This is a genomic window from Nonomuraea sp. NPDC001831 (assembly GCF_042892035.1).
GTDB lineage: Bacteria > Actinomycetota > Actinomycetes > Streptosporangiales > Streptosporangiaceae > Nonomuraea.
Window position 1 is genome coordinate 778,022 of sequence record NZ_JBIATU010000001.1, and the last position, 115,343, is coordinate 893,364.

The window sequence follows — 115,343 nt, forward strand, 5'->3', positions numbered from 1 at the left end:
TCTGGGGCCCCTGCGCCCGGGGGGCCGGCCCGCCCCCCCGGGGGGAATTCCGGGGGCGGGGGGGCCCCCGGGGGGGGGCCCGGCCCCGCGCCCCCCCGGGGGGGGGCGCGGGGGCCCGCCGGTCAGTCCTTGATGACCGCGTCGCGGGGGCCGCCGTAGACCGGGTTCTTGTCCAGGCGCTCCTCCGTGACGAGCAGCTGGATCACGCCCTTGGCGTTCTGCTCCGCCTCCCAGACCACCCAGTCGTCGCCGACGGGCGTGCTCTGGGTGCGGTCGATGGCGAACCCTCCCGGGTTGCCGGGCGGGACGGTGATGACCGCGAAGATCACCTTCCGTCCGAGCTTCCTCAGCTCGGGCAGCACCTCGCCGACGGTCTTCTCGTCCACCCGCAGACCTCCCAGCTCGCGGGTGCTCATACCGCGGAACTCCGGTTCCTCCTGCTCGACCGTGGGCATGGGCACGGGCTCGCAGGGCGCCACCGGGCCTTCCATCAGCCGCGTGGTGGTCAGGCCGCCCTTGCCTCTGAGGATCCAGACGAACGTCTGACCCGGGCCGAACAGCTTGGTGTTGATGCGCATCTGCACGCCCTGCGACTCGCCCGGGATGTTCTCCGGCAGGCTGTAGATGCCGCGCGGGATGTTCTCCACGACCTTCCCGCGCGGTTCGCGGCACGTCATGTCCTTGGGCACGTAGTCCACCGTCGCGGGCACGCCCAGCTCCTTCAGCCGCCGCTCCAGCTCCGGGGCGTCGTCGAAGTCGCGGATCTGGATCGTCACCATCCCGTCGTCCAGGTTGACGGCCCACGAGGCCGGTGTGCCGTCCTTCAGCGCGATCGGGACCGTCACCACACCCGCGGCCAGCGCGACCGCGGCGGCCAGCCCGAACGCCAACCGCCTCGACCTGACGCCGCGCCGCGTCCGCCGAGCCGTGCCCGATGCCGTGCCGGGCTCCGTGCCCGGATCCGTGCCCGGCTCTTCGGCGGTGATCGCGGTCAGCAGCGCCCGCGCCCCCGCGCCGGACGGCTCACCTGCCCGCTCGCCCGGCGCGACCCGGGCCAGCGCCCTGATCGCCGCGATCTCGTCGACGCTCTTCGCAGTGTGCTTCACAGTGTGCTTCACAGTGTCGTTCGCGGTGTCGTTCGCAGTGTCCTTCGCGGTGTGCTTCACAGCGCTCCCCCCAACGGCCTCTCCGCCGGGACCAGCCGGCTCTCTGCGGTGACGTGCACGCCCGCCGACGCCAAAGCGCGCGACAGGCGTCTGCGGGCGCGGTGCAGCCTGATGCGTACGGCGTTGCGGGACAGCCCCAGCGCCTTCGCGATCTCGTCGCGCTCCAGCCCCTCCCAGGCGACCAGGGACAGCAGCTCCCGGTCGTCGTCGGACAGGCTCCGGAACGCCCGGCCGATCGCGTCCAGCTCGACCTGGGTGTCGGGCGAGTGGCCGTACCGGTCGGCCAGTTCGGCGTCGAGCTCGGCCGTGCGCTCCCTGCGCCGGTTGTCGCCCCGGAAGTGGTTGGCCAGGACCTTGCGCGCCACGCCGTACAGCCAGAGGGTGGCCTCCGGGCCCTCCGGCAGCTCGTCCACCCGCCGCCAGGCGACGGTGAAGGTCTCGGCCACCACGTCGGCGGCGTCCTGAGGCGAGTCGCACCGGCGTACGGCGTAGGCGGTGATCTGGCCGTAGGCCCGGTTGTAGGCGGCCTCGAACTTGGCCGACCGCTCGTCATCCACGGGCGGTTCCCATGGTGGATCTCCTCATCGAATCATTTGTACGGACACCCCTGCCTATGTGCGCTCATGGGCCATCATTTCGCCGGAAACAGGGGCCAGGTGCGAGGTCACTCGCCGCTCACCGGGTTCTTCGGCACGCGCTTCTCCGACACCAGGAGCCGCACCGCGCCCTGCCGGTGCGGCTCGGCGGCCCACACCACCCAGTGGCCGCCCACCTTCGCCGACTGCTCGTGCGGGTTCACCGAGAAGCCGTCCCCGTCCGGCGCGGGGCGGATGATCTGGAACGTCACCTCCAGGCCCCGCCTGCGCGTCTCGGCCAGGACCTCGGCGACCGTCCGGCCGTCCGCGGCGTACCCCTCCAGGGCCTCGCCCTTCCGGCCGGCGTCGGTGTTGTTCTGGTACAGCTCGCCGGGTCTGGCCGGGCGGCCGAGGTAGAGCGTCCCCTTGCCGCCGAACCCCTTGGAGACGGTGACGGTGAGCGCGCAGCCCGGCCGCCCGGGGGTGCAGCCCTCCGGCCGGAGGGTGCCGCCGATGCGGTCGCGCTCGGTCGTGCCGGCGAAGCCGAGCCGGAAGACCCGGCCGACCCCCGTCGGGGACGCGGGCCGCAGGTCGAGGGCGACGTCCAGGCCCATCGCCCGGAACGCCTCGCTGTAGAGGGCGTGGTCGGCGAACGGGTCCTTGATCGTGGCGACGTACTCGTCGCCGCGCAGTTCGATGTCGATCGCGGAGTTGGCGTACGCGGCCGGGCGGGCGTCGCGGCCGACCACCACCGGCCCCAGGACGGCCACGGCGGCGAGCGCGCCGGCGACCAGCAGCCCCGCGAGCAGGAACCGGGCGCGCCGGGGAACCCGCGGGGCGGCCGGAAGGCGGCCACCCTCCGCGGCCAGCGCGGCCAGGAACCGGCCCTCCTGCGCCGCCAGCGCGTCCGCGGCGGGCGCGGGCACCTCGGACCGGAGGCGTTCGAGCTCGGTCATCTCATTCATGGACGGGCTCCTCGCTGACGATGGCCAAGGGGTTGACTCCGCCGAGCTCTCCGCGCAACCTCTGCCGGGCCCGGTTGATCCGCGACCGCACGGTTCCGACCCGTACGTCCAGCGCCTCGGCGACCTCGGGGTACGTCAGCCCGGCCCACGCGACCAGGAGCAGCGCGTCCCGGTGCCCACGGGGCAGCGTCGCCAGCGCCCCGGCCAGGCGGCGGCGGGCCGCGGCGGCGCTGACCCGGTCGTCGCTGCGGTCGGTGAAGGAGGCCGTGACCGGGTCGGCGCCGGTGCGTTCGAGCACGCGCAGCTGGTGCACCTCCGTGCGCACGTGGCGGCCCATCAGGTTGGTGGCGATGCCGTACAACCAGGGACGGGCGTGCGGGCGGGACAGGTCGTAGCGGCCGCGCTGCCGGAACGCCGTCAGGAACGTCTCCGCCACCACGTCGTCCGCGGCGTCCGCCCCTAGCCTCCTGGTGACGTACCGGGTGATGCCGGAGGCGTGCCGGCGGAACAGCTCGGCGAAGGCTTCCGGGTCGTGGAGGGAGCGTTGCACATGGGAGGCGTCATCACCTTCCGTAGGGTTCGGGGTGCTCACTTAGCGGCCTTTCGGCGATGAATCAGGACAACCGTTGTTGCCTGACCGGCCGCGAGCGGTTCCCCGCGCCCTGGAACAAGGCGAGCCGGGGCGCGGCCGGCGTCCCCGTGAGGAGGACGGCCGCATCGACCGGCGCCACGGAACAGCGGACCCCGAGCGGAGAGCCGAATAGGCTGGTTCCATCGCCGATTCCGCCGAAGTGCAGGAGGGCGTCACATGCGTTCGCGCTTACGTCGCGTCCGGTCGGTGTTGCTGTCCCCGATCCCTCTTCTGCTGCTGTCGGGCGCCGTCTACGCGCTCTACTGGTCGGGCGAGCATCCGCAGTCGCCATCCTATGACGGCCTGATGCCGTTCCAGGTCGCCGCCGAGAAACCGGCCGACGGCCCCCCGGCCACGCTGACCGCCCGGACCCTCCTCGTCGAGCAGCGCACCCGCACCGGCCAGACCCAGCCCTTCTTCGACGACGATCCGGCCTCCGGCTTCTTCACCGTCTCCTTCAAGAGCTCCCGGCCCATCGCGCAGACCTTCCGGTTCGCGCTGGACGCACGGTTGACGCCGACCCGGTTCAGCATCGGCGAACCGTCACGTGAAGGCAGGAGCGAGTCGGCGTTCAAGCCCATCTCGGCCGCCGTGCCGAGGACCGCCGACGGGCGGAGGTCCGCCGCCTGGACGGAGCCCAGCAGACCCGCCGGCGTCGACGACTTCTCCACGGTCGTCGTGCCGGTCCACCAGCGGGCCGGCGAGTACATGCTGACGGTCGCCTTCGACTTCCCGGTGAGCACCGTCCGGTATCACCAGCACTGGGGCGAGAACAAGATCTTCCTGGAGATCGAGGACTCGCTGTACGGGTTCCGGGAGGAGTATCCGGACCTGGACTTCGTCGACCCGGCGAAAGGCGCCACCCCCGTCGCCGGCGAGATCCGGTACCGCGAGTACAACGACGGCATCACGCTCTCCGACCCCGCCCCGGACGTCGAGTCGGCGTCTCTGCGGTCCATGCGGTGGGTGCGCGACAACGGCGGCATCTCGGTCCAGTTCCTGGCCGTCGACAACACGGTCGCCTTCTGGATGGACCGGATCGCGGATTTGGCCATCCTCATCCTCGGCGCGGCCGTCGGCATCCTCCTCACCCCGAGCGGGAGCCGCGATCCCGGCGCGGTACCGGATCGATGAGCCGTCGAGCTGCCCGCGCAGGCAGCCGTCGAATAACTGGCCGGCGCGAACATCGGGAAATCCGAGAACAACGTCCGGGACGCCGGATAATGATTACACCTTCGAAGAACCTGTCGGCCCATATTTCAATAACAGCCCGATAAACGTTTGCGGCGCCGGTGAGCAGCCGACTACGGAACGCGCCGAAACGCCTGTGGTGAGCCCGGTCGGCTGCGCTACGGCGAAGTCCGCGCCGCAATTCTGGTAATAAAGTCTTCCTGTGTGAATCACGTCACACCGCCGCGGCCGGTCGCTTGCGCGGAAAGCGAGTGAGCTGCCCCGACCTCTGAAGTCGGCTCAATTTCATGCCTCCTGCTCCATCGTGGGCCGCCTTGTCAAGATCTATTCCTGGTCGCGCTGGCTGTGTATATCTGAGGCGTTATTTATGGGGAGCTTACAGGGGTGCGCCCGGATGCCCTTGTGTTTTCTGTTTCCACGGGGAGTGTGGGCGTGACTGTGCGGCGTGCTCAGAAAAGTGCGAAAGTGCTGGGGCAGAGCGGGTTATGGCTCGGACGGGGTGCGCCGTCGAAGTGGGTCAGCCGCCTGGCGCTGGCCGCGACCGTGGCTCTCCTGCCGGGGATTCTCACCCTGGAGGCGCAGGCGGCCGTTGTCGCACCCTCTCCCACGCGGCTGGACATTCCCGGCTCTCCCTCCTCCGGCAACGCCGGCAAGGCCCCCGTGCAGCGCGCCGGATCGGCGGAGAACCTGCCGCACCTCGTCGATCCGGCCGCCACTCAGCCGCGGAGCAAGGGCAAGGCCACGGACGACGTCAAGCGCCCCAAGGGCTCGCTGCCGGTGGAGAAGCCGCGCGAGCTGCCGGACGAGCCGGCCACGGACGGGCTGAACAGCCCGCCGCCGCTGAAGTGGGAACCGGCTCCCGCCGACACCCCGTCGCAGCCGGCGACGAACGACGGCCGCCCCTCCCGCGGAAGCGCCGAGGGCGCGGGCGTCGGCAAGGCATCCCCGACGGCGCTCGACGGACGTCAGGGGAGCGGGGCGAAGGCCGCCGAGACGGCTGTCCCCAGGGCGCGGACCGTGTCGGCCGTCGCCGCCGCCGCCGCACTTCCCGTGGTGTCGGACCTGTCGGTGTCGGCGGGTCAGTTGTCATCGGGGTTGTGGACGTTGTCGTCGACGACGCCGTATTTCGCCGCGTCGGGTGCTGATCCGGAGTCGCGGTCGTTGAAGCTGGAGGCGCAGGTCGAGCATGATCCGTCGGTTCCCGCTCAGGGGTCGGGGCTGATCTGGTCCGACAGCGGTCAGGTGTCGAGCGGTTCGTGCTCGACCTGGAGCAAGTGCTCCCTGCAGAGCCCCACCGTGGGGGCGGGCGAGTTGAAGGACGGCTGGCTGGTGCGCTGGCGCGTGCGCGCGTCCACCTCGTCCGGCGTGGTGGGGGCATGGACGCAGTGGCAGGCCGCGCGGGTGGATCTCGCCAAGCCGGTGCTGTCCGACCTGTCGGTGTCGACGGGTCAGTTGTCGTCGGGCTTGTGGACGTTGTCGTCCACGACGCCGTATTTCGCCGCGTCGGGTGCTGATCCGGAGTCGCGGTCGTTGAAGCTGGACGCCGAGGTCGAGCACGATCCGTCGGTTCCCGCTCAGGGGTCGGGGCTGATCTGGTCCGACAGCGGTCAGGTGTCGAGCGGTTCGTGCTCGACCTGGAGCAAGTGCTCCCTGCAGACACCCACCGTGACGGCCGGCAAGCTCAAGGACGGCTGGCTGGTCCGCTGGCGGGTGCGCGCGTCCACCTCGGGGCAGGTGTCGAGCCCGTGGTCGGAGTGGCAGTCGGCGCGGATCGACATCTCCAAGCCGGTGGTGTCGGATCTGTCGGTGTCGGTGGGTCAGTTGTCGTCGGGGTTGTGGACGTTGACGTCGACGACGCCGTATTTCGCCGCGTCGGGTGCTGATCCGGAGTCGCGGTCGTTGAAGCTGGACGCCGAGGTCGAGCACGATCCGTCGGTTCCCGCTCAGGGCGCGGGGCTGATCTGGTCCGACAGCGGCCAGGTGTCGAGCGGTTCGTGCTCGACACGGAGCAAGTGTTCCCTGCAGACCCCGACCGTGACGGCCGGCATGCTCAAGGACGGCTGGCTGGTCCGGTGGCGCGTCCGGGCGTCCACCTCGGGCCAGGTGTCAGGCCCGTGGTCCGAGTGGCAGACGGCCACGGTTCAGGTCAGCGGCACGGCGGGCAACGGTCTGGGCGCCGTTCCGGCGACGCGGGGCACTGATGCGTGGACGTTGGCGTCGGTCACGCCGTGGTTGTTCGGGAAGGTGTCCGACGCCGGTGGGGCGAGGCTGGTGCTGGGCGCGGAGGTCGAGCACGATCCGGCCGTGCCGGCTCAGGGCACGGGCGTGATCTGGGCGGGCAAGGGCGCCACGAGCTACGCCTCCGGTGGCAACGCCTGGGTGCAGGTGCCGGCGGCGAAGCTGACCGACGGCATGAGGGTGCGCTGGCGGGTTCGGGGTGTCACGACTGCGGGCGTCGAGGGTGAGTGGTCGGCGTGGCAGTCGGCGACGGTCGATGTGGGCAAGCCCGCGGTGTCGGACGGCGGGTGGACGCCGGCGACCAGGGGCGCGTTGTCGTGGACGGCGTCCTCGACCACGCCGTGGGTCTACGCGAAGGTCACCGATCCGGACTCGCGCGCCTCGCGGTTGTGGGTGCAGATCGAGCACGACGCGGCCGAACAGGGCTCCGGGGTGATCTGGGAGGGCAAGGGCGCCGCCGCCGCCCAGTCAGGGGCGAACGCCTGGGTGCAGGTGCCGGCCGCGAAGCTGACCGACGGCATGAAGATCCGCTGGCGGGTGCGCGGCGAGACCACCACGAACGTGGTCGGCCCGTGGTCGGACTGGTCCGCCACCGTCATCGACCTGCGCAAGCCGTCCGTGGAGTCGCTGGGCATGGATCCGGCGCTGCCGGGTTCGGCGTCGTGGACGGCGGGGTCGGTGACGCCGTGGCTGTATGCGAAGGTGAGTGATCCGGACAACCGGTCGAGCAAGCTGAGCGTGGAGGTGGAGCATGATCCGGCGGCCGCGGCTCAGGGGACGGGGCTGATCTGGGCGGGTTCGTCGTCGAAGGATTATGCGACGGGGACGATCGCCTGGGTGGGGGTGCCGTCGGGGAAGTTGTCCGATGGTTGGCAGGTTCGGTGGCGGGCGCGGGCGACGACGGTGTCGGGGGTGTCGGGTCCGTGGTCGGCGTGGGTGTCGGCGCGGGTGGACACGACGGTGTTCCGGACGGTTCCGCCCGGTCCGGTGGTGAGTCAAGTGGCGCCTTCGGTGGGGCAGTCGGTGTCGGGTGTGTGGACGTTGCCGAGTGAGTCTCCGGTGTTCACGGCGGCGATCTCCGATGCTGATCGTCGGCCGGGTGTGCTGGAGGCCGAGGTCGAGCATGATCCGGCTGTGCCGGGTCAGGGCAGTGGGCTGATCTGGTCGGGGCAGAGCACGACGTTCGAGGAGACCTGCTTCACGGGCCAGCCGTGTGCGGCCTCGCACACGGCACCCGCGGCGGAGGGGATCCAGAACGGCTGGTCGATCCGCTGGCGCGTGCGGGCCGTGGTGCAGTCGACGGATGCCTCCGGTGCGCTGGTCGCGGGGCCGTGGTCGGGCTGGCAGCTCGCGCGGGTGGACACCTCCAAGCCGGTGGTGTCGGATCTGTCGGTGTCGGCGGGCCAGCTCGCGTCGAAACTGTGGACGCTGCCGTCCACGCAGCCGTCGTTCTCCGCCTACGGCGCCGATCCGGAGTCGCGGTCGTTGAAGCTGGAGGCGCAGGTCGAGCACGACCCGTCGGCCGCCGGGCAGGGCAGCGGCCTGATCTGGTCGGACAGCGGCCAGGTGTCGAGCGGATCGTGCTCGACCTGGAGCCGCTGCTCGTTGCAGACTCCTGCCGTGACCGCGGGCAAGCTGAAGGACGGCTGGCTGGTCCGCTGGCGGGTCCGGGCGTCCACCTCTGGGCAGGTGGCGGGACCGTGGTCGGAGTGGCAGTCCGCGCAGGTGGACACCTCCAAGCCGATCGTGTCCGGGGCATCGGTCTCTCCGGGCCAGTCGGTGTCGGGGCTGTGGACGCTGTCGTCGACGCAGCCGTCCTTCTCCGCCTACGGCGCGGACCCGGAGTCGCGGTCGCTGCGGCTGGAGGCGCAGATCGAGCACGACCCGTCGGCCGCCGTGCAGGGCAGCGGGCTGATCTGGTGGGCCGCCGGTGGGGTGTCGAGCGGATCGTGCTCCACCTGGAGCCCCTGCTCGTTGCAGACGCCGACAGTGGCGGCGGGCGAGTTGAAGGACGGCTGGCTGGTTCGCTGGCGGGTCCGGGCGTCCACCTCGGGGCAGGTGTCGAGCCCGTGGTCGGAGTGGCAGTCGGCGCGGATCGACGCCTCCAAGCCGGTGGTGTCGGATCTGTCGGTGTCGACGGGTCAGTTGTCGTCGGGGTTGTGGAGGTTGTCGTCCACGACGCCGTCCTTCTCGGCCTACGGCGCTGATCCGGAGTCGCGGTCGTTGAAGCTGGACGCCGAGGTCGAGCACGATCCGTCGGTTCCCGCCCAGGGGGCGGGGCTGATCTGGTCCGACAGCGGTCAGGTGTCGAGCAGTTCGTGCTCGACGTGGAGCAGGTGTTCCCTGCAGACCCCCACCGTGACGGCAGGGAAGTTGAAGGACGGCTGGCTGGTTCGCTGGCGGGTCCGGGCGTCCACCTCGGGGCAGGTGTCGAGCCCGTGGTCGGAGTGGCAGTCGGCGCGGATCGACATCTCCAAGCCGGTGGTGTCGGATCTGTCGGTGTCGGTGGGGCAGTTGTCGTCGGGGTTGTGGAGGTTGTCGTCCACGACGCCGTCCTTCTCGGCCTACGGTGCTGATCCGGAGTCGCGGTCGTTGAAGCTGGACGCCGAGGTCGAGCACGATCCGTCGGTTCCCGTTCAGGGGTCGGGGCTGATCTGGTCCGACAGCGGTCAGGTGTCGAGCAGTTCGTGCTCGACGTGGAGCAGGTGTTCCCTGCAGACCCCCACCGTGACGGCAGGGAAGTTGAAGGACGGCTGGCTGGTCCGGTGGCGCGTCCGGGCGTCCACCTCTGGCCAGGTGTCAGGCCCGTGGTCCGAGTGGCAGACGGCCACGGTTCAGGTCAGCGGCACGGCGGGCAACGGTCTGGGCGCCGTTCCGGCGACGCGGGGCACTGATGCGTGGACGTTGGCGTCGGTCACGCCGTGGTTGTTCGGGAAGGTGTCCGACGCCGGTGGGGCGAGGCTGGTGCTGGGCGCGGAGGTCGAGCACGATCCGGCCGTGCCGGCTCAGGGCACGGGCGTGATCTGGGCGGGCAAGGGCGCCACGAGCTACGCCTCGGGCGGCCTCGCCTGGGTGCAGGTGCCGGCGGCGAAGCTGACCGACGGTATGAGGGTGCGCTGGCGGGTTCGGGGTGTCACGACTGCGGGCGTCGAGGGTGAGTGGTCGGCGTGGCAGTCGGCGACGGTCGATGTGGGCAAGCCTGCGGTGTCGGACGGCGGGTGGACGCCGGCGACCAGGGGTGCGTTGTCGTGGACGGCGTCCTCGACCACGCCGTGGGTCTATGCGAAGGTCACCGATCCGGACTCGCGCGCCTCGAAGCTGGAGGCGGAGATCGAGCACGATCCCACCGCGACCGGGCAGGGCACGGGCGTCATCTGGTCCGGCAAGGGCGCCACGACCTACGCCTCCGGCGGCAACGCCTGGGTGCAGGTCCCGGCGGGCAAGCTGGCCGACGGCATGAAGGTGCGCTGGCGGGTGCGCGGCGAGACCGCCACGGGCGTGGTCGGCCCGTGGTCGGACTGGTCCGCCACGGTCATCGACCTGCGCAAGCCGTCCGTGGCGGGCTTGTCGATGACCCCGGCGACCTGGGACTCCGGAGCATGGACCGCGGCCGCGGCGACGCCCTGGCTCTACGCCAAGGTCACCGACCCGGAGAACGGCGACTCCCGGCTCGCGGTCGAGATCGAGCACGATCCGGCCGCCACCGGTCAAGGGGCCGGCCTGATCTGGTCCGGCACGAGCGCGCAGCCGTCCCACTCCGGCGAGAACGCCTGGGTGCAGGTGCCGGCGGCGAAGCTGACCGACGGCATGAAGATCCGCTGGCGCGCCCGCGGCGAAACCGCCAAGGGCATCACGGGAGCCTGGACCGACTGGGTGCAGGCACGCATCGACCTCGGCAAGCCGGTGGTCGAATCGCTGGGCATGGATCCGGCGCTGCCGGGTTCGGCGTCGTGGACGGCGGGGTCGGTGACGCCGTGGCTGTTCGCGAAGGTGAGCGATCCGGACAACCGGTCGAGCAAGCTGAGCGTGGAGGTGGAGCATGATCCGGCGGCCGCGGCTCAGGGGACGGGGCTGATCTGGGCGGGTTCGTCGTCCAAGGATTATGCGACGGGGACGATCGCCTGGGTGGCGGTGCCGTCGGGGAAGTTGTCCGATGGCTGGCAGGTTCGGTGGCGGGCGCGGGCGACGACGGTGTCGGGGGTGTCGGGTCCGTGGTCGGCGTGGGTGTCGGCGCGGGTGGACACGACGGTGTTCCGGACGGTCCCGCCCGGTCCGGTGGTGAGCCAGATGGCGCCTTCGCTGGGTCAGTCGGTGTCGGGTGTGTGGACGTTGCCGAGTGAGTCTCCGGTGTTCACGGCGGCGATCTCGGATGTTGATCGTCGGCCTGGTGTGCTGGAGGCCGAGGTCGAGCACGATCCGGCTGTGCCGGGTCAGGGCAGCGGGCTGATCTGGTCGGGGCAGAGCACCACGTTCGGGGAGACCTGCTTCACCGGCCAGGCCTGCTCCGCCTCGCACACCTCCCCGTCGGTGGAAGGCGTCCGGAACGGCTGGTCGATCCGCTGGCGCGTGCGGGCCGTGGTGCAGTCCACCGCTTCTCCCGGCGCGGTGGTGGCCGGGCCGTGGTCGGGCTGGCAACTGGCGCGGGTGGACACCGCCAAGCCGCTCGTGACGGGGATGTCGGCCTCGACGGGCCAGCTCACCTCCGGGTTGTGGACGTTGTCGTCCACCACCCCGTACTTCTCCGCCTACGGCACCGACCCTCAGACGCGGTCGTTGAAGCTGGAGGCGCAGGTCGAGCACGACCCGTCGGCCACCGCCCAGGGGAGCGGGCTGATCTGGTCCGGAAACGGCTCGATGTCGAGCGGATCGTGCCCGACCTGGAGCGCCTGCTCGCTGCAGACCCCTGCCGTGACCGCGGGCAAGCTCAAGGACGGGTGGCTGGTCCGCTGGCGCGTCCGCGTCTCCACCTCGGCCAACGTGGCGGGACCGTGGTCGGAGTGGCAGATGGCGCGGGTGGACACCTCGAAGCCGGTGGTGTCGGACCTGTCCGTCTCGACGGGGCAGCTGGCCTCCGGGTTGTGGACGTTGTCGTCCACGACCCCGAGCTTCTCGGCCTACGGCGCCGATCCGGAGTCGCGGTCGTTGAAGCTGGAGGCGCAGGTCGAGCATGACCCGTCCGCCGCCGGGCAGGGCACCGGCCTGATCTGGAGCGACAGCGGGCAGGTGTCGAGCGGTTCCTGCTCGACCTGGAGCCGCTGCTCGTTGCAGACCCCCGCCGTCACGGCCGCGAAGCTGAAGGACGGCTGGTTGATTCGCTGGCGCGTCCGCGTCTCCACCTCGGCCGGTGTGGCGGGACCGTGGTCGGAGTGGCAGGCCGCCCGGGTGGACATCTCCAAGCCGGTGGTGTCGGACCTGTCCGTCTCGACGGGGCAGCTGGCCTCCGGGTTGTGGACGTTGTCGTCCACGACCCCGTATTTCTCGGCCTACGGCGCCGACCCGGAGTCGCGGTCGTTGAAGCTGGAGGCGCAGGTCGAGCATGACCCGTCCGCCGCCGGGCAGCGCAGCGGCCTGATCTGGAGCGACAGCGGGCAGGTGTCGAGCGGTTCCTGCTCGACCTGGAGCCGCTGCTCGTTGCAGACCCCCGCCATCCCGGCCGGGAAACTCAAGGACGGGTGGCTGGTCCGCTGGCGCGTCCGCGTCTCCACCTCGGCCAACGTGGCGGGACCGTGGTCGGAGTGGCAGATGGCGCGGGTGGACACCTCCAAGCCGGTCGTGTCGGACCTGTCCGTCTCGACGGGGCAGCTGGCCTCCGGGTTGTGGACGTTGTCGTCCACGACCCCCTATTTCTCGGCCTACGGCGCCGACCCCGAGACGCGGTCGTTGAAGCTGGACGCCGAGATCGAGCACGACCCGTCGGTTCCCGCTCAGGGTTCGGGGCTGATCTGGTCCGACAGCGGTCAGGTGTCGAGCGGTTCGTGCTCGACCTGGAGCAGGTGTTCCCTGCAGACCCCCACCGTGACGTCCGGGAAACTCAAGGACGGCTGGCTGGTCCGCTGGCGCGTCCGGGCGTCGACCTCGTCCGGCGTGGCCAGTCCGTGGTCGGAGTGGCAGACGGCGACGGTCCAGGTGAGCGGCACCGCGGGGAACGGCCTGGGCGCCGTCCCGGCCACGCGCGGCAGCGACACGTGGACGCTCTCCTCGGCCACCCCATGGCTATACGCGAAGGTGACCGACGCCGGCGGCTCGAAGCTGGTGCTCGGCGCGGAGATCGAGCACAACCCCGCGACCGGCCAGGGCACCGGCGTGATCTGGTCCGGCAAGGGCGCCACGAGCTACGCCTCCGGCGGCAACGCCTGGGTGCAGGTGCCGGCCGGCAAGCTGACCGACGGCATGAAGATCCGCTGGCGGGTCCGCGGCGTCACCACCGCGGGCGCAGAAGGCGAGTGGTCGGCGTGGCAGGCCGCCACCGTGGACCTGCGCAAGCCCAGCGTGGACGGCCTGGGCATGGACCCGGCCATCCGCGGCACCACCTCCTGGACCGCCGAGTCGCTCACCCCGTCGATGTACGCCAGGGTGACCGACCCGGACAACCGGCCCAGCAGGCTGAACGTCGAGGTCGAGCACGACCCGGCCAAGAACGAGCAGGGCACCGGCCTGATCTGGACCGGCACCTCGGACAAGGAGTACGCCTCCGGCACCAGCGCCTGGGCGGCCGTCCCGGCTGACAAGCTGACCGACGGCTGGCAGATCCGCTGGCGCGCCCGCGCCACCACCGCCTCCGGCGTCTCCGGGCCGTGGTCGGACTGGGTGTACGCGACCGTGACGGCCCTGCCGTTCGAGTCGTTCTCCCCGGCCCACAACAGCCAGGTCGGCACCCTGACGCCGGTGCTGTCGGCCAACGCCCGCCCCTACAACAAGGGCGAGGTCAAGTACTGGTTCCAGCTCTGCGCCGGCAGCGCGCCCAACTGGCGCTGGTGCAAGGACTCGGCGGAGAAGACCGAGGACTGGACCAAGGAAGGCGTCTGGCAGGTGGTCGACGCTCGGCTGAAGTGGGGCGAGACGTACTCGTGGATGGCGAAGGCCGCCACCACGTACACCACGGTCACCTCGTCGTGGCGGACCTTCACCCCGACGCCCGAGCAGGGCAACATCAACGGGCTGCTGGCGGGGGGCACGCAGGGCCGCGAGTTCAACCACACCTCGGGCAACTTCGCGCACACCGCGACCGACGCCGAAGTGGCGACGATCGGGCCACCGCTGTCGGTGAGCCGCACCTACAACAGTCTCGACCCGCGCACCGACGGCATCTTCGGCGCCGGCTGGACGACCCGCTGGGACATGCGCATCGAGGCCGAGCCGACCGGCAGCCTGCTGGTGACCTACCCGAGCGGCGAGCAGATGCGGTTCGGGCCCACCGGCAACGGCAACTACGCGCCACCGCAGGGCACGTTCGCGACGCTCGCCGTGGACCAGGCGGGCGGCTGGCGGCTGATGGACAAGTCGGCCACCTCCTACTGGTTCGACGCGTCCGGCCGCCTCACCAAGATCACGGATCGGCGGGGAAGGGTGCAGGAGCTGACCCGCGACGGCGACGGCAGGCTGATCAAGGTGACGGCCACCGGCGGAAGGTCGCTGACCTTCACCTGGGCGGGTGACCACGTGGCGAACGTCTCCACCGCCCCGGTGGACGGCGAGCCACTGTCCTGGACCTACACCTACGAAGGCGATCTGCTGGTCAAGGTGTGCCCGCCTACGTCGGCGACCGCCTGCCACGGCTACGTCTACGACACGAGCTCGCGGTACAAGAGCGTGATCACCGATTCGCGGCCGGAGTACTACTACCGGCTCAACGAGGCCGACACGCGCACCGGCACCACCGTCGCGAGCGCGGCGGGCTGGAACACCACCGAGGAACAGGCCAAGCTGAACGGAAGCACCCCGGCCGACCTCGGCCCCCGCGTCCCTGGCGCGCTGGCCGGCTCGCCGGACACCGCGATGCGCTTCAAGGGTGCCGCGACCTCGACCTTCGTGCAGTTGCCGCGCGCCGCCGTGAGCGGCCAGGGCGGCGAGCTGGCGGTTGAGGCATGGTTCAGGACCACCGCCGCCGGGACCATCATCGGCATGCAGAGCGCTGCCGACACGTCGGCGGAGTTCCCTCGGCCAGGGAACGGGGACGTCGACGGAAACCCGTCAACGTCCGTGCCTGCGGTCTATGTGGGCACCGACGGCAAGCTGCGCGGCCAGTTCTACACCCGACCGTCCACCATCGCCCAGACCCCCATAACCTCCACGGCAGTGGTGAACGACGGCGCCTGGCACCACGTGGTGCTGTCCGCGGAACAGAGCAGGCCCGCTACGAGTACGACACCGGCCGAACACAAGCAGACGCTGTACCTGGACGGGGTCGCCGTCGGCACGCTGACGGGCGGCATCAACCACGGGGAGCTGGTGGAGACCCGGATCGGAAGCGGCTTCGGCTCCACTGCGTGGCCGGCGACGACCAGCTCGACCACGATCTTCCCGTTCAGCGGCGACATCGACGAGGTCGCGGTGTACGGCAAGCCGCTGTCAGCTCAGGCCGTCCACCGTCACCACGCGGCCCACGAGGCGCAGCCGCAGCTGACCAAGGTCACCCAGCCGTCGGGCCGCGCGTGGGCGGTCAACGCCTACGCGCCTGACGGTGGGCGGCTGGTCTCGCATACCGATGCCAACGGCGGTGAGTGGCGGTTGTCGGACGTGGCCTACGCCAAGCAGACGACGGTGTCGACGTTCGCCACGGTGACGGTGACCGATCCGCTCAACGGTGTGGTCACCTACGTCGCCGATGCGCAGCGTGGCTACCGGGACGTGTCACAGACAGACCAGGTCGGCGCCACCACGAAGTGGGCTTACGACGTCGGCGGCTACACCGCCAAGGTGTACGACCCCAACAACAACGTGGTCGAGGTGGCGCAGGACGCGCGCGGCAACGTGCTGTCGCGCTGGAGCTGCCGGACGCCAGGCAACTGCCAGACCCAGTACTTCTCCTACTTCGTCAACACCGAGAACGTCTTCGACCCGCGCAACGACCAGAAGATCTCCCAGCGCGACGCTCGTTCTGCCGCGGCCACGGACGAGAGCTATATGACGAGCTGGTCGTTCAACGCCTTCGGCGAGCCGGTCAAGCAGACCACCCCGGCCACGTCCGACTTCCCGGCGGGGCGCAGTACCTCCATCACCTACACCGACGGCACCGAGGCGGCCGAGGGCGGCGGTTCGACGCCGGCAGGCCTGGTCGAGACCAGCAAGGACTTCAAGGGCAACGAGACCCGCTTCACCTACACCGCCGCCGGAGACCTCGCGTCCGAGACCGGCCCGACCGGTCTGATCAAGACCTACCGGCACGACGCGCTGGGCCGGGTAGTGGGCACCACCGAGGTCTCGGACGCTCACCCCGACGGCCTGACCACCACGATCACCCTGGACGGCATGGGCAAGGCGCTGACGCGCACGGAGCCAGGGGTGAAGAACGACATCACCGGCAAGACCCACACCGAGCAGTGGAGCGCCACCTACAACGCCGACGGGCTCGTCCTCACGGAGCAGGTCGCGGACCTGACGGGCGGGGATGCGACCCGGACGACGGCCTACACCTATGACGCCTACGGCAGGGTGGAGACGGTTACCGCGCCCGAGGGGGGCACGAGCCGTACCACTTACGACAAAATGGGACAGAAGGTCACCACCGTTGACCCGCGCGGCACCACGACGGCCTACACCTACACCCCGCGGGGGGAACTGGCCACGACGGTGCTCAAGGGGTGGACGGGCAGCCCGCTCAGCCCGCAGCAGGCCACCGATGTGGTGATGAGCTCGATGGCCTACGACCCGGCTGGACGGCTGGCCGCTCAGACCGATGCCATGGGCAGGACCACGAGCTACACCTACTATGGAGACAATCTCCCGCAGAAGAGCATCGCCAAGGCCGCCAAGCTGAACGGCTCGGACACCGGGCGCGACGTGGTGCTGTCGGAGAACGTGTTCGACGCGGCCGGCCAGCTGACGCGGCAGATCACCGGCGGCGGAACCCTCACGGTGGAGGCCGTCTATGACGCGGCCGGCCGGGTCACCTCGCACACGACCGACCCGGCCAAGCTGGCCAGGGTGACCGCCTATGAATACGACGCCAACGGCAACGTGACCAAGATGAGTCGCGGCGCTGCTGGTACGAACCGTACCGAAGTGGTCGAATTCGCCTACGACGCAGGGGACCAGCCGGTCCGGCAGACGGTGAAGAACGACGGCGCCGACCTGGTGACCACGTTGACGGTGGACGACCGAGGCCTGGTGACGGCGCTGGTCGACCCCCGCGGCAACGCCGGCGGGGCGGATCCGGCGGCCTACACGACCTCGATCAGCTACAACCCGCTGGGCAAGCCGGTCCAGGTGCAGCTTCCCGCCGTCACGGTCGAGCGGTACGGCAAAGCCCCAGTGGTGGAGCGGCCCACGGCTCGGCTCGGCTACAACACCTTCGGTGAACAGACCCAGCAGATCGACGCCGAGGGACGGACGACCTCCAGCACGCTGGACCGGGCCGGGCGGGTGATCGCTCAGACGCTCCCGGGCTACACCCCGCCCGGCGGGCAGCCGATCACGCCGACTCAGACCGCCACGTACGACGCGGCCGGCCAGTTGATCAGCGCGACCGACCCGCGGGGGCAGACCACCACGGCCGTCTATGACGGGCTGGGCCGCAAGGTGCAGGTGACCAACCCCAAGGCCGGCGCCGCGGAAGCGGGCGTCTCCGTCTTCACCTACGACCTGCTGGGTGAGGCGTTGTCCACGACGGACGCGACCGGTGCTCGTTCGGAGTCCACCTATGACGACCTGGGCCGTCAGATCACCCTGACGACGATCGAGCGCAGGCCGGCCGTGGCCACGTACGTGACCAAGCTGGAGTACGACGACGCCGGGCGGTTGACGAAGAGCATCCGGCCGACGGGGGACAGCTCCACCCGGACCTACGACGCCGCAGGCGGACTCACCTCGGTGACCGACGGCGAGGGCAACACCACCAGCTTCGGTTACGACCTGGCGGGTCGGACGACATCGACCAAGAACGCGCTCGGGCTGGGCTCGTCGTCGGTCTTCGACCTCGCCGGGCGTCAGACCGAGACGCGGGAGTTGGACGCCTCCGGAGCGGTGCTGAGGACCCGGAAGATCGGCTATGACCTGGCTGGAAACCCGGTCAGCAGCACCACGGCCTCCGGGCACACCGTCAACCGGACCTTCGACGCCGGTAACCGGCTGATCGAGCTGAAGGAGCCGGTCTCGGCGACAGAGACCATCACGAGCAGTTTCGGCTACAACGCGGCCGGTGCGATCACCCGCTCGACCGACGGCCGAGGCAACTCGACCTACACCACCTACAACGGCCTCGGCCTGGTCGAATCCATGATCGAACCGGCTACCGCGGCGCACCCGGATCTGGCCGATCGAACGTGGACCAACGTGTATGACGCGGCGGGGAACGCGGTCTCCAGCCTGGAGCCGGGCGGAGTACGGATCGACCGGACCTTCGACGAGCTGAACCGGCTGGTCAAGCAGACGGGTAGCGGTGCTGAGGTCTCGACCGAGACCAAGAACTTCGGCTACGACCTGGTCGGGCGGATCACGTCGGCTGACGAGCTCGGATTCGTGTTCAACGACCGGGGTCTGCTGCTCAAGACCACAGGCGCCGGCGGGGACATCTCCGCCTACGGTTATGACGCCGACAACCGGTTGGTGCAGCGGGTCGACGCCACGGGCACCGCCTCGTTCGCCTGGGACAACGCCGACCGGTTGAGTCAGACGATCGACCCGGTCAGCGGCACGACGATCAGCTACGGCTACGACAAGGGCGACCGGCTCACGTCGATGACCTACGGGGCATCGGGCGCCCGGCGGGCTTACGGCTATGACGACCTCAACCGGTTGATCAAGGACGACCTGACCACTTCGGCTGCGGCATCCATGGTGTCGATCACCTACGGATACGACGTGGACGACAACATGACGTCCAAGAAGGTGTCGGGTACGGCCGGCGCCGGGACCAACACCTACGAGTACGACTGGGCCAACCGGCTCACCTCGTGGACCGGGCCTGACGCGGTCACGACCACGTACGCGTGGGATGCGGCGGGGAACCGGGTGCGCGCCGGGTCGAAGGCGTTCACCTACGACGAGCGGAACCGGCTCACGTCGGGGGACGGGACCACCTACACGTACTCCGCCCGGGGCACGTTGAAGGAGTCCTCCGACGGGATGGTGCGGATGACCAAGTTCGACGCCTTCGGCCGGCTGATCAACGACACCGGCGTCACCTACGATTACGACGCACTCGATCGGGTCTCCACCCGCACCGAGAGCGGCCAGGTCGCACGCATGGTCTATGACGGCACCACCAACAACCTGGTCGCGGTGTCCGACGGCAACGGGGTGCAGAGGGCGTCCTTCGGGCGAGACGCGCTCGGCCGAACTCTGAGCCTGGCGGACACCGGGTCGGCGCAGCTGGCCTTCTGCGACTCCCTCCGCGGCGATCTGCTCGCCACCTTCACGGCCAACGGAACCTCGCTGATCGACTCGATCGCCTACAACCCCTTCGGCGAGGTCACCGCCCAGGCCGGCGCCAAGCACACCCTGGGTTACCAGGGCGGCTACACGGATCCGTCCACCGGCAAGGTCAACATGGCGGCCCGCTGGTATCAGCCGTCCACCGGCAGCTTCATCTCCAGGGACACCCTCACCCAGAACCCCGACCCCTCGATCCAGCTCAACCGCTACGCCTACGCCAACGACAATCCCCTCACGCACGTCGACCTCGACGGCCACAAGGCGGTGAAGGACCCCTGCACCGGCAAGAAGAAGAAGACCGCCATTTGCAAGGAAGCGACCGCCCAGTACAACGACTGCCGGGACGAGTACGGCAAGTCGAAAGCCGCCAAGAAACTGTGCGGGGACATGAAGACCGACTACTACAACTGCCGGAGAGAGGGGCACGGGCAGAACGACGCCGACATCTGCGGGTCGCATGCCAGCAGTTATCTGGATTGCCGCACCGGAGGCAGCTCGAAGCCGAAATCGGTCCACTCCAACAGCGTCTGCGCCGGTCAGGAGAAAGAGGTCCGGCGGTGCTACCAGAAATACGACTACGGAAACGAGAAGAATTGCGACAGCGTCCGAGGCGACTATCGGAGCTGCCGGGAGGATCTGAGATCCGCAGCCGACAGCAAGGCGTGCAACGACTTCGCCGAGGCGAACCACCGGTGCCGGTCGACCCCGCTGGTGAACTGCGCGGACATGCAGGGGAACTTCCTGAACTGCATCGACAAGGGCTTGTCGCGGAACGAGTGCGCCCTTGGCGTCGTCGCCACCACGGCCTGCAGGGACAGTCTGCGAAGGGGTGAGTTCAAGGACCGGCAGACGTGCGAGGGGATATGGTCGAATGTGATAACCAACTGCAAGGGCAGCGCGCGGGCGCACGGAAACGGTGACAGCTCCGGAAACAACTGCGTGGGTTACCACAAGTGGCAGGACGTCTCCTTCTCGATCTGTGAATCACGCAACGTCGTTAATGGCCGGACGAAGTCGGAGCCGAGCGGCCGCATCGGAGAGTATGATGCGCACTGTGTCACATATCTGTCGAAGTCGGCCGCGGAAGCCCTGCGCAGCGGCGAGACCAGCGATTTGTGGATAACCATCTTCAAGGCGGGCCTGGACGCCTGTGCGGTAGGGTTCTCCATTCCCGCTAAAACTGTCCCCATCGCCGCCGGTTGTGCAGGGGTGAAGGCCGTCCTGGAACTGGTGATCGGCATCATCGACGCGAATGACGAAGATCTCCAGGATGCCATAAAGGCAGGAACCAAGGGAGTCAAGGTCATCACGGACACCCATATCTGGTGGAGTTGTCTGGCCGGGATGGACGACCACTGCACGACCGACCAGCGGAAAGAGCTCTCCAAGAGTTTTGTGCCCTGGAGCTGGAACCAGATAGGTTGAGACGGACATCAGGCCGGAGGGCGCTGGGATGAATCATCTGCTGTTCGGTAGATCGAGAGTGTTCCTGGTGATCGCTGTCGTGTTATCGCTCGGGATTCTCTCCTACGCCGTTTACGGCTTCGGGGGGCGTCCCAGCGCCGCCGCCGACTCGCAGCAGGCTGTGACCCTCGCTCGGGAGTTCGCCTACCGTGGGGCGGAGGTGCGGGACGGTTCGCCAGATCTGGCGAAGCGACTCGGCGCACTCGCGGTAGGGATCCACGCGGATGACATCACCAGGTCCGCGCTGCTCAACACGATCTTCCCTGAGCTCGGTGAGGAGTTCGTCGCGGACGGCCGGAGCGACGACGTGGAAATAAGCGCCGACGGCGTCGTGGGGCTGACGGCGGGATCGAAGAACGTCACCGTCTGGAGGATCGACCGGAAGTCCGATCGGCGAGACAAGTCCTACGCGGATTTCTCCATGGTGAAGAAGGCCGGGAAGCTCGAAGGTCATGCCTCCCGGGTCGGCGCCTTGGCGCTGAGTTCCGACGGAAGACTCGCGCTGACTGGTTCCGACGATGGCGAGTCCCGCCTGTGGAACCTGTCCGACCCGGCCAGACCGAAACAACTGGCGGTCCTCAGCGGTCGTCGCTCCGGAGCATCCGGTAATGGCCGGGGTGTCGAGCAGGTCGAGCTTGCCGGGGACGGCAACCTCGCCGTGATCGCCGCTGCGGACGGACGTCTGGGCGTTTGGCGGCTCGTCGATCGCGCCCGTCCTCGGGAGGTGTCGACCGTCCCCCTACCCGGCGCGCTGCACGCCATGGCCCTGAGCGGTGACGGGAGGACGCTTGTCACCGTCAGCGGGCCTTCGAGACGTCGCGAGACCCACGTCTGGGACCTGAGCAAGCCGTCAAATCCGCAGCGGCTCGCCGTGGTGGGAGGCTCGGACGTCTTCGTGGAATCGGTCAGTCTCAATGCCGGCGGAACGGTGCTGCTCGCCGGTCAGCCACGCGGGTACCGGGTCTGGGATCTGGCTGACCGGGCTCATCCCAGGCTCGAAGCCGACGTGCCCGTCCCGATCAGCGACGTTGCGTCCGTCTCGTTGAGCGCTGACGGAAGCACAGGCCTTGTCTCCGGATATCGCTCGAGTTCGCAGTATTCGATGGTCGGACATCTGTCGGTGTGGGATCTGCGGGAGAAGTCGCATCCGGTGCAGATAGCCGGCCTGTTCAATGAGTCGACCGTGGGCACGCAATCCGCGATCAGCGCAGACGGGGCCGTCGCCCTGACCTCACTCGATGCCGGGGCGTCGATATGGGACTTTCGGGACCTGGCGAGCATCAGAACGGATCCGAAGAAGTATGTCTGCTCCTTGGTGGACGACGGATACCGGCTGAGTCGAGACGAATGGAACCGTTACGGCGACCCGAAGGCTTGGGACGAACATGCGACGAGGAGCAACGGCGACTCCCTCGAGATCTGCTGACCTCGATTCTGTGGCGTTCGGGCTCACACGCTGCGGGCGCTCGTCCTCAGGGGCTTCCGTGTGCGGTCGCCCCTGAGGCGAGGTCGGAGGTGTGGGGACCGGCGGCCTCCGCGGTGGTCGGCGGGGCCACCCGCGTCAGTACCAGGACGGCCTGCTCGGCCAGAGCAGTAGTTCCTGGGCGTGGGTGAACGGGATCTCTGTCGTCATCGGCCTCTCCTGGGCGTCCTCGCGATGATCAGCTTCTTGAAACCGATGAGGAAGGTCGATCGCACCCGGACCGGCTCGCCGGCCACCTCGACGTCGGCGAAGGTCGCGAAGAGCGTCGCGAAGAACAGCCGCAGCGTGAGCCGGGCCAGGTGGGATCCGATGCAGTAGTGGTGTCCGCTGCCGAAGGCGAGGTGGCGGTTGGGCGTGCGGGCCGGGTCGAACGTGTCGGGGTCGGTGAAGACGGCCGGGGCGCGGTTGGCCGAGCCGATCCACGCGACCACCGGCTCGCCCGCCGCGAGCTCCACGCCCGACAGCCGCACCGGCCGGCCGCTGTTCGATGTCGGTGCGCGGAGCCTCGTACGCCGATTCCAGATCGAGGTCGTCCCGTGACGTGACAGTGGTCGTCCCAGCCCCGTGGTGAGGTGCGCTTGACGGGTTGCGGGATTTCGTTTCATAGTGGGCCGGTCAAGTCTCTTCTCCCTGTCCGGAGGTTCTCGCCGGTAATTATGTTAGCGATAACATCGCCGCGACAATCCCGGTGACGCGGCAGGTCGGAGGGCATTTGTGGCGTGCGCGTGAGTGCGCGTTCCCGTGCCTGGAATTTCCTGGAGAAGCGGAGGTCGAGTGATGAGGTCCCGGTCCGCATCAAGCATTCTCGAAAAGGCGGGAGCCGCCGTCGTGCTCGTCGTCGGGCTGCTCGCCGGCGCCCCCTCGGCGGCCCGGGCCGCCGCCCAGCAGGCGTGCGACATCTACGCCGCCGGCGGCACCCCCTGCGTGGCGGCCCACAGCACGACCCGCGCCCTGTACGCCGCCTACAACGGCCCGCTCTACCAGGTCCGCCGCTCCTCCGACAACGCCACCCGCGACGTCGGCCTGCTCGCCGCGGGCGGTTACGCCGACGCCGCCGCCCAGGACACGTTCTGCGCCGGCACGACCTGCCTCATCACGGTCCTCTACGACCAGTCCGGACGGGGCAACCACCTCACCCAGGCGCCCCCCGGCGGCTTCCCCGGCCCGGCGCCCGGCGGGTACGACAACCTGGCGATCGCGCCCGCGGCCCCGACTATGGTCAACGGCCACAAGGCGTACGGCGTGCGCGTCACCCCCGGCACCGGCTACCGCGACAACTCCACCAACGGCATCGCCAAGGGCGACCAGCCCGAAGGCATGTACGCCGTCTTCGACGGCACCCACCACAACGGCGGCTGCTGCTTCGACTACGGCAACGCCGAGACCAACAGCCGCGACAACGGCAACGGCACCATGGAGGCCATCTACTTCGGCGACATCAAGGTCTGGGGCTACGGCACCGGCAATGGCCCCTGGGTCATGGCCGACCTGGAGAACGGCCTGTTCTCCGGCGTGAACCCGGGCTACAACCCGGGCGACCCCAGCGTCAGCCACCGCTACCTGACCGCCGTCGTCAAGGGCGAGCCGAACCACTGGGCGATCCGCGCCGGCAACGCCCAGTCCGGCGGCCTGTCCACCTACTACGACGGTCCCCGTCCCAACGCCCCCGGCTACAACCCCATGAAGAAGGAGGGCGCGATCATCCTGGGGATCGGCGGCGACAACAGCAACGGCTCCGCGGGCACCTTCTACGAGGGCGTGATGACCGCCGGCTACCCCTCGAACGCCACGGAGAACGCCGTGCAGGCGAACATCGTCGCCGCCGGCTACACCACCACGGGCGGCGGCGCGGACGGGACGCTCACCCCCGGCGCGTCCGTCTCGCTGCGCGCGACCACGGCCTGCTGCACCACCCGCTACCTGCGCCACCAGAACGACCAGGTCGTCACGTCGGTGATCGGTTCCGGCAGCTCGTCGCTGGACAGGAGCGACGCCACGTGGATCGTCCGCAGCGGGCTGGCCGGCGGCTCGTGCGTGTCGTTCGAGTCGCGGAACTACCCCGGTGACTACCTGCGGCACCGCAACTACCAGCTCTACCGGCAGCACGACGACGGCAGCGCGCTGTTCGCCGCCGACGCCACCTTCTGCCCGCAGGCCGGCAGGAGCGGCCAGGGCACGTCGTTCGCCGCCGCGAACTTCCCCGACCGGTTCCTGCGCCACTACGACAACACCGTCTACCTCGCGAGCAACGGCGGCTCGCACGCCTTCGACAACACCGCCTCCTGGGCGGCGGACGTGAGCTGGGCCGTCGTGCCGCCCCTGGCATAGACGGGGGCCCGAGCCGTCCCCGGCCCCTGGCCGGGGACGGCTCAGTGCATGTCGGCCGGGCGCGCCCGCCCGTCGAAGGGGAAGCGGGCGCGGAAGTCGATCTCGGCCTCGGCCATCGACATGAACGTGACCCCCTTGTGCCCGCGCATGTACGCGATGAGCCGCTCCAGCATCAGCAGCACCTGGGGACGCCCGCTGACGTCGGGATGCAGCGTGACGGGGAAGACCGCGTAGTCCAGCTCGCGGTAGACCCAGTCGAACTGGTCGCGCCACTGCTGTTCGAGGTCGCGCGGATTGACGAAGCCGTGGCTGTTCGGCGAGCTCTTGATGAACATCATCGGCGGCAGGTCGTCGAGGTACCAGTTGGCCGAGAACTCCACCAGGTCCACCTCCTGGCCGGGCACGAGCGGCTTCATCCAGGTGGAGGCGGCCTGCTCGTAGTCGATGTGCGTCCACTGCTCGCCCTTGCGGGCGTAGAAGGGCTGGAAGTCGCGGTAGGACTGCGAGTGGTCGTAGCCGAAGCCGTAGCGCAGCAGCAGCTCGACGGTCCGCGCGGACATCTCCCACCACGGCGCCACATAGCCCCGCGGCCGGACGCCGAGCACCTTGTCCAGCACCTCCAGGCTGCGCGCCAGGACGTCCTCCTCCTGCTGGGCGGACATCGCGACCGGGTTCTCGTGCAGGTAGCCGTGCGCGCCGACGTCGTGCCCGGCCTCGACGATCCGCCGCATCTGGTCGGGGAACGACTCCGCCGAATGTCCGGGGACGAACCAGCTCGTCCTGATCCCCTCGCGGGCGAACAGGCGCAGCAGCCTCGGGGTCCCGACCTCGGCGGCGAAGACGCCCCGCTGGATGTCGTTGGGCGAGTCCTGGCCGCCGTACGAGCCGATCCAGCCCGCCACGGCGTCCACGTCCACGCCGAAGCAGACGATGATGGCTTTCTTCATGGACCAGGACGTACCCCCGCCGCGACGGACGGGCACCGGGCTCGACGGATCTTGGGTAGATCCTTCCCAGGTGCCCTGGCCTGGGCAGGTTCGCCTACAGTTGCGGCGTGAACATCTGCGTCTTCTGCTCCGCCGCCGACCTCGACGAGCGCTACACCCGCCCCGCCCGCGAGTTCGCCGAGCTCATCGGCAAGGGCGGGCACACCCTGGTGTGGGGCGGCTCCGACAGCGGCCTGATGAAGGTCATGGCCGACGGCGTGCAGCAGGCCGGCGGCCGCCTGGTGGGCGTCTCGGTCGAGTTCCTGGCGCACAAGGCCCGGCCGGGCGCCGACGAGATGCTGATCACCCGCGACCTGGCCGAGCGCAAGGCGCAGCTCCTGTCCCGCGCCGACGGCTTCGTCATCATGGTGGGCGGCAGCGGCACGCTCGACGAGGCCACCGAGATCCTGGAGCTGCGCAAGCACGGCCTGCACAGCAAGCCGGTCGTGCTGCTGAACACCGCGGGCTTCTACGACGGGCTGAAGCAGCAGTTCCAGCGCATGGAGGCGGAGGGCTTCCTGCCGTTGCCCCTCACCGAGCTGGTGTTCTTCGCCGAGGAGGGCGTCGGGGCGATCGCCTACCTGGAGGAGCAGTCGGGCCTGGTCCCGCCGGGCGCCGGCGGCTGACCGGCCCCCGCGGCGCGCGTTCGGGGCGGAGGGAGCGCGGGTAGGGGGGAGGGAGGCTGTGGCCGTCGGGGGAGGTCACGATGGGGGCTGAGGGCGAGCCCGCGGGCAGCGGGCTGGCGTTCGAGGTGCTGGAACCGGCGCCGGTCGGCGTGGCGGTCGCGCGCGGCCCCGACCATCGCCTGGTCTACACCAACGCCGCCTACCGCTCCCTGTTCGCCGACAGCCGCACCGGGCTGCCGATCGAGGAGGCGTTCGCGGAGTTCGTCCAGGTGCACTTCCGCGCGCAGTTCGACCACGTCTACGCCACCGGCGAGCCGTTCGTCACCACGGCGGAGCCGGAGTACGTCGTCGGGCCGCAGTGCGAGGAACGGCGGTTCTTCACCTCCAGCCTGTCGCGCGTGGTCTTCGGGCCGGGCGACTACGGCGTGCTCGAAGTGGTGATGGACGTGACCGAGCAGGTCACCGCGGCCCGCCGGATCGAGGCGCTGGCCGAGGAGCGCCGCCGCATCCTGCGCCGCTACGAGAGCCTGATCAAGGTCAGCGCGGAGATCGTCTGGGTGACCACCCGCGACGGTTACGTGAAGGAGCCCAGCCCGAGCTGGGAGCGGGTCACCGGCCAGCCGTGGGAGGGGCACCGCGGCCAGGGCTGGCTGAAGATGGTCCATCCCGACGACCGCCAGGACACGATCCGATCGTGGTCCCGGGCGGTCAGCAGGGCCACCGAGACCTGGGAGCACGTCTACCGGCTGCACACCGCCGACGGCTCCTACCGGCACTTCCAGCTGCGCGCCGTGCCCATCTGCGAGCACGGCGAGGTCGTGGAGTGGGTGGGGTCGTGCACCGACATCGAGGAGCAGTGGCAGGAGCAGCGGCGGCAGCGCCTGCTCGACCGCGCCGCGGCGGCCACGGCCCAGCTCAGCAGCCTGGAGGAGATGCTCGGCGCGCTGTCCCACGTCATCGTGCCCGAGCTGGCCGACGGCTGCAGCGTCTACCTCATCACCGACCTGACCGGCGATCGGCGCGGCGAGGCGCCGTTCGTCGTCGAGCGGCTGGTCACCGCGGCACGTCGCGGCCTGGTGCCGCTGTCGCCGTACAGCGAGGAGCAGCTCGACGACGGCAACGCCTTCGTGGCGGTCGTCCGCCGGCGGCGGCCCGTGCTGCAGACGTTCCCCGCCGGGTGCCCGCCGCCCGACCTGGCGCCGGCCGGCACCCGCGCGTGGCTGGCCGCCAGCGGCGCCAACAGCATGCTGGTCCTGCCGGTCGTGGTCGACGGCGCGGTGCCCGCCGTGGTCGGGGTGGTGACGTGCGGGGACCGTCCGGCGATCAACCGGGCCGACATCACGCTGCTGGGCAACATGTTCGGCCACGCCCACGACGCCCTGAGCCGGGCCATCCGCTTCCAGCGCACCCAGCAGGTCGCGCTGGCCCTGCAGTACAGCCTGCTCGCCGAGCCGCCGCGCCTGCCCGGCCTGCGGATCGTGGCCCGCTACCGGGCCAGCCCCAGCGCCGCCGAGGTGGGCGGCGACTGGTACGACTCCTTCGTCCTGCCCGACGGCGTCCCGGCGCTGGTCATCGGCGACGTGGCGGGGCACGACCTGTCGGCGGCCGTCCTGATGAGCCAGTTGCGCAACATGCTGCGGGCGCTGGCGATGGACCGCTGCGAACCGCCCGGCGAGATCCTGACCCGGCTCAACGTCGCGATGGAGTCGTTGTCCTCCGAGGTCACGGCCACGTGCGTGTTCGCCCGCGTCGAGGAGGACGGCGGCGGCCACCGGCTGCGGTTCGCGGTGGCCGGGCATCCGCCGCCCCTGCTGGTCACCGCCCAGGGCCACGGACGTTTCCTGGAGGAAGCCGTCAGCCCGCTGCTCGGCTTCTCCGACGGCGAGACCCGCGCCTCCTGGACCGAGCCGCTGCCGCCGGGCAGCACGCTGCTGCTCTACACCGACGGGCTCATCGAACGGTCGGGCGAGCACCTGGACCTCGGTCTCGGCCGGCTGCGCCGGGTGGCGGAGTCGCTGGCCGCCGAGCCGCTGGACAGCTTCTGCGACCAGGTGCTCAGCGGCCTGCCCAGCACCGGCCTCGACGACATCGCCGTCATCGCCCTGCGGCTGCCGCCCGCGGAGGAGGAGTGATCAGGAGGGCAGCCTGCCCGTGACGGCGCACAGGTCGCGCAGAACGCCATGGTCGCGGATCGCCCGTGCGGAGTCCCCGGCCAGCAGGGCGGCCGCGGTCTCCCGTCCCATGGCCTGGAGGGCCGGGTCGCGCGTGTGCTCCCCAGAGCCGGGGCCCGTGGCTGGGCAGCGCCCAGCCACGCGGCGGCGGCGCCCGTGACGATCAGCCCGGTGCACCCGAGCGCGAAGAACCGTCCTGGCGGCCGGGTTGCCGAAGAAGTCCGCGCCGGCCGGCGGCAGGAAGCGTACGTCTGCACGAGCATGTCCGCCGCTACGTGGATACATGACCGTTCGATGTGATCCATCCCCTTTGCGGCCCGGCCGCCCCGCCGCCGGGGGAGTGTTGCGCTGGAAGTGAAGGGCGGGGGTCCGGACGGGCCGGGTGGGCCAGGATGGCAGGCATGCGGACACTTGTTCTTGGCGGCACGAGATTTCTGTCCAGGGAGATCGCGCGGCAGGCCCGCGATCGCGGGCACGAGGTGGTGTGCGCGGCGCGCGGCATGGCCGGCCAGCCGCCCCCGGGCGTGGAGTTCGTCCGGGTCGACCGGGCCGAAGACGGCGGGCTCGCGCCGCTGAAGGGGGCGTTCGACCTGGTCGTCGACGTCGCCAGGCTGCCCAGCCAGGTGCGGCGTGCCGTCACCGAGCTGGCGGGCCGGGCCGGTCACTACACGTTCGTGTCGTCGTGCAGCGTCTACTCCGACGCGACCCGGGTCAGCCAGGTCCTGCACGACCCGCTGCCCGCCGGCGCCGACGAGAGCGACCCAGCGAACTACGGGCCGGCCAAGGTGGCGTGCGAGCAGATCCTCGGCGACGGCGCGCTGCACGTACGGGCCGGGCTGATCGTCGGCCCCGAGGACCAGTCCGACCGGTTCACCTACTGGGTCGAGCGGCTGGCGCGCGGCGGCCGCGTGCTGGCTCCCGGCTCGCCCGGCGATCTGGTGCAGCTCGTCGACGTACGCGATCTCGCGGCCTGGACGCTCGACGCGGCGCAGGCCGGCCTGACCGGCCCCTACGACGGCATCTCCATGCCCTTCACCAGGGGCGAGCTGCTGGCGGGCATCGCCGAGGGGCTGGCGGTGGCGCCGGAGCTCGTCTGGGCGGGTCAGGAGTTCCTCACCGGGCACAAGGTCGAGCCGTGGGCCGGGCCGCGTTCGCTGCCGCTGTGGTTGCCGTTGCCGGAGTACGCCGGGTTCATGGCCCGGGACACCTCCGCCACGCTGGCCGCCGGTCTGCGCATCCGCCCGGTCGCCGACACGGCCCGCGACACGCTGGCCTGGCTGCGCGACTCCGGCCACGAGGTGACCCGCGCCGGCCTCACCCCCGACGAAGAGACAGAACTCCTCCACCTGCTTCCCTGACCTCGGTCCCCCGGCCCCCGGCTCCCTGACCTGGGGCCCTCGGCCGCCGTCGGCCCCTACCGGGCCCTCGGCCCTTCGGGCCCCCGGCCGCTCGCGTGGGCGCCGTGAGCGGGATCATGGATGGCGTGCTGCGCGTGACGATGAACGATTCCGCGGCCGGTCTGCTCGGCATGCCGGGCGGCCCGGGCCTGCCGGCGCCGCCGGGCGGCCTCGCTCCCGGCCTGCGGGAACGGGTGGCCCAGGGGCTCGTCCGGCGGGGTGCGGTGCTCGGCTGGGCCGCCTCGACGGACGGCGCCGAACGTGCCCCCGCGCCCTTCCACGACCTCACCGGCTGGGAGTGCGACCGGAGTTCCCTGCACCTGGAGGACTTCGTCCCGGTCCAGGTCGTCACCGTCGGCCACGTGCCCGTGATCGGCGACGAGGGCCAGCGCGTGTTGCTGCTGCACGGCGTGGCGCTCGCCCTGGAGGTGGGTCGGCTCGCCCGCGCCCTGCACCCGCCCGTCCCGGTGCGCTGCGTCGTGAGCGCGAACGAGACCAGCGCGACGTTCCGGTTCCACCGGATCAGGCCAGGTGAGAGCTGGAACGCCGCGGACCTGGACGGGTACGCGGGCGACAAGGTGATCGTGGTGGATCGGGGGCGGTTCGCCGCGTTCCAGGAACGTCCGGACGGGCCGGGCGCCGCTTACGATTCCTGATCATGTCGATGAGGTTGAGCCTCGCGAAGATCGAGGCCGCGCTGCTGGAGTCCGTACGGGCCGACCCCGGCCTCATCGGGGCCGTCCTGGAGGGCCGGTCGGGTGGTCTCCCTCTGGAGACGGACGTGTTCGCGGACGACCACCGCTCGCGCACCGCCATCGCCGAGGGGCGGGCCGAGGCCGAGCACGGCACCGCGCGATGGAGGCGGTGCTTCCCCTGGCTGGCGGCGGCCACCGGCGAGGACGGCGCGAACGACGTGGCCGGGTGCGAGGTCGGCTACGGCCCGCCGTTCGTGCCGGATCCCGCTCAGGTGGCGGCGGTCGCGCGGGGCCTGGGCGAGGAGGGGTGGGGGTTCGGCGCCGGTCACGCGGGCGGGGCGTACGAAGGGCTGGAGGCGCTGGCGCCGTTCTACGCGGCGGCGGCCAGCGAGGGCAAGGCGGTCGTAGGCGCGGTGCGTTGACGGCCTTGGCCTGCTGTGCGGGGTGTGCTGACGGCCTTGGCCTGCTGTGCGCGGTGCGTTGACGGTCTTCGTCTGCTGTGCGCGGTGTGGTGACGGCCCACGCCCGCTCGCCCAATGTGCTGACGGCCCTGGCCTGCTGTGCGCGGTGTGCGGACCTACTGTCGGTCTCGGGTCCTGAGTGCAGGTGCCGCCGGGGGTGTGGTGGGGGTGTGAAGGTTGGGGGCGGGTGCCGTGCAGACCGGCCCTTGGGCGGGGGTTCGGGCCTAACGTCCTGGAATATGCAGACAGTGGATGTCCTGGTGGTGGGGGCGGGGCTGGCCGGGTTGAGCACGGCCCAGCTGCTCGCCCGGCGCGGGCTGAACGTCATGGTCGTCGACCGCCGCAGGTCGTTGTCGGCCGGCGTGCGGACCACCGGGATCTTCGTACGCCGCACGCTGGACGACTTCGACCTGCCTGGCCACCTGCTCGGGCCCGGTGTCCGGGACGTCCTGCTGTATCCGCCGTCGCGGCGCTCGCCGATCCGGCTCACCAGCGACCGGGACGAGTTCCGGGTGGCCGACATGGCCGCCGTCTACGAGCACGCCCGCCGCGCGGCGGAGTCGGCCGGCGCCCGCGTCCTGCTGGGCGTCCGGTACACGGGCAGCTCATCGGGCCTCGTCCGGCTGGAGCGCACAAGCGGCGCTGAGAGCGGGGACGGCGCGGAGGGTGCGGAGAGTGCGGACGGCGTGCACGGCGTTGCGGGGGTGGAGGTGGTGGGGGTCAGGTTTGTCGTGGGGGCGGATGGGGCGCGGTCGCGGGTGGCGCGTGATCTCGGTCTCGACGTCAACCGGCGCTTTCTCGTGGGCGCCGAGATCGTCCATGCGGTCGCGTCCGGGGCGGGCGTTCCGGCGTTCCACTGCGTGCTGGATCCCCGGGTGGCTCCGGGATACCTCGGGTGGGTGGTGGACGATGGGCGGCACGCCCACGTGGGTGTCGCGGGGGAGCCGGGGGCGATGCAGGGCGGCGTCCGCCGTCTGCTGGACGCCTTCGCCGCCGACGCGCCCGGTCGCGCGGCGCCCGCCGGGCCGGTCGAGCGCCGGGGAGGCCCGATCCCGGTCGGGGGCGTGCTGCGGCGGCTGGCGTGCCCGGACGGGCTGCTGGTCGGGGACGCGGCGGGCGCGGTGTCGCCCCTGACGGCCGGTGGGCTGGACCCTTGCCTGCGGATGTCCGAGCTGGCCGCGGCGGTGATCGCCGACTATCTGCGTACCGGCGACCGGGAGGTGCTGAAGCGGTACGACGGGGCCTCGTTGCGGGCCCGGTTCCGGGGCCGGTTGTTGTTGCGGCGGCTGTTGGCGGGGATCCGGTCGCCGGTCGCCGCGGAGGCCGCGGTGACCGTCCTGCGCACCCGTGCCGGCCGGGCGCTGGCGGCGCGGATCCTGTTCGGCGACGGTTCCTTCCCCGAGCTCGAACCCAGGCTGACGGCGAGGGTGGACGCGGTCCGGCGACCCTGACGATCCGGCGCGCCAGTCTCGTGCGCCGCGTGGAAGAGCGTGGGAGGGCGGAAACGGGGGGCGACCCCGTGTGGGGCACGGGGTCGCGGGGGTGGGTGGTTACGGCTTGGTGTAGCCGCCCGTGTAGGCGCCGGACCCGCTGTACGCGTACACGCGGATGCGGTAGGTGCCGGCCGTGCCGTTGTAGGTCAGCGACTCGTCAGGCCCGCTGCCCGCGCTGCTGGCCACCGTGGTCCAGCCGAGGATGCCCTGCTTCTGCAGGTACAGGTCGAAGTCCACGCCGGAGGGCCCGTCGAGGCACGCCCGGTGCGTCCCGGCGGCGGCCGTGTAGCCGGAGCTGTTCGGGTAGTACACGTTCTGCCCGCTGGTCAGGTTGCCGGAGAACGGCGTCTGGTAGCCGGTGCAGTTGCCGGGGGTGGTCCCGACCGTGATGCTCTTGCTGGTGGTGTTCGTGGCCCCGCCGTTGTCGGTCACGGTGAGGGCCACGGTGTACGTGCCCGCGGCGGCGTAGGTGTGCGACACGGTCGCGCCGCTGCCGGTGGAGCCGTCGCCGAAGGTCCACGCGTACGAGGCGATGGTCCCGTCCGGGTCGCTGGAGCCGGAGCCGTTGAACGAGCACGCCCGCGTGGTGTTGTCGCACGACTGGGTGAAGCTCGCCACCGGCGACTGGTTGCCACCGGTCGTCGGCGGGTACTGCGTGGCGTCGTGCACGTCGAGCAGCGGCTCCTTGACCCCGTCACTGGCGTCGTCGGTCCAGTTGAGGTTGCCCGTGGCCTTGAGCTTGTCCCGTACGGCCAGCGCCCCCGCCCGGGTGGTGGGCTTGTTCGAGCCGCTGGTCAGCACGGCCGCGGCGCCCGCGACGTGCGGGCTGGCCATGGAGGTGCCGCTGATGGTGTTGTAGCCGCCGTTCATCCACGTGGAGTAGATGCAGGTGCCGGGGGCGGCGACCTCGACCGTGGTGCCGTAGTTGGAGAACCAGGCGAGCGTGTCGTCGGTGTCGGTCGCGCCGTCGGTGCGGCACGGCACGGTGATCGTGCCGGCCAGGCCGCCGGGCTGGCCGTCGAAGTCGGTCACGGCCGAGACGGTGACGACGTCGGGGTGGTTGGCGGGGAAGAAGCCGGAGGCGTCGGCCGAGCTGTTGCCGGCGGCCACGACGACGACGATGCCCGCGTTGGTGGCGTTCGTGATCGCGTTGCTGATCGCGGAGCTGCTGCAGCCCTGGCAGCCGAGGCTCAGGTTGATGACCTCGATGGTGCTCGCCCTGGCCACGACCCAGTCGAGACCGGCGGCGATGCCGGCCAGCGTGCCCGAGCCCGCCGAGTTGAGCACCTTGACGGCGTGGATGCGGGCGCCGGGGGCGACGCCGACCGCGCCGACGGAGTTGTCGATGGCGCCGATCGTGCCGGCCACGTGGCTGCCGTGCCCGTTGTCGTCGTCGCCGGTGCCCGAGCAGACGCCGCTGGTGCAGTTGGTGCTGGCCACCACGTTCAGGTCGGGGTGGTCGAGGTCGACGCCGGTGTCCACGACCGCCGCGTCCACGTCGACGCGGACGTCGTCGGTGCCGTCGATGTCGAGGTTGATGTTCTGGTCGGCGAAGATGCGCTTGATGCCGCTCGGTACGGTCTGCGCGAAGGCGTGCACCTCGTGGTCGGGCTCGACGGTGAGCACACCGGGCTCGCCCTTCAGCTTGGCGGCCTCCTCGGGGGTGAGGAGGGCCGAGTAGCCGTTGAAGGCGTACCGGTAGGTTCCCACCAGTACGCCCTTGTGCGCCGTGACCTGCTGCTGCGCCTCGTTCGCCACCTGCGCCCGCGACACGCCAGAGAGCTGGACGATGTAGCGCTGCTGGTCGGCGGCGGCCGGGGAGTTGGCCTCGGCGGCGGTGGCCCAGCCGGACAGTGCCAGGCAGACGCCGGAGGCCAGGGCTAACAGGGTTGAGATTCGACGCATGGAAACGCCTTTCTCCGGGGGTGACATGAGCTGTGCTCATGCGGCTTGTGAGCGGAACATCGCATATGACAGCCAGTCAGGCAATACTGAAATATCTGTCATAGATCACATCGGTCTGGGTCGTTCCGACGAAGAAGCGAGGCCGTCATAGTGGCGGTGGACGAACCGGACGGTCCCCGCCGGCTCTAGGGTCGGGCGGAGTCGACCAGGGGGGACACCGGTGCCGGAGCTGGAGGAGATCGATGCGTGGCTGCGTCACCGGCTGGCGGGACTGCTCGCCGAGAACCAGGTGCCCGGGGCCGCCGTGGCGGTCCACGCGGGCGGCCGGACGATCGAGGTCGCGGCCGGCACGCTGAGCACGGCGACGGGCGTCGAGGCGACCCCCGGCTCCCTGTTCCAGATCGGCTCGATCACCAAGGTGCTGACCGCGACGCTGGCCATGCAACTGGCCGACGAGGGCCTGCTCGACCTCGACGCGCCCGTGCGCGACCGCCTCCCGGCGTTCCGGATCGGCGACGAGCGGGCCGCCCGGCGGATCACCCCGCGCCAGCTCATGTGCCACGTCGCGGGCTTCGAAGGGGACGTCTTCACCGACACCGGCAAGGGCGACGACTGCGTCGAACGCTTCCTGGACGTCCTGCACGAGGTGCCGCAGCTGTTCGAGCCCGGCGAGATGTTCTCCTACAACAACGCCGGCTACTGCGTGCTGGGCCGGATCATCGAGGTCGTGCGGGGCAAGCCGTTCGACGCGTGCCTGCGCGACCACCTGCTCACGCCGCTCGGCATGACCCACGCCGCCTGCGACCCGTACGAGGCGATCGTGCACCGCACGGCGGTCGGCCACGTCCAGCGCACCCCGGGCGGCCCCTACGAGCCGACCCCGGTGTGGGCGCTGGCCCGCTCGAACGCCCCCGCCGGCTCGATGCTGGCGATGCCGCCGCGTGACCTGCTGGCCTTCGCCCGCATGCACCTCGCCGGCGGCACCGGCCCGGACGGCGCCCGCGTGCTGAGCGCGCGGAGCGTCGCGGAGATGCGGCGGCCGCAGGTCAGGCTGCCCGACTTCGACCAGGGCACGGCCTGGGGCCTGGGCTGGGAGCTCTTCGACCGGCCCGGCGCCGCGGTCTTCGGCCACGACGGCAGCACCGTCGGCCAGGCGGCGTGCCTGCGCGTGGCGCCGGAGCGCGACGTGGCCGTGGTCGTCGTCGCCAACGGCGGCCGGACGCGGCCCGTGTTCGCCGAGATCACCGGCCGCGTGCTGGACGAGCTGGGCGGGGTCGAGCTGCCCGCGCCCCCGGCGCCCGGCCCGGCCCCCGTCCCGCCGGCGAACGCCGCCCGGTACGCCGGCACCTACACGTCGAGCACCTGCGAGACGGAGGTGACCGTGGACGGCGCAGGACGGCTGTGGCTGAGCCGGACACCCGTGGGCATCACCGCAGACCTGGACGAGGTGCCGTACCGCACCGAGCTGGCCGCCTGGCGCGACGACGTGCTGATCCCCCTCGAACCCGAGCGCGGCGCGCACGCCCCGATCGCCTTCCTGGGCGACAACGGGACCGGCCGCGCCCTCTACCTGCACGACGGCCGCGCCGACCGCCGCACGTCCGGCTGACCCCGCCGAGAACGGCCCGCCCGCGCCGAGCGCCGGGCGGGCCGTCGCCATGTCCGCCGAAACCGCCGCCGCACCTGGCTGATCAGTTGGTACGCCCGGACGAACCCCGGTCCCAACGTTCGATGTCCGCGACGAACACCGCCGGGGACGCGGGTCCCACTATCGTCGGATGGATTTGGAGAGCGATCGCGTGCTGGCGATCCGGGATCTGTCGGTCGAGATCCGGCGCGGTGACAGGGTCGTCCGGCCGGTCTCGGACGTCAGTCTGGTGCTGAACCGCGGCGAGACCCTGGGGATCGTCGGCGAGACCGGGTCCGGCAAGTCCATGACCGGTCTCGCGATCATGGGCATGCTGCCGGCCGGCGGCCGGGTGACCGGCGGCTCGATCGACTTCGGCGGCCAGGAGCTGGTCGGCCTGCCCGCCGCGCGCTACCGGGCCCTGCGCGGCAACGAGATCGCGATGGTGTTCCAGGACTCGCTGACGGCGCTGAACCCGACCCGGCGCATCGGCGAGCAGGTCGCCGAGCCGGTCCGGCTGCACCACGGCGCCTCCAGGCGGGCCGCCCGCGAACGCGCCGCCGAGGTGCTCGCCCTGGTCGGCCTGCCCCGCCCGGCCGAGCGCATGGACGACTACCCCCACCAGCTCTCCGGCGGCATGCGGCAGCGCGTGATGATCGCGATGGCGCTGGCCTGCGAGCCGCGGGTGGTCATCGCCGACGAGCCCACCACCGCGCTCGACGTCACCATCCAGGCCGAGATCCTCGACCTCCTGGACGGCCTGCGGTCCCGGCTCGGCATGTCGATGATCCTCATCACCCACGACATGGGCGTCATCGCCCGGCACGCCGACCGCGTCGGCGTCATGTACGCCGGCCGCCTGGCCGAGACCGCCCCCACCCCCGTGCTCTTCGCCCGGACCCGGCACCGCTACACGCACGCGCTGCTGGCCTCGATCCCCTCGCTCACCCACGACCGGGACGAGCGGCTGTTCAGCATCCCCGGCGCGCCGCCCGACCTGACCGCGGCCGGGCCCGGCTGCCCGTTCGCGCCGCGCTGCGACGCCGCCACCGACCGGTGCCGCGAGGAGCGTCCGCCCCCCGTGGCCGAGGACGGCGGGCACGTCCACGCCTGCCACCACCCGGCCACCGGACCGGCCGATCGGGTCCGCAGCCGCTTCCGCACCCGTCCGGTGGAGCCCGCGGCGTCCCCTGAGCCCGCGCCGCGGCTGCGCGTCGTCGACCTCAGGCGCGAGTACCCGGTCGGCGGCAGGGGCCTGTTCGGCGCCCGCCGCACCCTCAAGGCGGTCTCCGGCGTGAGCTTCGAGGTGGCGGCGGGGGAGACGTTCGGGCTGGTCGGCGAGTCGGGGTGCGGGAAGTCCACGCTGGGCAGGATGCTCGTCGCCCTCGACCGGCCCACCTCCGGCGAGGTGATCTTCGACGGCGAGCCGGTCAGCCGGATGGGCGCGCGGGCGCTCGGACCGCGCCGGAGCCAGCTGCAGATGATGTTCCAGGACTCCGGCGCCGCCCTCGACCCCCGCATGCGCATCGGCACGATCCTGCGCGAGCCCCTGGCGATCCAGGGCGCGGGCGACCGCGCCCACCGCACGGCCCGCGCCCGCGAGCTGCTGCGGGACGTCGGCCTTCCCGCGGGCGTCATGGAGCGCTACCCCCACGAGCTGTCCGGCGGGCAGCGGCAGCGGGTGAACCTGGCCCGCGCCCTGGCCCTGGACCCGGCGGTGCTGGTCGCCGACGAGCCGGTCAGCGCCCTGGACGTCTCCATCCGCTCCCAGGTGCTCAACCTCATGCGCGCCGTCCAGCTCGAACGCGGCCTCAGCAGCGTGGTGATCTCGCACGACCTCGCCGTCGTCCGGTACCTGGCCGACCGGGTCGGCGTCATGTACCTGGGCAAGCTGGTCGAGACCGGCACCACCGAAGAGGTGTACGGCGCCCCCGCCCACCCCTACACCGCCGGCCTGCTGGCCGCCGTCCCCGACGCGGACCCGCAGGCCCGGCAGCCGCGCGGCGAACGCGTACGCGGCGAGCTGCCGAGCCCGATCGACCCGCCCAGCGGCTGCCGCTTCCGCACCCGCTGCGCCCTGGCCGACGACCTGTGCGCCCAGGCCGAACCCCTCCCGCGGCCGGTCACCGGCAGCCACCAGGTCGCCTGCCACCACCCGCTCCAGCCGCTCGAACCCGCGGCCACCCCGCTGAAGGGAGCCTCCCGGTCATGACCTGGTACGTCGTCCGGCGCCTGGCGATCTCGGTCGTCGTCCTGCTCGGCATCTCCGCGGTGGTGTTCCTGCTGCTGCACCTCGTCTCGGACAGCCCGGGGCGGGTGGTCCTGGGGCAGCGCGCCTCGCCCGAGGCGGTCGCCGACTTCAACCGGCAGCACGGGTACGACCGCCCGGTCCTCGCCCAGTACGTCGGCTACCTGGGCCAGCTCGCCCGGGGCGACCTGGGCAGGTCGTACAAGCTGAACGAGAACGTGGCCACCCTGCTCGGGCAGAACGCCGGCCGCAGCGCGATGCTCTCGGCGGCCGGCCTGGCGGTGGCGCTGGTGATCGCCGTGCCGCTCGGCGTGCTGCAGGCGGTCCGGCGCAACAGCGTCGCCGACCGGCTGCTCACGGCGGTCTCGTACGTGCTGTACGCGACGCCGTCGTTCCTGCTCGGGCTGATCCTGATCGCCGTCTTCAGCCAGGCGCTGCCGATCTTCCCGGCCGAGGCGTCCCAGTCGCACTCGCCCTGGGTCGTCCTCACCGATCCGCGGGCGATGGCGCTGCCGGTCATCACGCTGGCCGCGGCGAGCGTCGCGGTCTTCGCGCAGTACCAGCGCTCGGCGGCCCTGGACCAGCTCGGCCAGGACTACATCCGGGTGGCGCGGGCCAAGGGGCTGCCCGAGCGGCTGATCCTGCTGCGCCACCTGCTGCGCAACGCCTGCCTGCCGCTGGTCACCCTGGTCGGCACGCTCATCCCCACACTCCTGGCGGGCAACCTGATCGTCGAGTCGCTGTTCAACTATCCCGGCCTCGGCCTGCTGTTCCTCAACAGCCTGCAACGCGAGGACTATCCGGTGCTGCTCGCCTACACCCTCGTCGGGGGCGTCCTGACCGTGGCCGGCAACTTCGTCGCCGACCTCGTGGTCGCCGCCGCCGACCGCCGAATCGAGCTGACGAAATGACCACACAGAACGTGCAGGCCGGGCCCGAGGCCGAGGCCGTCCCGGCGCGCAACCGGCGCTCGGTGCTGCGCGGGCTGCGGCGCAGCCCGCTCGGCCTGACCGGCGGCCTGCTCCTGCTGCTGATCGCCGGCTTCTGCTTCCTCGGGCCGCTGCTGCACCGCACCAACCAGATCGACGTGGACCTGGTCAACGCGGCCCTGCCGCCCGGCCCCGGCCATCCGCTCGGCACGGACGCCAACGGCTTCGACGTGCTCGGCCGGCTGATGGCCGGCGGCCGCCTGTCGTTGCAGATCGGCCTGCTCGCCGCGCTGTTCGCCACCGCGATCGGCACCCTGTACGGCGCGGTCGCCGGCCTGGCCGGCGGCGTCGTGGACGGGTTCCTCATGCGGCTGGTCGACGTCATGCTCTCGGTGCCGTTCCTGTTCTTCGTGCTGATCCTGTCGGCCCGCTTCCACGCCGACGCGCTGTCGCTGAGCCTGGTCATCGGCGGGTTCTCCTGGCTGGTCTCCGCCCGGCTGGTCCGCGGCGAGGTGCTGACGCTGCGGGTGCGGGAGTTCGTGCTGGCCGCGCGGGTGATGGGCGCCTCGCGCCGGCGGCTCATCCTCACCCACCTGATCCCGAACGCGCTCGGCGTGATCATCGTCAACATCACGTTCCAGGTCGCCGACGCGATCCTGGTCGTGGCGGCGCTGGGCTTCCTCGGGTTCGGGCTGACGTACCCGACCGAGGACTGGGGCAGCCAGCTCGCCGGCGGCGTCGCCTACATCTCGGCCGACTACTGGTGGCTGATCTACCCGGTAGGAGGCTGCATCGTCCTGACGGTGCTGGCGCTCAACCTGCTCGCCGACGCCCTGCGCGACGCCGTCGGGCGCCGGGCCGACTGACGCACGCCGACTGACATTTCCACCCCCACATGTAGGGAGCCTGCAATGACGCACGTGTCCGGAAAGCAGCGAGCACGCCTGGCGGTGGCGCTCGCCGCCGCGGTGGCGGTGCTCGCCACAGCGTGCACCGGCGGCGGGGGCGCCGCCAAGGACCCCGCCGCGGGGTACGCCAGCCAGCCGGCGCAGTCGGGCAAGCCCAAGGACGGCGGCACGGTCACCGTCGCGCTGACCCCCGGCCTCAGCCCGAACTACATCTACCCCTACCCGCCGGCCGCCGCCAACGGGACCGTCATCGCCCGCGGCCTGATGTGGCGCTCCCTCTACCGGCCCAGCGGCGAGGGCGACCAGGTGGCCGACGCCGAGCTGAGCCTGGCCGAGCCGCCCGCCTACAGCGCCGACCGCAAGACCGTGACCATCAAGATGAAGGACTACAAGTGGTCCGACGGCAACCCGGTCACCGCCGGTGACGTCGTCTTCTCCCTGACGCTGCTCAAGGCGGCGCTCGCGGAGAGCCCGGCCAACTGGAGCTTCTACACCCCGGGCCAGTTCCCCGACGGGGTCACCGCCAAGGCCGCCGCGCCCGACACGCTGACCCTCGAACTGGAGACGGCGTACAACCCGTCGTACCTGATGTCGATGCTGACGCTGCTGTACGTGATGCCGTCCAAGGCGTGGGACATCGACCGCGCGGGCGGCCCGCACCTCGACTACACCAAGCCGAAGAACGCCACGGCGATCTACAGGTACCTCACCAAGGAGTCGGAGTCGCAGTCCACGTTCGCCACCAACCCGCTGTGGCAGGTGGTCAACGGCCCGTACCGGCTCAAGAGCTTCGACCCGACGACCGGCTCGTTCTCGCTGGCCCCCAACGAGTCCTACAGCGGGCCCGGCGACTCACGGCTGGACCAGGTCGACTTCAAGGCGTTCACCTCGGCCGCCGCGGTGCTCAACCAGTTCAAGGCGGGGAACCTGACCGTCGGCACGCTCGACTCCAGCTTCATCACGCAGATCGGCGCGCTGAAGGCCAAGGGGTTCAACGTCTACGGCGCGCCCGCGCCCGCCCGCTTCGACTCGCTGACCATCAACTTCGGCAACACCGTGAACGGCTTCGACAAGATCATCGCCCAGCCGTACGTGCGGCAGGCCCTCCAGCGCCTGATCGACCAGCCGGGCTACATCGCCGGCCGCGGCATCTACAACGGCGCCGGCTCGCCCAACTACAGCACCGCGGGCAGCGGCTCGCCGTACCCGCCGGCGTTCGGGGACGCGCCGCCGTACCCGCACGACCCGGCGGCGGCGGCCAAGCTGCTCACCGACAACGGCTGGGAGGTGGTCCCGAACGGCGCCACCGCCTGCGTGCGACCCGGCACAGGGCCGGGCGAGTGCGGCGCCGGCATCCCGCGCGGCCAGAAGATCAGCTTCACCCTGGCCTCCGCGAACACCCCCGCCTACGTCGGCGCCCGGGACGTCGCCTTCGCCTCGGCGGCCAAGAAGCTCGGCGTCGAGGTCAAGATCGTCACCAAGTCCCTCACCTACATGTACGCCAACTACGGCAACACCTTCGCGCCCGCGAACAAGAACGAGTGGGCGATGCAGGACTACGGGCCGCTCTACCTGGCGGCCGGCTACCCCAGCAGCAACACGGTGTTCAACGCCAAGGGCAGCTTCAACCTGGGCGGCTACCACGACGACGAGGTGGACCGGCTCATCGACGCCTCCACCTTCGGCGCCGACGCCGGGGCCCTGTCGGCCGAGGTGACCAAGATCGCCCAGGAGCTGCCCGTGCTGTTCTTCCCGACCCCGCACACCCTGGTCGTGTGGAAGGACACGCTGTCCGGCCCGCAGTCGTCGTTCCGGGCCCTGCTCAGCTACCTGTACACGCCCGAGCTCTGGTACTTCCACGCATGACGCGCGACGCCTTCGCCCGGCCGCTGCGCCACCTCGACCCGGCCGCCGCCGCCGTCGCGGACGCCCGGACGCTGCGCGAGCTGGTCGGCGACGCCCGCGTGGTGGCCGTCGGCGAGGGGGCGCACAACGTCACCGAGTTCTACCGGCTCAAGGACCGGCTGTTCCGCATCCTCGTGCGCGAGCTGGGGTTCTCGGCGTTCGTGATGGAGTCGGGCTTCGCCGAGGGGCTGGCCGTGGACGCCTGGGTCCACGGCGGGCCCGGCGCGGCCGCGACGGTCGCCCGTGACGGCATCACCTACCGGTTCGGCGAGTGCGAGCCGATGCGGCGGCAACTGCGCTGGATGCGCCGCCGCAACTCGGCGGGCCCGGCGCAGGTCTCCTTCTACGGCATGGACCTGCCCGGCTCGTCCACCTCGCCCGGCCCGGCGGTGCGCGCGTGCCTGGACCGCATGCCGGCCGGGCCGGGCGACGAGGAGCTGCTGATCCTGAGCGACCTGGGCGGCCGTACCGAGGCGGCGGTCCGGTACGCGGCCATGCCCGCGGCCGGCCGGGCCCGCCTGCTCGCGGGGCTGCGCGAGCTGGCCGGGCGCGCGCTGCGGACGGCGGACCCGGTGCTGCGCCGGTGCGCGGCCTCCCTCCAGGCGTTCGCCGACGAGGCCGAGGCGGGGGAGGCCGTGCCGATGGGCATGCCCTACCCCCGGGACCGGTTCATGGCCGAGACCGTGGAATGGGTGCTCGAACGGGAGCAGCGGATCGTCATCAGCGCCCACAACTCCCACGTCCGGCGCTCGCCCTTCCACGGCCGGCCGACGCTGGGCGGCCTGCTCGCCGCGTCCCTGGGGGACGGCCTGGTCGTCGTCGGCACGACCTACGGCTCCGGCCCGGAGGTGCGCTTCACGCAGCGCTCCCCGCGCCCGTTCGACTGCGACGTCTCGCTGGAGGCGCGCACCCTGCCGCCGAACTGCGTGGAGGCGCCGCTCGACCGGCTCGGCCCGCCCGTGACCGTCGTCGACCTGCGCCGCGCGACGGGCGAGCTGTTCGACGGGATCGACGGCACGCTCGCGAGCGGCGGCCTCGACCCGGTGGACGACTTCCCGGCCGCCTACGACGCCCTGATCCACGTCCGCCGGGTCAGCCGGGTCCCCGGCGCGTTCGAACGGCTCCAGGCCGAGTTCGCCGCCGCCCGTCCTGCCCATCCTGAATCGCCGGAGTCGTCGTGACCCTTTCCTATCCGCCCGCGCGCACCGTCGAGGTCGTCCAGGACGTCGCGGGCGTCCGCGTGCCCGATCCGTACCGGTGGCTGGAGGAGGAGACGCGCGAGGTGCGGCGGTGGCAGCGGCGGCAGGCCGAGCTGGCCGCCGCCGTCGCCTACGAGGGGCAGGACCCGGCGGCCGTCCGGGACCTGGTCCTGGCCTTCGACACCGGGTCCCGCCCGGCCCTGCCCAGGTACGCGGCCGGCCGCTGGTTCCGCCCGGTCACCCCGCGCGGCGGGACGGCGTCCATCGTGGTCGTCGCCGACGAGCCCTACGGCCCCGGCAGGACGGTGGCCGACCTGGCGCAGTTCGGCGGCAGCCAGGACGCGGTGCTGTCCTGGCTCGCGCCCTCCCCGGACGGCCGCGTCCTGGCCCTCGGCGTGTGCACCGACGGCAGCGAGCACAACACCATCCGGCTCGTCGAGGTGCACACCGGCCGCACGCTCGACGCCCCCGGCCACGTCCTGCACAGCGCGTGGGCCGGCGGCGTCTCCTGGACGCCCGACAGCGGCGGCTTCTCCTTCCTCGCGCTCACCGGCCCGCCGGAGGAGTTCCGGCAGGCGGTGTTCAGCCACCGCCTCGGGACGCCGGGGGAGACCGTCGTGGAGCCGATCCCGGTCCCGGCGGGCTCGCGGGAGTACACGCTCGTCCAGTTCTCCCCGGACGGCCGCTGGGCCGTGGCCGCGCACCGGGTGGGCAGCCCCATCCCGTGCGCCGTCCGCGACCTGTCCGTGCCCGGGTCCGCGTGGCGGCCCTTCGTCACCCGCTGCGCCGGCACGGTCGCCGGCCACGTCGTCGGCGACCGCTACGTGGCGGTGACCGACGTCGGCGCGCCGCGCGGCCGGGTGGTCGCCATCCCGCTCGACGCCGCCGACCCGGACGACCCGGCCGGATGGGCCGAGCTGGTGCCCGAGGGCGAGACCGTGCTGCGCTCGCTCACCCCGGTCGGCGAGCACCTTTACCTCAGCGAGTTCGACCGCACGTTCGCCCGGGTCCGGATCCTCGACCGCGCGGGCGCCGTCGCCGGGGAGATGCCGCTGCCCGGCCGGGGCGCGCTCGCCGCCCCGTTCTTCGCCCTGACCGCCCTGGCCACCGGCGTGCCCGCGGCCGACTTCGTCTTCGCCTTCTCCACGCTGACCAGTTCCTGGGGCGTCTACCGGCACCGGCCCGGCCAGGGCGCGCCGCACACCCTGTCGGCCCCGGCGGTCACGCTCGACGCCGAGGTGGCCGAGGGGCGGGCGGTGGCGGCCGACGGCGTCGCGGTGCCCTACCACGTGGTGCGCCCGGCCGGTCTGGACCCGGCGCGGCCCGCGCCGGTGCTCGTCTCGGCGTACGGCGCGGCCAACGTGCCCCTGCTTCCCCAGTACCAGCCGGACCTGGCCGCCTTCGTCGCCGCCGGGGGCGTGCTGGTGCAGGCCTACCTGCGCGGGGGCGGCGAGTTCGGCGGGGACTGGTACCGGGCCGCGCACCGGGAGCGGCGGCACGTCCGCGACTCCGACCTGGTGGCCGTCGCCGAGCACCTGATCGCCGAAGGCGTCACGGCCGCCGACCGGCTCGCGCTGACCGGCGGCTCCGACGGCGGGCTCATGTGCGGGATCGCCGTCACCACCCGGCCCGAGCTGTGGCGGGCCGTCCTGCCGCGGGCGCCGCTGCTGGACCTGATCGGCGGCACCCGCGACCCGTACCTCGACTTCGTCATCCGCAAAGCGTGGGCCGACCCGGACGACCCCGAGCAGGTCCGGCGGCTGCTGCGGATGTCGCCGTACGAGCTGGTGCGCCCCGGCGTCTTCCCCGCGGTCTACCTCCAGGCCGGGGCGACGGACCCGCGCTGCCGCCCCTGGCACGCGCGCAAGTTCGCCGCCCGCCTCCAGGCGGCCCAGCAGGGGGACGAGCCCGTCCTGCTGCACGTCTTCGACGACGCCGGGCACGGCGCGGCCACCCCCCATGACGTGGCGGTCGCCCAGGACGCCGAATGGCTGGCCTTCCTCATCGGCACGCTCGGCCTGCGCGGCCCGGTCAGTCGTCCGGAGCGGACCTGATCGACATCAGGCGCAGCTGCAACATGGCCGACAGGCGCGCGTCCGGGGAGCCGAGGTCGATCCCGCCCACCTCGGCCGCGCGCCGCAGCCGGTAGCGGAACGTGTTGGGGTGCACGAACATCGCGGCGGCGGCCACCGAGACGTCGCCGAAGGCGTCGAGCCAGGCGTCCAGCGTCTCGACCAGGCTCGTCTGGTGCTCCCTGTCGTAGGCGACGACCCGGGCGATCGGCCCGCTGGGGACGTCGCCGCGCGGCACGAGGTCGGCCAGCTCCAGCAGCAGCGCGTCCACGTGCACGTCGTCCAGGCGGGCCACCTGCCGTCCGGCGGACCCCGACCGCAGCACGCGCAGCGCCCGGTCGGCGCCGGAACGCGAGCGGGACAGGGCAGAGTTGTCCCCGGCCGGCCGGCCCACCCCGACCAGCGGGCGCAGGCGGGAGCCGACCCGAGCCAGGAACTCGGTGGCCACCAGGACCGCGCGCTCGTCGGCGTCCTGCCGGTTCTGCGGCAGCGGCAGGATGCCGTAGGCGACGTCGCCGACCAGCGCGGCGGCGGCCCGCGGATGCACGGCCGACAGGTGCATGGCGAAGGCGTCGGCGAGCCGTTTGCGCTCGGCCGCGAGCTGGGCGGGCAGCGGGCTCTCGCCCGCCGGGCCGACGACGGTCAGCGCGAGCACGACCGCGGGCTCGTCCTTCAGCCCCAGACGGCGGGCGGCCTCCAGGGAGCCGGGCCCGCTCTCCAGCGCGGTGCCCAGCAGCTCGGCCCGCAGCCGCCGTTCCATGTCGGCGTCCGCGCGCTGCCACACCATGTGCATCGCGACCAGCTTGGACGCCTCGTACAGCGCCTGGCTGCGCTCCTCGCCCAGCGGCTCGGGGACGACGACCCAGATCGTGCCGAGGATCTCGTCGCCGGCCCGCACCGCGATCGCCACCCGGGGCAGCGCGGGCGGCTGCCGGCCCTCGGGGTCGGGCAGGGGCGCCACGAAGACGGGCCGGTCGCTGCGGTAGATCGCCTGGAAGACGCCGCGTTCCTCCAGGATGCGGGTGTACTGCTCCGGGACCTGGCGGCCCAGGATCGTCCGCACGCGGGAGGTGTCGGTGTCCTCCTGGCGGCTGGAGAAGGCCAGCAGCCGCGAGTGGCGGTCCTCGATGGTGACGGGCGCGTCCAGCAGCGCGGCGATGGCGTTGGCCACGGCGAACAGGTCGCCGGACCCGATCCGGCCCGAGGCGTGGGCGTCGGCGGGGCCGAGCCGGCCGCCGTCGGAGGTCAGCTCGCGCAGCATGCCGGCCAGGTGCGTCCAGGACGCGCCGCGGGCGAAGGCCAGCACCGCCACGCCCGCCCGGCCCGCCGCCGCGACCAGCCCCTCGTCGGCGACGACGGGCGCCCGGACGACCAGCGCGGCGGCGCCGTGCCGCCCGAGCCGGGTCACGACCTGCGCGATCTCGGCCGGGTCGTGCAGGCCGACGCCGAGGACCAGCGCGTCGGCGGGCAGCTCGGGCTCGTCGAGCGGGTCGTGGATGACGACGCCGCCGATGTCGCGGGCCAGCCCGGCGTCGCCGCAGACGACCTGGAGCAGGGTGGTTCCGAGTTCCTCCAGGACGCGGCCCAGGCTGGCACGCGGGAGGCCGGTCATGGGGACAAGCACGCTTCCGAAGCTAGCGCCGCCCCGGTGGCACGTCGTTCGTCCCGGACGACGAAATGCCACCGGGTGATCTGTCGGAACGGACCAACGGCTCAGGACGGCATCGGCACCCACGTGCTGGCGACGGTGACCTCCTCCAGCACCTCCGGGATCGGGGCGAGGCCGATCCCCGGGCCGGTCGGCACGGCGAGATGGCCCTCCACCAGGCGGAACGGCGGCGTCAGGTCGGTCCGGTAGTAGCGGTCGGAGGCCGAGGTGTCGCCGGGCAGCAGGAACCCGGGCAGCGCGGCGAGCGCCACGTTGGCGGCCCGGCCCACGCCCGTCTCCAGCATGCCGCCGCACCACACCGGGACGTCGTGCGCGGCGCACACGTCGTGGATGCGCCGCGCCTCCAGATGGCCGCCGACCCGGCCCGGCTTGATGTTGACCACCTGGCAGGCCCCGAGCGCGATCGCGTCGGCGGCGGCGCGGGCCGAGACGATCGACTCGTCCAGGCAGATCGGCGTCGTGATCCGCTCGGCCAGCCGGGCGTGCGCGAGCAGGTCGTCCTGCGCGAACGGCTGCTCGATCAGCAGCAGGCCGAACGGGTCCAGCTCCGCCAGGTGCCGGGCGTCGCCGCGCCCGTAGGCGGTGTTGGCGTCCACCTGCAGCGGGACGTCGCCGAACCGCTCGCGCACGGCCCGGACCGGCTCGACGTCCCAGCCGGGCTCGATCTTCAGCTTGATCCGCAGGTAGCCCGCGTCCAGGTACTCGGCGACGGCGTCGAGCAGCGCGGGGATCGACCCGGTGATGCCCACCGACACCCCGCACGGCACGCTGTCGCGCACCGCCCCGAGCGCGTGGGCCAGCGGGACGCCGCGGGCGCGCAGGTCCGCGTCCAGGACGGCCGTCTCCAGCGCGGCCTTGGCCATCCGGTGCCCCTTGAACGCCGCCAGCGCCGGGGCGACCTTGTGCGCGTCCAGGTCGGCCACGCCGGCCAGCGCCGGGACCAGGAACCGGGCCAGCACGTCGGCGGCGGCGTCGGTGTACTCCGAGGAGTACAGGGGCGCCGTGCCCGCGCCGCACTCGCCCCAGCCCTCGGCCTCGCCGGTGACGACCCGCACCAGCACCGCCCGCCGTACCGTCTCGGTGCCGAACGACGTGCGGAACGGCGTCACGAGCGGCATCTCGACCGTGCGGACCTCCACCCCGGTGATCTTCACTCCGTCTCCTGTCTGTCCACTCTGTCCACGATGTACCAGCCTGTCCGGTCGAAGCCGCGTACCCGGCCGCCCTGTCCGAGCAGCTCGCCCAGCACGTCCCGCAGCGCCCTGCGCCAGTCGGCGGCGCGGGCCGGGTCGCTCTCGCGCATCGCCTCGACGTCGCCCGGCACGCCGACCAGGACGGTGTCCGCGCCGGCGTACCGGACCAGCGGCCCGCCCGCCGCCGACGCCTCCAGCGCCACGGCCGCGCCCGCCGCCCTGGCCGCCGCCGCGTCCGCCACGGCCGGGCGGCCCGCGCAGGCCGCCTCGACGGCGGGCGTCTCCAGCCGCCAGCGGACCAGGACGCGGTCGGTGGCGTCGGCGCGGTTGATGTCGTCGTCCATGGGGCCGTAGAAGTCCGGCAGGTACTCGGCCGGGTCGGCGCCCAGCTTGGCCAGGTTGAAGTAGGCGTTGCGGCGGACCAGCGGGTCGTAGGTCCAGCAGATCTCGCCGACGCCGCGCAGCATCGCCCAGGCCCGCTGGTGCAGCTTCATGGCGAACCCGACGTTGCGGCCCTGCATGCCCGCCAGCACGCCGGCGATGTGACTGTGCAGGGCGGCGCGCGCCGGCGGGGAGAAGAAGCCGAAACAGGCGCCCACCATCCGGTCGCCGTCGAAGGCGCCGCTCACGTAACTGCCCGCCTTCGACAACGCGCGCAACATGTCGGCCGTCACCGGAGGGTTGTTCTCGCCGGTGCGCCAGATGTGCTCGTACAGGCGGCGCACGGCTTCCAGCTCGCCGACGCTGTCCAGGGGGCGGATGTCGATGCCCGCGTCGTCGGCGGCGGCCTGCGCCGCGGCGCACGCGGCCTCGACGGGCCGGGAGTCGCGACGGTCACGGATGAGATCGGTCACGCCGGTCATGGTCGCAGCCGCCTCCGTCCCGTAGCTGGTCGGCGAGCACCGGGCGGCGGCGTCCCGTTCGTCCGCCCGGACAACAGCGTCCCTGCGAGCGGCGGTCACCGCGTCGTGGCCAGCAGGTCGGCGACCAGGGCTGTCAGCAGCCGGGTGCGGCCCGGCAGCTGCGCGACCAGCACGTGCTCGTCGTCGGCGTGCGCGCCGCCGCCGACCGCGCCCAGGCCGTCCAGGGTGGGGGTGCCCGTCCCCGCGGTGAAGTTGCCGTCGGAGGCCCCGCCCACGGCGACCGAGGTGAGCGGCCCGATCCCGAGGGCGTCGGCGAGCCGGCACGCCCGCTCGAACAGCTCCTTCGACGCCGAGGCCGGGAGCGGCGGCCGGTTCGGCCCGCCGCCGACCGTGACGCCCGCGCCGGGCAGCACCGGCCGCAGCCCGCGCATCGCCGCGTCCACCCGGTCCTGCTCGCGGGCGTCCCTGACCCGGACGTCCACGTCGAAGCGGGCCCGCGCGGGCACCGTGTTGACCGTGGTGCCCGACTCCAGGCGGGTCGGGGTGACGGTGGTGCCCAGCACGGGATCGGCCAGCGCCGCCACGGCCGCGACCTGGTGGGTCACCTCGACCGTCGCGTTCACGCCGCGTTCGGGCTCCAGCCCGGCGTGCGCGGCCCGGCCCCGCACCAGCACCTCGTACCGGGAGACGCCCTTGCGCTCGGTCTTGAGCGCCCCGCCGGGACCGGCGGCCTCCAGGACCAGCGCCGCCGCGCAGCCGCGCGCCTCGTCCTCGACCAGCCGCCGCGAGGTGGGCGACCCGGGCTCCTCGTCGCCGGTGACCAGGACGGTCACGCCGTCCAGGTCGTCCAGCGCCGCCAGCGCGTGGAAGGCCATCACCAGCCCGGCCTTCATGTCGAAGCAGCCCGGCCCGCGCAGCACCCCGTCGCGCACCTCGAACGGGTGCCGCTCCAGCGAGCCGACCGGCCACACCGTGTCGTGGTGGCCGAGCAGCAGCACGCGCGGCTCGCCGCCGAACCGCCACCGCAGGTGGGTGCGCCCGTCGATGACGATCCGCTCGGCCGCGGCCCCCAGGTGGGCGGCGCCCAGCTCGGCGACGGCCGTGGCGCTGCGGGCGACCGCGGCCAGGTCGCCGGACGGCGACTCGCAGCGTACGAGCCGCTCGATGTCGGCGCTCATCGCGGCCTCACGGGCCAGGTCGGACAGGGTACGGCGTGGTGTCATGGTGGCTGCCTCCGGTCGGACGGACCGCCCATCCTCGTCAACCACGACGCGGACGGGCCTGTCGCCCCGGCCAACATCGGCCCGCCCCGTTGGGCCCCGCCGACGACCGCCGGACTAGGTGAGGTCGGCGAAGCGTTCGACGTCCTCGGTGCGGCCGGAGACGATGATCACGTCGCCGTACCCCAGCTCGGTGTCGGAGCCGGCGTAGGTGAACTCCTCCTCCGCGCTCTTGACCGCCACCACGGTGACGCCGTGCTTGCGGCGCAGGTTGGACCGGCCGAGCGGCACCCCGATGTACTCCTTGGGCGGCCGGGTCTTGGCCATCGCGAAGTTCTCGTCCACCTGCATGAAGTCCAGCATCCGGCCGGTCACCATGTGGGCCACCCGCTCGCCCATGTCGTGCTCGGGGAAGACGACGTGATGGGCGCCGATGCGCCCGAGGATCCGGCCGTGCTGGCGGCTGACGGCCTTGGCCCAGATGTCGTCGATCTCCAGCTCGATCAGCAGCGACGTGGTCAGGATGCTGGCCTCCAGGTCGCCGCCGATGGCCACGACCGCCCGGTAGAAGTCGGGCACGCCGAGCTGGCGCAGCGTCTCCAGGTCGGTGGAGTCGGCGGTGGCGATGTGCGTGATCTGCCCGGCCAGGCTCTGGGCGACCTTCGGCCGGTTGTCGATGGCCAGGACCTCGGTGCCGCGCCGGGTGAGCTCCAGGGCGAGCGAGGTGCCGAACCGGCCCAGGCCGATGACCACGACGGGGTCTGTCTTCTTGTCAGCCAACGATGACACGTTCCTCGGGTAGTTCGTAGCGACGGGTGCGCTCCTTCAGGGCGAGCGCGGAACCCAGCGTGAGCGGGCCGATGCGCCCGATGAACATCAGCGCCGCCAGCAGCAGGTGCCCGGCGGGCGTGGCGTCGGCGGTGATGCCGGTGGACAGCCCGTTCGTGCCGAACGCCGAGACCACCTCGAACAGCACCTGGTCCAGGCTGTGGGGCGTGATGGCGAGCAGCAGGTAGGTGGAGACGGCGACCAGCACGACGCCGATCATGGTGATCGAGATGACCTGGCGCTGCGCGGACTCGGCCAGGCGCCGGTGGCCGATGTTCACCCGCGGCTCGCCCCGCAGCTCGGCCCAGATGATGAACGCCAGCAGCCCGAACGTGGTGACCTTGATGCCGCCCGCCGTGCCGGCGCTGCCGCCGCCGATGAACATCAGCAGGTCGGTGGCGAGCAGGCTGCTCGGGTAGAGCTGGCCGATGTCGAGGCTGTTGAACCCGCCCGACCGCGGCATGACCCCGGTGAAGAACGCGGCCAGCAGCTTGCCGGAGTCGTCGAGCCCGCCGAGCGTCCTGGGGTTGCGCCACTCGGTCACCAGGAAGACCAGCGTCCCCACCGCGAGCAGGACCAGCGTCACCCCGACGGTGACCCGGGTGAGCACCGACCAGCGGCTGGGCCGGCGCCAGGCGCGGGCCAGCTCGAACACCACCGGGAAGCCCAGCCCGCCCACGATGACCGCGATCGCGATCGGCAGGCAGATCCACGCGTCGGTGACGAAGCGCATCAGGTTGTCCGGCCACAGCGCGAACCCGGCGTTGTTGAACGCCGACACCGCGTGGAACCAGCCCAGGTACATCGCCCGGCCCAGCGGCTCGCCGTAGCCCGTGACGAAGCGCACCGTGAGCACGGCGCCGACGACCAGCTCGGAGACCAGGCTGAAGATGACCACGTTGCGCACCACGCGCCGGACGTCGGACATGCTCAGCGTCTTGGTCTCGGCCTGGGCGAACATGCGGGCGCGCAGCCCCAGCCGGCCCGCGACCAGGACGGTGAACAGCGTCGCCATCGTCATGATGCCCAGCCCGCCCACCTGGGCCAGCATGGCGATCACCACCTCCCCGGCCACCGACCAGTGGGTGGCGGTGTCCACCACGACCAGGCCGGTCACGCAGGCCGCGGACGTCGCGGTGAACAGCGCGGTCAGCCAGCCGGCCGACTCGCCCGTGGCCGTGGCCATGGGCGAGGTCAGCAGGGCCGTGCCGGTCAGGATGAGGGCCGCGAACCCGGTCGCGATGACCTGCGCCGGATGGTGGAACCGGGACAGGAAGGCGCCCGTCAGCCGCAGGTTTCTCATGGCGTGCCCCCGCCGTGCGCGGCCGGGCGGGGGACATGGTGTGAGGCGAGCACGATCAGACGGTAGACCACCCGGCCACCGCTCCGGCACACGCGTCCGCGGCCGGGGGGCCGGGGGCGGGCCGCGAAGGTCGCGCGGCTAAAAATGCGACAAAGACGATTCGGCGTCGGGAAAGCCGTGCAGGTCACGTCAGTAGAGTGAAAATCTCGTAGGTGTTCACGAACGGGGCGCGATCGGCATGCTGGGGGAGGACACGCCGTACCCGATGCTGGTCGCCGACGCGTCGGGCGCCGTCGAGCGGGCGAACGCCGCCGCCCGGTCGTTGCTGGGCGACGCGCGGCGGCTCGCGCCGGGCTGGCTGGCCCGCGCCCACCACGACCTGTGCGCCCGCCTGGCCGCGTCGCCCGCCGCCGAAAGCATGCCCGAGCCCGCGCGGGGGCCGGTCGGGGAGCGGGTCTTCGAGGCTCATCCCGTGCGCGCCGGGCGCGACCGGGTCACCTGGTGGCTGGTCGACGTCAGCGCGCGGGAGCAGGCCATGGAGGTGCTGCGGGCCGAGCGGGACTCGGCCGCGTCCATGGTGGCGGCGGCCACCGAGCTGCTGTCCTCGCTCAACCTCGACCGCTGCCTGGAGGCGGTCGCCCGCCTGGCCGTGAAGCACCTCGCCCAGGCCGCCCGGGTCGTCGTGCCGCTGGGCCCGCGCCGCTTCGAGGTCGCCTACCACGAGGCCGGCGGCCAGGCCGTGCGCCGGAACCTGGACATCGATCCGCGCTCCATGCCGGGGCTGGCCGCGGCGCTGCGGGCCTTCCCGCCGGTGCCCGCCCGCTGGGTGGACCCCGGGCGGGCGCCCGGCTGGGTGCTGGGCGAGGGGCGGGACGACACGCGGTCCGTGGCGGTGATCTCGCTGCCCGGCTACGGCCTGCCCGCGGGCGCGCTGATCCTGCTGCGCTCCACGGAGGGCTTCTCCGCGGCGGAAGAGGTGTTCGCCCGGCTGTTCGTGGCCCGGGCCGGCACCGCGATCTCCATCGCCCGCGTGTACGCCGAGCAGGGGGCCATCGCCGAGACGCTGATGGCCGACCTGCTGCCGCCGATGACGCCGTACCTCGACGTCGCCGATGTGGCGGCCCGCTACCGGGCGGCGGGCCACGGCGCGCTGGTCGGCGGGGACTTCTACGACGTGCACCCGGTCGCCGGATCGGGCGGGGCGGCCCTGGTGGTGCTCGGCGACGTCTCCGGCAAGGGGCTGGAGGCCGCCGTGCTGACCGGCAAGATCCGCAACACGCTGCGTGCGCTGCTGCCGCTGGCCGACGACCACCAGCGCGTGCTGGAACGGCTCAACGAGGTGCTGCTCGCCGGGTCCAGCCCGCGTTACGTCACGCTGGTGCTGGCCGGGGTCGAGCGCCGCGGCCACCGGCTGGAGCTGCGGCTGACCAGCGCCGGCCATCCGCCGCCGATGATCGTCCGCAACGACGGCCGGGTGGAGGTCGCCCGCACCCGCGGCACCCTGATCGGCCTGCTCGACCAGATCACCAGCGTCACCGAGACGGTGCTCCTGGCCCCCGGCGAGACGTGCCTGCTCTACAGCGACGGCGTCATCGAGGCCAGGGGCGGCCCGCTGGGCGACGAGATGTTCGGCGACGACCGGCTGCGCGAGGAGCTGCGGCAGTGCGTCGGCATGCCGGCCGCGGCGCTGGCCGAACGCGTCCAGATGCTCGCCTCCCAGTGGGCGGGCGAACGGGAGCGCGACGACATCGCCATCGTCGCCATCGGCGCGCCGCGCGAGGCCCCCGACGTCCCCGACGGCCCCGACGGCCCGGACGGAGGTCTTCCGGCGTGAGCGCCTCCGGCCCGCGGGACGAGATCGAGCGCTGCGTCGAGGCGCTGCGGACGGCGGCGACGTCCGGCGACGAGTACGCCGCGATCGACGCCGCACGGGCCGGTCTCGACGCCGGCGTGCCCCTGGAGACCATGCTCCTGGACGTCGTCGCCGTCGCGCAGGCCCGCGTGGGCCTGGACTGGGCGGCCAACCGGCTCACCGTGGCCCAGGAGCACACGGCGACCGCCGTCCACGAGCGGGTGCTGGCCGTGCTGGCCCACGAGCCGGCCGCGCGCGGTCACCGTACCGGGCCGGCCAGGGGGCGGGTGAGCGTGGCGTGCGTGGACGGCGAGTGGCACACCTTCCCGGCCCGGCTGCTGGCCGAGGTGCTCCGGCTGCGCGGCTGGCAGGTGGACTACCTGGGGGCGCACGTGCCGACCGCGCACCTGGTCGTGCACGTGCACAGGACCGCGCCCGCCGCGGTCGCGCTGTCCGGGTCGATCGCCACCCGGCTGCCCGCCGCGCACGCGGCCATCAGCGCCTGCCAGGCGGCGGGCGCGCCCGTGCTCGTCGGCGGGGCCGCCTTCGGGCCCGACGGCCGCTACGCCCGCCTGCTCGGGGCCGACGCCTGGGCGCCCGACGCGCGGGCCGCCGCCGACCTGCTCGACGCCGGGCCGCCGCGCCGGGCCGCGACCGGGCTGAGCCCGGGACGGCCGCCGCATCTGGCCGGCCCCGAGTACACGGCGCTCACCGATCGGGCCCCCGAGCTGGTCAGAGGCGTCATGCAGGAGCTGGACGAGCACGTGCCGGTCACCGAGGGCGAGGAGCCGACCGGCCACACCGCCGAGGACGTCGCCTACGTCGTCGACTACCTCAAGGCCGCCGCCTACGTGGACGACCCCGGCCTGTTCACGTCCTTCGTCAGCTGGATGGCGCACGTGCTGACGGCGCGCGGCGTGCCGGCCCGGGTGCTGGCCGTCACGCTGGACGCGCTGGCCGCCCGCCTGGCCGGCCTGCCGCGCACCCGCGAGCTGCTGGCCCAGGCACGGGCCGGGCTGCCCGACGGGCCCCGCTGACCACGGGCCGGGCTGCCCGACGGGCGCCCCCGCTGACCGCCGCCGCGGCTCAGTCGCGCTCCTGCCAGGTGCACAGGCAGACGTGGTTGCCCTCGGGGTCGGCCAGCACCCAGAACCGCGGCGCCTCGTCGGTGTGCACCAGCCGCCCGCCCGCCGCCAGCGCCGCGTCGATCCGGGGCTGGACCTGCGCGGGCTCCACCCACACGTCGAGGTGCCAGCGCTGGCGGGGCTCCTCGTCGCCGGACGGCTGGAACCACACGCCGGGCAGCGCGCCGGCCGGGTCCTGCAGGTCGCCCCGGTCGTCGGCGGGCATCGCCAGCACCGCCGCCCAGAACGGCCGGACCGTGTCCCGCGCCGGGGTGTCGAGGCCGAGTTCGAGCACGGAGACCGACGCCGGGTCGAGGCGCACCCCGGCGTCGGCGGCGAGCGTCGAGACCGCGCGCGCCAGCCGCACGTCGCGCTCGGTGACGCCGCCCGCGTCGTGGCTGGACAGCCGCACGTCGACATGGGTGTAGCGCAGGTCGAGGTCGGGATGGTGGTCCATCTCCTCGGCCACCGCCCCGATGGCGTCGACGAGCGCGAGCCCGGCCGCGAACGTGCCGGTGTGGAGGCGGGTGTGCAGGCTGCCGAGCAGGTACGCCCACCCCGCCGGCCCTTCCTGTGCGATCTGCGGTCCGGTCAGCTTGGCCATGCGGCCATTCTCGCAGCACCCGGCCGAGTCCGACCTGATCCGGCAGGCGCCAGACAGTCCGCGCACGCTCGGCTACCGTGCGCAGTATGGCGAACGACGACGAGCAGGAAGAGCGTCCGGTGTGCGGCATCTGCACGGGCGCCGGCGGGGAGTGGATCAACCAGAACGGCGACTCGAGGAAGCAGTCCACCTGGGTGTCGTGCAGGTCCTGCAGCGGGACCGGCCGCAGGTGACGGACCCGATCACCTGCCCCGAATGCCAGGGCCGCCGCGGCGTGCAGCTCGGCGAGCTGTTTCTCACCTGCACGTTCTGTGGCGGCCTCGGCCGGGTGGGGGGCGACGACGAGCCCGCCGAGCGCGGCGCGGAACCGCCCCCGGACGGGCCGCCGCCGGCCTGGCGGCACCAGGTGTGGTCGGACCCGTGGATCGCCCAGATGCTCGGCTGCCGCTTCTGCCTCGGCTCGAAGAAGGTGACCCACATCGAAGCGGGCACGCTGGTCATCGTGCCGTGCAGGTGTGCCGACGACTGACGCTAGTCGAGGCAGAACTCGTTGCCCTCGGGGTCGGTCATCACGATGTGGCCGGCGGCGAACGGCGGCTCGGGCTCGTGCCGCCGCACCCGCGTCGCGCCCAGCCCGGCCAGCCGCTCGCACTCGGCCTCCAGCGCCGCCATGCGCTCCTCGCCGCGCAGCCCGGGAGCCGCCCGGACGTCGAGGTGCACCCGGTTCTTGGCGGTCCGGCCCTCCGGCACCCGCTGGAAGAACACCCGGGGCCCCCGGCCGTCGGGGTCCTCGATGGCCGACCGGGCGTCGCGCTCCTCCTCGGGGACGCCCACCCTGGCCAGGAAGTCGTCCCAGGCGGCCAGCGGGTCGGCGCCCTGCGGCAGCTCCACCCCGGGCGGGCCGGGATGGACGTAGCCCAGCGCGTCACGCCAGAACGTCGACAGGGCCTTGGGGTCGTGGGCGTCGAAGGTGATCTGGACCTGGCGGCTCATAGGAATGACTCCGTTCGGTGGCGGAAGAGGTTACCGGGAACACTGTGACATCACCGGCGGACAGGATCGGTCCGCTGCTGTCCCAGTGCCGCCGCCTCCTCGCGCAGCCACTCCACCAGCGTCGGCACCAGCGGGTGGTCGCGCCGCGGGGCGGTGGCGATCCCGAGGTAGCGGGCCGGGCGCGGCGGGTTCAGCGGCACGACGGCCAGGCCGGGCGTGTCGCGCGCCAGGCAGATGGACGGCACCAGGCTGACGCCCAGCCCGGCCGCGGTGAGCGCCTGCGCCAGGTGGTAGTCGGTGGTGGAGCCGGTGACCCGCAGCTCGAACCCGGCCGCGGCGGCGTACCCGCGCAGGAACGCCTCCGTCTTGGAGCAGCCGATCACCCATGGCTGCTCGGCCAGCTCGGTCAGGTCCAGCGACGCCCGGCCGGCCAGCGGATGGGCGGCCGGCAGCGTCACCGACAGCGGGTCCTCGGCCAGCGGCGTCCAGGCCAGCCCCGTACGGTCGCCGGGCAGCACCGGCAGCGGCCCGTCGAAGTGGTAGGCGATCGCCAGGTCCGCCTCGCCGCGCCGGACCAGCGGCAGGCTGTCCTCCGGCTCCCGCTCGACCACGTTCGTCGCGACCTCGGGATGGGCGGCGACGAACCGCGCCAGCACGCCGGGCAGCAGCGCGCGGCCGCCGCTGGTGAAGGTGGCCACGGTCAGCCGCCGGCGCCCCGAGGCCAGCTCGTCGATCCGCTCCCGGGCGTGCCGCAGCTCCGCCGCGATCGTCTCGGCCGTCTCCACCAGCAGCCGGCCCGGCTCGGTGAGGACCACGCCGCGGGTGCTGCGGGTGACGACCGGGGTGCCGAGCTGCCGTTCCAGCGCGGCGATCTGCTGCGAGACGGCGGACGGCGTGAGCAGCATCGCGGCCGCCGCCCGGTTGAAGCTGCCGTGCGCGGCCACCTCCCGCAGCACCCTGAGCCGGTGGGCATCGATCAACAGTTCTCCTTAACACGAGGCCAGCAAGTCACCACTACCACTGCTGACCCCGTCCGGCCAGTCTTGGCCGCATGCGACACATCTGCGTCATCGGCGGAAACCGCTACTTCGGCCGCCGCCTGATCCGCCTGCTGCTGGCCGGCGGGGACCGCGTGACCGTGGTCAACCGGGGCTCGGCCGCGCCGCCGCCCGGGGCCGAGCACGTGGTCGCCGACCGGGCGGACGCGGCGGCGCTCGCCCGCGCCCTGGGCGGCCGGACCTTCGACGCCGTCGTGGACCAGGTCTGCTACACGCCCTCGCACGCCGACGCCGCCCGCCGGGTCTTCGCCGGCCGCACCGCCCGCTACGTGATGACCTCCACCATGGAGGTCTACGACCCGGCCACCTCGCCCTCCCTGCAACCCCCGGCCGCGGCCCCGGTCCGCGAGGAGACGGTCGAGGCCGCGTCCTGGCCGGTGGACCGCGGCCTGCCGTGGGGATCGCCGGACGCCCTGTCCCGGCTGCTCGGCGAGGCGGCCGCGTACGCGGAGGGCAAACGCCAGGCCGAGGCCGTGTTCGCCAGGGACCCGGCCTTCCCGTTCCTCGCCGTGCGCAGCGCCCACGTGCTGGGCGGCGGGGACGCCGACTTCACCGGACGGCTGCGCCACTACGTGGACCGCGTACGCGCCGGGCTGCCGGTCGCCGTGCACCGCGACCCGGCCCCCACGTCGTTCGTCCACCACGCGGAGATCGCCGCGTTCCTGCACTGGACGGCGACGGGCACCGACGTCACCGGCGCGCTCAACGCCGCCTCCCGCGACACGCTGACCGTCACCGGCCTGTGCGCGGCCATCGCCGCCGCGACCGGCTCGCCGGCCCCCGTCCACCGCGTGGTGACCGGCGGCGAGCCCGCCTCGCCGTTCTCCTTCGACCGCTCCTACGCCGTCGACGCCGGCCGGGCCGCCGCGCTCGGCTTCACGTTCACCGACGTCGCGGCCTGGCTGCCGCGAGCCGTCGCCGACCTCCTCCCGGAAGGCTGACCGACCATGATCACCCGCCGCATCGGAACCGCCGAGGTCGGCGCCGTCGGCCTGGGCGCCATGCCGCTGTCCATCGAGGGCCGTCCGGACCGTGCCCGCGCGATCGCCACCGTGCACGCCGCCCTCGACGCCGGCCTCACCCTGATCGACACGGCCGACTCCTACCACTGGCACGCCGGCGAGCGCGGCCACAACGAGGAGCTCGTCGCCGAGGCCCTGGCCACCTGGTCCGGCGACGCCTCCGGCGTGCTGGTCGCCACGAAGGGCGGGCGCGGCCGTCCCGGCGACGGCTCCTGGACGGTCGACGGCCGTCCCGCTCACCTCCGGGCCGCCTGCGAGGGCTCCCTGCGCCGCCTGCGCGTCGAGGCGATCGGCCTCTACCAGCTGCACAAGCCCGACCCGGACGTCCCGTGGGCGGAGTCGGTGGGCGCGCTGCGCGACCTCCTGGACGCCGGCCTCGTCCGCGCGGCCGGCGTCTCCAACGTGACCTGCGAGCAGATCCACGAGGCCAGGGCCGTCCTGGGCGACTCCCTGGTCTCGGTGCAGAACCGCTACAGCCCCCGGCACCGCGACAGCCTGCCCGAGCTGCGGCTGTGCGACCGCCTGGGCATCGCCTTCCTGCCGTGGAGCCCCCTCGGCGGCATCGCCCGCAGCGCCCTGGACGGCCCCGGCGCCGCCCCGCCCCGCACCCCCTTCCACGAGGTGGCCGAGGAGCGCGGCGTCACCCCGCAGCAGGTCTGCCTGGCCTGGCACCTGGCCCACTCCGAGCACGTCGTCCCCATCCCGGGCGCCACCCGGCCGGAGTCGGTGCGCGCGTCGGCGGCGGCGACGGCCCTGCAGCTCACCGAGGGCGAGCTGCGGCGGCTGAATGTGACCTGACGTATCTGAACGACTACCCTGTGCTTGCCGGACGGGCCCGCGGCGTGCTGACCTGGCCGCGTGAGCTCATGCCAGGACCGCGTGGTCCACGAGGTGCGCACCCTGATGGACCGGGGCGTCGCGGCCGAACACGTCGGCGCGGCCGTGTCCGCCGCCATCGCCCCGCTGCTGCCGCACGACGCGCTGCGGCTGGTCGGCACCAGCCCGGCGACCGGGCTCGGGCAGGGCTCGTTCAGCTTCTGGCACCGCTACGAACGCGAGCTGGCCCTCTCCCTGCTCGCCCACCGCCGCGCCCACGGCGACCCGTGCCGGCCCGCGTCGCTGGCCCGGCTGCGGGTGCCGGTCGCGGTGGCCGGCGCCGAGGAGGGGGCGCGGCGGGCGTTCGCGGCCTGCGGCGCCTCCTGCGAGCTGCGGCTGCTGCTGCGGGACGGGCGCGGCGGCGTGTGGGGCCTGCTCGGGCTGGTCCGCGCCTGCGACGCCGCGCCGTTCACCGGGGACGACCTGCGCAGGGCCACGCTGCTCGGCCCCGCCCTGATGGCCGCGCTGCGCAGGTACGTCACCGCCGCCCCGCTCGCCCCCACCGCGCCCGCCCTGCCCGCCGGGGTGATCGTCGTCGGCCCCGACCGCGGCGTCCGCGCCGTGACGCCGCAGGCCCGGGCGTGGCTCGACCGGCTGCGCCACCCCGACCGGCACGGCGTGCACGCCTGGCTGGCCGACACGTTCGTCACGGCCCTGGCCGCCGACGCCGCCGAGCACGCGGGCGGCGCGGACGCCGGCCGGCCGATCATCTGCGCCCCGGCGGCCCGGTACGGCCGCTGGCTCGCCGTCGAGGGCCAGGCATTGGACGAGGACGGCACGGGCGAGGTGGCCGTGGTGATCCAGGCGGCGACCGGCGGCCTGCTGCTGCCCTCGTTCTGCGACTGGTACGCCCTCACCCCGCGCGAACGCGGCGTCCTCGACCTGCTGTGCGCCGGAGCCGCGCCGAAGCAGATCGCCCGGCTGCTCGACCTGTCCGGACACACCGTGCACGACCACCTCAAAGCGGTCTTCCGCAAGACCGGCGCGAGCGGCCGGGACGAGCTCATGGCCGCCTTCACCGCCTGAACGCCATCCCCAACACTGGGGGGCTGCCCGCGCCGCCGCCCCGCCCGACCATGAGGGAGTACGCAGCACTACCAGGGGAGGCACCCGTGACCCAGATCTCAACCCCCGCCCGCCGCCAGGTCGAGCGCTTCCTGGACTTCTCCGACCACGTCGGGGGCCTGGAGGAGGCCGACGTGCTGGCCCTCCTGCGCGACCACGACATCATCACGCTGGAGCAGCTCGTCGCCAAGGCGGTCAGGGCGCCGCGCTCGGCCAAGCCCGTGCCGGCGGACCCCGCGCGCGCCCTGGCCCGGCCCCGGGCCGCCGCGGCGCTCGCCAACGCACCGATCACCCACCCCGCGCCCGCCATGGCGGTGGTCGTGGACGGCGTCGAGCACGACCCGGCGGACCTGACCCGGTTCGACGGCCGCCCGCTGACCTACCTCTACCACCCCGAGCGCCTGACGGCGGTCACCGACGACACCGCGGTCAACGGCGCGCTGTGGGCCGCGGCGCTGCTGCGCGACCCGCGCCCGGCCACGCGGGGCGAGGTGCAGATGTTCGAGCACGTCGAGTACGCCGGCGACTGGTTCTGGTGCCCGGCCCGCCAGGCCTACAACGACCTGACCGACGTCCACCACGGCCCGCTGCACCTGCACGACTGGAACGACGTCATCAGCTCCATGGGCGGCACGAACTGCACGGTCCGCTACTACGAGCACATCAACTTCGGCGGCAGCTCGCTGATCGTGCCGCCCTTCTCCGACATCCCGAACCTCGTCCCCAGCGGGTGGAACGACCGGATCTCCTCGGTCTGGAACCACGGCTGACCCTTCGTCCACCGGCCCTCCCCGGCGGACGGCGGCGCCGCGTACCCACGGGTGCGCGGCGCCGTCGCGGTTCAGGCGGCCCGGGTGCGGTGCGAGCGGAGCGCGGCCAGGACGCCGGCGGGGTTGACGATGCCGTACCCGTAGTCGTGGTCGAAGCCGACCGTGCTGCGGTCCTCGGCGGTGCGGTTGAGCAGCGTGCGAAGCTGCGCGGGCGACAACTTGGTGGACGGGTGGCGGGTGCGCAGCGCGGCGATGACGCCGGCCACCACGGGGCAGGAGGTGGAGGTGCCGGTGTCGGGCGTGCCGGGGCCGCTCGCCTCGGAGCCGGCGTAGTGGGTGTAGGCGGCCAGGTCGGGCTTGTGGTCGCCCAGCCGGGCCGGCCCCTGCGAGGAGTAGCCGACGCGCTCGCCGCGGGTGTCGACCCCGGCCACCGTGACCACCTTCGGATGGCCGTTGCCGCCCACGATGTCGGTGAACCCGCAGCTCGCCGCCGGGCAGTCGCGTCCGCAGTTGCCCGCCGCGAACACGATGTCGGCCCCGGCGTGCTCCAGGTTCGAGATCATGACGTTGAACGGGTGCATCGGGTTGTCGGAGTAGTTGCCGGGGTGGCCGGGCGGGAAGTCCTGCTGCGGGTTGTACAGGCCCCAGCTGTTGCTGACGACCAGCGAGCGGGACTCGGCCGGCATGGCCTCCAGGAGTCCGCGCAGGTGGGTGTAGGCGGCCACAGCGTCCGACAGCAGGCCCTCGGTCGTGCCCTTCCTGCTCTGCAGGACGGCGATGTCGAGCAGCGTCGAGCGCGGGGCGGCGAGCTGGGTGTTGAAGGCGCACAGGCTGCCGTGCTCCACCGGGTAGCGCCCCGGCGTGGGCGTGACGCCGGGCGGGGCCCAGCTGTGCCCGGCGTCGAGGGTGACCTGGCGGCCGAGCTTGGTGCTCACGTGGTCGGCGTTGACGCCGCCGTCCACGACCGCCAGGTTGACGCCGTGGCCGTCGTAGCCGGCCGCGCGCAGGTCGGAGGTGCGCAGCAGCCGTTCGACGTCGTGCCAGTCGCCGACCGGGCCGGAGTCGGCGCAGGTCAGGTGGGGATGGATGGACGGGTCGGCGAACACGCCGACGACCTCGCGCACGGACGACGACAACAACGCCAGCCTGGACGGCAGGTCGTCGTCGGAGAGCTCGCCGCGCACGAGCACGCTGGCGTGCTCGGCCGACAGGGAGAAGCCCAGCGGCCGGTTGATCGACGACAGCAGGCCGCCCGAAGGCGAGGCGGGCAGGGCGCGCGGCAGGGCCAGCGGGGCGAACGCCTGGTCCAGGACGATTCCCGGCAGGTCTCCTGCCACGTCGGCGACCGTGGCGGTCACGCCGGGGTCGAGGACGGCTTCGACGGTTTCACGGGCGGGGCGGAGCTGGATCAGGACACGCAAGGCTCCACCTCCTTCCTCGGGACGGGGATGGGACAGTCGTTGCTTCCCCTTGTAAATACCCGTTGTAGTGAATTAACTACTTACAGTAGTGTCAGCACTTCATTGCTCCCGAGGTCACCTCTTTGTCGCCGTCCAGCCCCGTCGCTTGGGATGGTCGTGTGCGGCGGGTCGCGGTCTGGGCGAGGAGCGCGCCGGACAACACGATCACGCCGCCCGCGATCTGCGGCCCGCCCAGGCCCTCGCCGAGCACCCCCCAGGCCGCCAGCGCCCCGCCGATGACCTCCAGTGACGCCACCGTGGCGCCCACGGCGGCCGACAACCGCCGCACCGCGTTCACCCCGAGGATGTAGGCCACCACGCTGGCGACCGCCACCATCCACGCGAAGGCCACCGGCACGGGCAGCGTCAGGGCGCCGGGCGCGGGAGTGGCGGACGTCGTGAACGCCTCCCACCGCAGGGCCCACGGGCGGGCGAGCGGGACCAGCGCCACGGCCGCGCCCGCCATGCCCCAGGCGACCAGCCCGAGCGGGTCGACGTCGTCCCCGAAGCTGTCGTTCATCAGGAAGTACCCGGCGGAGCAGGCCGCGGCCAGCAGGCCGAGGGCCAGGCCCAGCGCGTCCAGCCGCAGGTCGTGCCAGACCTCGGCGACGATCCCGAGGCCGGCCAGGGCGACGAGCGCCCCGGCGTAGGCCGCCCGGGGGAGCCGGACCTTGCGGACCAGCCGCACCCAGGCCGCCACCATGACCGGGGCCATGTAGACCAGCAGCAGGGCGACCCCCACGGGCAGGCGCGTGATCGCCGCGAAGTACAGCGACTGCACCCCGGCCACCGCGACGACCGCGTACAGCGCGAAGAACGGCCACCTGGCCCGCGGGATGCGCAACGCCGCGGGCCTGACCGCGGCCAGCACGCCCAGCAGCAGCAGCCCGGCCGCCGCCATCCGCGCCCACACGGCCTCGATCGGCGTCAGCCCGGCCGCGACGAGGTACCTGGCCATCGGCCCCGAGAACGCGAAACACGCCGAGGACCCGAACGCGAGCGCGAGCCCCGCATACCTCATACCGCACCACCAGAGCCGTTGCCGTTGTCAGGAAAGTCACGACCCTGACACGCGCCCCGGCACGGCCGCAACGCGATTATCGGCCCTCAGCCCGTGGTCGTAGTCCCCAGGTGGCAGAGGCGGGGCGGCGATTCGGATCTTCGGCCGATGGGCGGCGGGAACGGGGTCCTGAACACTTGGCGGGGCCCGCCCCCCAGAGGAAGGTCCGCCCGTGTTCCGACAGCTCGACGACCGCGTCACGTCGATCGTCTACATCGTCCTCGTGCTCGCCGTCTCGGCGGGCACCGCACGCGTCGCCGAGGGGCTCGTCCTGGCCCTGTCGCCGCTGCTCACCGTGCTGGTGCTGCTGTTCGTCGTCACCCGGGAGGGATACTCCAGGGACGGGCTGCGCCGCCTCGGCCTGGGCCGGGCCGGGCTGCGCGCCTGGCCGGCCGCCGTCGCCGCCACCGCCGGGGTGTGCCTGCTGGCCACGGCGGGCGCGGTCGTCCTGGGGTTCGGACGGTTCACCGCGCCGCGGGGCGACTGGGCGCAGTCGGTGGCGGCCGTGCTCGTCACCGGGCCGATCCTGGCCTTCGCCGAGGAGATCGGCTGGCGGGGCTACCTGCAGCCCCGGCTCGCCCGGCTGGGGGAGCGCACGTCCATGCTCGTCGTCGGGGTGGTGTGGATCGCCTGGCATCTGCCGTACGTCCTGTTCACGCCGTATTACCACGCCGAGGGGTCGCGGGCCGTCGTGCTGCCGCTGTTCGGCGCGTCGGTCATCGCGTTCTCGTTCCTCTTCGGCTACCTGCGGGTCATGTCCGGCAGCGTGTGGCCGGCCGTGCTGGCCCACTTCGCGCACAACGCGACGTTCGCCCTGCTGCTGGAGCACGCCGTCATCACCGACCGGCCTGTGGTGGTGGCCGAGTACCTGGCCGGCGACACCGGGCTGTTCGTCCTGGCGGGCACGGCGGCCTGCGCCCTCGCGGCCGGGATCGCCCGTTCCGCCGGCGGCCGCCACCGCTCCGGCCGCCCGGCCTCTAGCATTCCTCTGTGACCGCCTACGACGACCATGACACGTTCGAGCACCTGAACGTCTCGGCCCTGCCGCAACGACAGCAGCGGATCCTGGCCGCGATCCGCGACTGGGTGGTCAGACACGGATACCCGCCGAGCACCCGCGAGCTGGCCCAGGCGGTGGGGCTGCGCTCGCCCTCGTCGGTCTCGAAGCACCTGAGGAGCCTGGAGGAGCAGGGCTTCCTCAACCGCGGCGCGGCGATGACCCGCCCGATCGACGTGCGCCTGTTCCTGCGGCCGCCGTCGGCCGAGCCGCCCGCCGAGCTGGTGAGCGTCCCCGTGGTCGGCGACATCGCCGCGGGCACGCCCATCCTGGCCGACGAGCACCTCGACGACACCCTGACCCTGCCCCGCGACCTCACCGGCCGCGGCACCGTGTTCGGCCTGCGGGTACGCGGCGACTCGATGGTCGACGCGGCCATCTGCGACGGCGACATCGTGGTGGTGCGGCAGCAGCCGGAGGCGCACTCGGGGCAGATCGTCGCCGCCATGATCGACGGCGAGGCCACCGTGAAGGTCTACCGGCGGCGCGACGGGCACGTCCTGCTCGAACCGCGCAACCCCCGCTACGACGTCATCGACGGCGACCGCGCCGTGGTGCTGGGGATCGTGGTCTCGGTGATCCGCAGCGTGTGACCGGCAGCGTGTGACCGGCAGCGTGTGACCGGCAGCGTGTGACCGGCGGCGTCAGGGGCGGGGGGTCAGGAGACGTTCGTGGTTGGCGGTGGTCGACAACGAGCGGAGGTCGGCGCGGTCGAGGTAGATCGTGCCGTTCAGGTGGTCGGTCTCGTGCTGGGCGATGCGGGCCGGCCAGCCGGACAGCTCCTTCTCGTACGGGCGGCCGTCCCCGTCGAGGGCCGACAGCCGCACCCGCGCGTGCCTCGGGACGACGGCGGTCAGCCCCTCCACGCTGAGGCATCCCTCGTGGAACGCCCGGAAGCCGGGGCCGACGGGCGTCACGACGGGGTTGACCAGCTCCAGCGGCGGCTGCGGAACACGTTCGCGCTCGGCGGCCAGGTCGGGCGGCAGCTCGGCCGGGTCCTCGATGACCGCCAGCGCCAGCGGGATGCCGACCTGCGGCGCGGCCAGGCCCACCCCCACGCCCGGCAGGTGCCGGAACATCGCGTCGAGCAGCTCGCGCAGGAGGGCGTCGGAGAGCTGGCCGTCGTACGGCTCGGCGGTCCGGCGCAGCACGGGGTCGCCGATCTGGGTGATCGACCAGGGCCTGGGGGAGGCGAGCAGGGCGTGCACCCGCTCGGTCAGCTCCTCGGCGCTCGGGCCGGTGCCGTTCAGGGGGCTCATGGGGGTCCTTCCGCTCGACGTTGCTCGCTCAGCAGACGGTAGAGCATGCGCGGTGACCCGGTTTCGGCGGGTAAAGAGGGCTAGAAACATTCATAGAGTAGTTGATCCACTGCAATGGGTAATGATCGCTGCGGATGATCACGTAACGTCGCAGGGAGACACCCATGTGCAAGAGAACGATCGCCGTCCTCGGCCTGGCCGCGACGGGCCTGCTGACGGCGGCGGGCCCGGCGGCGGCCGAGGACGGCAGCAGAGCCGCCGCTCCGTGCGTCGCCGCCCGGCTCGAGATCACCGGCGGGCCCTCGGTCAGGGCGAGCACGCTGCTCGACACCTCGGCCGTGCGGACGTTCCTGCAGGGTCTCGTCCGCCCGGCAGACCGGCCGGCAGACCGGCCGGCGGACCGGCCGGGGGCGCTCCCGCGTACGGCGGATGCGTCATTCGCCGAGGCCGCCGAGTTCCCAGGCGTGCTCGACGCCTTCCTGCTCGACGTCGAGCAGGAGATCGGGGTGAGCAGGCCGGACAGCGGCACGGAGGAGGCCCGGCCGACCGCGGCGGACGGCGACACCCTGGCCCGGCGGATCCTGGAGCCGCTCGTCGCCGCCGCCCTGGACTGCGCCCCGGCCACTGGCACGTCGGCCCCCGGCACATCGGACATCGTCACGTCGGCCCCCGGTGCGTCGGCCCCCGGTGCGTCGGCCCCCGGTACGTCGGACATCGTCACGTCGGACAGCGGCGCGGCCGAGACCGGCTGGTGGGAGACCGGGCGGCCGGAGGCCGGCTCGTCGGCCGCGGCGGAGCCGTCGTCCCTGCTGGACGCCGCGGGAGCCACGGCGGTGCTCGAAGCGCTGGTCAACCGGCCCGAGACGTGCCTCACCGATGGCACCTCGACCATCCGCACCGGCGACGACGGCATGTCGGTCACGACCGCCTCGTCCCGGATGTCGCTGCTCGACGCGCTCGGCGTCAGAAGGACGCTGGACTTCCTGACCGGCCGGCCCTCTGCGGCCTGCCCCGCTGCCGACGTGCCCCTGTCGGCGGCGGCCACCGAGCGGGACCGGCCGACGTCGCTCCTGGACGGTCTCGGTCTGGGAGCCCTGTTCTCCAGGCTCCTGGGCTGACGCACCCCGGAGGCGGCCCCGCGCCGGGGTTCGCACGCGGGACCGGCTGAGGTTCGCGCGCGGGACCGGCTGTGGTTCGCGCGCGGGACGGGGCGGGGGTCGCGTGGTAGGTTGCGGGCGAGCCTTGATCCTTTGGGAGAAGGGGGCGTGCGGCCGTGACAGGCACCGGCGACGAGACCGTCCACCCGACGGCGTGGCAGGCGGCGTGGGAGGTGCTGGCCCCCGTCACGGACATGGTCACCCCGATGGCCGTACGCGTCGCGGCCACCCTGCGCCTGACCGATCTGATGGGCGGCGCCGAACTGTCCGTCGAGGAGCTGGCCCGCAGGTCGGGCGCCGACGCCGACGCCCTGGGCCGGCTGCTGCGCCACCTCGCCTGCCACGGCGTCTACGCCGAACGGGAGCCCGGCGTGTTCGCGGTCAACGAGCCCGCCGCGCTGCTGGCCTCCGGCCACCCCTCCATGATGCGCGACCGGCTCGACCTCGACGGCTTCGGCGGGCAGATGGACGTCGCGCTCACCGGCCTGCTGCACACCGTCCGCACCGGGCGGCCCGCGTGGGAGAGCGTCCACGGCGCCCCGATCTGGCACCATCTCGCCGCTCACCGGCAGGTCGGCGAGTCGTTCGACGCCCTGATGGCCGCGGGCGCCGACGACCTCACCGACGCGGCAGAGGGGTACGACTGGTCCGGCGTACGGCACGTGGTCGACGTCGGCGGCGGTACCGGCGCGCTGATCGCCGAGCTGCTGAGGGCCCACCCGGAGCTGCGGGCTACACTCGTCGACCTGCCGGACACGCTGGAGCGGGGCCGGCGGTACCTGGCCGGGCTCGGGCTGGACGGGCGGTGCACGTTCGCCGGCCAGAGCTTCTTCGAGCCGCTGCCCTCGGGCGGCGACGTCTACGTGCTCAGACGCGTGATCCACGACTGGGACGACGCCGACGCCGAGCGCGTCCTGCGGCGCTGCGCCGACGCGGCCGGGCCGCGGGGACGGGTCGTGGTGATCGAGTCCCGGGGCGGCGCCGGCGACGACCCGGCCATGTTCGCCGAGATGGACCTGCGCATGCTCGTGATCAGCGGCGGCCGGGAGCGCAGCGTCGCCGACCACACCGCGCTCGCCGACGCGGCCGGGCTCGACGTGGCCGGGGTGCGGCACACCCCGCTGGGCAACGTCGTCCTCGACTGCGTCCCCCGAAGCGGCTGAGCGGGCCCTTTTTTGGCGCGGTCCCCCGAGGCGGCTGAGCGGGCTCTCCTCCGGCGCGGTCGCGCGTGGTGACATACTTGATCATCTGCACGCGAGGGAGACCATGGTGACCATCGAATGGGCCGCGCTGTCCGCCACGGACCTGCCGGCGATCGCCGGGCTGGCCGGCAGGTGCGCGGCGCGCGACGGCGGGCTCCCGGCCACCGCGTCGCCCTCCTTCCTGGAACGCCGGTACGTCACGGACGCCGCGGTGGGCGCGTTCACGCAGGGGCTGCTGGTGGCCTGCGGCGCCGTGCGGCCGGTGGGCGAGACGTCGGCGGCGACCGGCCTGGTCGACCCCGACCACCGCGGACGGGGCCTGGGGTCGGGCCTGCTCGACCGGCTGGCCGCCGAGCCCGGCAAGGCGCGGCTGGAGACCGAGTCGCTGACCCCGCAGGCGCACGAGCTGTTCCTCGCGCGCGGCTTCCGCCAGACGTTCGCCGAGGACGTCTTCCGGCGCGACCTGACCCGGCCGCTGCCGGACGTCCCGATGCCGGCGCAGGTGACGGTCGAGGAATGGTCGCCCCTTACCGAAGGGGCGTTCCACCAGGCGTACTCCGCGTCCTTCGCGGACCGTCCCGGCTTTCCCGGGTGGACGCGGGAGCAGTGGGTGGACTGGCTGGTCGACGACGAGTTCCTGCCGGCGTGCTCGCTGGTGGCGTTCGAAGGGGACGTCGCCGTCGGCTTCGTGACGTGCGCGGAGGAGTTCCTGATCCAGGTCGGGGCCGTGCCGGGGTGGCGGCGGCGCGGGCTGGCGCGGGCGCTCGCCGTCGCGGCGCTCGGCCGGATGCGCGAGGGCGGCGCCGGCCAGGTCTTCCTGGACGTCAACGTCAACAACCCGGCCTCGGCCGCGCTCTTCGGCGGTCTCGGGTTCGAGAAGATCGCCCGTCGTGCCCGTTACGAGTAGGTCCGTCAGGGGGTGCGGGGGCCGTTCGGCGTCTTAACCGGACGTTAGGGTTCCCGCAGTTCGTCGCTATCGTCCCGGCGGCCACTCTGGGAGGCGTCAGGACGACGACCGAACCTACGGAGTGATTCCGCATGCGTAAGCCTATGATCATCGCTGGACTGGCCACGGCCGGTGTGCTCGCCGCCGGCGTCGGCACCGCCTTCGCCACCACCTCCACCCCCACGTCCGCGCCGGCCCCGGCGGTCTCGCAGGAGCAGGCCGAGAAGACGGCGCTGGAGAAGGTGCCGGGCGGCAAGGTCACCTCGGCCGAGCTGGAGAACGAGGACGCCGGCCAGGTCTGGGAGATCGACATCGACGCCGCCGACGGCACCGAGCGCGAGATCACCGTGGACGCCGCCAAGGGCACCGTCCTCGCCGAGGAGACCGACGACGAGTCCGACGACCACGGTGACGACCAGGCCGACGACCGCTCGGGCGACCGCACGGACGCCCAGAAGTCCGACCAGAACAACGACCAGACCGCCAAGAGCGACGACGACGCCGACGACGACCACGGCAAGACCGGCAGCGACGACGCCGACGACGACTGACCGACGCCGATCGACCGACCCGACCGGACGCTGGTCCAGGCGCGCCCTGAACGCCAGTGCGGTGGGCCGTGGGCCGTGAATGGCGGGGTTGGATGCTAGTGCAGGTGGGCCAGCCAGCGGCCGTGGGTTGGGCGGCAGTGGGCGGTCGTGAATCCCGCGTTCGCGGCCAGGCGGGCGATGTCGGCCGCCGAGACGGTCGCCCAGCCGAACCACTCCCCGGCACGCGCTCCCCGGCGCAGCCGTACCCGGTCGACGCGGCTGCGCGTCCAGGGCGGCGCGAGCTCGGCCAGGACGGTGCCGCCCGGCCGTACGAGCTGCCGGACCCGGCGTAGCAGGGCGGCCGGGTCGCCGCCGATGCCGATGTTGCCGTCGGCGAGCAACGCCGTAGCCCACTGACCGGTGCCGGGGACGTCGTCGAAGACGTCCCGCAGGAGGGCGAACCCGCCCGCCCGGCGGGTCAGGGCGACGGCGTGCGGCGTGACGTCGATGCCGAGCGAGGCCACGCCGCGCCGGGTCAGCGCCGCCGTGAGGCGGCCGGGGCCGGAGCCGATGTCCAGCGTGGGGCTGCGGCAGTGGCTCAGGATCTCCTCGTCGCCGTCGATCGGCGCGGACCAGCGCGCGGCCGCCAGCTCGGCGCGGCTGCCGTCCAGGTACTCGATCTCGGCGCGCTCACCCGCGAGCGCGGCCGCATAGATCTCCCCGATCACCGTCCCGGCCTTCCGGCGGCGCGGTCGTGCCCGATCACCCGGGTCGGCTCGCCGGTGGCGCGGTCGTGCTCGGTCACCGGCATGGCTCTTCCCGGTCCGGTCGTCGGTGCAGTGTTCGGAGGGTGGTGGCGAAGCAGGAGGCGGGAGCCTGGCGGGCCACCTCGGTCGCGGCTGCAGCGGTGTCCACGTCGACCAGCTCGGGCAGGTGGTGGACGGCCAGCCCGGCGCGGACGAGCCGGTCGAGCTGCACCTTGCCGGTCTCCGGGTGCGACATGGGCACCCCGAGCAGCAGCGCCGGGTCCGGCCGCCGGAGCCCCAGGAGCCAGAAACCGCCGTCGGCCGCCGGGCCGTACACCGCGTCGTGGTCCGCCAGCGCCGCCCCGGCCTCGCCCAGCAGCTCGGGCGTGACCTGCGGGGTGTCCATGCCGATGAGCACGACGGGCCCGGGCCGCAGCCGGTGGGCGTCGGCGAAGGCCGCCGCGAGGCGTTCGTCCAGCCCGGCGCCGCGTTGCGGGATCACCACGAAACCGGGGGGCAGCCAGCGGCCCGGCAGGCCGTCCAGAGCGAGGATCCGCTGGGCGGCGGGGGTCGCGGCGACGGCGCGCAGGCTGTCGCGGAGCGCGGCCTCGGCCAGCGCGGCGGCCTCGGCCGGGCTGTACGGGGGCGTCAGCCGGGTCTTGACCCGCCCGGCCACGGGTTCCTTGGCGATGAGCACGATCTGCGGCGGGTGCTCGAACGTGGGACGACTCAGCTTCCTCAGTCCTTCCGTGCCGACGACAGCAGGTGATCGCCGCGGGACCGCCGTACGGCCCAGCCGGCCAGCACGGCCAGGGCGGCCACGGCGTACGCGGGGGTGCCGGGGGTGCCCGGGGCCGCCGGGCCGGCGGTGTAGGCGACCGCGCCGGCCAGGGCGACGCCCAGCCATTCCCACCGGCCGTCCAGCGCGGCCAGGGCGACGACAAGCAGCGCGTACCAGGAGTAGCCGGGGGTGAACAACAGCAGGAGAGAGCCGCTGACCAGCAGCGCGCCGCGCCAGGGCCGTCCTGCGTCGCCGTACCGCAGGACGGCCAGGACGACCAGGACGAGCAGCGCGACCGCGGCCCAGGGCGCCCACCCGTCCGGCACGAGCAGCCGCAGGACGGCATAACGGTTCCCGCCGCCGGGCCCGTCGTAGCGCTCCTCCTTGAGATAACCCGGCAGGTAGCCCGCCACCGAGGCGCCCGAGACCAGCACGTACGGCAGGTAGGACAGCGCGATCACGAGCCCGGCGGGCACGACGACGCCGAGCACCCGCCGCCAGGCCACACCCCCACCCGGGCCCCCGGACAACACGCCGGACAGCGCGCCGGGCAGCGCGGTCACGGGCAGCAGCTTGGCCGCCACGGCCGCGCCGAGCAGCGCCCCGCGCCCCCGCACGGCGGTGAAGGCCAGCACCAACAGCAGCACGCCCAGCATGTCGACGTGCGCGTTGTTCACCGCCTCCACCGGCACGGCCGGGCACCACGCCCAGTACGCCGCCCGCCGGGCCCCCGCCGCACGGCACAGGATCGCCAGCACGGCCACGGCCGCCGCGAAGCCGCCGAGCTGGAGCGCCTTGTGCCGCACCCCGTCCGGCGACAACCAGTGGACCAGCAGGAAGTAGCCCTGCGCGACCGGCGGGTAGATCGTCGGCTCGGTGGGGCGGTTGATCCGGGTGCAGCCGCCGCCGGGCAGGGGCCACAGGGCGGGGGCGTCGCAGGCGGCCGGGAAGAGCCAGTCGTCGCGCAGCCCGGCGAGCGCCGGGTCGGCCGGCGGGTGGTCGTAGGGCGAGATGCCGGCGGCCTGCACGCGGCCGTCCCAGGCGTACCGGAAGGAGTCGGTGCTGCTGCTCGGCGGGGCCGCCAGGCCGGTCGCGGCGAGCGTGATCCCGCCGGCCAGGACCAGGACGGCCGTCCGCCGCTCCGGCAGCCGGGCGGCCTGCCACAGCGCGGCCGCGAACAGCGCCCAGGCCGCCAGGTACCAGCCCAGATGGGGCGGCCCCGTCGCCAGCCGCAGCACCACGGCCGCCAGGGCGGCGAGCGTCCCGGCGGCCGCCGTCGTGTTCCGGTTCACGGCGGCAGCCTCGCATCCGGAGGCCGGTCCGGGGCCGCCGCGGCGGTTCACGTTCGTTGTTCGTAAGAACCCTTACGAACCGCGAACGCGGCTTCGGCCCGCCCGTCCCGGCGGCTACCGTCGGCGGCGTGAGAGTGATGGTCACCGGCTCGGCCGGCTTCATCGGCGGCCACGTCGCCGAGGCCCTGGAGGCGGCGGGTCACGACGTCGTCGGCCTCGACACGCGGACCGGCGCGGACGTGCGCGACGCCACGGCCCTGGACGCGCTGCTGCCCGGCGTCGAGGCCGTCGTGCACCAGGCGGCCAAGGTGGGCCTGGGCGTGGACGTCTCCGACCTGCCCGCCTACGCCTGCGTCAACGTCTTCGGCACCGCCGTGCTGCTGGCCGCCATGGCCAGGCACGGGATCACCCGGCTGGTGCTGGCCTCCTCGATGGTCGTCTACGGCGAGGGACGTTACGCCTGCGCCGCGCACGGCGACGTCCGGCCCGGCCCCCGGACCGCGGACGACCTGGACGGCGGCCGGTTCGAGCCGCCCTGCCCGCGCTGCGGCGAGCCCCTGCGCTGGGCGCCGATCGAGGAGGACGCCCCGCCCGACCCGCGCAACGCCTACGCCACCAGCAAACTCGCCCAGGAACACCTGGCCGCCAACTGGGCGAGGGAGACCGGCGGGACCGTCGCGGCCCTGCGGTACCACAACGTCTACGGGCCCCGCATGCCGCGCGACACCCCGTACGCCGGGGTCGCCGCGATCTTCCGCTCGGCGCTGCGGGCCGGCCGGGCGCCGCTGGTGTTCGAGGACGGCCGCCAGCTGCGCGACTTCGTGCACGTGCGCGACGTGGCCAGGGCGAACCTCGCGGCCCTGACCGTGTCCTTGCCGCCGGGCGGGCTGCGGGCCTGGAACATCGCCTCCGGCACGCCGCGCACCGTGGGGGAGATGGCCCGCGTGCTCGCCGCCGGGTGCGGCGGCCCCGTCCCGCGGGTCACCGGCGGCTACCGGCTGGGCGACGTCCGCCACGTCGTCGCCTCGCCCCGGCGGGCGGAGGCCGAGCTCGGCTTCCGCGCCGCGATCGGGTTCGAGTCCGGGATGGCGGAGTTCGCCCGGTCATGACGATCGACGTGATCCTGCCCTGCCTCGACGAGGAGGCCGCGCTCGCCTGGGTGCTCGGGCGCATGCCCGCCGGCTACCGCCCGATCGTCGTCGACAACGGCTCCACCGACGGCTCGGCGCGGGTCGCCCGCGAGCTCGGGGCGCGGGTGGTCGCCGAGCCCGTGCGCGGGTTCGGGGCCGCCTGCCATGCCGGGCTGCTGGCCTCCTCCGCCGACCTGGTCTGCTTCATGGACGCCGACGCCTCGCTCGATCCGGCCCAGCTTCCCCGGGTGGCTGGGCCCGTCCTCGACGGGGAGCTCGACCTGGTGCTCGGGCGCCGGCGGCCGAGCGGCGCCGGCGTCTGGCCCGGGCACGCCCGGCTGGGCAACGCCGTCCTGGCCCGGGGCCTGCGCCGGCGCACCGGCGTGGCGCTGCGCGACCTCGGGCCGATGCGGGCGGCCGCCCGCGTGCCGCTGCTGTCGCTCGGGACGGCCGACCGCCGCTTCGGCTACCCGCTGGAGACGGTGCTGCGCGCCGCGGCGGCCGGGTGGCGGATCGGCGAGACGGACGTGGACTACCTGCCCCGCGCGGGCCGCTCGAAGGTGACCGGCACCCTGCGCGGGACGCTGCGGGCCGTCGCCGACATGCGCCGCGTCATGGCGGACGCGCGCCCGGGGCCCGGGGTCAGGCGCGCGGGGCGTACATGATGACCAGGACGCCGGCCAGGCAGATCAGGGCGCCGACGACGTCCCAGCGGTCGGGGCGGAAACCGTCGGCGACCATGCCCCACACCAGGGACCCGGCGACGAAGACGCCCCCGTAGGCGGCCAGGATGCGGCCGAAGTTGGCATCCGGCTGGAGGGTGGCGACGAAGCCGTACAGGCCGAGGGCGACGACGCCGCCGCCGATCCACAGCAGGCCGCGCTGCTCGCGCACGCCCTGCCAGATCAGCCACGCGCCGCCGATCTCGGCGAGCGCGGCCAGGGCGAACAGCAGCAGTGAGCGGATCATCGTCATGACGGTCAGTACATCGCATCCGCCAGGGCGGCGGCGGGGAGGGGGCAGCCGGGGCCGGTGCAGCCGGTCAGGCTGTCGCAGCCGGCGGCGACCACCTGGCCCAGCGACTCCCGGACGGTGGCCAGGTCGGCGATCAGGCCGCGGCGCTCGTAGTACCGCAGGGTCTGGAGGTTGACCCCGGCCCGCTCGGCCACCTGCCCGCTGCGCAGGCACGGCTCCTCGGGGCTCACGCGGGCCGTCCCCCGGCTCTGGCCTGGAGGGCGTCCAGGACGCCGGTGTGCCGCGGCGGCACGGTCGCCGCCAGCGTCAGTCCGCCGCTCCCGATGTCAGGGTGAAGGTAGGGTAGGAGGGGGACACGATCGGACAAAAGGGGGGCGAGGTGCGCGAATTCCGCTCCTGCCTTCACCTCGCGCGCGAGCGGCACGCCCGCCCGCTGCGCCCGCTGGAGTTCCGTCCGGTCGGCACGAACGGCTACGTCAGCACGTGGGGCGTGATCGCGGGCATCCGCCCGCCGCAGGGCCGCTGAACGCCCGCGCCCGGACGTGATCCGGGTGCGCGCGTCGCCATGAGGCCGGGGCCGCGCATCGGGCGGCCCGTTCGTTTCCGTACCGTCCTGGAGTTCTCCCCTCATGTCTGCCTCGCGGATCATCACTGCCCTGCGCTCGGACGCGGTCGGCGGCGTCCTGCTCATCCTCGCCGCCCTGACCGCGCTGGCCTGGGCCAACTCCTCCCTCGCCGGCTCCTACGAGGCCCTGCGCACGTGGTCCTTCGGCCCGCAGTGGCTGGGCCTGCGCCTGAGCGCGCAGGCGTGGGCCGCCGACGGGCTGCTGGCGGTGTTCTTCTTCATCGTCGGCAACGAGCTCAAGCAGGAACTCGTGCACGGCGAGCTGCGCGACCCGCGCCGCGCCGCGCTGCCCGTGGTGGCCGCGCTCGGCGGCGTGGTGGTCCCGGCGCTGCTGTTCCTGGCGGTGAACGCCGCCGCGCCGGGCCAGGCGGCGCGCGGCTGGGGCGTGCCGATGGCCACCGACATCGCCTTCGCGCTCGCCGTCCTGGCCGTCGTGGGCCGCGGCCTGCCGGCCCCGCTGCGCACGTTCCTGCTGACGCTGGCGACCGTGGACGACGTGTGCGCGGTCGTCGTGATCGCCGTCGGCTACACCTCGGGGCTGAACCTCGCCGCCCTGGCGGGGGCCGCCGCCGCGCTGGGCGTGTGGGCGTACCTGCAGCACGGGCGGGGCCGCGCGGTCACCGCCGTGCGCCGCGCGCTGCCCGCGTGGCTGCTGTACGGGCCGCTCGCCGTGCTGATCTGGGCGCTGGTGCACGCCTGCGGGGTGCACGCGACCATCGCCGGCGTCGCGATGGGCCTGCTCATGCGCACCCGGCCGTGGGACGGCGAGCAGGTGCCGCCCTCGCAGCGCGCCGAGCACGCGCTGCGGCCGTTCTGCGCCGGGGTGGTGCTGCCGGTGTTCGCGCTGCTGTCGGCCGGGATCTCCCTGTCGGGGGCGGGCGGCTTCTGGACGGGGACCGTGACCTGGGGCGTGCTGGCCGGGCTGCTGATCGGCAAGCCGCTCGGCATCGTCGGCGCCGCCTGGCTCACCGCCCGCCTCAGCAGCGCCCACCTCAACCCGCGGCTGGGCTGGAGCGACATCGCCGGCGTGGGCGTGCTGGGCGGCATCGGCTTCACCGTCTCGCTGCTGATCGCCGAGCTCTCCTACCCCGGGCCGGCCTACCTGACGCAGGCCAAGGGCGCGATCCTGCTGGCCTCGGCGGCGGCGTCCGTGCTGGCCGCCCTGATCCTCGGCGCGCGCGTCCGCCGGCACCGCGCGGCCGGGCCGCCGGCGGCCTAGCCGGGCAGCGCGGCGGCCAGGCGGGCGGCTAGGCGCGCGACCGCCGCGCGCAGCTCGGGGCCGCCCTCGACGCGGAAGGCGAACGGCACGGCCGGCAGCCACTCCTGGGCGTACATGGCAGGGTTGCCCGTGCTGCCGACCAGCACGCAGCCCTCGCCGTGCGGTTCGAGCCGTCCCATGGGCGGGTGCACCCAGGGCGCCACCTCGGCCAGGGGCGCGTCGAAGACCACGCGGGCCGCGTACGCCCACCCGGTGCCCAGGTTCTCCTCCAGCGCCGCCACCGGGTCCAGCCCGTCGGGCGGCCGGAAGCCGTGGACGGTCTCGTGGACGGCCCGGACGCGGTCGACCCGGTAGGTGCGGATCGCGCCGGCCCGGTGGGAGTGGCACAGCAGGTACCAGCGCCCGTACCGGACGACGACCGCCCAGGGGTCGACCTCGGCCTCCCACTCCGTGCCCGAGCCGCTCCGGTAGGCGATGCGGACCCGCCGCCGGGCCGCGGACGCGGCGACCAGCGCGCTGGTCACGGCGACGCCGGGACGGGCCGCGTACCGGTCGGGCGCGGCGGAGGCGTGCTCGCGCAGCGCGGCGGCCTGGCGTCCGACGCCTTCCGGCAGGGCCCGGATGACCTTGGACAGGGCGGCGCCCACCAGGTCGTCGGGATCGGTGGCGGCCGGCTGGCCGTCGAACACCGCCATGACCAGGGCCAGCGCCTCGGGCTCGGTGAAGGCGACCGGCGGCAGCCTGGTGCCGCGGCCGAGCCGGTAGCCGCCGTAGGGGCCTCTGGCCGACTCGACGGGGATGCCCGCCTCGCGCAGGATCCCGACGTACCGGCGGGCGGCGCGCTCGGTCACGCCCAGGGCCGCGGCCAGCTCCCCGGCCGTCACGCCGGGACGCTGCCGGAGGACCTCCATGGCGCGCAGGGCCCGCGCGGTGGGGCTGAGTTCGGTGGGCACCCGAGCAGATTAGGGCCGTCACGGCGGGAACCGGAAGTAGAACGTCCGGAATACGCCCTACCGTGTGGCGTCATGACCGACTACCGGGAAGACCTCCAGGTCCAGGACGTGAGCGTGCGGCGGGGCACGTTCACCCGGGTACGCCTGTTCGACGTCCGCGTGCGCGCGGCCGACCTGTCCGGCGTGCGGCTGCGCGGCGCCGAGCTCGTCGACGTCGAGATCAGCGGCGAGCTGCGGAACGTCGTGGTGAACGGCGTGGACATCGCGCCCCTCGTCGAGGCCGAGCTGAACCGCCGCATGCCCGAACGCGCCCGGATGCGCCCCGACGACCCCGAGGGGTTCGGCGAGGCGTGGGCGATCCTCGACCGCCTGTGGGCGGGCACCCTCGCCCGCGCCGCGACGTTCCCCGAGGCGGCGCTGCACCAGAACGTCGACGGCGAATGGTCCCTTCGTCCAGACGTTGCGGCACCTCAACTTCGCCTCGGCCGCCTGGGTCGGCCGGATGATCCTGGGCGACCCCTTGCCATGGCACCCGCTCGACCTGCCGTGGGACGAGGCGCCCGGCTGGGACGGCATCCCGTGGGACCGCGCGGCCCGGCCGCCGCTGGCGGAGGTGCTCGCCGTCCGCCGCGACCGCCGGGCGATGGTCGGCCGGGTCGTCGCCTCGCTCACCCCCGAACTGCTCGCCTCACACGTCACCCGTGAGGAGCCCGGCTGGCCGCGGCTGGCCGGCTTCCCCCTCAACGAGTGCCTGCACATCGTCCTGCACGAGGAATGGGAACACCGGCTCTACGCGGAACGCGACCTGAACGCACTGGAGAAAGAAGACTGACATGGACATCCTGCTCATCGGCGGCCTGTGGCTCGACCCGTCCGCCTGGGACGAGGTGACGCCCGCGATCGAGGCGCTCGGCCACCGTCCCGTGCCGGTCGCCCTGCCCGGCCAGGGGGACGGGAACACCGCCGCCACGCTCGCCGACCAGGTGGCGGCGGTGCTGGCCGCCGTGGACGCGGCCGACGGCAGGCCCCTGGTGGCCGGCCATTCCGCGGCCTGCACGCTGGCCTGGCTGGCCGCCGACGCGCGGCCGGACAAGGTGGCCAAGGTCGCCTTCATCGGCGGTTTCCCCGCCGCCGACGGCGCCCTCTACGCCGATTTCTTCGAGGCCGCGGACGGCGTCGTGCCGTTCCCGGGATGGGAGCCGTTCGAGGGGCCGGACTCGGCCGACCTCGACGAGGAGGCCAGGCGGAGGTTCGCCGCCGCCGCGGTCCCCGTCCCCGAGGGGGTGGCCAAGGGCGTGGTGCGGCTGACGGACGAGCGGCGGTTCGGGGTGCCGGCCGTCGTCGTGTGCCCCGAGTTCAGCCCCGCGCAGGCCCGGGAGTGGATCGACGGCGGCGACGTCAAGGAGCTGGCCCGGGTCGAGCACCTCGACCTCGTCGACCTCGACTCCGGGCACTGGCCCATGTTCACCGAGCCGGTCGAGCTGGCCCGCCTCCTGGCCGCCGCGGCCGACGGGACGCCGGACGGCTTGGCGACAAGGTAACCCTTCGTGTCCGAGAGCTTGACCCCGGGATGACGGGTCCGGACGCGTCCGGTTCGTAGCCTTGTGCAATGGCAAGGCTGACATGGACGGCCAAGTCGGTCCTGGTCACCGCGCTCGTTCTGGCCGGCGGGGCCGCCGCCGCGGCCGGGGCCGTGTTCCTGAGCATGAGCAGCGAGGACGGCGCCGCCCCCGAGCCGGTCGTCGCGTGGCTGCACGCCTCGGGCTCGACCGCGCAGAAGGGCGCCATGGACGCCTGGACCGGCGAGTTCGAGCGCGTCCACCCCGAACTGCGCGTCGTCTACGAGGCCAACGGCTCAGACCGCGGCATCGAGGACTTCATCGCCGCACGCAGCGCGTTCGTCGGCTCGGACGTGCCGATGACCCCCGAGGAGCAGACGCGGGCCGACCGGCGCTGCGGCGGCCGGGCCGAGCACCTGCCGATGGTCGTCTCCCCGGTCGCGGTGGCCTACAACCTGACCTCCGTGCCCGGCCTGCGGCTCTCCCCGGCGACCCTGACCGGCATCTTCACCGGGCGTCTCACCAGGTGGGACGCCCGCGAGATCGCCGCCGACAACCCCGGCCACCGCCTGCCGGCCACCCGCATCCACGTCTTCCACCGCTCCGGCCAGTCCGGCACCACCCAGAACCTCACCGAGTTCCTGCGGGCGACCGGCGGCTGGCCGCACCAGCCGTCCAGGACGTGGACCGGCGCCGGCCAGGGCGTCACCAGTTCCAGCGGCATGACCCAGGTCCTCCAGCACACCAGGGACTCCATCGGCTACGTCGAGTACGGCTTCGCCGGCAGCGCCCGCCTGAGCACCGCGGACGTGCGCAACCCCGCCGGGGAGTTCGTGGCGCTGTCGCCGGAGAGCGCCGGCAGGGCCCTGCAGGGCGCCACGGTCGAGAGCGGCGAGCGCGGGCTGGTGCTGACGTTCGACCACCGGCGGCCGGTCCCCGGCGCCTACCCGATCGTGCAGGTCACGTACGAGATCATCTGCGCGGGCCGGGCGGATCCGCTGGTGCGCGCCTTCCTCGGCTACGCCGCCGGCGACGCCGGCCAGTCCTACCTGGCCCTGTACGGCTACGCCCCCCTGCCGCACGACCTGCTCGCCCAGGTACGCGGCCGCCTGGGAGCCACGAGCTGAACGGCCCGCCGGATTTCCCGGAACAGCGGCCGCCGGCAGGATTAGCCGGCCGCATCCGGTGAAGAGAGGACGCCATGAACGCGAACATCCGGTCGCGGGCCGCATGACCGGTCCAGGCGACGAGCAGCCCGTGGTCCTCGCCCCCCTGGCGGCCGCGGAGCACAGCGAACTGCTCGACACCACTCCCGGGTTGTGGGTGGACGACGGCGACGACGACGATCCGGTGCTGATGCGCGCCGACGGCCGGCCGGTGGACACCTGGCGGCAGCACTACCCCTACGACGAGCGCCTGTCCAGGGAGATCTACGAGCGGGACAAGCGGCTGCTGCAGATCGAGCTGCTCAAGCTGCAGTACTGGATCAAGGCCACCGGCCGCCGGCTGGTGGTGTTGTTCGAGGGGCGCGACGCGGCCGGCAAGGGCGGCACGATCAAGCGCTTCATGGAGCACCTCAACCCGCGCGGGGCCACGGTGGTCGCGCTGGAGAAGCCGAGCGAGCGCGAGCGCGGCCAGTGGTACTTCCAGCGCTACATCGCCCACCTGCCGGCCAACGGGGAGATCGTGCTGTTCGACCGCTCCTGGTACAACCGGGCGGGGGTCGAGCGGGTCATGGGCTTCTGCGACGTGCACGAGTACCTGGAGTTCATGGAGCAGGTGCCGCGCCTGGAGGACCTGCTGGTGGACTCGGGGCTGCACCTGGTCAAGCTCTGGTTCTCGGTCTCGCGGGCCGAGCAGCGCACCCGGTTCATCATCCGCCAGGTGGACCCGGTGCGGCAGTGGAAGTTGTCGTCGATGGACCTGGCGTCCCTCCGCAAATGGGACGACTACACCCAGGCCAAGGAGGACATGTTCCTGCACACCGACACCGAGTCGGCGCCCTGGACCGTCATCAAGAGCAACGACAAGAAACGCGCCCGGCTGGAGGCCATGCGCCACGTGCTCAGCCTCTTCGACTACGACGACAAGGACGACGAGGTCGTCGGCGTGCCCGACCCGCGGATCGTGATCTCGGCGGGGGACATCTTCGACGAGGACCACGTCGCCTCCCAGGGCGCCGACCCGTGACCGTCCGGCGCCGGCCGGCCGCCGGTGGTCGGCCGGCCGGTGGTCAGGGGGCCGGTGGTCAGGGGGCCCTCGCCGCCCCCTGACCGGCCCGTCGTCAGGCGGGCAGGACGTTCTGGGGGTACTCGCCCTCGTAGTTGCCCGGGTTCTCGAAGACGAACACGATGTAGGTCTCGAACCCGTCGGGGCCCTGGCCGGCGACGCGGGCCGCGCCGACCCTCCTGGTGTCCTTCCAGACGAGCTGGCTGAAGTGCCCGGTCCTGGCCGGGTCGCCCGGCGGGTTCGCCCAGTTGTAATCGGCGATCTCGTTGTACCAGGCGGTCACGGCGTCGCCGGCGGTCTTCGGCGTGGAGCCGGAGGACATGCCCCAGAAGATGTTCTCGCCGGTGGTGTCGCGCAGGCCGTCGTGGCCGGCCGACAGCTTGGCGTACTCCGAGCGCGAGGACGCGCGCTCCTTGGCGTACTCGACGAGCCTGGCGTCCATCTCCATGGGGGGCGCGTGGTGCTTGGCGCGGTAGGCGTTGGCCTCGTTCAGTGCTTCGGCCAGGAAGCTGTCGCTGGTCGCGTCCGGAAGGGCGGGACGGGTTCCGGCCATCTCGATCACCTCGTCGTGAACGGGAGAAGTGGGGACCACCGAAGCCTGCGCCCGGGTGGGTCGCCGGTCAACGTCCGGATGCGGCCAGCGGGCGCCGGCGAAAGGGCCGGATGAATTCCTGCCGTTGATTCTGAAATCAATTCCGGCGTGCTAGATTCGGGAGGATTAAATGCTCGGGTAAGCATGAATTCCTGCTCATTGGAGAATGATGAGATCGCTGGTCGTCGAGCGTATTGAGATATTCGTCGTGGAATTGCCGTCCATCCGTTCGTTCAGCATTTCAGGGGGAAACGTCACCACCGAGGGGAAGCCCGCCGAGCGGGTTCTCGTCAAGGTGACGGCCGGCGGGGTGACCGGCTGGGGCGAGGCCACGCCGACGCCCGCCTGGACGTACGAGACCGTGGAGTCGATCTCGACGACGATCGCCGGCTACCTGGCCCCCGCCCTCCTCGGCCGCCCCGCCTGGGACCTGGACGGCGCCTGCGCGGCCTACGAGAAGGTGATCAACCGCGGGCTGACGATCGGGTCGCCCATCGCCAAGTCCGCGCTCGACATCGCCCTGCACGACCTGCTCGGCCGGGCCCTCGGGGTGCCCGTCGGCGTGCTGTGGGGCCAGCGCCGCCTCGACCGGATCACGCTCGGCTGGATCGTGGCCGGTCAGACGCCCGGCGAGGTGCGGCAGGCGGTCGAGGAGGGGCGGGCGGAGGGCTACCGCGCGTTCAAGGTCAAGGTCGGCCTGCACGACGAGGCGACGGACCTGTCCGTCGTCGCGGCCGTCAGGGAGGCGGCCCCCGGCGCCCCGCTGTGGGTCGACGCCAACCAGGCCTACACCGTGGACGGCGCGCTGCGCATGGCCCGCCGGCTGGCCGACCTGGACGTCACGGCGTTCGAGCAGCCGCTGCCCGCCAACGACGTCACCGGGCTGCGCCGCCTGCGCGACCACAGCCCGCTCCCGGTCGCGCTCGACGAGAGCCTGCGCCACCCCTCCGACCTGGCCACGTTCGTCAAGCTCGACGCCGTCGACATCGCCATCGCCAAGGTGCAGCGGTCGGGCGGGCTGACCTTGTCGCGCCGGCTGTGCCAGCTCGCCGAGGACGCCGGGCTGCGTATCATGGGCTCGGGGCTGACGGACACCGACCTGGGGTTCGCCGCCTCGCTGCACCTGTTCGCGGCGTTCGGCGTGGACACCCCGGTCGACCTCAACGGCCGCCAGTTCGTGCGCTCGGCGTACGTCGGCGGCCCGACGGTGGAGGTCTCGGACGGGACGGCCCTGGTGCCCACCGGCCCCGGCCTCGGCGTCGAGGTGGACGAGAACGCCGTCCGCGCCCTGTCCACGGCCCACTGGACCGTCTGACGAACGAAAACCGGGGGCCGGGACGCGCGTCCCGGCCGCTGCGCACAAAGCGGCTCGACAACAGCTTCATCGTCACCACCGGCGCGTGCCGGCTCCCGCAGGGAAAACAGGGCCAAAATTATCAATATTACAAGGCGCCGTAATAACCTTCGGGCGTCCAGGAGCTAGCGCAGCCAGTCGTCCAGGTGGGCGGCCACGAACTCGTCGTCCACCAGCCACGGATAGGCCGCGCTCACCCGCGCGATCTCCGCGGCCTGCCCGGGCGACAGGCCCTCGTCCGGGTCCAGGCACCACGTCCCGGCCAGCAGGCCCTGGCGGCGCAGCACCTCGTGCACCCCGGCGATGCAGCCGCGGAACCCGCCCGCCACGTCGAACACCGCGCCGTTGGCGTCGGTGAGGTCGCCGGCGCGGGCCAGCAGGGAACGCAGGACCTCGTCGTCGCCCGCCCAGGCCCGGCGCACCTCGTCGAACATGAGCACCGCCGCCCGCGTCCACACCGCCCACTGGCCGAGCAGCCCGCCGACGATCCGGCGGCCCGCGACGGGGGAGAGCAGGTCGGCCAGGATGTTGTCGTCGTTGCCGGTGTAGAGCGCGAGGTCGTCGCCGCGCCCGGACGCCGCCACCGCCCTGACCACGTCGAGCGTGCGATACCGGTCGAAGGGCGCCATCTTGATCGCCACCACCGACTCCTGCTCGCTCAGCGACCGCCAGAACGACGGGCCGAGCCGGCGTCCGCCCACCGCCTCCTGGAGGTAGAAGCCGATCACCGGCAGCACCTCGCCCACCGCCGAGGCCCGCGCCAGCAGCTCCGGCTCGCCCGCGCCGGGCACCTGGGGCGACAGCAGCACCGCGTGGTAGCCCAGCGACGCGGCCAGCTCCGCCTCCGCCACGGCCTGGGCGGTGTCGCCGCACGCGCCCGCGACCATGACGAACGGCCGCTCCGCCTCCTTCGCCACGACCTCGGCGGCCAGCTCCAGCACCGGCCGCAGCAGGCCCGCCCGGCGGATCTCGAACTGCGTCGTGTGCACCGCCACGGCCGCGCCGCCCGCCCCCGAGGCCAGGTAGTAGCGGGTGAGCGCGCGCTGGCGGCGCTCGTCCAGAGTGCGCCCGGCGGTCAGCGCCAGCGGGTGGGCGGGGATGACCGTCCCCTCCCGCAGCAGGTCGATCGACATCTCAGAACCTCCCGTCGCGTACCGCGAACTTGGTCGGCCTGCCCGACAGGGGCAGCCCGCGCGACAGCCAGCCGGCCTGCCAGGCGATCAGGGTGTCCAGCGGCACGTCCGGGTAGCCGAACAGGCCGTGGCAGCGCGAGGCGTCGCTGAGCAGCGCGGTGCCGCTCTCGGCGCCGGTGAAGGACGCCTTCGTCCCCATCGCGGCGGCCAGCCGGGCCGCCGTGCGCCGCACCGAGGCGGTCTCCGGGCCGGTCAGGTTCAGGGTGAACGCCTCCGGGGCGCGCGCGTGGCGCAACGACCGCAGCGCGACCTCGTTGGCGTACCCCTGCCAGACGACGTTGACGTGCCCGGTGGTGAGGTCGACCGGCTCGCCCGCCGCCACGGTGGCCGCGAGGTCGGCCAGCACGCCGTAGCGCAGGTCCACCGCGTAGTTCAGGCGCAGGATCGCGACCCTGGTGCCGTACGCCGCGGCGGCGTGCTCGAAGACGCGTTCCCGGCCCAGGCAGCTCATCGCGTACTCGCCCACCGGGTCCGGCCGGTCCTCCTCGGCGCTGCCGCCGCCGGCCACGTCCACCAGCGGGTACACGTTGCCGGTGGAGAACACCGCGATCGCGGAGTCGCGGTAGCGCCTGGCCACGGCGGCCGGCAGCGCCGCGTTGACCGCCCACGCCTGGTACGGCGCCGCCGACGTGCCGAACTTGGCGCCCGCCATGAACACGACGTTGGCCGCGTCGGGCAGCCCGGCCAGGTCGCCGCCGGACATCAGATCGGCGGCGACCACCTCGACGCCCTCGTCGGCCAGCGCCCGCGCGGCCCGGCCGTCCGACCAGCGGGACACGGCGTACACGCGGGCCGAGCCGCGGCCCGCCGCCTCCAGGGCCCGCCGGGCCAGCCGGACCAGGCTCGGCCCCATCTTGCCGCCCGCGCCGAGCACGACGAGGTCGCCGTCGAGCCCGGCGACGTCGGCGGCCAGCGCGGCCGACGGGGTGGCCAGCCGGTCCTCCAGCTCCTGCTCAGAGGTGAACATGTGCGGCTCCTTCGGGTCGCCGGAAGGCCATGCCCATCCGGTCCGGCAGGGGGAGGTGATCGGCCGGCCGCCGGGTGAAGCCGAGCAAGTCGTCCCGACGCACCGGGGCGGTCAGGGGGGTCACCGTCCCAGCACCGTTCGGAAGGCGGCCAGGGCCTCGCCGACGGGCGCCGCGTCGGGGTACCAGGCGCGCTCCCACTCCAGCGCCAGGAAGCCCGCGTAGCCGATCCGGTCCAGCTCGGCCAGCACGTCCGGCACGCCCACCGCGCCCTTGCCCGGCAGCACCGGCGCGAGGTCGGCGGGCGAGGCGGCGTCCTTGATCTGCACGTGCCGCAGGTAGGGGGCCAGCGCGTCCGCGGTGGCCGCGGCGCTCTCACCGGCCCGCCACGGGTTGACCACGTCCCACAGCGCGCCGACGCGCGGCGAGCCGACCCCGGCCAGCACGCCGGCCACCGCCTGGCCGGTCAGGAACACGTCGTGCGTCTCCAGCAGCACGTCCACGCCGTTGTCCGGCAGCCGGCCGGCCACGTCCGCGAGCCTCCGAGTCGCGGCGGCGGCCGGGTCGTCCTGCCCTTCGACGCCGCCGAAGACCCGCACGTACGGCGAGCCGAGCGCTTCGGCGATCTCGACGTGGCGCAGCACCTCGGCCACCGGGTCGCCGTCCGGCCGGGCCACGCGGGTGTAGGAGCACACGGCGACGATGCCGATCCCGGCGGCGGCGAACGTCCGGGCGATCGAGCGCAGCTCGGCGTCGGGGGTGTCCGGCGCGACGAGCTCACCTTCGGCGCAGCGCAGCTCGACGGCGGCGCAGCCGTACCGGGCGGCGGTGGCGACGACCTCCGCGGCCGGTGCGCCCGGCATGCCGAGCGTGCTGAACGCGAGCGGGTTCATGACTGTCCCTTCACTGTGACGGTGGAACCCCGGCGGGCGGACTCGTAGACGGCCAGGGCGACGTCGAGGACCGACAGGGCGTACTCGGCGGTGACCTCGGGGGCGGTGCGGCCGGCGCAGGCGCGCGCGAAGTCGGTGAGCTGCGCGGCGAACGCGGTGGCCATCTCGCCGATGCCGGGCGCGGCGACCTGCGTGGCGACGCCGCCGCGGAAGGACCAGACGCCCTCGCCGCGGCTGATGCGCAGCGCGCCTTCGCCGCACACGATCTCGGCCTCGTCGGTGAACGGCAGGCCGGTGCCGGTGACCGAGAGCGTCGACCGGGTGCCGTCGGCGTGCCGGGCCAGGGCGACCGCCTCGGTCTCCACCGACCCGCCGGCGGGCCCGGCGACGTGCGCGGTGACCTCCGCGATCGGCGAGCCGACCAGCATCTGGAGCTTGTCGATGCTGTGCGTGCCGACGTTGAGCACGATGCCGCCGCCGGCCATGTCGGCGTCGAGGAACCAGCGGGGACGCGTGGGGTCGGCGTAGTCGGCGGTGCGCCGCTCGGCGGCCACCACGACCTGGCCGAGCTCGCCCGAGGCGAGGAACCCGGCCGCCGCGCGCAGCATCGGGACGAAGCGCAGCACGTGCCCGACGGCGAACACGACGCCGGCCGCCCGGCACGCCTCGATCATGCGGACGGCGTCCTCGCGGGTGGTGGCGATCGGCTTCTCCACGAGCACGTGCAGCCCGGCCGCGGCGGCGTCGAGGGTGATCGGGGCGTGCAGCGCGTGCGGCACGGTGATCACGACCGCGTCGAGGCCGCCGGCGTCGAGCATCGCCCGGTGGTCGGTGAAGACCCGCGCGCCGGCCTCGGCGGCCAGCTTCTCGGCCGCCTCGGCCCGGACGTCGCACACCGCGGCGACCTTCACCTGCCCGGCGCTCTGGCGGGCGGCGGCCACGTGGAACTCCGCGATGGTGCCCGCGCCGATGACGCCCAGGCGCAGCCCGGATGTTGTGGTCACGTTTTCCTTTCCGGATCGGACATGGGCTCTGGTCAGCCCTTGAGACCCGCGGACATGGTTCCGCGGACGAAGTAACGCTGGGCCAGCACGAACACCACCAGCATCGGCAGCAGGCTCATCATCGCCGCGGCCGTCACGAGCTGGTCGTTGCCGACGAACTGCCCCTTCAGGCTCAGCACGCCGACCGGCAGCGTGTAGTTCTCCGGCGAGGTGAGGTAGATCGTGGGCTCCAGCACGGCCTTCCAGGAGGTGGTGAAGGTGAAGACCGCGAGCGTGGCCAGGGCGGGCTTGGCCAGCGGCAGGTGGATGCGCCAGAACACCTGCCAGGGATTGGCGCCGTCGAGGCCGGCCGCCTCCTCGAAGTCCTTGGGGATGCCGAGGAACGTCTGCCGCATCAGGAAGATCCCGATCGGCGTGGCCAGCCAGTACGGCACGATGAGCGGCAGCATCGAGTCCAGCCAGCCCAGCGAGCGGAACAGCAGGAAGTTCGGGACGATCGTGATGACGGTCGGCAACATCATCGTGCCCAGCGCCATCGTCAGCAGCGCCTGTTTGCCCGGCAGCCGCATCCTGGCCAGGGAGTGCCCGACCATGGCGCTGGTCAGCACGTTCCCGGCCACCGCGAGCACCGCGATCACCAGGCTGTTGGCCAGGTAGAGCCCGAACGGCGTGCGCCGCCACACCTCGGCGTAGTTGTCCCACTGGACCGGGTCGGGGATCCACGCGGGCGGCACCTGGATGTACTGGGCGAAGCTCTTGAGCGAGTTGCCCAGCGCCGCGGCGAACGGCAGCAACATGACCGCCGCCCCCGCCAGCACCAGCACGTACGAGACGGTCTTACGCATAGTGCACCCACCTGCGCTGGAGCCGGAACTGCACCAGGGTCAGCGCGAGCACCAGCACGAACAGCACCCACGCCACGGCCGAGGCGTAGCCCATCTGGAAGAACTGGAAACCCTGCCGGTAGAGGTAGAGCACGGTCAGCTCGCTCGCGCCGTGCGGCCCGCCGTCGGTCATCACGAAGACCTGCTCGAACGACTGCAGCGTCTCGATGGAGGTGAGCACCAGCACCAGGAACGTGGTGCCGGAGATGCCCGGCAGGGTGATGTAGCGGAACCGGTTCCAGGCCGACGCGCCGTCGATCCTGGCGGCCTCGTAGCGCTCCTCGGGGATGGCCTGCAGGCCCGCCAGGAAGAGCACCGTCATGTAGCCGACGCCCTTCCAGACCGCGACCGCCGCCAGCGTGGGGATCACCAGCGCGGGATCCTGCAACCAGTTCTCGGCCGACAGCCCGAGGAAGCCGAGCACCTGGTTGGCGATGCCGGTTTGCGGGTTGAAGACGGCGTCGGCCACGTAGGCGACGACCACCCATGAGGAGACGACCGGCACGAAGTAGGCCGCGCGGAACAGCGCCATGCCGCGCAGCCGCTGGTTGAGCGCGACCGCCAGGGCCAGCGCCAGGGCCGTCTGGGTGGGCACGAACAGCACCGCGAAGTACGCCGTGTTGCCGAGCGTGCGCCAGAACGTCGGGTCCTCGAAGAGGCGGGTGAAGTTGCCGAACCCGACGAACCGCGGCGCGGACATCAGGTCGTACTCGGTCATGCTGAAGAACAGGGAGGCCAGCAGCGGCCAGGCGGCCAGCGCGACCAGGTGCAGGAGGTAGGGCGAGGCGAACGCGAAGGCCCAGGCCCGCTCGCCGGTGCGCCGCCGCCGGGCGGGCGGCCGCGGCTCGGCGGCCACCTGCCCGGAGCGCCTGGTGAGCACCGTCACTGCGTCTTCCCGGCGTAGAAGCGGTCGATGACCTCCTGGGCCTCCTTCTGCCCGGTCTGCAGCGCGGTGGCGACCGGCGTGGCGCCCGACAGGGCCTCGTTCATGCGCTTGGCCAGGGCCTCGGTGTACTCCGACCACACGGCGTTGGTGCCGAGGTCGGTGGCCGCGTCGAGCGACTCCAGGAAGACCGGGCCGCGGTCGGCGGGCAGGGCCGTGGCGGCGACCTTCTTGTTGATCGGGATCGCCTCGCCCAGCTCGGCCCACTTGCGCTGCGGGCCCTCGCCGGAGAAGAACGTGATCCACTTCCACGCCGCGTCGGCCTGGGCGGGGGAGGCGCCCTTGCCGACCACCCACGAGTTGACGATCGCGACGTTGCCGCGCCCGGCCGGGCCCTTCGGCAGCGGCGCCACGCCGAAGTCGACGCCCGCGCTCACCGCGGGCAGCGTCCGGGCGTAGATGCCGTACGACATGGCGACCCGGCCGGTCGCGAACAGCGTGTGCACGACGCCCTTGCCCATGGCCTCGGTGGTCACGTAGTCGGGGGCGAAGCCGTCCTTGCCCATGGCGCGCAACATCCAGTCGAGCGCGGCCGTGGACTGCGGGCTGTCGACGACGACCTTGCGGCCCCCGTCGGTGACGACGTCGCCGCCGAAGGCCTTGACGATGGGCCACCAGCTCTCGGTGAACCCCGGCGAGTACGCGCGGAATCCGTAGGTGTCGGGCTTGCCGTCGCCGTTGGCGTCCTTGGTGAGCTTCCTGGCCGCGGCGGCCAGGTCGTCGTACGTCCATTCGGCCGTGGGCTCGGCGACCTTGGCCTCGGCGAACAGCTTCTTGTTGTAGAAGAGCACCGGGGTCTGGGCGCCCTGGGGGAAGCCGAAGACCCGGCCCTGGGCGTCGCGGTTCAGCTCGATGCCGGAGAAGTCGGCGGCGTTGACGGTCTTGACCCGGTCGCTCAGGTCGGCGAGCGCGCCGCGGGCGGCGAACTCCTGCACGAGCACGCCGTCCGACAGCCACACCTGGGGCGCCTGGCCGCCGGCGATCTGCGTCCTGAGCCGCTCGAAGAACTTGACGTACGGCGCGACCTCCAGCTGCACCTTGATCGACGGGTTGGCGGCCGTGAACTCCTTGACGAGCTCCCGCATGGTCGTGTCGGCCGGGTCGCCCGCGGCGGCGTAGAAGCCGAGCTTCAGGGTGACCGCCCCGGAGTCGTCGGCCGGGCCGCCGCACGACGCCGTGCCGGCCACGGTGAGGACGGCCGCCGCGGCAGCGGCGAGCACGCGCACTCTCATTGGGTCCTCCAACAGGAACGAAGAGGGGGAAGGGGGGTGAGGGGGACGCCGCCGTCACGTCGGGACGCGGACCTCGACCAGGCTGCCGGAGGCGGCTCCGCAGGAGGCGCGGACGGCCAGGCGGGGCTGCAGCACGACCCGGCAGACCGGGGCGGCGGGGCCGAGCTCGATCCGCCGCAGCAGCAGTTCGGTCGCCATGCGGCCGACCTCGGCCTTGGGCGGCGAGACCGCGGTGAGCGGCACCTCCGACAGGTCGGCGACCTCGTCGTCGTAGGCGACGACGGCGATGTCGTCGGGCACGGTCAGGCCGACCCGGCGCAGGTAGGGCAGCAGCGCGGTGGCCTCGCGGTCGCCGAGGCACACCACCGCGCGCACCTTCTCGGCGACCAGCGCGTTGGCGTAGGCCAGCATGTCGGGGCCGGTCCAGACGGGCTGCCTGGCCACGGCCTCCGGGATCTCCGGAAGCCCGAGGTCGGCGACGGCCTGGCGGTATCCCGCGAAGACCTGCTCGGAGCTGGCGGTGCCGATCCGGCCGAGGTAGCCGATCCGGCCGCGGCCGAGCCCGCTCAGGTGCTGCACCGCCGCGTAGCCGCCGCCGTGCACGTCGGTGCAGACGTAGGAGGTCGGGTCGGCCGGGCGGGGGTCGGCCGGGCGGCGTTCCACCAGGACGTACGGCACGGGCAGCCCGCGCAGGCGGGCCAGGTGGGCGTCGGGGTCGGCGGCGAGGTGCAGGTTGGGCACCAGCAGCAGACCGGCCACGCCGACGTCGACGAGCTGCTGGATCTGCCCGGCCTCGACGTCGGGGTCGTAGTTGGAGCAGGCCAGCACGAGCTGCACGCCGGCGGCGGTGGCCGCCCGCTCGATGCCCTGGACGACCTGCGGGAAGTAGTAGGTGGTCGACGGGACGAGCGCGCCGATGAGACGCGGCCTGGCCCCCGGGCTGACGGAGCTGGTCACGAAGGTGCCCGACCCCTGCCGGCGCCGGACGAGCCCCTCCTCGACGAGGAGGTCGACCGCGCGGCGCACGGTGTTGACCCCGACCGAGTAGGTCTGCGCCAGCTCGGACTCGGTCGGCAGCCGGCCGCCGACCGGCCAGCGGCCCTGCACGATCTCCTGCCGCAGGCGCGCCGCGAGGGTGCGGAATCGCCTTCCCCTGGGGAGGGAATTCATTCCTTCAGGTGGCTCCATAACGAGATTCTTCTCGTCATTCCAAAGTAATGTCAACCCTAAATTCACTCCGTTATTCGCGACATATTAGGAATGAATTCCGCCCCTTTGGAGCTCACCAGCGGGCCGTGACGTCCTTGTCGCGGTCGTAGGCGGCGGCCCAGTAGCGGCCCGCGGCGGTCAGGCGGTGACCGGCGAAGCCCACCTCGCCGGTCGGCTGCTTCAGCGCCTCCGACGTCGCGGTGGCCCAGCCGTCGGCGCCCGCGGTCACCGTCACGTAGCGGCCGGCGGAGAAGGTGAAGCGCCCGCGGATCGTGGCGGCCACCGGCTGCCCGCTCTCCTTGTCCACCACCCGCAGCCGGACGCGGGCCGCGCCGCCCTCCACCGTCACCGCCATCGACTGCACGACCATGGGCCGCAGGCCGCTCGCGCCGGTCGTCACGGTGACCGGGGCCGAGGGCGGGCCGCGGTGACCGGCCACGTCCACCGGCACGACGCGGTAGTGGTAGGCGGTGGCGGGCAGCAGGCCGGTGTCGGTGTGGGTGAGGCCGCGGGCCTTCCCGGCGAGCGTGCCGGGGCCCGGGGTGAAACCCGCCTCGGTCGAGCGGTGCACCTCGTAGTGGGCGACCTCGGTGTCGTCGCGCGCCCGCCCGTACGTCAGGTCCACCGTGGCATGGCCGAACGCCACGGCCCGCGGCGGCGAGGCCACGCCCGTGGGCGGCCCGGAGTCGGCGGGCGGCTCCGGCCACCTGGCCGAGGGCCCCCAGACCGTGGGCAGCTCCCGGTAGGAGTCGTAGTGGTGCAGCGCGATCCCGGCGAAGGCCGGGCTGCCCGCGAACGCCTGGGAGACCTTGGCCAGCTCGGCCTCCAGCACGTCCCTGCCCTCCTCGCGGAAGGTGATGCTGGACGGGTCGCCGCTGGTCGCGATGTCCAGCGTCTCCACGCCGACCACCACCGACAGCGGCCTGCCGATGCGCTCGGCGTAGGCCAGCTCGCCGGCCGCCTGCGCGATGATGCCGGGGCCGCCGTCCGCCTGGTCGCGGTAGTCCATGATCGCGATGTAGTCGCTGAGGTCCTGGACGTGCTCGGCCAAGGTGCGGGTGGTCCCGCCGTAGGTGATGCCGGTGCAGCAGGCGGAGGTGTCCAGCCAGCGCGGCACGGCCGGGCCGAACAGCAGCGGCTGCCCGGAGGCGTCCCGGCGGGCGATCATCGCGCGCAGCGTGTCCAGCCACTGGATCTGCACGTCGGGCTTGCCGCTGGTGAACCAGGGCAGGCTGTACGGCTCGATGTCGACGTTGATCCCGTCGAACCGCTCCGCCGGCTTCGAGGACAGGTTGTAGTCGAGCACCCGTTCCATCTCCCCGACGGCCCGCTCGCGGTAGCGGGACAGCGCCCCCAGGTACGGCGGCCGCGTCCCGCCGGCCACGGTGGCGTGCACCTTCATGCCCCGGCCGTGCGCCCAGGCCACCAGGTCACGCAGCCCGGGACGCGCGTCCTCGATCATGTCGCGCCCGGCGTAGGTGTCCACGCCCAGGTAGAGCGTCGATCCGGCGGGCAGGACGGTCTCCAGCAGGCGGCGCGAACCGGGGTTCAGCACCAGGTTGTAGGACGCCTTCTCCCAGATCCACATCGCCCGGTCCTGCCGGTGCGGCACCGGGGCCTGCCCGCGCGCCGCGCCGAGCGCCACGTACGTGGTGGACGACCGGGACACGTGGCCGCGCGCGTCCACCGCCTCGGCCTCCAGGCTCGCCATCACGTCGCCGTACCGGGCCGGGTTCAGCAGCGCGACGTAGCGTCCTCGCGCGCCGGCGGCGGGCTGCCAGGGGCCGCCGTTGACGCGGACCCGCACCGAGCGCACGTCCGCGCCGGCCACGTGCACCCGGACCGGCGTGGGACGGGTGAGCCGGGCCCCGTCGGCGGGCTCGGCGATCGCCACGCGCGGGGCCCTGGCCCGCGGGTTGTCCACGCGCAGGGTCAGCGGCGGCGACCAGGCGCCGTAGCGGGTGTCGGCGGCCGTGGCCTTGGCGTAGACCTCGATCTCGCCGTCCAGGGCGCGGGTGTCGAGGTCGTAGGACCAGGTTCCGCTGTCGTCGGCGTCGGGGTCGGTGACCTGGGCCCGTTCCACGCGCTCGCCGTCCACCACGACGGACACGTCGTAGGCGGCGGTGAAGCGGCCGGTCAGCCGGATCAGGCCGGGGGCGAGCTCGGCGGCGTCGATCACCACCGACGGCGGGTCGGCCGCGCTCGCCACGGCCGGTGCGGCCACGGCGAGCGGCACGGCGAGCGGCACGGCGAGCGGCACGGCGAGCGCGAGCGCGCCCGCGATTCTCCACAGCCTTTCGGGCATGAAGCCACCTCCATAGGAATGAATTAACGCCGGAAACGGATATGTCCGGACATTGAATCCATGAGATGGCGAAACGATAGCCCCGAATTTCCGGAAGAAGAATGGCATGAATTCCGGCCACCGAATGGGCGAGGTGCTCTCGGACCCGAGACGGGCCCCGCGCCGACGCGGAAGGCGGGCGGGATCCCTCTGACGGGGGAGGGGGTTCGCGCGCGGTGGGGAGGGGCGGGCGCCGGGCGGTCCCTAGCGTTGCGGGCATGGTCGACTCTCATCGCCCGCGGCGCTGGCCGGCGTACGGGCTGGCGGCGCTGATGCTCGGGTACGCGGCGGGCAAGGCCGCCTTCGCCGTCCAGGGCAGGCTCGGTTTCCCCGGCGGGCCGCCCGTGCCGGCGGCCGAGGCCGCGGGCTACTTCCTGGGCCCCTCACTCGCGCAGGGGGTCGCGGCGGCCTCCGGGGTGCTGGGGGCCTGTGTCGCCGTGGCCACCGTCACCGCCGCGGGCCGCCGGCTGCCGCGCGCCGCGATGCTCGCCGTGCTGGCGGTGATGCTGGCGGCGCTCGGCGGGGGCGCGGGCATCATGATCCTCGACGGGTTCGTCGGCCTCGGCGTCGGCTGGCGCTGGTACCACGGGATCGTCGGGCTCGTCGTGGCCGCCCTGGCCGCCGGGACGGCCCGGTCCTATTGGACGGCCACCCGCCCGGTCCGCCCGAGCCCCGGCCCGGCCCGGTCAGCCCCGTGAGAAGGCCGCGACCAGTTGCTCCGTGGTCAGGATGGCGTGGGCGAAGGTGGGGCCGTTGAGCTCGTGCGCGGCGTGCAACATCTCCGGCAGGTACGCGGCCGTCGCGTCGCGCACCAGCGTCACGTGGTAGCCCAGCTCCATGGCGAACCGCCCGGTGGACTCGACGCACGTGTTGGCCAGCACGCCCACGGCCACCACGTGCGTGACGCCGCGCTGCCGCAGCTGGAGGTCCAGGTCGGTGTTGGCGAACCCGCTCTGCGCCCAGTGCTCGGCGGCGACGACGTCGTCCTCCTCCGGCTGGAGGTCGGGATGGAACTCCCCGCCCCACGAGCCGCGCGCGAAGGTGTGCCGTTCCTGGATGCCGTGCTGCGTCGGGTTCGGATGGGCCCAGCTCTCGTAGTCGCCCGGCGCCCAGCGGCGGTGCGGGACGAACACCACCCGCACGCCGGCCGCACGCGCCGCGCCGATCACCGCCCGCAGGTTGTCCAGCAGGCCGATCGCCTGCGCCACCGGCCCGAGCCGCGGCCACACCTTGCCGCCCTCGGAGATGAAGTCGTTGTACGGATCGACCAGCAGCACCGCCGTGCGGCGCGGGTCGTAGGACTCGGTCATGGCCGCCCCCTCAGTTGCCGGTGGTCAGGACCATGCGGAAGCGGGCCTGCCCGGACATCATCCGCTGGTACGCCGTCGCGGCCTCCTCCAGCGGCGCCTCCTCCGTCCAGGCCCGCACGCCGCTCTGCGCGGCGAACCGCATGGTGTCCTGGGTGTCCACGGCGATGCCGGAGGCGTGCCCGTAGACCCGGCGGGCGCCGCCGACGAGCTGCAGCGGAGTGACGGCCAGCGGGTCGGTGTCGATGCCGACGGTGATGAGCTCGCCGCGCCGGCCCAGCCCGTCGATCGTGCCGGACATCGCCGCCGAGCTGGTCACCGTCGCCAGCACCACCTTGGCCCCGCCCCGCGCCAGCAGCGCGTCGGCGACCTGTTCGGCGGCGCCGTCGATGTAGTGGGCGGCGCCGAGCTCGCGGGCCAGCGGCTCCTTGTCCCTCCCGCGCGCGATCGCCACCGTGTCGAAGCCCATCCGCGCGGCGAACTGCACGCCCAGGTGGCCGAGGCCGCCCAGCCCGAGGATCGCCACGGTGTCGCCGGGCCGCGCCGAGCTGCGCCGCAGCGCGTTGAACACGGTCACGCCCGCGCAGGCCAGGGGCGCCGCCTGCACCGCGGTCAGCTCGTCGGGGATCGCGGCCAGGGCGACGGCCGGCGCCACGACGGAGTCGGCGAACCCGCCCGGGTAGGCGGCGCCCGGCACCTGGAGCTCCGGGCAGAGCACGCCGTCGCCCTCCCGGCAGGCGTCGCAGTGGCCGCAGCTCCCGCCGTACCAGCCGACCGCCACCCGGTCGCCCACGGACCAGCCCGCGACGCCGTCGCCGATCGCGTCGACGCGTCCGGCGATCTCGTGCCCCGGCGTGACGGGGAAGGCGGTGCCCGGCAGCGCGCCGCCGAGGATCAGCGCGTCGGAGTGGCACACCCCGCACGCCTCGACGGTGATCCGCACCTGGCCGGGGCCCGGTTCGCGGGTCTGCGCCGGGGCCTGGGCCATGGCGCCGCCGGGTTCGGCGACCTGGATGGAACGGTGCAGGGCAGAAGACGGCATGGCGTCCGCTCTTTCTACGTACGGGAAGCAGCGGCCTCGACGGGAGGCCCTCACAAGGGCAGCTTTTCCACTTCCGCCTCGTTTACCCCACCGGCGCGCGAAGGCCCGGGACCCTGACGCGGGTCCCGGGCCGCAGGAGCCGCCGGTCAGCCCGCGGGGACGACCGGGACGCCGCCGAAGGTCACCACCAGGCGGCCGTCCGCGGCGAAGGACCAGTTCAGGGCGCCGCCGTAGGCCGAGCAGCGGGAGCCGTTCGAGCCGGACCAGAACTGGTTGGAGGCGTCCGCGGAGCCGACGATCTTGTCGTTGGCGCCGCTGCCGGAGCGGCACGAGGTGTTGTCGCGGAACACCGAGGTGCCGCCGTCGAAGGAGAAGTTGCGCTCGGCGTTGTCGATGGCGACGTTGCCGCTGATCGACATCGTGCCGAGGTTGCGGTTGTAGGTGAAGCCGTGCTTGCCGTTGCGGTAGGCGATGTTGCGCCGCACGACGTGGTCGACCTTGATGTCCTCGCCGCCCAGTTTGTAGCCGTTGCGGTCGCCGTTCCCGGCCTGGCTGCCGTCGCTGAGCGTGCCGTTGCCGTAGGCCAGGGAGTCCTCGACGGTGACCGGGCCGATCGGGCCGGTCTCGGTCTTGGTGTAGAGGTCCCAGCCGTCGTCGATGTTGTTGCGGGACACCGCGTACCGGAAGACGTTGCCGGGCCCGACGGTCAGCTTGGCGGCGAAGCCGTCGGCGTCCTCGCCGTCGGAGTCGGCGTTGTCGTGCGAGACCGTGCTCAGCACGAGGTTGCCGGACGGCCACCGGCTCTGCGGCGTGTCGGAGGCGATGCGGGAGAGCTGCAGCCCGGTGTCGCGGTTGTACCGGGTCACCGACCGTTCGATGATGTTGCCGCTGCCGCCGACGAAGATGCCGTTGTCGCCGGCGCGCTCGACGGTGATGCCGTACAGGTGCCAGTACGAGCCGTTGACGGCGAGCCCGCGGTTGGCCGGGTCCTCGCTCTGGGCCGCGAAGTTCAGCACCGGCGTCTCGCCGGGGTAGGCCGACAACTTCTTGCGGGCCGCGGCGGTGCCGTCGTTGCCGGGGGCGATGGTGACCGTCTGGCTGAAGGCGTACGTGCCGCCGCGCAGGTAGATCGTGCCGCCCGCCGCGACGCGGGTGATGGCGGAGGTGAGCGTCGTCGGGTCCGACAGGGTGCCGGTCGCGCCGTCCCTGCCGGTCGGGGAGACGTACAGCGCGCCGGTGGGCGGCGGGACGGTGGGGGTGACGGTGGGCGTGACGGTGGGGGTCGGCGTGGGACTGGTGGTCGGTCCGCCGCCGGCGGGCTTGAGGGTCCACTGCTTGGTGGCGGCCGAGTCGCAGGAGTTCTGCTGCAGGAGGGCGCCCGGCGCGGTGGAGTCGTCCTTGACGTTGAGGCACTTGCCGCCGCCCGCGTTGACGATCCGGTACGCGTCGCCGGCGGCGGTGAGCTGCCAGGTCTGGGAGGCGGCGCCCGTACAGGTCTCCTGCTGCACGGGCTTGCCCGCGCTGGTGGAGGCGTCCCGGACGCCGGCGCACTTGCCGCTGTGCGCCGCCTTGACCTGGAAGCCGCTCCCGGCGGCGGTGAGGGTGAAGACCTGCCCGGCGGCCTCGGCGCAGGCGTTCTGCGCGAGTTGCACGCCGTCGCCGGTGCTCTGCCCCGGCACGGTGGCGCACAGGCCGCTGCCGCCGTTGACCAGCGTGTAGTTCCCGCCGGCCGGGGCCGCCGAGGCGGGCGTGTTCAGCCCGGCGACCAGGCCGCCGGCGGTGAGCAGGCCGGTGGTCAGCACGACCGCCAGTCTCGTCGCCAAGCATTGGTTCTTACGCACGTCCAGCTCCGTTTCGATGGAGGAGTGGAAGGGGGTGCCGCGCGAGCCTTGCCAACCGGTTGCAGTAACAGTGGCTTCGTGTCGAGGAAAGGTCAAGACGTCCAGGTAAAACTGCAAACGCTTCGAGCGTTCTGCCTGGTGGCGTGGTTATTTCTGCAACAACCGATTGCAGGAAAGTTGCGAACAGCGGTCAGCGGGTGAGGGGCAGCGGGCCGCTCTCGGGGGTGAAGAGCTGCTCGTCGAGATGGTCGACGGCGTAGTCGATCGCGCCCGCCACCACGCACTCGTCGCCCAGCGTGGACGCCCGCACCTCCGGCATGCGCATGCACCGCCGCTCCAGCCGTTCGCGCAGCGGCCCGAGCAGCACGTCCGCCGACCTGGAGAACCCGCCGCCCAGCACCACGACCTGCGGATCCAGGACGAGCACCATGGCGGCCGCGCCCACGGCCAGGTCGTCGAGATAGCGCCCGACCGCCTCCAGCGCCACCGGGTCGCCGTTCCTGGCGGCGGCCAGCGTGTAGCCCGCCGCGTCCTCCGGCGGCGTGCCCTCGGGGACGGCCGCGCACGAGTTGAGGTGCTCGGGCGCGTCGAACCAGCGGGCCTCGGGCAGCATGGAGATCTCCCCGGCCGCCGCCCCGAACCCCCGGTGGACCCGGCCGCCGATGATCAGCCCGGCGCCCATGCGCCTGCCGACGTGCAGGAACACCACGTCCTTGGCGCCCTGGGCGACGCCGCGCCGGGCCTCGGCCATGGCGGCCAGGCGGCTGTCGTTCTCGATCAGCACCTGGCAGGGGAACATCTCGCGCATCCGGCCCGCCAGGTCGAGGTCGCGCCAGGACGGGACGGCGGCCGAGTAGATGACCCGCCCGTCGATGTCGATGATGCCGATGGTGCCGACGGCGATCGTCCACAGGTCGGACACCGTGACGCGGCCGAGGGCCAGGCAGCCGGAGACGGCCCGCTCGATCGCGGCCAGGCGCTCCTCCAGCGGCGCGTCCGGCAGCACCGGCTGGCGGGTCTCGGCCAGGATCTCGCCGTCGAGGTCGGACAGGGCGGCGCGGATGTTGTGGCCGCCCACGTCGACGCCGACCAGGTAGCCGCTGTCGGCGCGGAAGCGGTAGCGGCGGGCCGGCCGGCCCATCGAGCCGGGGCTCGGCGGCACCTCCTCGACCCAGCCGAGGTCCATCAGCTCGCCGGCGACCTCCTTCATGGACGGCCGGGACAACCCGGTGCGCTCGGCCAGCGCCGACAGGGTGAGCGGGCCGGCCCGGCGCAACGCCCGGATGGCGGTCAGCGAGTTGAGCTGTCGCAGCCGTGACAGGTCGCCGCCGCGTAGATCCGCCATCGCCGTCCTTAACGTAGGTCTCCTCTGTAAGCAGAGATTATGCCAGGGCCCAGCTCGACGGCGCACCACCCACGAACCCCTCCAAATTGGGCGTTGACCCTCGGAAACCCACGGTGCTACTAATGAAGCGCTCCTTCGTAAGTTGAGAGAGATGAGGTCTGATGTCATTCGTTGACGTCGGCGAGATCAGGTGCGACCAGGCCCGGACCCGGGTGTTCGAGCACGGCTGGCAGTCGTGGAGCCCCACCGGCGCCTACGGGCTCGGCGACCTTCCGCCCAGACCCGCCGACGAGACGATCCAGATCCTCTGCTACCGGCCCGAGACGCCCGTCCCCGACGGCGTGTTCCAGGGCGAGGGGCTGCTGGCCGTCGAGACCGGGGACGGTGGGGTCGAGCTGTGGAGCGCGCCCGGACCGCTCCAGGTGCCCTCCGTGCGGGCCCGCCGGGAGGGCGACCGCCTGGTGATCTCCGCCGACGGCCCGGTACGCCACCACCGCGTCGAGGGCGACCTCGGCCGGGCCCTGCGCACCTGGGCGGACGGCATGGCAGAACCCAGGACGTTCCCCGCCGTCCCGCCGATGTGGTGCACCTGGTACGGCTACTGGGACAAGGTCACCGACAACGACGTCCTGGAGAACCTGGCGCTGGCCGACCGGCACGGCCTGACCGCCGACATGTTCCTCCTCGACGACGGCTACGAGGCCGGCATCGGCGACTGGCTGGACCCCAGGCCCGGCTTCGGCTCCCTCGCCCGCGCCCTGGACGCCGTCACCGGCTCCGGCCGCCGCGCCGGCATCTGGACCGCCCCCTTCCTCGTCGGCCACGACAGCCGCCTGTTCCACGAGCACCCCGACTGGCTGGTGGACGGCGCGTACGCGGGCCGCATGTGGAACCAGGAGCTGGCCGTCCTCGACGTCACCCACCCCGGCGCGGCCGAGCACCTGGTCCACGTGTTCGCCACCTTCGCCGCCATGGGCGTCACCCACTTCAAGCTCGACTACCTCTACGCCGGCGCCCTGGCCGGCCGCCGCCACGAGGACCTCGACCCGATCGCGGCCTACCGGCGCGGGCTGGAGCTCGTGCGGCGCGGCGCGGGCCCCGAGGCCACCCTGCACGGCTGCGGCGCGCCCATGCTGCCCAGCATCGGGCTGGTCGACATCATGCGGGTCAGCCCCGACATCGCGCCCACCCTGCACCCCCGGTCGGGCGACATCAGCCAGCCCTCCCAGCTCGGCGCCCGGCTGACCGGCGCGGCCCGCGAGTTCCTGCACGCCCGCTGGTGGGTCAACGACCCCGACTGCCTCATCGTGCGGCCCGAGGTGGAGGCCCGGCAGGAGTGGGCGGCGCACATCGAGGGCACCGGCGGCCTGCGCGGCTCCAGCGACCCGATCGCCGCCCTGGACGACTGGGGGCTGGCGACCACCCGCCGCCTGCTGGTCCCCACCGCCACGGACCCGTCGTGATCACCGAGACCGTCCGGGCGGCCGCCGAGCGGGCCCCGCGGCGGCCGCCGCGCAGGCGCACCCGTGACTGGCACGCCTACCTGTTCGTCGGGCCCAGCCTGTTCGGGGTGGTGGCGTTCCTGCTGCTGCCGGTCGTCATCGTCCTGGTGCTCAGCTTCTTCGACTGGGAGCTGCTGTCGGAGCCTTCCTTCGCCGGGCTGGACAACTACCGCCGGCTGGCCGCCGACGGCGAGAGCTGGCACGCCCTGGGCGTCACCCTCTTGTACGTCGTCCTGTGCATCCCGCTGCAGACCGTGCTGGCCCTGGTGCTGGCGCTGCTGCTGGACCGCAAGGTCAAGGGCCTGCGGCTGTACCGCTCGTTGTACCTGATCCCGTGGATGGCCACCCCGATCGTCCTCGGCCTGGTCTGGAACTGGATCTTCGACCCGCGCGACGGCGCGCTCAACAGCCTGCTCGGCCTGGCCGGCGTCACCGGCCCCGACTGGCTGTCCGACCCCGCCTGGGCGCTGCCCGCGATCGCGCTGGTCAACGTCTGGCAGCACACCGGCTACACCATGCTGTTCTTCCTGGCCGGCCTCCAGGGCATCCCGAAGGAGCTGTACGACGCCGCCGCCACCGACGGCGCCACCCCCGCCCAGCGGTTCTGGCGCATCACGCTGCCGCTGCTCAACCCCACGATGTTCTTCGTCATGGTGACCAACCTGATCGGCGCCTTCCAGGTGTTCGACACCGTCTACGTCATGACCAACGGCGGCCCCAGCCAGAGCACCGAAGTGCTCAACTTCCGCATCTACGAGACGGCGTTCAAGCAGTTCGACTTCGGCTACGCCTCGACCCTGTCGATGGTGCTGTTCGGGGTCATCCTGCTGGTGACGCTGGCGCAGGTCAGGTTCTTCGGCAAGCGCACCACCTACGACCTGAGCTGAGGCCCCCCATGATCAAGCGCACCCTGCTCCACGTCGTGCTCGCGGCCGGCGCGTTCGTCTCCGTCTTCCCGTACCTGCTGGTCGTGCTGACCGCCTTCAAGACGCAGTCGCAGCTCAGCTCCACCGAGCCGTGGCTGCCCGGCCTGCCGCCGACCACCGCCAACCTGACCCGGCTGCTGAGCGGCGACTTCCCCCGGTACGTGCTCAACACGCTGCTGATGACGGTCGTGCTCACCCTCGGGCAGCTCGTCTTCACCACCTTCGCCGCCTACGCCTTCGCGCGGCTGCGCTTCCGGGGCAGGGAGGCCCTGTTCTGGCTGTACGTCGCCACCATGATGGTGCCGGGCGCGGTCACGATGATCCCCCTGTTCCTCATCATGCGCGAGCTCGGCCTGGTCAACACCTGGTACGGCCTGCTCATCCCGTACGTGCTGGGCACCCCGTACGGCATCTTCCTGATGCGCCAGTTCTTCAAGTCCCTGCCCGCCGGGCTGGAGGAGGCCGCCCGCATCGACGGGGCCGGGCCGATGACCGTCCTGCTGCGCATCCTGCTGCCGCTGTGCCGCCCGGCGCTCGGCACCCTGACGATCATCACCGTGATCTCGTCGTGGAACAGCTTCATCTGGCCGCTGATCATCACCAGCGGCGACGAGACCAGGGTGATGACGGTGGCGCTCGCCACCCTCAAGGTCGGCATCGGCGTCGACTACAACCTGATGATGGCCGGCGGGCTGATCGCGCTCGTGCCGATGGTGGCCGTCTTCGTCTTCTTCCAAAGGCACATCGTCCGGTCGGTGGTCCTCACCGGCCTCAAGTAGCACACGAACAAGAGGTCAGCGAATGTTGCAATCCCCCCCGATTCGCTGGGCCGGGGCGCTGCTCTGCGCCGCCACGCTCATCCTGTCCGGCTGCGGGTCGGGCTCCGGAGACTCCGGCAAGGTGACGCTCACCTACCGGCTCTGGGACGACCAGCAGAAGGTCGGCTACGAGAAGGTGATGGCCGCCTTCGAGAAGGCCAACCCGGGCATCGACGTCAAGATAGAACTGCTGCCCTACGACCAGTACTGGACCAAGCTCACCGCCGACGCCGTCGCCGGGACCGCGCCGGACGTCTTCTGGATGAGCCCCACCCAGTTCCCCGAGTTCGTCACCAAGGGCGTGCTGGCGCCCGTCCAGGTGGACGGCTCCAAGTACCACCAGACCGTGGTCGGCTCGTTCACCTACCAGGGCAAGCTGTACGGCGTGCCGAAGGACTGGGGGATCGTCGGCCTGCTCTACAACAAGGACCTGTTCGCCAAGGCCGGCGTGACCATGCCGGACCAGCTCACCTGGGCGGCCGACGGCTCCGGCACCCTGCTCGACACGGCCCGCAAGCTCACCGTGGACGAGGCCGGCAAGCACCCCGGCGAGCCCGGCTTCGACCCCGCCAAGGTCACCACGTACGGCTTCGCCTCCTGGAACCACTACCAGACGCAGTGGATGAACTGGGTCAGCTCCAACGGCGGCAAGCTGCTGGACAAGCCGTTCGGCACCTACACCTTCAACGACGCCGCCTCCGTCCAGGGGCTGCAGTTCGGCGTGGACCTGGTCAACAAGCACCACGTCTCGCCGCCGGCCACCCAGACCAACCCGCCCACCGGCAAGGTCACCGACATGTTCAAGGCCGGGAAGGTCGCCATGTTCCCGGCGAACAACGCGCTGCTGCCGTTCGTCGCGCCGGAGGCCAACTTCGAGATCGGCGTCGCCGCCATGCCCGAGGGCCCGCAGGGCCGTTCGGTGAACCTCAACGGCCTGTCCGAGGCCGTCTCCGCCAAGAGCGCGCACCCGGCGGAGGCGATGAAGCTGGCCACCTGGCTCGGCACCGAGGAGCCGCAGAAGATGATGGCCGACGGCGGCTACGTCTTCCCCGCGCTCAACGGCCTGTCGCAGGGCTACGTCGACTACTGGAAGTCCAAGAAGCTCGACGTCTCGCCGTTCCAGAAGGAGTCGGAGGGCCAGACCTTCCCGCTGCCGGTCACCACCGGCTTCACCGGCTTCGAGAACAAGCTCAACCAGATCTTCAACGAGATGTACCTCGGCAAGCTCACCCCCCAGCAGGCCGCCGACCAGGCCGTGGCCGCCGGCAACGCCTCCGTTCAGTAGGAGCTCCATTGATCACCCGGCGATCGTTGTTCGCCGGGGGCGCGAGCCTGGGCCTCGCCGCCGCACTGGGTGCCTCACCCGTGCGCGCGGCGGCCCGCCGTGCCCCCCTGTCCGACCCGTTCCAGCTCGGCGTCGCCTCCGGCGAGCCCACGCCGGACGGCGTCGTCCTCTGGACCCGGCTGGCCATGGACCCGGTCGCGCTCGACGGGCTCGGCGGCATGCCGGACCGCGTCGTGCCGGTGCACTGGCAGCTCGCCTCCGACGAGAACTTCCGCCACGTCGTGCGCCAGGGCGTCGAGCAGGCCCGCCGCGAGTCGGCCCACAGCGTGCACGTCGAGCTGGACGGCCTGCGGCCGGGCGCGGAGTACTTCTACCGCTTCCGCGCCGAGGGCGAGATCAGCGAGGTCGGCCGCACCCTGACCGCCCCCGCCCCCGGCGCCCGCTCCCGGCCCCTGAACCTGTCCTTCACCTCCTGCGCCGACTACCAGACCGGCTGGTTCACCCCCTACCGCCGGATGGCCGAGGACCACCCCGACCTCATCGCCTTCCTCGGCGACTACATCTACGAGTACGGCGACTACAAGTACCCCGTCCGCGACCAGGCCGGCGGCGAATGCCTCGACCTGGCCGGATACCGGCTGCGGCACGCCCAGCACAAGGCCGACCCGGAGTCGCGGCTGGCCCACGCGATCGCCCCCTGGGTGGTCGTGTGGGACGACCACGACATCGAGAACGCCTGGGCCGGCGACGTGCCCGAGCAGCCCGACCCGCCCTTCCTCGCCCGCCGGGCGGCGGCCTTCCAGGCGTACTACGAGAACATGCCGCTGCGCCGCGCCCAGCGCCCCGACGGCCCGGCCCTGCGGCTCTACCGCACGATCCGCTGGGGCGCGGTCGCCAACCTGCACATGCTCGACACCCGCCAGTACCGCGACCTGTACGCCTGCACCGGCAGGAGCGGCACGGTCGGCGCCGACTGCGCAGAGCGGCTGGCCCCCAACCGCACGATGCTCGGCGGCGAGCAGGAGTCCTGGCTCGACGGGCAGCTCAAGGACTCCCAGGCCACCTGGGACCTGCTCGGCCAGCAGGTCTTCCTCATGGAGGAGGACTGGACCAACGGCGAGGGCAAGGGCTACTCCAACGAGGGCTGGGACGGCTACGTCGCCTCCCGCAACCGGCTGACCGCCGCCATCGACGACTACCGGCGCAACGCGGTCGTCCTCACCGGCGACGTGCACTCCCACTGGGCCGGGGAGGTCAAGCGCGACTTCCAGGACCCCGAGTCGAAGTCCGTCGCAGTCGAGCTGGTCACCACGTCGGTCACCAGCGCCGGCAACGGCCTCGACGAGTACCCCAACACCCAGACCCTGCTCGCCGAGAACCCGCACGTGAAGTTCTTCAACGGCCGCCGCGGCTACGTCCGCGCCAAGCTCACCCAGCAGGAGATGAAGGTCGACTTCCGCTCGCTGTCCCGGGTGACCGAGCCGTACGCGCCCGCCTACACCTCCGGCTCGTTCGTCGTCGAGCCGGGCGACCCGAGCCTCCACCCAGCCTGACGGGATCCCCATGCGCACGATCACGGCCGCCGCCGCGGCGGCCCTCCTCACCCTGCCCCCCGCGCCCTTACCCGGTTCCGCGGCGACCGCGGCGGCGGTCGCGGCGCCCCCGATGGGCTGGAGCAGCCGCTCCCTGGGCTGCTCGGTCTCCGAGGCGGCCGTCCGCCAGGCCGCCGACGCCCTCGCCCCGCTCGCGCCGCTCGGCTACCGGTACGTCGTCCTGGACGACTGCTGGCTGGCCGCCCAGCGCAGCGGCGGCGCCCTGGCCGCCGACCCGGCCCGCTTCCCGGGTGGCGTCAAGGCGCTGGCCGACGACCTGCACGCCAAGGGCCTCAAGCTCGGCCTGAGCCTGTCGGCCGGCGCCAAGGCGTGCTCCGGCGGCGGCCCCGGCTCCTACAAGCAGGAGGCCGCCGACGCCGCCCAGCTCAGGGCCTGGGGCGCCGACTACGTCAAGTACGACTGGTGCAACGTCCCGACGGCCGACTTCCCGGGCCAGAACGTGCAGCAGATCGCCCAGACCCTCTACCCGCGCATGCGCCAGGCCCTCGGCGACGGCGTGGTGTTCGCCATGAACAACGAGGACGGCAGCACCGTGCCCTGGTTGTGGGGCAAGGACGCCGGCGCCACCACCTGGCGGACGAACGTCTACAACAAGCCCATCCCCGACAGCTACCCCAGCATGGTCGACATCTGGGAGACCAACCAGCTCAGAGCCGAGTACGCCGGGCCGGGCAGCTGGGCCGACCCCGACCTGATCCAGGCCGGGCGCGGCGGGATGACCGAGACCGAGTACCGCGCCCAGTTCACCCTGTGGGCCATGGGGGCCGCGCCGCTCGTCCTGCAGGCAGACCCGGCCAAGGCGCCGGCCGCCGTCGTCGCCAACCCCAAGGTGATCGCGGTGGACCAGGACCGGCTGGGCGCGCACGGCCGGCTCGTCTCCTCCGACGGCTGGTACCACGTCCTGGCCAAGCCCCTGGACGGCGGCGACCGGGCGATCGCGCTGTTCAACGAGAGCGACCGGGCGGCGGTGATCTCCACCAAGCTCGGCGCGGGCTCCCGCCACCGGGTCGAGGAGCTGTGGTCCGGCGCGGTCAGCTCGACGAAGGACGTGCTGTCGGCGCAGGTCCCGGCGCACGCGGCGGTGCTCTACCGGGTCTCGGAGAGCCGGGAGCAGGCGCCGCCGCTGGTGACGTTCGAGGCCGACCCGCCGCGCTTCCTCGGCGAGGACCGCCCGTCGGTGCTGGAGCCCGGCGTGCCCGGCGAGCTGGTCACCCGCGTCACGAACACCGGGGCCACCGCCCCGCTGCGGGACGTCGAGGTCAAGGCGTCCGTGCCGGACGGCTGGCGCGCCGAGGCCCGCACACCGGCCAGGACCGCCCGGCTCGGCGCCGCCGAGACGTTCACCGTCACCTGGACGGTCACCCCGCCCGCGGGCGCCGCCCCCGGCACCTACGAGGTCGCCTTCACCCAGGGCGACCGGCGCGCCGTCGCCGTCGTCATCGTGGCCAGGGCGCCCGGCTCGGGCCGCACCTACCTGAGCGACCTGGCCTGGACCAGGGCCACGAACTACTTCGGCCCGGTCGAGAAGGACACCAGTAACGGCGAGCGGGCCGCCGGCGACGGCCGCCCGATCACCGTCGAGGGCGTCCGGTACGCCAAGGGCCTGGGCACGCACGCCCCCGCCGACATCGAGTTCCACACCGCCGGCCGGTGCACGACGGTCGAGTTCCAGGCCGGCATCGACGACGAGGTCGGCCAGGCCGGATCGGCCGACTTCGAGGTGTGGGCCGACGGCGGCCGGGTCGCGCACTCCGGCGTCCTGACCGGCGCCATGCCCGCCAGGAAGGTCACGGCGTCCGTCGCGGGCGCCCGGTTCGTCCGGCTGGTCGCGACCAACGGCGGCGACAACGCCACCTCCGACCACGCCGACTTCGCCGACGCCACCGTCACCTGTCAGTGAGGAGATGCACTTGAAGATCGTTCCCAGGCCCGTCAGCCACGGGACCAGGCGCGGGAGGTTCGTCCTCGACGGGCGCACGGCGCTCACCGCCGACCCGGCGCTCGCCGGGGTGGCCGCCTGGCTGCGCGCCGAGCTCAGCCAGGTCACCGGAGGTGAGCTGCTGCCCGGCACGCCGGGCCCGGGGACGATCACCCTGGGGCTGGGCGACGGCCTCGGCCCGGAGGCGTACCGGCTGAGCGTGGGCGACGACGGCGTCGCCATCGACGCGGGCGGGCCCGCCGGGGCCTTCTACGGCGCGCAGACCTTCCGCCAGCTCCTGCCCGCCGCCGCCTACCGCCGGTCGCCGGCCGCCGAACCCCTGGTCGCGGCGGGCGCGCACATCGAGGACGAGCCGCGCTTCGGCTGGCGCGGCTGCCTCCTCGACGTCGCCCGGCATTTCATGACCAAGCATGACCTGCTGCGGTTCATCGACCTGATGGCCCTGCACAAGCTCAACGTCCTGCACCTGCACCTGACCGACGACCAGGGCTGGCGCGTCGAGATCCGGCGCTACCCCCGCCTGACCGAGGTCGGCGCGTGGCGGCGGGAGAGCCAGACCGGCTGGAACGGCGCCATGGACGGCCGCCCCCACGGCGGCTACTACACCCAGGACGACCTCAGGGAGATCGTCGCCTACGCCGCCGCCCGGCACGTCACCGTCGTGCCCGAGATCGACCTGCCCGGCCACACCCAGGCCGCCATCGCCGCCTACCCGGAGCTGGGCAACCTCGGCACGCCGCTGGAGGTCCGCACGACCTGGGGCGTCGGCCGGAACGTGCTCAACGCCGAGGACGCCACCATCGCCTTCTTCAAGAACGTGCTCGACGAGGTGCTGGAGCTGTTCCCCAGCCCGTACGTGTGCGTCGGCGGCGACGAGTGCCGCAAGGAGCAGTGGCGGGAGAGCCCGTCCGCGCAGCGCCGGATCAGGGAACTGGGCCTGCGCGACGAGGAGGAGCTGCAGAGCTGGTTCATCCACCAGTTCGACGACTACCTGACCGCCCGGGGACGCCGCCTGGTCGGCTGGGACGAGATCCTGGAAGGCGGCCTCGCCCCCGGGGCGGTGGTGGCCTCCTGGCGCGGCGACCTCGGGGCGGTGGCCGCCGCCCGGCGCGGGCACGACGTCATCAACTGCTCCAACACCCAGGTCTACTTCGACTACCGCCAGGGGCCCGGCGAGGACGAGCCGGTGCCGTTCGGGACCGTGCTCGCCCTGGAGGACGTCTACGCCTTCGAGCCCGTGCCCGCGCAGCTGCGCGACGACCCGGCGGCGGAACGGGTGCTCGGCGCGCAGTGCGGGGTCTGGACGGAGCTGATCGACTCCAACCGGCGGGTGGACTACATGGTCTTCCCCCGGCTGGCGGCCTTCGCCGAAACCGTCTGGGGGCCGCCCGGGCGCGACCTGGCGGACTTCCGCGCGCGGCTGGCGGGTCACCTGCCGCGGCTGGCGGCGATCGGGGTGGAGTACCGGCCGGAGTCGGGGCCGCTGCCCTGGCAGACCAGGCCCGGCGTGCCAGGGCGGCCGGAGGACCCGAAGGAGTGGCAGGCCACCATCGACGCCTGGACCAGCAACCTGCGGGACCTCGCGTGAGGCCCCTGGAGCCGCCGTCGGGCGGCCGGGTGCTGAGCTGGCCGGGCTGCGAGAACGTGCGCGACCTCGGCGGGCTGCCCACCGAGGACGGCGGGCGCATCCGGTGGGGCGCGCTGGTGCGGGGCGACCGTCCGAGGAGCACGGCCGTCCCGGCGCTGCGGGCGCACGGGATCCGGCTCGTCGCCGACCTCCGGCTGGCCGCCGAGTGCCGGGCCGACCCCGGTCCCGACGTGCCGGGCCGCCGCCACCTGCCCGTGCTGCGGGACGAGGACACCGTCCTGGAGGCGCTGGACGACACCCTGCCCGGCATCTACCGGGTCATCCTCGACCGGGGCGCCGCCAGGTTCGCCGCCGTCCTGTCGGCCGTCGCCCACGCGCCGGACGGGGGCGTCCTGCTGCACTGCCACTCCGGCAAGGACAGGACCGGGCTGGCGGTCGCGCTGGCCCTCTCGCTGGCCGGCGTCTCCCGGCAGGAGATCGCCGCCGACTACGCCATGACGGCCGTCTGCCTGCGCCTCGACGACCACCTGGCCGCCCTGGACGGCGACGCGGGGCGGGCCAGGGCGCTGCGCCTGTTCGCCGAGGTCACCGCGGACACCATGCTGGCCGCCCTGGCCCACCTGGACGACCGGCACGGCGGCGCGCAGGCGTACCTGCTGGCCGGCGGCCTGCCCCCGGACGACCTGGCCCTGCTCCGGGCCCGCCTGGTGGACCGCTAGGGGGACGCGAGGGGGATCAACCCGTACGGCCCCAGAAGTCGTACGGGTCCCGGCCCGGGCGGAAGCCGTGCGCCCGGGCCAGCTCCGCCGCCTCCCGGAACCGGCGCGCGACGACGGACGGCTCGTGGGCGTCGCTGCCGAACGTCACGGCCTGCCCGCCCTCCTCCCGCCACCACCCGAGCAGCGTCGCGTGCAGCGGCAGGACCGTGTTGATCTCCAGCGCCCGGCCCGACCCGGCGGTCACCCGCAGCGCGTGCCGGAACTCCTCCTCGAAGTCGGCCGGGTCGAACGGCCCGGCCGCCCGCGGCCAGTAACGCACCGGGTAGTCGACGTGGGCCAGCACGGCGAACACGTCGCTGCCCGCGACCAGCTCGGGGATCTCGGCCAGGTAGTCCCGGAGGACGTCGGCGGCGGCGCGGCGGGCGTACAGGCCGGGCGGCTCGCAGAACCCGTCGCCGGCGGGCAGGCTGTGCAGGGAGCCGAGCACCCGGTCGAAGCGCCCCGCGGCGAGCACGCCGGCGACCTCCCCGGCGTGCCGGTGGGGCTCGCCCAGCTCCAGGCCGCTCAGGATGCGCAGCTCCGGGAACCGTTCGCGGCACCGCTCGACCGCCTCCAGGTAGCCGGCGGCGTCGAAGGCCGGGGGAGGGAGGTGGCCGTCCGGCGTCGTCAGCGCGAGCAGGTGGTCGTGGCCGTCGAGGGCGCCGGGGTCGACCGTCCAGACCGTGTGGTCGACGTGCTCGGTGAAGGCGATGGCGGGCAGGCCGAGCTCCACCGCCCGCGCGCAGGAACGCTCCATGTCGCCCTTCGGGGCGTCCCAGGACCATTCGCTGTGCACATGGCTGTCGGCGGGTAACGTCACGGGGCTCACTCCTCGGAGGGTAGGAGAAGATCGTCACGACTGTACCTCGCGAGCGTCCCGGCGTCCCGGGGGTGCGGCCGCCCCGGGGAGGAGGTCTGATCTGCCGTGAGATGCTGGCTTCCGTGACGACGACCGAGCCCGCCGGGCCCGCCCCGCGCCGCGGGCGCGGCCGGCCCGGCTACGACCAGGCCGCGATCCTGCGCGCCGCGGTGGAGCTGTTCAACCGCAGGGGCTACGACGCCACCAGCATGGGCGACCTGGCCAAGGAGCTCGGCCTGACCAAGCCGGCCATCTACCACCACGTCACGAGCAAGGAGCAGCTGCTCGGCCAGGCCCTCGACGACGCCCTCGACGAGCTCACCGCCGCCGTGACCGCCGCCACCCGCGACGCCGCCGGCCGCACGGCCTACGAACGCCTGCGCGAGGTCGTGCGGCGCAGCGTCGAGGTGCTGGTCGCCCACCAGCCGAGCGTCACGCTCCTGCTGCGGGTGCGCGGCAACAGCCCGGTCGAGCTGGCCGCGCTCGAACGCCGCCGCTGGCTCGACGACCGCCTCGCCGCGCTGGTCGCCGACGCCGTCGCCGAGGGCGCGCTGCGCGACGACGTGCCGCCCGCGCTGGTCAGCCGGCTGCTGTTCGGCATGGTCAACTCGCTGGTGGAGTGGTATCGCCCGGACGGCGCCTACGACCGGGCCATGGTCGCCGACGCCGTCACCGCGATCGCCTTCGACGGCCTGGCCGGGCACGCGCCCGGCGCTCACCAGGTGTAGAAGCCCTGGCCCGTCTTGCGGCCGAGATGCCCGGCGGCCACCAGGTCGCGCAGGATCCGCGGCGGCTCGAACCGGGGGCCGAGCTCGCGGGCCAGGTGCTCGGCGATGGCGAGCCGCACGTCCAGGCCCACCACGTCGGTGGTGCGCAGCGGGCCCGTCGGGTGGCGGTAGCCGAGGGTCATGGCCGTGTCGATGTCGGCCGCGCTCGCCACGCCCTCCTCCAGCATCCGCATCGCCTCCAGGGCCAGGCAGACGCCGAGCCGGCTGCTGGCGAAGCCCGGCGAGTCGGCCACCGTGACCGGCGTCCTGCCCAGCGCCCGCGTCCACTCCTGGGCCCGCTCGACCAGCTCGGGGTCCGTCCGCGGGCCGACGACGACCTCGATGAGGTCGCTGACCGGGACGGGGTTGAAGAAGTGCAGCCCGATGAAGCGCTCCGGCGCGGCCAGGCCGGCCGCGAGCCCGCCGATCGACAGGCTGCTGGTGTTCGTGGCCAGCACCGCGCCCGGCGCCTGCCGCTCGACCAGGGCGAACACCTGGGCCTTGAGCGCCGCGTCCTCCGGCACCGCCTCCACGACCAGCTCGCACGGGGCCAGCTCGGCGGGGTCGGCAGTCGTGCGCAGCCGGGACAGGACGTCCTTGAGCGGGCTGCCCAGCTTGCCCTTCTCCTCGGCCTTGGCCAGGCTGCCGGTCACCCGCTCCAGGGCCTGGGCGGCGGCCCGCGGGTCGCTCTCCACGACGACGACCCGGCTGCCGGCGGCGAGGAAGGCGTGCGCGATGCCCGATCCCATCCGCCCGCCGCCGAAGACGCCGACGATCTGGGGCAGTGTCGATGGCGACGTCATGAGCGCCGCTCCTTCCGCCGGTCGAGGAACGCCGTCATGCGCGCGTGCTTCTCCTCGGTCTCGAACAGGACCGCCTGGGCCAGGTCGTCCACGAACGGGTGCGCGGCGCGCGGGGCGTGGAAGACGGCCTTGGTCAGCCGGGTGGCCAGCGGCGCCCGCGCCGCGATGCGGTCGGCGAGCCGGTGACCGGCGGCGAGCAGGTCCTCCGGCTCGACGACGTCGTTGAGCAGGTGCACCGCCCGCGCCTCCTCGGCCGTCAGCACCCGGCCGGCGAGCAGGATCTCCTTGGCCAGCGGCTCCCCGACCAGCTCGGCCAGCCGCCAGGCGGCTCCGGCGGCGGCCAGGATGCCGAGGTCGGTCTCCGGGTTGCCGATCCGGGTGCGCGGCGTGCCGATCCGGAAGTCGCAGGCGTAGGCCAGCTCGGCCCCGCCGCCCAGGGCGTAACCGTCCACGAGGGCGATGGTCGGCATCGGCAGCCGGTGGATACGATCGAAGATCCTGGAGTTGATGCCGCGCAGCGCGTCGCCCCGGTCCCGGTCGCGGAGCTGGGCGATGTCCGCCCCGGCGGCGAAGGTCGTGCCCTCGCCGGTGAGCAGCACGACGCGCGGCTCGTCCTCGACGGCGGCGCACGCCTCGTGCAGCGCGGCGACCAGCTCCCGGTCGATCGCGTTGCGCACCTGCGGCCGGTTGAGCCGCCACACCACCCGGTCGGCGCCCTCCTCGACGATGAGGGTCATGGGCGCTCCGCCTGGGGAGCGCGGGCTTTCGTCACGGAAAACTCCTCTGCGTCGGGGTCAGGCGTCGTAGTCCACGGTGACACGGTCGCCGGCCGGGAACGTCTGGCAGGTGAGCACGAAACCGGCGTCCACCTCGGCCGGTTCCAGCGCGTAGTTGCGGCGCATGTCCGCCGCGCCCTCGCGGACCACCGCCCGGCACGTGCCGCAGACCCCGCCCCGGCAGGCGAACGGCAGGTCCGAGCGGGTCTGCTGGGCGCCGTCGAGCAGGGTGGACTCGCGCGAGACGGTGGCGGTCGTGCGCCTTCCGTCGAGCACCGTCGTCAGCACCGTCGTCGCGCCGGCCGGCACGCCCTCGGGCCGCCTCGGCCGAGGCGGGGGAGCGTCGACGTAGAAGAGCTCGACGTGCACCTTCGCGGCCGGGACGCCGAGCTCGGCGAGCACCTGGCGGGCGTCCTCGACCATGCGCAGCGGCCCGCACAGCCAGACGTGGTCGAACGTCTCGATCGGCACCAGCTCGGTGAACAGCCGCCGCAGCCGGTCGCCGTCCAGCCGGCCGGAGAACAGCTCGACGTCGCGCGGCTCCCGGGAGAGCACGTGGACCAGCTGGAAGCGCGGGCCGTACCGGTTCTTCAGGTCGCCGAGCTCCTCGGCGAACATCACGGTGCGGCTGCTGCGGTTGCCGTACAGCAGCGACACCCGCGCGCCGGGATGGGTGAGCACCGTCGAGGCGACCGACATCATCGGGGTGATGCCCGACCCGGCGGCCACGCACAGATGCCGCTCGCCCGAGGCGGGGTCGGCCTGCCAGGAGCCGGTGGGGGTCTGCACCTCGATCCGCGTGCCCGGCCGCACCTCGCGGACGAGCCAGGAGGAGAAGAGCCCGTCCGGGATCTCGCGGACGCCGATGCGCGGCGCGTCCCCGGCCGGGGCGCAGATCGAGTACGACCGCCGCTCCTCCCGCCCGTCCACGAAGCGGCGCAGGGTGAGCGACTGGCCCGCGCGGAAGGCGTACGCCTCGCGCAGCTCGCCGGGCACGGCGAAGGTGATCGCGGCGGCGTCCTCGCACAGGTGGTCGACCGCCGCCACGGTCAGCTCGTGGAAGGCGGCGTGCGCCCGGGCCGGCGCGGGCGCGAGCGTGGTCATCTCATATCTCCTTGACATGCTCGAACGGTTCCAGGCAGTCGGCGCAGGCGTAGAGCGCCTTGCAGGCGGTGGCGCCGAACTCGGAGGTCAGCCGGGTGGCCCGGGAGCCGCAGCGCGGGCAGGCCGGGGCGGTCCTGGCCGGGCCGAGCGTCAGCGGCACCGGCCCGGACGTGCGCCGGGCCGGTCCTGGCGCCGACAGCCCGGCGGCCCGCAGGGCGTCCCGGCCGCGCGCGGAGATCCAGTCGCTCGACCACGGCGGGTCGAGCACGACCCGCACCTCGACGCGCGGGAAACCCGCCTCCCGCAGCCGGTGGACGAGGTCGTCGCGCATGGTCGCCATGGCCGGGCAGCCGGTGTACGTCGGGGTGATCGAGGCGACCACGACCTCGCCGTCCGGGCCGGGCCGCAGCTCGACGCCGCGCAGCACGCCGAGGTCGGCCAGGGTGAGCATCGGCATCTCCGGGTCCCGCACCCGTTCCGCGGCCCGGATGGCGCGCTCACGGGCGTCCCCGGGCGCGGGTCCGGCGTGCTCGGCGGCGCTCACCAGCGGCCTGCCGGGTGGGCGCGGGCGACCGACTGCATG

General features: G+C 73.1%; 96 protein-coding genes (1 of these 96 cut by a window edge). 50 read left to right on the forward strand and 46 right to left on the reverse strand.

Going from position 1 to position 115,343, the window contains the following annotated elements; genetic code table 11:
- Nucleotides 1–122: 122 nt before the first annotated feature.
- The 4 genes from ACFYYW_RS03365 to ACFYYW_RS03380 all read right to left on the reverse strand — a co-directional run bounded on the left by ACFYYW_RS03365 (nt 123) and on the right by ACFYYW_RS03380 (nt 3,256).
- On the reverse strand, nt 123–1,106 hold the full coding sequence (locus ACFYYW_RS03365; protein ID WP_387644526.1) for a hypothetical protein: 984 nt from the start codon (nt 1,104–1,106) through the stop codon (nt 123–125).
- Between the two features lie 56 nt (nt 1,107–1,162).
- Nucleotides 1,163–1,723 carry an RNA polymerase sigma factor gene (locus tag ACFYYW_RS03370; protein WP_387644529.1) on the reverse strand — a complete coding sequence of 187 codons (561 nt, stop codon included), beginning with the start codon at nt 1,721–1,723 and terminating at the stop codon, nt 1,163–1,165.
- Between the two features lie 107 nt (nt 1,724–1,830).
- Nucleotides 1,831–2,706 carry a hypothetical protein gene (locus ACFYYW_RS03375; RefSeq protein WP_387644531.1) on the reverse strand — a complete coding sequence of 292 codons (876 nt, stop codon included), beginning with the start codon at nt 2,704–2,706 and terminating at the stop codon, nt 1,831–1,833.
- Entirely contained in the window at nt 2,699–3,256 is a 558-nt protein-coding gene (locus tag ACFYYW_RS03380; RefSeq protein WP_387644534.1) for an RNA polymerase sigma factor, read from the reverse strand. The genes ACFYYW_RS03375 and ACFYYW_RS03380 overlap by 8 nt, the downstream gene beginning before the upstream one ends.
- Before the next feature lie 258 nt (nt 3,257–3,514).
- On the opposite strand from ACFYYW_RS03380, the gene ACFYYW_RS03385 reads away from it, so the two are divergent.
- From ACFYYW_RS03385 to ACFYYW_RS03395, 3 genes are all read left to right on the forward strand, one after another.
- Nucleotides 3,515–4,471: a hypothetical protein gene (locus ACFYYW_RS03385; RefSeq protein WP_387644536.1), complete on the forward strand. Its 957-nt coding sequence runs from the start codon at nt 3,515–3,517 to the stop codon at nt 4,469–4,471.
- Between the two features lie 522 nt (nt 4,472–4,993).
- Nucleotides 4,994–20,782, forward strand: a complete 15,789-nt coding sequence (locus ACFYYW_RS03390; RefSeq protein WP_387644539.1) for an RHS repeat-associated core domain-containing protein — start codon at nt 4,994–4,996, stop codon at nt 20,780–20,782.
- A 67-nt stretch (nt 20,783–20,849) separates the two neighbouring features.
- On the forward strand, nt 20,850–22,247 hold the full coding sequence (locus ACFYYW_RS03395) for a WD40 repeat domain-containing protein (protein WP_387644542.1): 1,398 nt from the start codon (nt 20,850–20,852) through the stop codon (nt 22,245–22,247).
- A gap of 203 nt (nt 22,248–22,450) precedes the next feature.
- Here ACFYYW_RS03395 and ACFYYW_RS03400 read toward each other — a convergent pair whose 3' ends face one another.
- Nucleotides 22,451–22,774, reverse strand: a complete 324-nt coding sequence (locus tag ACFYYW_RS03400; RefSeq protein WP_387644545.1) for a cytochrome P450 — start codon at nt 22,772–22,774, stop codon at nt 22,451–22,453.
- Nucleotides 22,775–23,132: 358 nt separating this feature from the next.
- On the opposite strand from ACFYYW_RS03400, the gene ACFYYW_RS03405 reads away from it, so the two are divergent.
- The gene (locus ACFYYW_RS03405; RefSeq protein ID WP_387644548.1) at nt 23,133–24,632 is read left to right on the forward strand and encodes an alpha-L-arabinofuranosidase B; all 1,500 of its coding nucleotides are present in this window, start codon (nt 23,133–23,135) and stop codon (nt 24,630–24,632) included.
- A gap of 41 nt (nt 24,633–24,673) precedes the next feature.
- Here ACFYYW_RS03405 and ACFYYW_RS03410 read toward each other — a convergent pair whose 3' ends face one another.
- Nucleotides 24,674–25,579: a polysaccharide deacetylase gene (locus ACFYYW_RS03410; RefSeq protein ID WP_387644551.1), complete on the reverse strand. Its 906-nt coding sequence runs from the start codon at nt 25,577–25,579 to the stop codon at nt 24,674–24,676.
- A gap of 107 nt (nt 25,580–25,686) precedes the next feature.
- Here ACFYYW_RS03410 and ACFYYW_RS03415 point away from each other — a divergent pair, with 107 nt between their 5' ends.
- The 6 genes from ACFYYW_RS03415 (at nt 25,687) to ACFYYW_RS03440 (ending at nt 32,419) form a co-directional block, all read left to right on the forward strand.
- Nucleotides 25,687–26,244, forward strand: a complete 558-nt coding sequence (locus tag ACFYYW_RS03415; protein WP_352328904.1) for a TIGR00730 family Rossman fold protein — start codon at nt 25,687–25,689, stop codon at nt 26,242–26,244.
- Nucleotides 26,245–26,324: 80 nt separating this feature from the next.
- Complete coding sequence (locus ACFYYW_RS03420) at nt 26,325–28,376, forward strand: SpoIIE family protein phosphatase (RefSeq protein ID WP_387644554.1); 2,052 nt, start codon at nt 26,325–26,327, stop codon at nt 28,374–28,376.
- Between the two features lie 440 nt (nt 28,377–28,816).
- On the forward strand, nt 28,817–29,773 hold the full coding sequence (locus ACFYYW_RS03425; RefSeq protein ID WP_387644556.1) for an NAD-dependent epimerase/dehydratase family protein: 957 nt from the start codon (nt 28,817–28,819) through the stop codon (nt 29,771–29,773).
- 104 nt (nt 29,774–29,877) lie between these two features.
- Nucleotides 29,878–30,468, forward strand: coding sequence for a hypothetical protein (locus ACFYYW_RS03430; RefSeq protein WP_387644558.1), 591 nt, complete (start codon nt 29,878–29,880; stop codon nt 30,466–30,468).
- Between the two features lie 2 nt (nt 30,469–30,470).
- Entirely contained in the window at nt 30,471–30,929 is a 459-nt protein-coding gene (locus ACFYYW_RS03435; RefSeq protein WP_387644560.1) for a hypothetical protein, read from the forward strand.
- Between the two features lie 278 nt (nt 30,930–31,207).
- Complete coding sequence (locus tag ACFYYW_RS03440) at nt 31,208–32,419, forward strand: FAD-dependent oxidoreductase (protein WP_387644563.1); 1,212 nt, start codon at nt 31,208–31,210, stop codon at nt 32,417–32,419.
- A gap of 99 nt (nt 32,420–32,518) precedes the next feature.
- Here ACFYYW_RS03440 and ACFYYW_RS03445 read toward each other — a convergent pair whose 3' ends face one another.
- A complete protein-coding gene (locus ACFYYW_RS03445) occupies nt 32,519–34,366 on the reverse strand; it encodes a S8 family serine peptidase (protein ID WP_387644565.1) in 1,848 nt (615 codons plus the stop codon).
- Between the two features lie 220 nt (nt 34,367–34,586).
- Between ACFYYW_RS03445 and ACFYYW_RS03450 the strand changes: the two genes are divergently transcribed.
- The 7 genes from ACFYYW_RS03450 to ACFYYW_RS03480 all read left to right on the forward strand — a co-directional run bounded on the left by ACFYYW_RS03450 (nt 34,587) and on the right by ACFYYW_RS03480 (nt 45,236).
- Entirely contained in the window at nt 34,587–35,975 is a 1,389-nt protein-coding gene (locus tag ACFYYW_RS03450) for a serine hydrolase domain-containing protein (protein ID WP_387644568.1), read from the forward strand.
- A gap of 169 nt (nt 35,976–36,144) precedes the next feature.
- Nucleotides 36,145–38,205, forward strand: coding sequence for a dipeptide ABC transporter ATP-binding protein (locus ACFYYW_RS03455; RefSeq protein WP_387644571.1), 2,061 nt, complete (start codon nt 36,145–36,147; stop codon nt 38,203–38,205).
- Entirely contained in the window at nt 38,202–39,152 is a 951-nt protein-coding gene (locus tag ACFYYW_RS03460) for an ABC transporter permease (RefSeq protein ID WP_352326318.1), read from the forward strand. The genes ACFYYW_RS03455 and ACFYYW_RS03460 overlap by 4 nt, the downstream gene beginning before the upstream one ends.
- Nucleotides 39,149–40,036, forward strand: coding sequence for an ABC transporter permease (locus ACFYYW_RS03465; RefSeq protein ID WP_352326316.1), 888 nt, complete (start codon nt 39,149–39,151; stop codon nt 40,034–40,036). The genes ACFYYW_RS03460 and ACFYYW_RS03465 overlap by 4 nt, the downstream gene beginning before the upstream one ends.
- Before the next feature lie 45 nt (nt 40,037–40,081).
- Nucleotides 40,082–41,944, forward strand: a complete 1,863-nt coding sequence (locus ACFYYW_RS03470) for an ABC transporter substrate-binding protein (RefSeq protein WP_387644575.1) — start codon at nt 40,082–40,084, stop codon at nt 41,942–41,944.
- Nucleotides 41,941–43,164 carry an erythromycin esterase family protein gene (locus ACFYYW_RS03475; RefSeq protein WP_387644578.1) on the forward strand — a complete coding sequence of 408 codons (1,224 nt, stop codon included), beginning with the start codon at nt 41,941–41,943 and terminating at the stop codon, nt 43,162–43,164. The genes ACFYYW_RS03470 and ACFYYW_RS03475 overlap by 4 nt, the downstream gene beginning before the upstream one ends.
- Nucleotides 43,161–45,236 (forward strand): prolyl oligopeptidase family serine peptidase, encoded by a 2,076-nt coding sequence (locus tag ACFYYW_RS03480; protein WP_387644581.1) that lies wholly within the window; start codon nt 43,161–43,163, stop codon nt 45,234–45,236. Before ACFYYW_RS03475 ends, ACFYYW_RS03480 begins: the two co-directional genes overlap by 4 nt.
- Here ACFYYW_RS03480 and ACFYYW_RS03485 read toward each other — a convergent pair.
- The 6 genes from ACFYYW_RS03485 to ACFYYW_RS03510 form a co-directional block, all read right to left on the reverse strand.
- A complete protein-coding gene (locus ACFYYW_RS03485; RefSeq protein WP_352326310.1) occupies nt 45,214–46,878 on the reverse strand; it encodes a helix-turn-helix domain-containing protein in 1,665 nt (554 codons plus the stop codon). The genes ACFYYW_RS03480 and ACFYYW_RS03485 overlap by 23 nt on opposite strands.
- An 89-nt stretch (nt 46,879–46,967) precedes the next feature.
- Entirely contained in the window at nt 46,968–48,077 is a 1,110-nt protein-coding gene (gene menC / locus ACFYYW_RS03490) for an o-succinylbenzoate synthase (RefSeq protein ID WP_387644584.1), read from the reverse strand.
- Nucleotides 48,074–48,970, reverse strand: a complete 897-nt coding sequence (locus tag ACFYYW_RS03495) for a GNAT family N-acetyltransferase (protein ID WP_387644586.1) — start codon at nt 48,968–48,970, stop codon at nt 48,074–48,076. Before ACFYYW_RS03495 ends, menC begins: the two co-directional genes overlap by 4 nt.
- A 104-nt stretch (nt 48,971–49,074) precedes the next feature.
- A complete protein-coding gene (locus ACFYYW_RS03500) occupies nt 49,075–50,202 on the reverse strand; it encodes a M20 family metallopeptidase (RefSeq protein WP_387644589.1) in 1,128 nt (375 codons plus the stop codon).
- A 114-nt stretch (nt 50,203–50,316) separates the two neighbouring features.
- Nucleotides 50,317–50,979, reverse strand: coding sequence for a TrkA family potassium uptake protein (locus tag ACFYYW_RS03505; RefSeq protein ID WP_352326306.1), 663 nt, complete (start codon nt 50,977–50,979; stop codon nt 50,317–50,319).
- Nucleotides 50,972–52,330, reverse strand: a complete 1,359-nt coding sequence (locus ACFYYW_RS03510; RefSeq protein WP_387644592.1) for a TrkH family potassium uptake protein — start codon at nt 52,328–52,330, stop codon at nt 50,972–50,974. Before ACFYYW_RS03510 ends, ACFYYW_RS03505 begins: the two co-directional genes overlap by 8 nt.
- A 238-nt stretch (nt 52,331–52,568) precedes the next feature.
- On the opposite strand from ACFYYW_RS03510, the gene ACFYYW_RS03515 reads away from it, so the two are divergent.
- Nucleotides 52,569–54,164 carry a PP2C family protein-serine/threonine phosphatase gene (locus ACFYYW_RS03515; RefSeq protein WP_387644595.1) on the forward strand — a complete coding sequence of 532 codons (1,596 nt, stop codon included), beginning with the start codon at nt 52,569–52,571 and terminating at the stop codon, nt 54,162–54,164.
- Complete coding sequence (locus ACFYYW_RS03520; protein WP_364389614.1) at nt 54,161–55,219, forward strand: cobalamin-dependent protein; 1,059 nt, start codon at nt 54,161–54,163, stop codon at nt 55,217–55,219. Before ACFYYW_RS03515 ends, ACFYYW_RS03520 begins: the two co-directional genes overlap by 4 nt.
- A gap of 49 nt (nt 55,220–55,268) precedes the next feature.
- On the opposite strand, the gene ACFYYW_RS03525 is transcribed toward ACFYYW_RS03520, so the two are convergent.
- Nucleotides 55,269–55,910 (reverse strand): 4a-hydroxytetrahydrobiopterin dehydratase, encoded by a 642-nt coding sequence (locus ACFYYW_RS03525; RefSeq protein WP_387644598.1) that lies wholly within the window; start codon nt 55,908–55,910, stop codon nt 55,269–55,271.
- A gap of 86 nt (nt 55,911–55,996) precedes the next feature.
- Here ACFYYW_RS03525 and ACFYYW_RS03530 point away from each other — a divergent pair, with 86 nt between their 5' ends.
- The gene (locus ACFYYW_RS03530; protein ID WP_387644601.1) at nt 55,997–56,143 is read left to right on the forward strand and encodes a hypothetical protein; all 147 of its coding nucleotides are present in this window, start codon (nt 55,997–55,999) and stop codon (nt 56,141–56,143) included.
- Complete coding sequence (locus ACFYYW_RS03535; RefSeq protein WP_387644604.1) at nt 56,110–56,439, forward strand: hypothetical protein; 330 nt, start codon at nt 56,110–56,112, stop codon at nt 56,437–56,439. The genes ACFYYW_RS03530 and ACFYYW_RS03535 overlap by 34 nt, the downstream gene beginning before the upstream one ends.
- 2 nt (nt 56,440–56,441) lie before the next feature.
- On the opposite strand, the gene ACFYYW_RS03540 is transcribed toward ACFYYW_RS03535, so the two are convergent.
- On the reverse strand, nt 56,442–56,903 hold the full coding sequence (locus tag ACFYYW_RS03540) for a VOC family protein (protein ID WP_387644607.1): 462 nt from the start codon (nt 56,901–56,903) through the stop codon (nt 56,442–56,444).
- A 50-nt stretch (nt 56,904–56,953) separates the two neighbouring features.
- A complete protein-coding gene (locus ACFYYW_RS03545; protein ID WP_387644610.1) occupies nt 56,954–57,883 on the reverse strand; it encodes a LysR family transcriptional regulator in 930 nt (309 codons plus the stop codon).
- A 71-nt stretch (nt 57,884–57,954) separates the two neighbouring features.
- Between ACFYYW_RS03545 and ACFYYW_RS03550 the strand changes: the two genes are divergently transcribed.
- From ACFYYW_RS03550 to ACFYYW_RS03565, 4 genes are all read left to right on the forward strand, one after another.
- Nucleotides 57,955–58,902, forward strand: a complete 948-nt coding sequence (locus ACFYYW_RS03550) for an NAD-dependent epimerase/dehydratase family protein (protein WP_387644613.1) — start codon at nt 57,955–57,957, stop codon at nt 58,900–58,902.
- A gap of 6 nt (nt 58,903–58,908) precedes the next feature.
- Nucleotides 58,909–59,781 carry an aldo/keto reductase gene (locus ACFYYW_RS03555; protein ID WP_387644616.1) on the forward strand — a complete coding sequence of 291 codons (873 nt, stop codon included), beginning with the start codon at nt 58,909–58,911 and terminating at the stop codon, nt 59,779–59,781.
- A 60-nt stretch (nt 59,782–59,841) separates the two neighbouring features.
- Nucleotides 59,842–60,885 carry a LuxR C-terminal-related transcriptional regulator gene (locus ACFYYW_RS03560; RefSeq protein ID WP_387644619.1) on the forward strand — a complete coding sequence of 348 codons (1,044 nt, stop codon included), beginning with the start codon at nt 59,842–59,844 and terminating at the stop codon, nt 60,883–60,885.
- Nucleotides 60,886–60,971: 86 nt separating this feature from the next.
- Entirely contained in the window at nt 60,972–61,694 is a 723-nt protein-coding gene (locus ACFYYW_RS03565) for a hypothetical protein (RefSeq protein WP_387644621.1), read from the forward strand.
- A 71-nt stretch (nt 61,695–61,765) separates the two neighbouring features.
- Here ACFYYW_RS03565 and ACFYYW_RS03570 read toward each other — a convergent pair whose 3' ends face one another.
- Nucleotides 61,766–63,115 (reverse strand): S8 family serine peptidase, encoded by a 1,350-nt coding sequence (locus ACFYYW_RS03570; protein ID WP_387644623.1) that lies wholly within the window; start codon nt 63,113–63,115, stop codon nt 61,766–61,768.
- Nucleotides 63,116–63,206: 91 nt separating this feature from the next.
- Entirely contained in the window at nt 63,207–64,175 is a 969-nt protein-coding gene (locus ACFYYW_RS03575) for a DMT family transporter (protein WP_387644625.1), read from the reverse strand.
- A gap of 211 nt (nt 64,176–64,386) precedes the next feature.
- Between ACFYYW_RS03575 and ACFYYW_RS03580 the strand changes: the two genes are divergently transcribed.
- Both ACFYYW_RS03580 and lexA read left to right on the forward strand, forming a co-directional pair.
- Nucleotides 64,387–65,208: a CPBP family intramembrane glutamic endopeptidase gene (locus ACFYYW_RS03580; RefSeq protein ID WP_387644628.1), complete on the forward strand. Its 822-nt coding sequence runs from the start codon at nt 64,387–64,389 to the stop codon at nt 65,206–65,208.
- On the forward strand, nt 65,205–65,864 hold the full coding sequence (lexA, locus tag ACFYYW_RS03585) for a transcriptional repressor LexA (RefSeq protein ID WP_387644631.1): 660 nt from the start codon (nt 65,205–65,207) through the stop codon (nt 65,862–65,864). Before ACFYYW_RS03580 ends, lexA begins: the two co-directional genes overlap by 4 nt.
- Nucleotides 65,865–65,915: 51 nt before the next feature.
- Here lexA and ACFYYW_RS03590 read toward each other — a convergent pair whose 3' ends face one another.
- Nucleotides 65,916–66,530 (reverse strand): peptide deformylase, encoded by a 615-nt coding sequence (locus ACFYYW_RS03590; RefSeq protein ID WP_387644633.1) that lies wholly within the window; start codon nt 66,528–66,530, stop codon nt 65,916–65,918.
- Between the two features lie 164 nt (nt 66,531–66,694).
- Between ACFYYW_RS03590 and ACFYYW_RS03595 the strand changes: the two genes are divergently transcribed.
- The 4 genes from ACFYYW_RS03595 (at nt 66,695) to ACFYYW_RS03610 (ending at nt 70,386) form a co-directional block, all read left to right on the forward strand.
- Entirely contained in the window at nt 66,695–67,648 is a 954-nt protein-coding gene (locus tag ACFYYW_RS03595) for a hypothetical protein (RefSeq protein WP_387644635.1), read from the forward strand.
- A gap of 155 nt (nt 67,649–67,803) precedes the next feature.
- Nucleotides 67,804–68,850, forward strand: a complete 1,047-nt coding sequence (locus ACFYYW_RS03600) for a methyltransferase (RefSeq protein ID WP_387644638.1) — start codon at nt 67,804–67,806, stop codon at nt 68,848–68,850.
- A 103-nt stretch (nt 68,851–68,953) separates the two neighbouring features.
- Entirely contained in the window at nt 68,954–69,796 is an 843-nt protein-coding gene (locus tag ACFYYW_RS03605) for a GNAT family N-acetyltransferase (protein WP_387644641.1), read from the forward strand.
- Nucleotides 69,797–69,939: 143 nt separating this feature from the next.
- Nucleotides 69,940–70,386 carry a PepSY domain-containing protein gene (locus tag ACFYYW_RS03610; RefSeq protein WP_387644644.1) on the forward strand — a complete coding sequence of 149 codons (447 nt, stop codon included), beginning with the start codon at nt 69,940–69,942 and terminating at the stop codon, nt 70,384–70,386.
- A gap of 95 nt (nt 70,387–70,481) precedes the next feature.
- Here the strand turns inward: ACFYYW_RS03610 and ACFYYW_RS03615 are convergent, their stop codons facing one another.
- The 3 genes from ACFYYW_RS03615 to ACFYYW_RS03625 form a co-directional block, all read right to left on the reverse strand.
- Nucleotides 70,482–71,093, reverse strand: a complete 612-nt coding sequence (locus ACFYYW_RS03615; protein ID WP_352325958.1) for a methyltransferase domain-containing protein — start codon at nt 71,091–71,093, stop codon at nt 70,482–70,484.
- A 73-nt stretch (nt 71,094–71,166) separates the two neighbouring features.
- Complete coding sequence (locus ACFYYW_RS03620) at nt 71,167–71,808, reverse strand: TIGR04282 family arsenosugar biosynthesis glycosyltransferase (RefSeq protein WP_387644648.1); 642 nt, start codon at nt 71,806–71,808, stop codon at nt 71,167–71,169.
- 41 nt (nt 71,809–71,849) lie between these two features.
- Complete coding sequence (locus tag ACFYYW_RS03625; protein ID WP_387644651.1) at nt 71,850–73,184, reverse strand: glycosyltransferase 87 family protein; 1,335 nt, start codon at nt 73,182–73,184, stop codon at nt 71,850–71,852.
- A gap of 128 nt (nt 73,185–73,312) precedes the next feature.
- Between ACFYYW_RS03625 and ACFYYW_RS03630 the strand changes: the two genes are divergently transcribed.
- Both ACFYYW_RS03630 and ACFYYW_RS03635 read left to right on the forward strand, forming a co-directional pair.
- Nucleotides 73,313–74,293, forward strand: a complete 981-nt coding sequence (locus ACFYYW_RS03630; RefSeq protein WP_387644653.1) for an NAD-dependent epimerase/dehydratase family protein — start codon at nt 73,313–73,315, stop codon at nt 74,291–74,293.
- Entirely contained in the window at nt 74,290–74,979 is a 690-nt protein-coding gene (locus ACFYYW_RS03635) for a glycosyltransferase family 2 protein (RefSeq protein WP_387644656.1), read from the forward strand. Before ACFYYW_RS03630 ends, ACFYYW_RS03635 begins: the two co-directional genes overlap by 4 nt.
- Here ACFYYW_RS03635 and ACFYYW_RS03640 read toward each other — a convergent pair.
- Both ACFYYW_RS03640 and ACFYYW_RS03645 read right to left on the reverse strand, forming a co-directional pair.
- Nucleotides 74,957–75,289 carry a YnfA family protein gene (locus ACFYYW_RS03640; RefSeq protein ID WP_352325964.1) on the reverse strand — a complete coding sequence of 111 codons (333 nt, stop codon included), beginning with the start codon at nt 75,287–75,289 and terminating at the stop codon, nt 74,957–74,959. The two genes, ACFYYW_RS03635 and ACFYYW_RS03640, sit on opposite strands and share 23 nt — an antisense overlap.
- Nucleotides 75,290–75,294: 5 nt before the next feature.
- The gene (locus tag ACFYYW_RS03645) at nt 75,295–75,519 is read right to left on the reverse strand and encodes a MerR family DNA-binding transcriptional regulator (RefSeq protein WP_387644659.1); all 225 of its coding nucleotides are present in this window, start codon (nt 75,517–75,519) and stop codon (nt 75,295–75,297) included.
- Between the two features lie 149 nt (nt 75,520–75,668).
- On the opposite strand from ACFYYW_RS03645, the gene ACFYYW_RS03650 reads away from it, so the two are divergent.
- A complete protein-coding gene (locus ACFYYW_RS03650; protein WP_352325968.1) occupies nt 75,669–75,815 on the forward strand; it encodes a hypothetical protein in 147 nt (48 codons plus the stop codon).
- A gap of 103 nt (nt 75,816–75,918) precedes the next feature.
- Nucleotides 75,919–77,133, forward strand: coding sequence for a Na+/H+ antiporter NhaA (gene nhaA / locus ACFYYW_RS03655; protein WP_387644662.1), 1,215 nt, complete (start codon nt 75,919–75,921; stop codon nt 77,131–77,133).
- Here nhaA and ACFYYW_RS03660 read toward each other — a convergent pair.
- Nucleotides 77,130–78,086, reverse strand: a complete 957-nt coding sequence (locus ACFYYW_RS03660) for a WYL domain-containing protein (RefSeq protein WP_364413218.1) — start codon at nt 78,084–78,086, stop codon at nt 77,130–77,132. The two genes, nhaA and ACFYYW_RS03660, sit on opposite strands and share 4 nt — an antisense overlap.
- A 57-nt stretch (nt 78,087–78,143) precedes the next feature.
- Nucleotides 78,144–78,509 carry a hypothetical protein gene (locus tag ACFYYW_RS03665; RefSeq protein WP_387644666.1) on the reverse strand — a complete coding sequence of 122 codons (366 nt, stop codon included), beginning with the start codon at nt 78,507–78,509 and terminating at the stop codon, nt 78,144–78,146.
- Nucleotides 78,510–78,546: 37 nt separating this feature from the next.
- Here ACFYYW_RS03665 and ACFYYW_RS03670 point away from each other — a divergent pair, with 37 nt between their 5' ends.
- The 4 genes from ACFYYW_RS03670 (at nt 78,547) to ppk2 (ending at nt 81,835) form a co-directional block, all read left to right on the forward strand.
- Nucleotides 78,547–78,918, forward strand: a complete 372-nt coding sequence (locus ACFYYW_RS03670) for a DinB family protein (RefSeq protein ID WP_387644669.1) — start codon at nt 78,547–78,549, stop codon at nt 78,916–78,918.
- A gap of 1 nt (nt 78,919) precedes the next feature.
- Nucleotides 78,920–79,627 (forward strand): alpha/beta fold hydrolase, encoded by a 708-nt coding sequence (locus tag ACFYYW_RS03675; protein WP_387644671.1) that lies wholly within the window; start codon nt 78,920–78,922, stop codon nt 79,625–79,627.
- Between the two features lie 68 nt (nt 79,628–79,695).
- On the forward strand, nt 79,696–80,772 hold the full coding sequence (gene pstS, locus ACFYYW_RS03680) for a phosphate ABC transporter substrate-binding protein PstS (protein WP_387644673.1): 1,077 nt from the start codon (nt 79,696–79,698) through the stop codon (nt 80,770–80,772).
- Between the two features lie 103 nt (nt 80,773–80,875).
- A complete protein-coding gene (gene ppk2 / locus ACFYYW_RS03685) occupies nt 80,876–81,835 on the forward strand; it encodes a polyphosphate kinase 2 (protein WP_387644675.1) in 960 nt (319 codons plus the stop codon).
- Nucleotides 81,836–81,929: 94 nt separating this feature from the next.
- On the opposite strand, the gene ACFYYW_RS03690 is transcribed toward ppk2, so the two are convergent.
- Nucleotides 81,930–82,427: a CAP family protein gene (locus ACFYYW_RS03690; RefSeq protein ID WP_387644678.1), complete on the reverse strand. Its 498-nt coding sequence runs from the start codon at nt 82,425–82,427 to the stop codon at nt 81,930–81,932.
- Between the two features lie 247 nt (nt 82,428–82,674).
- Here ACFYYW_RS03690 and ACFYYW_RS03695 point away from each other — a divergent pair, with 247 nt between their 5' ends.
- On the forward strand, nt 82,675–83,781 hold the full coding sequence (locus ACFYYW_RS03695) for a dipeptide epimerase (RefSeq protein WP_364413222.1): 1,107 nt from the start codon (nt 82,675–82,677) through the stop codon (nt 83,779–83,781).
- 164 nt (nt 83,782–83,945) lie between these two features.
- Here the strand turns inward: ACFYYW_RS03695 and ACFYYW_RS03700 are convergent, their stop codons facing one another.
- The 9 genes from ACFYYW_RS03700 to ACFYYW_RS03740 all read right to left on the reverse strand — a co-directional run bounded on the left by ACFYYW_RS03700 (nt 83,946) and on the right by ACFYYW_RS03740 (nt 94,448).
- Entirely contained in the window at nt 83,946–84,953 is a 1,008-nt protein-coding gene (locus ACFYYW_RS03700; protein WP_387644682.1) for a dihydrodipicolinate synthase family protein, read from the reverse strand.
- 1 nt (nt 84,954) lies between these two features.
- On the reverse strand, nt 84,955–85,980 hold the full coding sequence (locus ACFYYW_RS03705) for an NAD-dependent epimerase/dehydratase family protein (protein WP_387644685.1): 1,026 nt from the start codon (nt 85,978–85,980) through the stop codon (nt 84,955–84,957).
- A gap of 120 nt (nt 85,981–86,100) precedes the next feature.
- Nucleotides 86,101–86,871, reverse strand: a complete 771-nt coding sequence (locus ACFYYW_RS03710) for a sugar phosphate isomerase/epimerase family protein (protein WP_387644688.1) — start codon at nt 86,869–86,871, stop codon at nt 86,101–86,103.
- Nucleotides 86,868–87,875, reverse strand: coding sequence for a Gfo/Idh/MocA family protein (locus ACFYYW_RS03715; RefSeq protein ID WP_387644691.1), 1,008 nt, complete (start codon nt 87,873–87,875; stop codon nt 86,868–86,870). The genes ACFYYW_RS03710 and ACFYYW_RS03715 overlap by 4 nt, the downstream gene beginning before the upstream one ends.
- Nucleotides 87,876–87,907: 32 nt before the next feature.
- Nucleotides 87,908–88,720, reverse strand: a complete 813-nt coding sequence (locus ACFYYW_RS03720; protein WP_352328343.1) for a carbohydrate ABC transporter permease — start codon at nt 88,718–88,720, stop codon at nt 87,908–87,910.
- Nucleotides 88,713–89,645, reverse strand: a complete 933-nt coding sequence (locus tag ACFYYW_RS03725) for a carbohydrate ABC transporter permease (RefSeq protein WP_387644695.1) — start codon at nt 89,643–89,645, stop codon at nt 88,713–88,715. The genes ACFYYW_RS03720 and ACFYYW_RS03725 overlap by 8 nt, the downstream gene beginning before the upstream one ends.
- Nucleotides 89,642–90,934 (reverse strand): extracellular solute-binding protein, encoded by a 1,293-nt coding sequence (locus tag ACFYYW_RS03730; protein WP_364413228.1) that lies wholly within the window; start codon nt 90,932–90,934, stop codon nt 89,642–89,644. Before ACFYYW_RS03730 ends, ACFYYW_RS03725 begins: the two co-directional genes overlap by 4 nt.
- Nucleotides 90,935–90,988: 54 nt before the next feature.
- On the reverse strand, nt 90,989–92,104 hold the full coding sequence (locus tag ACFYYW_RS03735; RefSeq protein WP_387644698.1) for a GntR family transcriptional regulator: 1,116 nt from the start codon (nt 92,102–92,104) through the stop codon (nt 90,989–90,991).
- 112 nt (nt 92,105–92,216) lie between these two features.
- The gene (locus ACFYYW_RS03740) at nt 92,217–94,448 is read right to left on the reverse strand and encodes a hypothetical protein (RefSeq protein ID WP_387644701.1); all 2,232 of its coding nucleotides are present in this window, start codon (nt 94,446–94,448) and stop codon (nt 92,217–92,219) included.
- Between the two features lie 257 nt (nt 94,449–94,705).
- On the opposite strand from ACFYYW_RS03740, the gene ACFYYW_RS03745 reads away from it, so the two are divergent.
- Entirely contained in the window at nt 94,706–95,185 is a 480-nt protein-coding gene (locus ACFYYW_RS03745) for a hypothetical protein (protein ID WP_387644704.1), read from the forward strand.
- On the opposite strand, the gene ACFYYW_RS03750 is transcribed toward ACFYYW_RS03745, so the two are convergent.
- The 4 genes from ACFYYW_RS03750 to ACFYYW_RS03765 form a co-directional block, all read right to left on the reverse strand.
- Nucleotides 95,174–95,797: an isochorismatase family cysteine hydrolase gene (locus ACFYYW_RS03750; protein WP_387644707.1), complete on the reverse strand. Its 624-nt coding sequence runs from the start codon at nt 95,795–95,797 to the stop codon at nt 95,174–95,176. The two genes, ACFYYW_RS03745 and ACFYYW_RS03750, sit on opposite strands and share 12 nt — an antisense overlap.
- Before the next feature lie 10 nt (nt 95,798–95,807).
- Entirely contained in the window at nt 95,808–96,836 is a 1,029-nt protein-coding gene (locus tag ACFYYW_RS03755; protein ID WP_387644710.1) for an alcohol dehydrogenase catalytic domain-containing protein, read from the reverse strand.
- Between the two features lie 146 nt (nt 96,837–96,982).
- Entirely contained in the window at nt 96,983–98,659 is a 1,677-nt protein-coding gene (locus ACFYYW_RS03760; protein ID WP_387644713.1) for an RICIN domain-containing protein, read from the reverse strand.
- 208 nt (nt 98,660–98,867) lie between these two features.
- Nucleotides 98,868–100,022 (reverse strand): ROK family protein, encoded by a 1,155-nt coding sequence (locus ACFYYW_RS03765; RefSeq protein ID WP_352327623.1) that lies wholly within the window; start codon nt 100,020–100,022, stop codon nt 98,868–98,870.
- Nucleotides 100,023–100,183: 161 nt separating this feature from the next.
- On the opposite strand from ACFYYW_RS03765, the gene ACFYYW_RS03770 reads away from it, so the two are divergent.
- From ACFYYW_RS03770 to ACFYYW_RS03805, 8 genes are read left to right on the forward strand one after another with little or no spacing between them, the layout of a single operon-like run.
- Nucleotides 100,184–101,485, forward strand: a complete 1,302-nt coding sequence (locus ACFYYW_RS03770; RefSeq protein WP_387644716.1) for a glycoside hydrolase family 36 protein — start codon at nt 100,184–100,186, stop codon at nt 101,483–101,485.
- Nucleotides 101,482–102,411 (forward strand): carbohydrate ABC transporter permease, encoded by a 930-nt coding sequence (locus tag ACFYYW_RS03775; protein WP_387644719.1) that lies wholly within the window; start codon nt 101,482–101,484, stop codon nt 102,409–102,411. The genes ACFYYW_RS03770 and ACFYYW_RS03775 overlap by 4 nt, the downstream gene beginning before the upstream one ends.
- An 8-nt stretch (nt 102,412–102,419) precedes the next feature.
- Nucleotides 102,420–103,229, forward strand: a complete 810-nt coding sequence (locus ACFYYW_RS03780) for a carbohydrate ABC transporter permease (protein WP_352327626.1) — start codon at nt 102,420–102,422, stop codon at nt 103,227–103,229.
- Nucleotides 103,230–103,251: 22 nt separating this feature from the next.
- On the forward strand, nt 103,252–104,553 hold the full coding sequence (locus tag ACFYYW_RS03785) for a sugar ABC transporter substrate-binding protein (RefSeq protein ID WP_352327627.1): 1,302 nt from the start codon (nt 103,252–103,254) through the stop codon (nt 104,551–104,553).
- A gap of 8 nt (nt 104,554–104,561) precedes the next feature.
- Nucleotides 104,562–106,106, forward strand: a complete 1,545-nt coding sequence (locus ACFYYW_RS03790; RefSeq protein WP_387644723.1) for an alkaline phosphatase D family protein — start codon at nt 104,562–104,564, stop codon at nt 106,104–106,106.
- Between the two features lie 10 nt (nt 106,107–106,116).
- Nucleotides 106,117–108,066: an NPCBM/NEW2 domain-containing protein gene (locus tag ACFYYW_RS03795; protein WP_387644726.1), complete on the forward strand. Its 1,950-nt coding sequence runs from the start codon at nt 106,117–106,119 to the stop codon at nt 108,064–108,066.
- 4 nt (nt 108,067–108,070) lie between these two features.
- A complete protein-coding gene (locus tag ACFYYW_RS03800) occupies nt 108,071–109,693 on the forward strand; it encodes a beta-N-acetylhexosaminidase (protein WP_387644729.1) in 1,623 nt (540 codons plus the stop codon).
- Nucleotides 109,690–110,412, forward strand: a complete 723-nt coding sequence (locus tag ACFYYW_RS03805; RefSeq protein WP_352329962.1) for a tyrosine-protein phosphatase — start codon at nt 109,690–109,692, stop codon at nt 110,410–110,412. The genes ACFYYW_RS03800 and ACFYYW_RS03805 overlap by 4 nt, the downstream gene beginning before the upstream one ends.
- A 16-nt stretch (nt 110,413–110,428) precedes the next feature.
- Here ACFYYW_RS03805 and ACFYYW_RS03810 read toward each other — a convergent pair whose 3' ends face one another.
- Nucleotides 110,429–111,271: a PHP domain-containing protein gene (locus tag ACFYYW_RS03810; RefSeq protein WP_364413242.1), complete on the reverse strand. Its 843-nt coding sequence runs from the start codon at nt 111,269–111,271 to the stop codon at nt 110,429–110,431.
- 122 nt (nt 111,272–111,393) lie between these two features.
- Between ACFYYW_RS03810 and ACFYYW_RS03815 the strand changes: the two genes are divergently transcribed.
- The gene (locus ACFYYW_RS03815; protein WP_352329965.1) at nt 111,394–112,038 is read left to right on the forward strand and encodes a TetR/AcrR family transcriptional regulator; all 645 of its coding nucleotides are present in this window, start codon (nt 111,394–111,396) and stop codon (nt 112,036–112,038) included.
- On the opposite strand, the gene ACFYYW_RS03820 is transcribed toward ACFYYW_RS03815, so the two are convergent.
- The 5 genes in view from ACFYYW_RS03820 to paaC are tightly spaced (at most 57 nt apart) and all read right to left on the reverse strand, a layout consistent with a single transcriptional unit that may run on beyond the window.
- Nucleotides 112,026–112,880 (reverse strand): 3-hydroxyacyl-CoA dehydrogenase family protein, encoded by an 855-nt coding sequence (locus ACFYYW_RS03820; RefSeq protein WP_387644733.1) that lies wholly within the window; start codon nt 112,878–112,880, stop codon nt 112,026–112,028. The genes ACFYYW_RS03815 and ACFYYW_RS03820 overlap by 13 nt on opposite strands.
- Entirely contained in the window at nt 112,877–113,617 is a 741-nt protein-coding gene (locus ACFYYW_RS03825) for an enoyl-CoA hydratase/isomerase family protein (protein ID WP_364389634.1), read from the reverse strand. Before ACFYYW_RS03825 ends, ACFYYW_RS03820 begins: the two co-directional genes overlap by 4 nt.
- A gap of 57 nt (nt 113,618–113,674) precedes the next feature.
- A complete protein-coding gene (gene paaE, locus ACFYYW_RS03830; RefSeq protein ID WP_387644736.1) occupies nt 113,675–114,760 on the reverse strand; it encodes a 1,2-phenylacetyl-CoA epoxidase subunit PaaE in 1,086 nt (361 codons plus the stop codon).
- Between the two features lies 1 nt (nt 114,761).
- Entirely contained in the window at nt 114,762–115,304 is a 543-nt protein-coding gene (paaD, locus tag ACFYYW_RS03835) for a 1,2-phenylacetyl-CoA epoxidase subunit PaaD (RefSeq protein WP_387644739.1), read from the reverse strand.
- A protein-coding gene (gene paaC / locus ACFYYW_RS03840) for a 1,2-phenylacetyl-CoA epoxidase subunit PaaC (RefSeq protein ID WP_387644741.1) crosses the window boundary here: on the reverse strand, nt 115,301–115,343 show its 3' end. 863 nt of this gene lie beyond the right edge of the window; only the last 43 of its 906 coding nucleotides appear in the window; its start codon lies off the right edge, out of view; its stop codon occupies nt 115,301–115,303. Before paaC ends, paaD begins: the two co-directional genes overlap by 4 nt.

Excerpts from the sequence above, each read along its gene's own strand:
- ACFYYW_RS03375 (WP_387644531.1), bottom strand. The coding sequence starts at position 2,706 with ATGAATGAGATGACCGAGCTCGAACGCCTCCGGTCCGAGGTGCCCGCG.
- ACFYYW_RS03385 (WP_387644536.1), top strand. The coding sequence starts at position 3,515 with ATGCGTTCGCGCTTACGTCGCGTCCGGTCGGTGTTGCTGTCCCCGATC.
- ACFYYW_RS03410 (WP_387644551.1), bottom strand. The coding sequence starts at position 25,579 with ATGAAGAAAGCCATCATCGTCTGCTTCGGCGTGGACGTGGACGCCGTG.
- ACFYYW_RS03420 (WP_387644554.1), top strand. The coding sequence starts at position 26,325 with ATGGGGGCTGAGGGCGAGCCCGCGGGCAGCGGGCTGGCGTTCGAGGTG.
- ACFYYW_RS03425 (WP_387644556.1), top strand. The coding sequence starts at position 28,817 with ATGCGGACACTTGTTCTTGGCGGCACGAGATTTCTGTCCAGGGAGATC.
- ACFYYW_RS03435 (WP_387644560.1), top strand. The coding sequence starts at position 30,471 with ATGTCGATGAGGTTGAGCCTCGCGAAGATCGAGGCCGCGCTGCTGGAG.
- ACFYYW_RS03440 (WP_387644563.1), top strand. The coding sequence starts at position 31,208 with ATGCAGACAGTGGATGTCCTGGTGGTGGGGGCGGGGCTGGCCGGGTTG.
- ACFYYW_RS03445 (WP_387644565.1), bottom strand. The coding sequence starts at position 34,366 with ATGCGTCGAATCTCAACCCTGTTAGCCCTGGCCTCCGGCGTCTGCCTG.
- ACFYYW_RS03455 (WP_387644571.1), top strand. The coding sequence starts at position 36,145 with ATGGATTTGGAGAGCGATCGCGTGCTGGCGATCCGGGATCTGTCGGTC.
- ACFYYW_RS03460 (WP_352326318.1), top strand. The coding sequence starts at position 38,202 with ATGACCTGGTACGTCGTCCGGCGCCTGGCGATCTCGGTCGTCGTCCTG.
- ACFYYW_RS03465 (WP_352326316.1), top strand. The coding sequence starts at position 39,149 with ATGACCACACAGAACGTGCAGGCCGGGCCCGAGGCCGAGGCCGTCCCG.
- ACFYYW_RS03470 (WP_387644575.1), top strand. The coding sequence starts at position 40,082 with ATGACGCACGTGTCCGGAAAGCAGCGAGCACGCCTGGCGGTGGCGCTC.
- ACFYYW_RS03475 (WP_387644578.1), top strand. The coding sequence starts at position 41,941 with ATGACGCGCGACGCCTTCGCCCGGCCGCTGCGCCACCTCGACCCGGCC.
- ACFYYW_RS03500 (WP_387644589.1), bottom strand. The coding sequence starts at position 50,202 with ATGACACCACGCCGTACCCTGTCCGACCTGGCCCGTGAGGCCGCGATG.
- ACFYYW_RS03510 (WP_387644592.1), bottom strand. The coding sequence starts at position 52,330 with ATGAGAAACCTGCGGCTGACGGGCGCCTTCCTGTCCCGGTTCCACCAT.
- ACFYYW_RS03515 (WP_387644595.1), top strand. The coding sequence starts at position 52,569 with ATGCTGGGGGAGGACACGCCGTACCCGATGCTGGTCGCCGACGCGTCG.
- ACFYYW_RS03525 (WP_387644598.1), bottom strand. The coding sequence starts at position 55,910 with ATGGCCAAGCTGACCGGACCGCAGATCGCACAGGAAGGGCCGGCGGGG.
- ACFYYW_RS03530 (WP_387644601.1), top strand. The coding sequence starts at position 55,997 with ATGGCGAACGACGACGAGCAGGAAGAGCGTCCGGTGTGCGGCATCTGC.
- ACFYYW_RS03540 (WP_387644607.1), bottom strand. The coding sequence starts at position 56,903 with ATGAGCCGCCAGGTCCAGATCACCTTCGACGCCCACGACCCCAAGGCC.
- ACFYYW_RS03550 (WP_387644613.1), top strand. The coding sequence starts at position 57,955 with ATGCGACACATCTGCGTCATCGGCGGAAACCGCTACTTCGGCCGCCGC.
- ACFYYW_RS03555 (WP_387644616.1), top strand. The coding sequence starts at position 58,909 with ATGATCACCCGCCGCATCGGAACCGCCGAGGTCGGCGCCGTCGGCCTG.
- ACFYYW_RS03575 (WP_387644625.1), bottom strand. The coding sequence starts at position 64,175 with ATGAGGTATGCGGGGCTCGCGCTCGCGTTCGGGTCCTCGGCGTGTTTC.
- ACFYYW_RS03590 (WP_387644633.1), bottom strand. The coding sequence starts at position 66,530 with ATGAGCCCCCTGAACGGCACCGGCCCGAGCGCCGAGGAGCTGACCGAG.
- ACFYYW_RS03595 (WP_387644635.1), top strand. The coding sequence starts at position 66,695 with ATGTGCAAGAGAACGATCGCCGTCCTCGGCCTGGCCGCGACGGGCCTG.
- ACFYYW_RS03605 (WP_387644641.1), top strand. The coding sequence starts at position 68,954 with ATGGTGACCATCGAATGGGCCGCGCTGTCCGCCACGGACCTGCCGGCG.
- ACFYYW_RS03610 (WP_387644644.1), top strand. The coding sequence starts at position 69,940 with ATGATCATCGCTGGACTGGCCACGGCCGGTGTGCTCGCCGCCGGCGTC.
- ACFYYW_RS03635 (WP_387644656.1), top strand. The coding sequence starts at position 74,290 with ATGACGATCGACGTGATCCTGCCCTGCCTCGACGAGGAGGCCGCGCTC.
- ACFYYW_RS03640 (WP_352325964.1), bottom strand. The coding sequence starts at position 75,289 with ATGACGATGATCCGCTCACTGCTGCTGTTCGCCCTGGCCGCGCTCGCC.
- nhaA (WP_387644662.1), top strand. The coding sequence starts at position 75,919 with ATGTCTGCCTCGCGGATCATCACTGCCCTGCGCTCGGACGCGGTCGGC.
- ACFYYW_RS03675 (WP_387644671.1), top strand. The coding sequence starts at position 78,920 with ATGGACATCCTGCTCATCGGCGGCCTGTGGCTCGACCCGTCCGCCTGG.
- pstS (WP_387644673.1), top strand. The coding sequence starts at position 79,696 with ATGGCAAGGCTGACATGGACGGCCAAGTCGGTCCTGGTCACCGCGCTC.
- ppk2 (WP_387644675.1), top strand. The coding sequence starts at position 80,876 with ATGACCGGTCCAGGCGACGAGCAGCCCGTGGTCCTCGCCCCCCTGGCG.
- ACFYYW_RS03690 (WP_387644678.1), bottom strand. The coding sequence starts at position 82,427 with ATGGCCGGAACCCGTCCCGCCCTTCCGGACGCGACCAGCGACAGCTTC.
- ACFYYW_RS03700 (WP_387644682.1), bottom strand. The coding sequence starts at position 84,953 with ATGTCGATCGACCTGCTGCGGGAGGGGACGGTCATCCCCGCCCACCCG.
- ACFYYW_RS03705 (WP_387644685.1), bottom strand. The coding sequence starts at position 85,980 with ATGTTCACCTCTGAGCAGGAGCTGGAGGACCGGCTGGCCACCCCGTCG.
- ACFYYW_RS03710 (WP_387644688.1), bottom strand. The coding sequence starts at position 86,871 with ATGAACCCGCTCGCGTTCAGCACGCTCGGCATGCCGGGCGCACCGGCC.
- ACFYYW_RS03720 (WP_352328343.1), bottom strand. The coding sequence starts at position 88,720 with ATGCGTAAGACCGTCTCGTACGTGCTGGTGCTGGCGGGGGCGGCGGTC.
- ACFYYW_RS03730 (WP_364413228.1), bottom strand. The coding sequence starts at position 90,934 with ATGAGAGTGCGCGTGCTCGCCGCTGCCGCGGCGGCCGTCCTCACCGTG.
- ACFYYW_RS03735 (WP_387644698.1), bottom strand. The coding sequence starts at position 92,104 with ATGAATTCCCTCCCCAGGGGAAGGCGATTCCGCACCCTCGCGGCGCGC.
- ACFYYW_RS03740 (WP_387644701.1), bottom strand. The coding sequence starts at position 94,448 with ATGCCCGAAAGGCTGTGGAGAATCGCGGGCGCGCTCGCGCTCGCCGTG.
- ACFYYW_RS03745 (WP_387644704.1), top strand. The coding sequence starts at position 94,706 with ATGGTCGACTCTCATCGCCCGCGGCGCTGGCCGGCGTACGGGCTGGCG.
- ACFYYW_RS03750 (WP_387644707.1), bottom strand. The coding sequence starts at position 95,797 with ATGACCGAGTCCTACGACCCGCGCCGCACGGCGGTGCTGCTGGTCGAT.
- ACFYYW_RS03755 (WP_387644710.1), bottom strand. The coding sequence starts at position 96,836 with ATGCCGTCTTCTGCCCTGCACCGTTCCATCCAGGTCGCCGAACCCGGC.
- ACFYYW_RS03765 (WP_352327623.1), bottom strand. The coding sequence starts at position 100,022 with ATGGCGGATCTACGCGGCGGCGACCTGTCACGGCTGCGACAGCTCAAC.
- ACFYYW_RS03770 (WP_387644716.1), top strand. The coding sequence starts at position 100,184 with ATGTCATTCGTTGACGTCGGCGAGATCAGGTGCGACCAGGCCCGGACC.
- ACFYYW_RS03780 (WP_352327626.1), top strand. The coding sequence starts at position 102,420 with ATGATCAAGCGCACCCTGCTCCACGTCGTGCTCGCGGCCGGCGCGTTC.
- ACFYYW_RS03785 (WP_352327627.1), top strand. The coding sequence starts at position 103,252 with ATGTTGCAATCCCCCCCGATTCGCTGGGCCGGGGCGCTGCTCTGCGCC.
- ACFYYW_RS03795 (WP_387644726.1), top strand. The coding sequence starts at position 106,117 with ATGCGCACGATCACGGCCGCCGCCGCGGCGGCCCTCCTCACCCTGCCC.
- ACFYYW_RS03800 (WP_387644729.1), top strand. The coding sequence starts at position 108,071 with ATGCACTTGAAGATCGTTCCCAGGCCCGTCAGCCACGGGACCAGGCGC.
- ACFYYW_RS03820 (WP_387644733.1), bottom strand. The coding sequence starts at position 112,880 with ATGACGTCGCCATCGACACTGCCCCAGATCGTCGGCGTCTTCGGCGGC.
- ACFYYW_RS03825 (WP_364389634.1), bottom strand. The coding sequence starts at position 113,617 with ATGACCCTCATCGTCGAGGAGGGCGCCGACCGGGTGGTGTGGCGGCTC.
- paaE (WP_387644736.1), bottom strand. The coding sequence starts at position 114,760 with ATGACCACGCTCGCGCCCGCGCCGGCCCGGGCGCACGCCGCCTTCCAC.